We start from the raw sequence: 83,717 nt of genomic DNA, 5'->3' as shown, positions 1-83,717 counted from the left end.
AGATGACGCGGGTTACTCTCGGGAAGAGCCGGGTGCGGGAAATCCGCCCGCCCGGATCTGTGAGGGCGAAGCCGAATGGCATAGCTACTCGACCACGATCCGCTATGCCGTTCTCATCAAGAATCCGAGCCGACACTCGCGCCCGATCATGGACAAGATCATCAGAGCGTTTTCGCCTTTACCGGCATTCGCACGTCAAAGCTTCACATTTGATCGCGGTACCGAGTTTGCCGGGTTCAGGGCTTTGGAAGATGGGATCGGAGCGTGTAGTTGGTTTTGCGACCCAAGTGCACCTTGGCAAAAAGGCACCGTCGAAAACACCAACAAGCGCATTCGGCGCTACCTGCCTGGCACCACAGATCTGGCAGTTGTTTCACAGCGCGACCTTCTACACCTCACGCACCATATCAACAATCAGCCGCGCAAATGTCTTGGATACAGGACGCCAACCGAGGTGTTTACAGCGCATTTGCAGGAAGGCAGCTGATCCAATATCCTCCAAATCAGGCATGATGCACTTGGGTTAGCTTCTCCACCGCAAAGTTAAAGTGTCCTGTTTCTGCAAAGTTGGAATGTCACACTCCCCGAATCTGGAGGACGTCTGGGAGTCAAGTTGTGGCACGACCGCAAGCGCGGATGGCGATCATCAAGCGGTTGGTGGCTCGCGGGTTTCCTGTCTCGACACGCCGGACGTTCACGTCAGCCGTCCGTGATGCCGCAGGACAAGGCCGACCGCGCCCATGCAGTTGTCGTTATCGAGAAAGCGGCCCGTTACGAAGGCGGGATTGGCGCCTTCGCCGTCGCCGGGCTTGACCAGCGTATGCCGGGCGTAGGCCGAGCGGATCGGCGCGAGAAGCATTTCGCCCGCCGCCGCCATTCCGCCGCTGATGACGAAAAGGCCGGGATTGAGAATGGTTCCGACAGTCGCAAGTCCGCGTCCTGCGGCCTCACCGGCATCTTCCAGCAGGCGCTGGAATCCGACGTCGCCGGCCTGTGCCGTCTTCACGAACTCCGCCATGCCGATGCTGCGTGAAAGGCGTCGTTCCGCGATGCCGAGAACCGCCGTTCCGCTGCAGGAAAGCTCCATGCAGCCGCGATTGCCGCAGGTGCAGAGATCGCCACGCGGATCGAGGACCATATGGCCGAATTCCCCCGCCGTGCCGGCAGCTCCCGTCAGCACCTTGCCGTTGGCGACGATCGCGCCGCCGATGCCAAGGTCGAGCTTGAACAGCACGAAATTCTCGAAACCCGCGGCAGCACCCCACATCATTTCGGCCAAGGCCGCGCAGTTGCTCTCATTGTCCGCAAAGATCGGTTTCTGCAGGACGGGCTCGAACGTCGCGCGCAGATCGACCCCCTGCCAGCCCGGAAGCTGCGAGCCCCGCATGATCCGCCCGCTGGCAGCGATCGGAGCGGAGACGGCAAAACCTACGCCGAGGAGCCCGGAATATGGGAGACTGTGCTCCTTGTAGATGTTGTCGATCGCCTGCTTGGCCATACGCGTCGCTCGTTCCGGTTTGTAATCCCGCTCGAGCGGAATGGCGACATCCGCAACGATATTGTGGGCGACGTCGGCCAGTACCACCCGCAATTCGTTGCGCCCCAGCAGGACGCCAAGACAGGTTCCGGCCTCCGGATTGAGCGAATGCGCAAGCGCCGGCCGTCCGATGCCGGGGCTGCGCGTTTCCACTTCTACGACAAGGCTCGATCGCTTGAGGTCCGCGAGGATCGTCGAGACGGTCGATCGGGCAAGGCCCGTCGTGCGGGCGATCTGCGCGGCGCTGACGGCGCCGTGCCCGCTCAGGGCGCGGACGACCCGCGCCACCGGCGTATCGACCTGACGCTCGTCGAGAAGGCCCCGCAGGCCGCCGCTGATCATATTGGCCATATCGCGTCTTTCCCCCTGCCCGTGCGGGCTTGCCTCGATGATCGATATGCCGTTGGCTGGCCCCGCCGTCCATCTGAAAGCACTCATATTCCGTCGAGGGAGAGGTGCCCGGACGGAAAATCCCCCAGGCCCCTACGCTCGACCACACATCTTCTATGACATAAGTGCGGTGATCACAATTCCGTTTTCGTATGACTTTTGTCATAGCTGACAGAATTCAGGTTGACAAACCGAGGCTCTGACAGTCTAAAAGACGGCGAGGATGAGGAAACACCAAGGGAGGACACCATGAGAATGATCACGAACGCGTTGCGGACGGGCACCATGCTCGCGACGTTGGCGATGTGCAGCGGCGTGGCTCTGGCCGAAGACGTTACGCTCTGGACGCTGAATTTCAGCTCGGAGGCGTCGAACGCCGCCATGCAGAAGATCGCCTCCGATTTCGAGGCTGCCAATCCCGGCGTGAACGTCGAGATCGTCACGCGCGGCGTCGATGACCACAAGACGGCCCTTCGGGTGGCTGCAGGGTCGGACCGTGGGCCCGACATCTTCTTCAGCTGGGCGGGCCTCGGACTCGGCGGCGAATATATCAAGGCCGGCCTCAGCCTGCCGCTCGACACATACTACGCGCAGTACAAGTGGGACGACGAGCTCGTTCCGGCAGCCGCTTCCTTCTCCAAGATCTACGAGGGTGGTCGCCACGGCGTGCCCTTCACGTTCAAGGGCGAGGCGCTCTACTACAACAAGGCGCTCTTCACGCAGGCCGGCATTACCGAAGCACCGAAAAACTATGACGAGCTGGTCGCGGACGCCGAGAAGCTGAAGGCCGCTGGCATTCCGGCCATCACCTTCGGCGGCACGGTGAACTGGCACCTGATGCGCCTGATGGACGTCATCCTGGAGTCCAAGTGCGGCATCGAAAAGCATGATGCCCTGATGAACATGAAAACGAGCTGGAAGACCGAGCCCTGCGCGGCGGCCTCCTTCGCCGAGCTCGACACGTGGAGCAAGAACTACATTCTCAGCCCGTTCATGGGCATCGACAATGCCCAGTCGTTCAATCTCTTCGTCGGCGGCCGCGCGGCGATGATGCTGGAGGGTGACTGGCTCGTGCAGCAGCTTGCGGAAGCTGGAAACCTCGACGACTACGATGTTTTCCCCTTCCCCACCGGCACCAACCGGCTCTACGGCTTTGCCGAGTATCACTACATCAGCAGCAAGAGCAAAAACCCGGATACGGCTGCCAAGTTCCTCGACTATTTCATGTCGACACCGGTGCAGCAGGCGAGCCTCGGGCAGTTCAGCACGACCTCGATCAACAAGAACGTCGCCTACAAGGATCTGCGTCCTCTCGACAAGAAGTGGGTCGATATCTTCAACACCTATACGCAGGTCTACATGAACGGCGACCAGGCGTTCCCGCTCGACGTGACGACGGAGTATTTCCGCGTCATCAACGAGGTGGCGAGCGGCAACATGGCGGCGGCAGACGCCGGCGGCCAGCTTCAGACCTTCATCGACAACCGGCGCTAGGCGTCATCCCGAGCCGGTTCCTTGAGGGGGCCGGCTCTCCCTCCCTTCTGTCACATCGCCTGCGTTCCGCACTGATTGCCTGCGCACCGCATGGCCCGCCTTCGTAGTGCTTGGCCCGCCTTCGTAAGTGCTTGGAGTGTCTCATGACGTCCAGATCGATCTTCTCAGACCAGCGCACGCAGGCCGCGATGCTGATTGCCCCGGCGATCGTCATCTACGCGGTGTTTGCCATTTACCCCATGATCGACGTCGTGACCTTAAGCTTCCAACGATGGAATGGGCTCGATGCGACCAAGGAATTCGTGGGCTTCAGCAACTACGTCGACATCTTCACGAAGGATCCGGTGTTCTGGGGTGCGTTCCGCAACACGGTCATCTGGACGATCCTGTCGACCATCTTCCCTCCGCTCGTCGGGCTTCTGCTGGCGCTCGGTGTCAACCAGCCGATCTTTGGGCGCAATGGGCTGCGGGCGATCTTCTATCTCCCCGTCATCATCGCCCCCATCGCGGTCGCCACCATGTGGCGCTGGATGTACGATCCCTTTTTCGGATTGTTCGGCCAGGTCCTGACGTCCATGGGCCTCCAGAGCTGGATCCAGGATTGGCTGGGAAATCGCAACATTGCGCTTTATTCCGCCTTCGTCGCCTATCTCTGGCAGACCGTCGGCTTTTCCATGGTGCTGTTTCTCGCCGGCTTGCAGGGCGTCAGCAAGACGCTGATCGAGGCCGCGCGCATCGATGGCGCTGGCCGCTGGAAAGTGTTTCGTCACGTCACCTTCCCGGCGCTGAAGCCCACCATCACCATCGTTCTGGTGCTCGCCATCATTTCCTCGCTCAAGGCGTTCGACATCATCTACGGTCTGACAGGCGGCGGGCCGGCGCAATCGACGCAGATGCTGGCGCTCTGGGCCTTTACCCAGTCCATGCAGATCTTCGACTTCGGTCGCGGCAGCGCCATCTCGGTCGTCCTCCTGCTCATCACCCTCTCCGTGGTCATCCCCTACCTGCGCTGGACACGGAAATCCGAGGAGAACGAGGAATGACGATGATGTCCGCCTCCATCCACGACAACACCCTGGAAAAGCCACAGCGGGACTGGGTTCTCGTTGCGCTCTGGGCCACGCTCGCCTTGGTCGCGCTGATCTGGGTCGCGCCCTTCGTCTTCATCGTCTTCACCTCGCTGAAGTCCAATGCGGCCGTCATGAGTTCCAGCGCGTTCGCGCCTCCGGTCGATCCGAAGTTCGCCAATTATTCCGGTGCCTGGGATCGCGGCCGCTTCAACACGACCTTCTTCAACAGCGTCATCATTACCGCCATCAAGGTGCCGCTCGGTCTCTTCATCTCGGCCATGGCCGCTTATGCTCTGGCGAAGATCGAGTTCGCAGGACGCAAGATGTTGCTGCTCGCCATTCTGTTCGGAACGATGATCCCGTTTCAGGTCATGCTGGCGCCGCTCTTCACGCTGGTGAACGGCCTGCACCTGATCGACACCTATCCCGGCGTCATCCTGCCTTACCTCGCCTTCGGCATTCCCTATCAGGTCTTCATCCTCCAGAGCTTCTTCCGCGGCATTCCGAAGGAACTCAGCGAAGCCGCCCGCATCGATGGCGCCTCGCATTTCGTGATCTTCCGGCGGATCTTCCTGCCGGTGTCGCTGCCTGTGCTCGCCGCTCTCCTGATCCTCGACTTCGTGTCCACCTGGAACGAGTTCGCCATGGCGCTCGTCCTCCTGCAGGATCGGGACATGTGGACCCTCCCCCTTGGCCTGTCCGCCTTCCAAGGGCAATTCTCACGAGATTACGGCCAGCTCAATGCCGCCATCGTCATGACGGTGCTGCCCGCCGCCATCGTCTACCTCATCTTCCAGCGCTATTTCGTGTCGGGACTTACCTCCGGCGCGGTCAAGGGCTGAAACAGACATCAAGGACGCAGATATGACCGATACCACCATCGCCAAATGGGACCTGTTCGAAGCCAGCCTGAACGGCCCCTCCTCCGGCAACCCCTTCGTCGAGGTCACTCTCGAGGCCCACTTCAGCCAGAAGAGCCGCACCGTTCGCGTGCCGGGCTTCTATGATGGCGACGGCGTCTACAAGATCCGTTTTATGCCGGACAATGAAGGGGAATGGTCCTATGTGACGCGCTCCTCCGCGCCCGCACTCGACGGAACGTCCGGCACCTTTACCGTCGGCCCGGCAAGACCCGATGTTCATGGGCCGGTCCAGGTGGCCAATACGTTCCACTTCGCGCATGCCGATGGCACGCCGTATCTTTCCTTCGGCACCACCTGCTACGCCTGGACGCACCAGCCGCTGGACCTTCAGGCCAAGACGCTGGAAACGCTGAAGCAGGCGCGTTTCAACAAGATACGCATGGGGGTCTTCCCGAAGGACTATCCGTTCAACATCAACGAACCGCTGCATGACGTCTACGAGCGGGATGCGGAAGGGGAACTCGATTTCGACCGGCCGAACCCCGAAAGCTTCCGTCATTTCGAAAACCAGGTGAAGGCGCTCGGCGATCTCGGCATCGAGGCCGATATCATCATCTTCCATCCCTATGATCGCTGGGGTTATTGCGACATGAGCGCCGAGCAGGACTATCGCTACGTTGCCTATCTCACGGCCCGTCTTGCAGCCTATCGCAATATCTGGTGGTCGCTGGCCAACGAGTACGACTTCCTCCTCGATACCAAGCCGATGGGCCAGTGGGATCGCTACTTCCAGATCATCGAGGAGAACGACCCCTACCGCCACCTGAAATCCATTCACAACGGCGACGTGAACGCCAATTACGACCACCGCCGCCCGTGGGTCAGCCATGTCTGTATTCAGAACTGGGATGTGAAGCGCACGCAGGAATGGCGCGAGGCCTATGGAAAGCCCGTCGTCAACGACGAGCCGGAATACGAGGGCAATATCATGCTCTCCTGGGGCAATATCTCGGCCCGCGAGCTGGTGCACCGGTACTGGATTACCATGCTGCGCGGCGGCTATGCCGGGCACGGTGAAACCTTCATGCACCCGGAGGACATTCTCTGGTGGGCAAAGGGCGGCGTGCTGCATGGGGACGCCTGGCAGCGCATCGGCTTCTTGCGTGACCTTTTGGAAGAGGATGTGAAGGGCGGGCTGACCCCCATCGCGCGCGAGGCGAACTGGCCATGGAGCCGCGTGTCCGGCGCGACCGATGGCGATGTTACCTATATCTATCTCGGCGAGCACCAGCCCGTCATCTGGGCACCGGGCCTGCCGCAGGAGATGGGCGATTACGAGGTCGATGTCATCGATACGTGGGCGATGACGGTGACGCCTGCGACCATCGTCGATGCGCCCGCCAATCATCCGACCCGGCACGGTGCTTCGCTCCGCCCGCGCCGGCCGGATGCGGCCTTTGCCGTGGAACTGCCGGGCAAGCCGAACCTCGCCATCCGCATCCGGCCGAAGCGATAGGAAGGGAACCGCCATGTCGACCGTCCAGATCCGCGACGTCCGCAAATCCTACGGCGCCCATCCCGTGCTCCACGGTGTCGATATCGACATCGCAGACGGGGAGTTCGTCATCCTCGTTGGTCCGTCCGGCTGCGGAAAATCGACGCTGCTGCGCATGCTTGCGGGCCTTGAGTTCATTACCGGCGGCACGATCAGCATCGACGGGCGCGTGGTGAACGGGCTGGAGCCGAAGGACCGGGATATCGCGATGGTTTTCCAGAACTATGCGCTCTATCCGCAGATGACCGTGGCGCAGAACATGGGTTTTGCGCTTGAGCTGGCCGGCGCCCGCAAGGAGGAGATCAAGCGCAAGGTGGACCATGCCGCCGGCATTCTCGGGCTGGAGCCGCTTTTGCAGCGCAAACCGGCCCAGCTTTCGGGCGGTCAGCGCCAGCGCGTCGCCATGGGCCGCGCCATCGTGCGCGATCCCAAGGTCTTCCTGTTCGACGAGCCGCTGTCCAATCTCGATGCCAAGCTGCGCGTCAAGATGCGCGCCGAGATCAAGGCCCTGCATCAGCGCTTGAAGACGACGATCGTCTACGTCACCCATGACCAGATCGAAGCCATGACCATGGCCGACAAGATCGTCGTCATGCAGGGCGGCCATATCGAGCAGATCGGCACGCCGCTGGAACTCTACGACCACCCGAAAAACGTCTTCGTCGCCGGCTTCCTCGGATCGCCCGCCATGAACTTCCTCGACGGCGTCATCATCGGTGAGGACGGACGCTTTCTGGAACTGGGTGGTGCCGGCCGCGTACCGCTTGCCAACGGCTATCGAAATGCGGACGGAAAATCTGTCATCGTCGGCGTCCGTCCGGAGGACATCGGCATCGCAGAGGCCAACGGCATTCCGGCAGAGGTGATCGTCGTAGAGCCGACCGGGTCCGAAACGCATCTGGCGGTGCGGCTGGGCGGACAGGAGATTATCGTCGTCCTGCGATCACGCGTGTCGCTGGCTCCGGGCGAGCAGGTACACCTTTCGTTTGAGGGCGCGAGATTCCATGTCTTCGACAAGGAGACGCAAGAGCGCCTGCAGCGATAGCGACAGACGTCCGATACCCTGACCGACGATCCGCAGACCGTTCCGTAAGCATCCCACTTCGCATCTGTCTTCGCGACCATCGACATCCCACCTTTGAGATGAGGTCTTGAAAGCGCCCTTCTAGCCTCCTGAAAAGGTTGCTTCCGCCTTACATGGATTGTACCCCTGCAAGCGCAGAAAAAACCTGTGACGGACCGACAACAGGGGGCGACATGGTATCGACAGACCGCGCGAATACCGGCTGGGGCCGGGCGCTCGAGAGGCTTTCGGCATCGTCCACCGGCCAGGAAGAGGGTGAAGACCTGAAGCAGGCGGTGGTGCGGATCATCGTCTCCGGTATCGCCTTCGTCACCGTCGTGCCGGGCACGCTTGTGGGCTACTGGCGGGATCTGCCGCCGGGTATCCTGTTGCTCTTCGTGATCTATCTGCCGTTCTCCTGTGCGGTCTGGTGGTGGATGAAGACGCATCCGGGCGACCAGCCCTGGCGGCGGACGATCGCCATCGTCTGCGACATACCGGCGCTGACCTATACGTTGGCCAATGGCGGCGCGGGCATGTTGCCGCTCTTTGCACTTCTCCTTTGGGTCACCGTCGGCAACGGGTTGCGGTTCGGACCGCGCATCCTGATCGCCTCGACGGTGATGGCGCTGGCCTCGATTGCCGTTGCCGCCGTGTTCAATGATTACATGCGGCAGAACCCCTATATCGTGGTGACCCTGATCGCGACGGCCGTTCTGGTGCCGGCTTATATTTTCGTGCTCATGAAGCGCGTCCACCGGGCCTACATTGCGGCGCGGGAAGCCAACCTTTCGAAATCCCGCTTTCTGGCGCAGGCCAGCCACGATCTCCGCCAGCCCGTCCACGCCATCAGCCTCTTTACCGCCTGCCTCCGCGATGCCGATCTGCGGCAGAGCGAGCTGGGCATGGTCGACAACATCGACCGCTCGCTGCAGAGTATCTCACGCCTCTTCAAGTCGCTCCTCGACGTCTCGACGCTCGACAGCGGCAAGGTCGTGCCACGCTACGAGGCCGTCGCGATCGCCGACATCCTCGACGACGTGCTGCAGCAGAACACGGACATGGCACAGGCGAACGACTGCAAGCTCGGCGTCAGCAACTGCAAGAGCGTCGTCATCACGGATCGTGCGCTTCTGACGACCATGCTGCAGAACATCGTCAGCAACGCGATCAAATATGCACCGGGCCGCGCCATCATGATCGGCTGCCGGCGTGAAAACGCTATGCTTTCGGTGCAGGTCTACGACCAGGGACCCGGCATTTCGCCGGAGCATCAGCAACGGGTTTTCGAGGAGTTCTATCAGGTGCGCGCGCGGGGCGACCGCGATATCGAGGGCGTCGGTCTCGGCCTGTCGATCGTCAAGCGGCTGGCCCAGCTGATGGACATGAAAGTCAGGCTGCGCTCGACGCCGGGGCGCGGAACCAGCGTGACGCTGGCCGGGCTGGTGATCTCTTCCCGCGATGCCCCGGTCCCGCGCCGTGCGGTCCGCACCGCGCAAGCGACACCGGGCATAGACGGCCTGCGCATTCTGCTGGTGGAAGATGACGGTGCCGTGCTATGCGCGACCGCAAGCCTTCTGCGGAAATGGGGCTGCGAGGTGCAGGCGGAAACCGGCGTTCCCACCGAGGTTGCACCCTGCGATCTCGTCATCGCCGATTTCGACCTCGGCGAAGGCACGACCGGAAGCGACTGCATCAAGGCCGTGCGCCGGATGCTCGGGCGGCTGGTCCCGGCCGTGGTCATGAGCGGCCACGACCCCGGCCGCGTTCGCGACGAACTCGGCGACGATGACATCCCCATCCTGTCGAAGCCGGTGCGCCCCGCCGAACTACGCTCCGTCATCACGGCCGCAGCCATGGAAGCCGAAGGAAGGACGACCGGGGAAGCCGCGCTCTCGTAGCGGGAAGTGCTCTCGTCTGTTGTTTTTGCCGCATTGTCCGACGCCGAAGCAATTCTGCTTCGGCTAGAAATGCTCTATGGCTAGCGCGTCACCAGCAACCCTTCGGCAGCACCTTTGGCAACGGCCGCGGCCCGCGAGGCGACACCGAGCGAGCGGAACAGGGCCGACACGTGGATCCGCACGGTGAACGGGGATATGCCGAGCTCGATGCCGATTTCCTTGTTGCTCTTGCCCTCGGCAATCAGCATGAGAACGGCCGATTGGCGATCGGTCAGTGTCACCGGCTTCACCTCCGCCTTGCCGCCGGCGCTATCCGGCAGCAGCAGCACCACATCGCCATTCCGCACGGCCTCGATCGCCTCGATCATGGCCTCCGGCGACACCGCCTTGTTGATGAAACCGTTGATGCCGCAGGCCATGGCCGCATCCACCGTTGCCAACTCGTCGGTCATGGAGATGATGACGATGGACGATTGCCGGAACTCCTGACGAAGGGCCGGAAGCGTCTCCATGATGCTGTGCCGAGAGAAGAATAGGTCGAGCAGGAACATGGAGGGCGGCTTGGTGCCGCGCCTTGCAGTGGCAAGCGCATCCTCCAGCGTATCGCTCGCGACCACCGTCGCCAGCGGCAGCCTCCGCCCGATAAGGGCGCTCAATCCGTCACGAAACACAGGATGGTCATCGACCACGATGATGGTTTCTGTCGTCAAAACGGGGTCTCCCGGGTCTTGCGACCGAACACTTACCAGCCCGCGCCTTCGAAAGACATCTCCGTCTTCGCGGCCAACGTGTGCGGGAGGCTCTGTCCGGATCGTGTTGAAACAACGAGATAGGTTCTTCCGCACCTCCTGTGACGATTGCGTCACTCAGGCTTGGACAGCGCGATGGTGCGCTGGAGAGCGGCGTCGAACCCTTTGAGCGAAATGGAGAAGGGAACCTCGGCCTCGGGATCGCTGGCCTGCGCCTTGACGATCAGCTTCGTGCCGGAGCGCAGGGACTGCGTGATGCCATCGGTAAACAGGAGAGACACGACACAGCCGACCGGCAGGCAGGTGCGAAACGGCGCCGGTTTTCCGGGCGGCAGATCATCGACGGCAAAGGTCGCGCCCTTCTGCAAGGCGAGGCCGAAGGGTAGGATGAGATTGCCCCTGAGACGGCCATCCTCGGCGGGGCGAAGCTCCACCAGCAGAACGCGCTGGCCGTTTCCATTGGCTTGGGTCTGCGAGAGCGAGCATTCCCGGCCGCTGCCCCGGTCCCCCGTTTGGCGAGCGCCCTTGGCCGGGTCGCCGGCGCTATCCCCAGAGCCAGCTTGCGTCGCGCAACGCACGGTCCAGTCGTCATAGCTTTCCGACAATGCGGACGGCTTCGTTGCCGTCTGGGCGGAAACGTCCATCACGGCGGCGCATGCGAGCGCCGCCGTGATGGACAGGAGAAACAGCCGGCGCATCAGAAGCGCACGCGCAGCTTCGCGTCGACGCCGTTGGCGATGCCGTCGTCGCCGAACTCGCCGTTGTAGGAGACCCCGAGCGTGGTCGTCGGTGACAGGGTCATGTCCAGTCCGACCTGCACGATAAAGGCATCCTGCGAGACCGGCGCACCCTTCACGGCGTAGCTGTCGCTGCCAGCAAAGGCGAGGCGCGAGGCGGGATCGATATCCCCGAAGGCATGCCGCCAGCCGAGCGTACCGCTCGCAACCGTGGGAAGGCCGCCGAGCGTGACGTCCGACGAGGCGCGCAGCCCCAGCGTCGTGAACGTCGTGTTGGTCGTGTCACCCTCACCCCGCAGCGCGGCGGAGCCGCCCTTTTCGCGGAAGCCGTCGGTATCCAGATTAACGTGCGCCACATTCACGAAGGGCTCGAAGGCAGCGAATTGCGTCTGGATCTCATAGCCGAGTTCGCCGTAGACCTGGAACGAACCGGCATCATAATCGGCCTTCAGATCCTGCGAAGCGCCGGGAAAATTTACCGACCGCTTCGTGGAGATCTGGTGGTTGGTGTAGGAGACGCCGGAGCGCAGCGACAGCGCGCCCAACTGCGTGCCGCCGTAGAGACCGATGGTGTAGTTGTCGCTGTCGGCCGAGGACGACCGGCTGTCGACGTCGATGCCGGTGCGGCTGTAGCCGAGGAAGGCGCCAAGCCGCGAGACCGGACCGACCAGCGTGTCGATACCCGTCACCAGGCCGCCGGTCGAGACATCCGCTTCCGCCACCCCGTTGCCGGCGTCGATATTGCTCCAGGAGCCGAACGCTTGGCCCCAGACGGACCACGCGGGATCGACAACCTTAGGCGTGACGGCTGACATGGGATCGTCGGTCCAGCGACCATTGTCCCAGTAGTTGTTGACGGGCACGGGCTTGGCCGCAACGTCGCCCGAGGCGGCGCGCAGACGGTCGTTGGTCGCATCGCGCGTCTGGCGGTCGCCGGTGATCAGGCCGGATTTGACCGATGCGTGCGCCTCGCCCGACAACCTGTCGAAGGCGCCCCGGGCCTCGTCCGCACTCAGCAGCAACAGGCTGTTGTAGAGCGCGAGCGACCCCCCGCTCTGCTCGAGCGTGTTGAGCGACCGCGCCACGGCGACCTGGTTGCGCGTATCGGCAACGCTGTCGAACAGGCCGGTTTCCGGAGGTTCAGGATTCGTGGGCGGCTCCGGGTTTGTCGGAGGCTCGGGATTGGTCGGCGGCTCCGGTGTTGGCGGCTCGGGATTCGTGGGTGGCTCCGGATTCGTCGGAGGCTGGGGATTCGTCGGCGGTTCCGGCGTTGGCGGATTCGGGTTTGTCGGCGGCTCCGGGTTCGTAGGCGGTGTCGTTGGCGGCTCCGGGTTGGTCGGAGGCGTCGTCGGAGGTTCCGGATTGGTGGGGGGTGTCGTCGGCGGTTCCGGGTTCGTAGGCGGCGTGGTGGGCGGCTCGGGGTTGGGTTGCCCGTTGCCCGGGTCCTTGACGGAAATCCTCAGGTCCACATCCTTTGCGGTCTGGTCGAGAGCGACGTCGAGGAAGGCGGATTTCGATACGGCCTGGGCGAAGGTGCCGGTGATGCCGCCCTGCGCCGTCAGGATCTTGTAGGTCTGGCCCGTCTGATAGCTGGTCGCCGCATCCAGCGCGGTCACCTGAACCGAGCTGTCCTTGCCGATCGTCGCGCGCCCGAGGGCATCGACCGTGATCTTGTTGCCAGCGGCGTCGGTGCCGGCATATTGCTTGACGGTTTCCACCGAGATGCGGTCGCTCGCGCCGTTGCCGGCGACATCGACATCGTAGATCGCGCCATCGGCGAGATCGAGATCCCCGCGCACGGTGAACGTTCCCAGCGGATTGCCCGTGTCGCCGGGCGAGATCGTCGCCCCGCGATCAACGAAGGTGGTGCCGATGGTGCCGAAGCCGGCCAGCTTTCCATAGGCGCCGGTCACGTTGCGCTGCCCGTTCAGCGTATCGCCCCAGACGTCGATGGTGCTCGTATAGATCTCGCTTCCGAGGAAATTGGTGATGACCTGACCCGTCTGGCCTCCGATGACCAGCGTGCCGTTCTTCACGTCGAAATTGGTACGATCCGGGGTAACGGTATCGTCGTCGGCAATGGCCGTGCCGAGGTCGCCCTTCAGCACCAGCCGACTGTTTCCGTCCACGATGACGCCGCCGGCATAGCTGTCGAGCGAGGCGAAGCCCGTGAGGTCGCCGGAGAGGATCGTTTCGCCGGAAAGACTGACGATCGACCCGTCGCCGACGATCTTGTTGGCGAAGTCATAGCCGGTATTGGTGTGGTTGAAGACCAGGCGGCCGGAGCCCGAGGTACCGAAGTTCACGACGGTTCCCGTGCTGACCGTGCCGGCGGCTTGCGTATCGAGCGCACGCGGAAGGCCTTGCAGAGCATTCGTATCGATCTGCCCGCCGACGACGAGATAGCCGTCCGTGCCGATATTGATCCCATTCGCGACATTCAGGGTACCGCCATTGGCGACCACAATATGGCTGTCGGCGACGACGCTCATCGTGTTCGTCGCGGTAAAGGACGATCCCGCGCCGGCAACGGTCAGGTTGCCGCTGTCGTCGAGAACAGCGCGCGACGTGCTCATCTGGCCGCCGTCGGCAATCGTCAGATTGCCGGTGAGATCCAGCCGGCCTGTATTGATCCAGCTCGAGCCCTTCCCCGTGACGATTGCGCCGCTCTCCGCCGTGCTCGTCATAAACTGGCCGATCGAGGCGCTGTTGGACAGAATCGCACCGCCCTGCTCGACCTTGATGAGGCTCGGCGTTCCGAGCAGACCCTGCATGCCGAGGTAGTCGGCCGAGACGACCGATCCAGCGCCGGTTACCAGCAGCTTGCCATGCGCGCCCTGGCCGTCGCCGATATAGATGTTCTTCGCATCCGCCTTGCCGCCGCCTTCGACGATCAGCGTGCCGTCGCCGCCGGTGAGGCACAGGACGGAGTAACCGTTGCAGCCGCCGCCGACGGTCAGGCTGTTGCCGAGCACATAGGGCGTTCGCACCACGTTCAGGGCGGAGCCGGGCCCGGAGACGGTGACGGTCGCCTGCGATCCGCCGAGTCCGGCGATGATACCGCGATTGGCGATCAGCACATCCGCACCATTGTTGATGGTCAGCGTGGTGCCCTTGTTTTCAAGCCCGATGATCATGTCATCGGCAAAACTCTGATCCGTGCTCCAGACGACATTGCCACTGTCCTGGATATAATCCTTGTCATCCAGCGCGAGCACCGGGCCGGCCAGAAGCGAGGCAGAGATCGGCAGCAGCAGGAGGGAGCGGCGGGTGACGGTCAATGCCGTCGAACTGCGTAAGCCACGATTCCGGTTTCGCAATTGCTCTTGTCGTCCCATGCTTTCCATCTCCACTGCTCAAGCTGACCTCCCAAAAATCGGGTAAAATTCGGTAAGGTCGAGATAGCGGATAAAACACAGTCCAACGGGCACGGCCATTAGCACGCATGTGCTAGTCGTATCAGGCGAAGTCCGGCTTTTTTACTCGTTTATCGTTTAATGAGCACCGCGGACATCCCCGCCGCGAACCTCCTGCCGCCGAGGGGGTCAGTCCAGCGAGGGCATATAGGCGGGCAGCTGCTCCTCGAAATATTTGCAGAACGAGGCGATCCGCGGGGGTAGCGTCTGGTAGGGCGGATAGAACAGGGTCAGCCAGAGATCCGGCGGGGCCCAGCCCTTGAAGACGTGGACGAGACGTCCGGTGCGGATGTGTTCGGCGATGTTGAAGCCGGGAAGCATGGCCACCCCTGCGCCGTCGGCGGCCATGTCGGCAAGGACCTCGCCACTATTGGCGCTGAAGTCGCGACCCGCCGATATCGTCATGCTGGAACCGCCATCCGAGAGAACCCAGCTCTCCCGCCGGCTCTCGCCGCTATAGGCAAGGCAATCGTCCGGTGTCAGCTCGTTCGGATGCGCCATTTCGACGAAACGGCTGCCGGGTGCGGCAACCAGAATGCGCGGCACGACCCGGATCTTCCGCCAGATGGTGAACTTGTCCGAGGGCTGTGCGGAAATGCGGATCGCGAGATCATAGTCGTCGTTGACGATGTTCACCAATCCATCCGACAGCGAGATCTCGAAACTCATCTTCGGAAACTTTTTCTTGAAGCCGGAGAGAATCGGCGGCAGCACGGCCTTGCCGAACCAGGTCGGCGCGCTGATCCGCAGGCGCCCCTGATCAGCCTTGTGCGCGTTCATGACGTCGCGCCGCGCGTCCTCCAGCGTCTTCATTGCCGGCTGGATCTGCGCGGCGAACACCGCGCCATCCGTCGTCAGCGAGACCTGACGCGTGGTACGCACGAAGAGCTGCACACCCAGTTCCGCCTCCAGCGCCGCAATGGCTCGCGTGACGGCGGCGGGCGTCATGTCGAGTTCGCGCGCCACCTGCGCGAAGTTCCGTTTTTCGGCAGCCAGCAGAAATGTGCGCAGAGCCTTATAGTCATTCATGACATTGTTTCACCTGTGGCAATTTGTTGACGAGGAATATTGCGTATCGACCGTAGGATCAATGGTGGGTCTCGCACGCCGGCTCCAAAAGCATTCCCGCAATGAACCTCCCGGGAATTGTTGCGGTTCTGATAATTCATTCTCAATATTTATTGCAATTTTGCAGACCGGAGCTTTGCCGTAGGTTTGATGTCAGCAGCAGAGACGAAAGCTGCTTGTCACCGATAAGCCCGCAGAAGCGGCCAGAAACTAAGAGGAAAAGACCATGTCCAAGTTCGATGTCCTGACCCCCGCCAACAGCCAGCTCATCTTCATCGACCAGCAGCCCCAGATGGCTTTCGGCGTTCAGTCGATCGATCGCCAGACCCTGAAGAACAATGTGGTCGGCCTCGCCAAGGCCGGCAAGATCTTCGACATTCCCACGACCATCACGACGGTGGAGACCGAGAGCTTCTCCGGCAACACCTTCCCGGAACTTCTGGCCGTGCATCCGGAGAACGATATCCTCGAGCGCACCTCGATGAATTCCTGGGACGACCAGAACGTTCGGGATGCGCTGGCGAAGAACGCCGCGAACGGCCGCAGGAAGATCGTCGTCTCCGGCCTCTGGACCGAAGTCTGCAACACGACTTTCGCCCTGTCCGCGCTGCGTGACGTGCCGGACTACGAAATCTACATGGTTGCCGATGCCTCCGGCGGCACGTCGCTCGAAGCGCACAATCGCGCCATGGACCGCATGATCCAGGCCGGCGTCATTCCCGTCACCTGGCAGCAGGTCTTGCTGGAATGGCAGCGGGACTGGGCCCGCAAGGAAACCTATGATGCCGTCACCACACTGGTGAAGGAGCATTCCGGCGCCTACGGCATGGGCATCGATTACGCCTACACCATGGTCCATGGCGCTGAAGAGCGCGTCAAACATGGCAAGCGCATCGGCCCCAACCCCGCCAAGTAAGGCCCGCTGGGAGCGCTCCGGTCATCCTGTCGGAGCGGTCGTTCCGCAATCGTGGAGGATATCCCCATGAAAGTCTATCTCCTGTCGCTCGGTGCCGGGCTGCTTGTCGGCATCGTCTATAGCCTGCTCAACGTCCGCTCGCCGGCACCGCCCGTCATCGCGCTTGTCGGCCTTCTCGGCATTCTCGTCGGCGAGCAGGTCGTTCCCCTCGCCAAGTCGCTCTGGACGCGTGAGCCGGCGGCCGTTTCCTGGCTTCATCAGATCAAGCCGCACGTGTTCGGCCACCTTCCGAAGGGCGGCGGACGTGTCGAGGTCGCCCAACATCCAAAACCGTCTGTCGAGGAGCGCAGCTGATGGCCACGCGTCGAAACGTCCTTGCGGGAGCCTCAAGCTTGGCGTTCTCCAACCTTTTCCCACCGGCGAAAGCCGCCGACCCCAACCAGACCGGAGCGAACACCATGCATCCAGACCGCATTCTCCATAACGGCCGCGTCACCACGCTCGACCGCGCCAACCCCAATGCGACGGCCATTGCCATCAAGGACGGACTGTTTCTGGAGGTCGGTTCCGACAGCGAGATCATGGCGCTGGCCGGGCCCGAGACCAAGATCGTCGACCTCAAGGGCAAGCGCGTGCTTCCCGGGCTGATCGACAACCATACCCATGTCATCCGCGGCGGCCTGAACTACAATATGGAGCTGCGATGGGACGGCGTGCGCTCGCTTGCCGATGCCATGGACATGCTCAAGCGTCAGGTGGCGATCACGCCGGCGCCGCAATGGGTGCGCGTGGTCGGTGGCTTCAGCGAGCACCAATTCGCCGAAAAGCGTCTGCCGACGATCGAGGAGATCAACGCGATCGCCCCGGATACGCCGGTCTTCCTGCTCCACCTCTATGATCGCGCACTGCTGAACGGCGCCGCTCTGCGCGCGGTCGGCTATAGCAGGGAAACGCCGAACCCACCCGGCGGCGAGATCACCCGGGATGCCAACGGCAACCCGACGGGCATGCTGCTGGCGAAGCCCAATGCGGGCATCCTCTATTCGACGCTCGCCAAGGGGCCGAAGCTGCCGCTCGACTATCAGGTCAATTCGACCCGGCACTTCATGCGCGAGCTCAACCGGCTGGGTGTGACGGGCGTCATCGATGCAGGCGGTGGCTTCCAGAACTACCCGGACGATTACGCCGTCATCCAGAAGCTTTCGGATGAAGGTCAAATGACGGTGCGTCTGGCCTATAACCTCTTCACCCAGAAGCCGAAGGAAGAGAAACAGGACTTTCTCGACTGGACGGCGAGCGTCAAATACAAGCAGGGCAACGATTATTTCCGTCACAACGGGGCCGGCGAAATGCTCGTGTTCTCCGCCGCCGATTTCGAGGACTTTCGCCAGCCGCGCCCGGAGATGGCACCGGAGATGGAAGGCGAGCTGGAGGAGGTCGTCCGGGTTCTGGCCGAGAACCGTTGGCCCTGGCGCATGCATGCCACCTATGACGAAACCATCTCCCGTTCGCTCGATGTGTTCGAGAAGGTCAACAAGGATATTCCGCTTGAAGGCCTCAACTGGTTCTTCGACCATGCAGAAACGATCTCGGATCGCTCCATCGACCGGATCGCCGCGCTCGGCGGTGGTATCGCCACCCAGCACCGCATGGCCTATCAGGGCGAATATTTCGTCGAGCGCTATGGCCATGGCGTTGCCGAAGCCACGCCGCCCATTAGAAAAATGCTCGACAAGGGCGTGAACGTGTCCGCCGGTACGGATGCTACCCGTGTCGCCTCCTATAACCCCTGGGTCTCCCTGTCCTGGATGGTGACGGGCAAGACGGTCGGCGGCATGCAGCTCTATCCGCGCGCCAACTGCCTCGACCGCGAGACGGCACTGCGCATGTGGACCGAAAAGGTCACCTGGTTCTCCAACGAGGCAGGCAAGAAGGGCCGCATCGAGAAAGGCCAGTTCGCCGATCTCGTCGTGCCGGACAAGGACTTCTTCACGTGTGCGGAAGACGAAATCTCGTTTTTGACCTCTGAACTGACCATGGTCGGCGGCAGGATCGTCTATGGAGCGGGCGACTTCAAGGCGCTGGACGAGAACGACGTGCCCCCGGCTATGCCGGACTGGTCGCCGGTGCGCACGTTCGGTGGTTATGCGGCTTGGGGCGAACCGGAGGGTGCCGGTGCCCGCTCGTTGCGCCGAACCGCCATCAGCACCTGCGGCTGCGCCAGCGATTGCGGCGTCCATGGGCACGACCATGCCGGTGCGTGGACGTCGAAACTGCCGATCTCCGACCTCAAGGGCTTCTTCGGCGCCCTCGGCTGCTCCTGCTGGGCCGTGTAACCGTCAAGAAGGACGGGCGGCACATGTCGCCCGTCGCACGGACGGAGTGGTTTCGGGATTGTCGTTTCTACGCCGCCTTCGCCAAGGGCTTGGCACGATCCACCCGCGCCCGCTCGTCGGGCGAATTCATGACGTTCCACAGGTCGCTGCGCCGCTGCGTGTTCAGCCAGAAATCCGGGCTGTTGCCGAACACGCGCGCCAGAATGAGCGCGGTCGCCGCTGTTACGTTGCGCCGGTCGTTGCAGAGTTCGTTCACATGCTTGCGCTGCATGCCCATCGCCTCGGCCAGCACCGCCTGCGTCAGGCCGAGTGGCTGCATGAACTCTTCCGTCAGGATTTCGCCGACCGTTGCCGGCTTGCGTGTGGTCATCAACATGGCATCACCTCACCGATAGCTGTGGTCGTCGAGATAACCATCCGACGCTTCGCCGCGACCGCCGTCCAATCGGAAGGCCAGCCGCCATTGAATGTACAACGAATTTTTGCCGTGCCAAGCGCTTCCACCGAATTATTTCATTAATCGATATAATATCGTGACTATTCGTTCAATTGTTTGTCGATGTGTAAACTAGCATCATCGCTCCATCGAATTCAGCCGATCATCGGCCAACCTCAAGGAGCAGACATGACCCTCTCATCGACAGCCACGATACGCGGCAGTGCCTCGCATCTGATCGGATCCCCGGTCGCGCGGACCCTTTCGCTTCTCGCGCTTTGCGCGGCTTACATTCAGGGGCCGCTGACCAAGATCCTCGACTTCGACGGCGCGCTTGCCGAGATGAACCATTTCGGTCTGCAGCCCGCGACTTTCTTCGCCATTGCCGTTATCGTCTTTGAACTGACGGCCTCCGCGCTGGTCATCTCAGGCTTCCTGCGCTGGGCCGGCGCACTCTCGCTTGCCGCCTTCACACTTCTCGCCACGTTCATCGCCTTACGTTTCTGGGACATGGCGCCGGGCATGGATCGCATGATGGCGACCAATGCCTTCTTCGAACATCTCGGCCTCGCAGGGGCTTTCGTCCTCGTCGCAGCACTGGACCTCAACAAGGGAGCCCGCACATGACAGCCGCAAAATCGACCGGGGGCAGCTTCGCGCCTCTCGCACAACCCGTTTTCGCCGTCCTCTGGATCGCCACGGTTCTTGGCAATACCGGCAGCTTCATGCGCGACGTCGCCAGTTCCTGGCTGATGACGGACATCTCCGCCTCGCCGGCCGCCGTCGCCATGGTGCAGGCGGCGGGCACTCTGCCCATCTTCCTGCTCGCCATTCCCGCCGGCGTGCTTACCGATATTCTCGACCGGCGCAAGTTCCTGATCGCGGTCCAGCTCCTGCTCGCATCCGTCAGTATCTCGCTGATGATCCTCTCCCAGATGGGCATGCTCTCCGTCAGCGCGCTGATCGGCCTGACCTTCCTCGGCGGCATCGGTGCTGCTCTGATGGGGCCGACATGGCAGGCGATCGTGCCCGAGCTGGTCAAGCGCGAAGATGTGAAGAGTGCCGTGGCGCTCAACTCGCTGGGCATCAACATTGCCCGCTCCATCGGCCCGGCGGCCGGCGGCCTTCTCCTTGCGGCCTTCGGCGCCGGCATCACCTACGGCGCCGACGTCGCCAGCTATATCTTCGTCATCGCCGCGCTGGTCTGGTGGCCCCGCGCCAGGAAGGCGGACGATGCGCTGCAGGAGAACTTCTTCGGCGCTTTCCGGGCCGGGCTTCGCTACACCCGGTCGAGCCGGCCGCTCCATGTCGTGCTGATCCGCGCCGCCGTCTTCTTCGCCTTCGCCAGTGCCGTTTGGGCCTTGCTGCCGCTGGTTGCACGCCAGCTTCTCGGCGGGGATGCGAGCTTCTACGGCATCCTGCTCGGCGCCGTCGGCGCCGGTGCCATCGGTGGCGCACTGGTCATGCCAAAGCTGCGCGAGCGTCTCAGCGCCGACGGCCTCCTCCTGACATCGGCCCTCACCACGGCGGCTGTCATGGGTATCCTGTCGCTCGCCCCGCCGAAGGCGATTGCGATCGTCGCCCTGCTCTTCCTCGGCGCCGCCTGGATCACGGCCCTGACCACGCTGAACGGTGCCGCACAGGCGGTGCTTCCCAACTGGGTCCGCGGCCGCGGCCTTGCCGTCTACCTCACCGTGTTCAACGGCGCGATGACGGCCGGCAGCCTCGGCTGGGGTGCCGTCGGCGAAGCCGTTGGCATCCGCTCGACATTGGTGATCGGCGCTGCTGGCCTTCTCGTCGCCGGTTTTCTGATGCACCGGGTGAAGCTTCCGGCCGGCGATGCCGACATGGTGCCGTCCAACCATTGGCCGGAACCCCTCGTTGCCGAACCCGTCGCCCATGATCGCGGTCCCGTCCTGATCCTCATCGAGTACACGGTCGAGAAGCAGAACCACCGCGCCTTCCTCCACGCCATCGACGGACTGTCCCACGAGCGTCGCCGGGATGGTGCCTACGGCTGGGGCGTGACCGAGGACTCGTCCGATCCGGAGAAGATCGTGGAATGGTTCATGGTCGAATCCTGGGCGGAACACCTGCGGCAGCACAAGCGGGTTTCCAACGCCGACGCCGACCTGCAGGGCAAGGTTCTCGCCTATCATCGTGGTCCGGAAAAGCCGGTCGTCCGTCACTTCCTGACGATCAACCGTCCGGGCGCTGCGTAAGGAGACAAGGAGGCGGAGCGATCCGCCTCCCGATCATTGCGGAAAGCGCAACGAACTCGACAGTATTGCAGCAATTGTTTGAACCTACGCTTTCCGACAAAATCGCTTCATCAAACAGGCAGCAGCACCAACCGAGGAAACGATATGACGGACAACGACCTTCCCCTGACACGTCGAACCGCCCTGCTCTCCGGAGCCGTCGCCGTCGCGTCCCTCGCACTGCCGGCCTCGCTTTCGCTTGCAGCCGATGCCGCACACGCCCCACCAACCCAACCCGAAGCACAGGAAACCAAGAGCATGAACACCATCACCACCAAGGACGGCGTCGAGATCTTCTTCAAGGACTGGGGACGCAAGGACGCGCAGCCGATCGTTTTCCACCATGGCTGGCCGCTGTCCTCCGACGACTGGGATGCCCAGATGCTGTTCTTCCTCTCCAAAGGCTACCGGGTCGTCGCCCATGACCGGCGCGGTCACGGCCGCTCGGCGCAGGTCGCCGATGGTCACGACATGGATCATTACGCCGCCGATGCCTTCGCGGTCTTCGAACATATCGACCTCAAGAATGCTGTTCATATCGGTCACTCGACCGGCGGCGGCGAAGTTGCACGCTACGTCGCCAAACATGGCCAACCGGCCGGCCGCGTCGCCAAGGCCGTGCTCGTTTCCGCCGTGCCGCCGCTGATGCTGAAGACCGAAGGCAACCCGGATGGCCTGCCGATGGAGGTGTTCGACGGCTTCCGTTCGGCGCTTGCCGCCAACCGCGCCCAGTTCTTCCGCGATGTCCCGGCCGGCCCGTTCTACGGCTTCAACCGCGATGGCGCGACGGTGCAGGAAGGCGTGATCCAGAATTGGTGGCGTCAGGGCATGATGGGTGGCGCAAAGGCCCATTACGACGGCATCAAGGCCTTCTCCGAAACCGACCAGACCGAAGACCTGAAAGCCATCACGGTCCCGACGCTGGTGCTGCATGGCGAGGACGACCAGATCGTGCCGATCGGCGCCTCGGCCCACAAGTCCGTGAAGCTTCTGAAAAACGGCACGCTCAAGACCTATCCCGGCTTCGCGCACGGCATGCTGACCGTCAATGCCGACGTGCTCAACGCCGACCTGCTGGCCTTCGTGCAAGCCTGACCATGCCAAGGCGACGGGCGCAAGCCTTGCATCCGTCGCTGCCTTCCTCTTCATGCCGCGGGACGATCATCCCCCGGGGCGCCCGAACGAAACGGTAACGATATGACCCGCAACGCCACAGCTCTTCAGCTCACCCCCGAGCTGGTCGCAAAAACGTTGCGGGTCGTCGAGGATCAGGGGCCTGAACCGAACCGCACGCCGATCTCGCCGGCTGAGCTGGACGACCTCGTCCACCGCATCGAGGCGGAAGCAGACGGTGACATCTGGTTGTTTGCCTACGGCTCCCTGATGTGGAACCCGGGCTTTGCGGCCTCGGCGAGCGAGCCCGCCATCGCCTATGGATGGCACCGCGCGTTTTCGCTGCGGATCGAACGCCTGCGGGCGACCTCGGCAGCACCGGGGCTGATGCTCGCGCTGAGGCCGGGCGGAAGCTGTGCCGGCCGCATCCTGAAGCTGCCGGCCGAAACGCAGCGGCAAGAGCTGCGCACGCTTCTCGCCCGCGAGATCCGCTATGCCGAAGTGACCGGCATGGTACGCTGGATACCGGTCAGGACGCCGGCGGGCACCCGCAAGGTTCTCACATTCTGGGCCAGCACCAGGCATTGTCCCCTGACCGAAGGCATTCCCCTCGAAGAGGCCGCCGTGCTGATCGCCCAGGCCTGCGGCCCCGCCGGATCCTGCGCCGAGTACCTTCACCGGACGGTCTCGGATCTTTGCGAACGCAACATTCTCGACCGAAACCTCTGGCGCCTGCAGGAGATGGTTGCCGCAAGGCTGAACGCTCTTCCTGCGTGACGCGGAGGCCTGCGAAGGACGTGCCCTTCACGTCTGCGCGAGAACAGGCGAAATTCTCTGTCGAAACGGTGCAGATCTCGACCATCTTCTTGCGCGAACGCCCGAATATTTTTACAAATCCGTCGCTTACGATGCGAGCCAAACATGGCCGCATCGAGGGTCGAGGGCCCTGCCCTCTCTTCCCTGCGCCACCCATCGCGGCGCCGGACGAAGGAATGGCCCGACGCAGCATCACCAGCGGGTTGGGAGGCCCGCGTCCCCCCCGCGTCCCAAGGAGACGGACATGACATTGAAGACCATTACGGCGGCGCTGGCGGCAACGCTCGCCTTTTCGCCGCTCGCCGCGACGCTTGCCCATGCTGACATCACCATCGGTCTCGTCGCACCGCTGACCGGCCCGGTCGCGGCCATCGGCGCGCAGATCAAGAACGGCGCCGAAACGGCCGTCGAGGAGCTGAACAAGAAGGGCGGCGTCAACGGCGAGAAGCTCGTTCTGAAGATCGCCGACGATGCCGGCGAGCCGAAACAGGGCGTCTCCGCTGCCAACCAGCTGATCGCCGAAGACATTCGCTTCGTCGTCGGCCCGGTCACGTCGGGCGTATCGATCCCGGCCTCCGTCGCCTTCGCCGAGAACGGCACGCTGATGGTCACCCCCACCGCGACATCGCCGGAACTCACCGCGCGCGGCCTGACCACCGTCTTTCGCACCTGCGGCCGCGATGACCAGCAGGCGGACGTTGCCGCGAAGTATGTCGTCGAGAAGTTCAAGGACAAGAAGATCGCGATCCTCAACGACAAGGGTCAGTACGGCAAGGGCCTTGCCGATGCCTTCAAGACCTCGCTGAACGCCGCCGGCGTCACGGAAATCTTCAACGACGCGCTGACGGCCGGCGACAAGGATTTCAGCGCCCTCGTGACGCGCATGAAGTCGGAAGGCGTCGAGGTTCTCTACTTCGGCGGTTACCACCCGGAAGCAGGCCTCCTGGTGCGCCAGATGAAGGATGCCGGCATGACCGTACAGCTGATCGCCGGCGATGGCCTTTCGAACAGCGAGTTCATCGCCACCGGTGGCGATGACGCCAACGGCACCATCTATACCAATGCCGCCGACGCGCTGAAGAGCGCCGACAGCAAGGCCGCAGCCGACGCGCTGACCGCCAAGAACATCCCGGTCGAAGCTTTCACGCTGAACGCCTATGCCGCCGTCGAAGTCATCGCCGCTGGCATCACCAAAGCGGGCAGCAAGGACGATGCCGAAGTTGTCGCCCAGGCTCTGAAGGACGGCGCGCCCATCAAGACCGCCATCGGCGATCTGACCTACGGCGAAACCGGCGACCTGACCTCGCAGAGCTTCTCCGTCTACAAGTGGGAAGGTGGCAAGACCGTCGCGGCCGAATAATCCGGCCAATCCTGAAACGGCAGCGGGCGCCTTCATGGCGCCCGTTTGCGTGATGTCATGCTCGAATCGATTTCGGTAAAAGGCATTATGCCGTAAGGAACGGGCAAGTCGCTATTTGGAGGCCATGAAGTGAGCAATGACTGGAACAAGGGTGTCTCGCTCGCGCTGGAAGGACCCGGCACGTTCACCACCATTACCAACAATCAGCAGGCATCCTGGGCGCTGATCGAAGACTGGCCGCTCGAGGACGGCGAGGCGCTGGACGCGGCGCTCTTGACCTTGGAAGCGGCGATGAAAGGCAAGAAATCGGCGGAAGCCGCCCGGCTGTCTTTTATTGCCGCCGCCCATGAGGCCGGCATCGAGATCAAGGAATAGATCGACACTTGGTATTACCGCGTGATCTTGGCGAAGCCCTTCGCGAGGATCAGGCCCGTCGGTCGGCCGGTCGGGGAGCCACCCGCCTGTTCCAGGGTCAGCTCGTAGAGCTGGCTGTCGTGCGGCTTGGGCAAGGCAGGCCCATCCAGTCGCACCGAGCGGGCGTCGTCGATCAGACCGAGCGATACCGGGCCGCGTTCGGGCGACGGCAGGGTCCAGACCTCGATCGTCTTGCCCTCGGGAACCGTAAAGTCCGCCAGCAGCCGGACGGCTGCCTTTTCGTTGCCGAAATCCTCCACGATTGCCTGGATGTCGCCGGCCTCGTTGACGAGCACCGCCACGACGAGCGGCTCGACGGTGCGCATGAGATTGAATGAGAGCGCAACGGCGAGGATGACGGCAGCGGCCATGGCCGCAAGCGCTGTCGCCCGCCAGCCGCCCGGCCGGTTGTCGTTTGCCGTCAGTCTTGATACGTCGGCAGGCGCAGCACCCTGCATCGGCAGCGCGGCATCGATGCGGCTCCATAGATCGTCATCGATAACAGTTGGCTCTGCCGTGTCGTCCAGGGGCAGAAAACGCTCCCGGCTGGCGGCGATCGCGGCTTTGAGGTCGGGATCGCGCTCCATATCGGCCTCGACCTGCCGCGCCTCCATCGCATCCAGCAAGCCCAGCACATATTCGTCGGCGATGCAGCCGATATCGGTCCGGTCTTCGCTCATGTCATGCACTCCCGCAATGCGGAGAGACCGCGCCGGATCCAGGACTTCGTCGTGCCGAGTGGGATACTCAGCCGGCCGGCGATCTCGCCATGGGAATATCCACCGATATAGGCCATGAGAATGCCGCGCCTTTTGGTGTCGTCGAGAGCGCCCAGGCAATCGTGAAGCCGGGAGGTTCGATCGAGCCGATGCCAGGCCGCCATGACGTGATCCACCTGATCACGCTCGCGCAGGACCTCGACATCTTCGACCGTATATTCCCGCTTGCCGTCACGCAGCAGATTGAGGGCGCGATTTCGCACGATGGCGTAGATCCAGCCACGGGCCGAGCCGCGATCCGGCTGATACTGATGGGCCTGCGTCCAGATGCGGATGAAGCTTTCCTGAACCACCTCTTCCGCGAGATCACGCCGCCGCACGATACGCTCGGCAATCGTCACCAGACGGCCGGCCTCCCGATCGAAGATGCCGCGCAATGCTGTGCGATCACCCTTCGCGCAGGCGGCAAGTGCCGTCGTCAGATCGTCCGGCGCTGCGCCCATCGACATTCGAGACCTTTCATATCGCACCGCGCCGTCGGCGCGACCTTACATACTCTACCCGCCGGTCGGCAGAAATGGATGCGGGCTAAAAATATTTTTCAACCCGCTGCATCCAAACGGGTCAGCTCCCGTGTCTTCAAGACAGGAAGCATCGCCGTCCACGCGCAGATGCCTTCCGAAAATGGATCAACACACGGGAGATTTCCATGAAGACCGTTCGTTTCGCCTTGATCACCTCCACCGTTCTCATTGCCAGCGCCGGCAGCCTTCTCGCCGCACCGGTCCTCGGCCTCACCGGCGACAAGACCCTCGTCATGTTCGACACGGAGAAACCCGCCGTCACGAAGAGCATGGATGTCACCGGCGTCGACAAGCTCGTCGGCATCGACTTTCGCCCCGGAAACAAGACCGTCATCGGCGTCACGCCGGAAAACGAGATTGTCTCGATCAACCTCGAGACGGGTGCCGCGACGTCTGTCGCCAAGATGGACAAGATGCTGACGGTGACGGCCGCCCCTGTCGTGGTCGATTTCAACCCGATGGCCGATCGGCTGCGCTTCATGACCGGCACGACCAACCACCGCGTCCACCCCGATACCGGCGCCGTCACGGTCGATGGCACGCTCGCATACGAGGACGGTGACATGCACAAGGGCGAGACACCGAACATCGTCGCTGCAGCCTATACCAATTCAATCGGCAAGCCGGAGAAGACGGCGATGTACAATATCGATGCAACGATCGGCGGCCTGATCCAGCAGACGAAGCCGAATGACGGCACCTTGAAAGCCATCGGCAAGCTCGGTCTGAAGGACAAGCCGGCAACCTATGCCTTCGATATCCAGGGCATGGAGAACGGTGGCAACGCCGCCTATCTCGCCGCCGGCAAGACGCTCTACACGGTGAACCTGGAGACCGGTGCTGCCACCGAAGTCGGTGCGATCACAGGCCTCGACAACGACCTGCGCGATATCGCGATCCTGCCGGCGATGTAACCGTCGCCAAACCGGTGCGGCCGTGCTGATGCGCGGCCGCACATCTGTGCCCTCGTCCGCGTCTTCGTCGTTTACAGGCTCCAGATGCGGGGACCGGCGGCTTGGTTGCCCCGGACCGCGATGGACGCGCGTTCCACCAGCTGCGTCGGAAGGACGAGGTGTCGCGGCGCACACGGCTCACCGCTCAGTCTTTCGATCAGCATTTTCGCGGCCGCCTCTCCCATTTCGTAGACGGGCTGACGGACGACGGTGACCGGTGGCGTCGTCACCGCCGTCCATGCGGCGTCGTGGAAGGTGACGAGCGACAGCGCCTCCGGCATTTCGATGCCATGCTCGCGCGCCACCTTAAAGATCTCCAGTGCGATGAGGCTGTCCGACGCGATGATGGCGCTGGGGGGCGTGGCCTCGCGCAGCAGGTCGATCGTCAACCGGCGCGTTGCGTCCGGCGTGTTGGCACCCAGCCGCACCCATCGCGGCATGTCAGCGATGCCGGCCTGCGCGCCGACCTCAAGGAACCCCTCGATGCGTTCGCGAACCGATGCCGTCAGGATGTCGCTCGTGTCGCGATAGAGATGCGTCGGCGTATCGCAGGCCGTGACATAGGCGATCTCGCGGTGACCGCGCTCGACCAGCAGACGTGTGACGGCTTCCGATGCCTGCCGATCGTCCGCCGTGACGCTGTCGACCGCCAGTGCCGCAATGGCGCGGTCCAGCAGGACCAGCGGCCGGCCCGCATGGCCGATGTCTTCGAGATGGCCGATCGTGCTTTCCTGTGCCGGCGACACGATCAGGCCATCGACCCGCTTTGCCACCAAGGTCTCGATCGCGGCGCGCTCGGCCGCGACATCCTCACCCGAATTGGCAAGGACGACGTTAAAGCCGCTCGCGCGGGCCGCATCCGAAATGCCCCGCACGGCCGACCCGAAGAACGGGTTCTCGATATCTCCGACGACGACGCCGATCGTTCCCGACCGGCCGGTGGTCATGCTGCGGGCTAGTTCGTTAGGCCGATAATCGAGCTCCTGCGCAGCCAGCATCACCGCGTCCCGCGCCTTGTCGCTCACGGTTCCATAGCCGCCGAGCACACGCGCGGCCGTGGCTTTCGACACGCCCGACAGACGCGCTACGTCGGCCACTGTTGCAGCGGTGTTTTTCGGCTGAGGTTCTTTCATTCATCCAGCTTTACAAGAGATATTGACGGCGGGTCAACGCGTATATATCAATCGTAAAGGCACCAAGAGACCGGTCTCATTGTGAAAGAAACCGGTCTCATGCTTCATCATAACGAGATCGGCTCATGACATCACGGTCACGCCGGAGGGAGATCCTCTGTCTGGCGAAGCCTCTTCATGTCCTGCAAAGCCGATCCGCCCCACCCACCAGAGACGGAGAACCATCATGACGATTTCAGCTTTGTCTAAACTCTCGCTCAGCCCCGTTCTGCGAACGGCAGCCCTTGCCGTCACACTCGCTCTCTCGGGCGGCCTGTCTACAGCCGCGCTCGCAGCCGAGAACCCCTATGGCCTGATCGACCCGCAAACCATCAGCGTCGGCACGATGGGGGATGCAAAGCCCTACACCTTCACCACGGTCGAGGGTGGCTTCACGGGCTTCGACATCGAGCTGTTCCTCGACGTCGCCAAGCGCATGGGGTTCACGAAGGAACAGGTCATCTTCACGGGCCAGGAATTCTCAGCCCTGATGCCGTCCGTTGCGAACGGTCGCTTCGACGTTGCGGTTGCCGCCATCGGCACGACCGACAAGCGCAAGCAGACGGTCGATTTCTCCGACGGCTATCTCGCCGGCTACCTCTCCGTCGTCACGCCAGAGGCTGCGATCACGGATGCAGCCTCGCTCAAAGGCAAGCGCCTCGGCGTCGTGCAGGGAACCTTGCAGGAGATCTACGCGGAAAAGACGTTCACCAGCACCGATCTCGTCAAGTTTCCGGACAACAATTCCGCGATATCGGGCCTGAACAACGGCACCGTCGACGCGCACTTCCTCGATTACGAGGCCGCCAAGGACTACACGACGCGCTATCCCGCGCTGAAGGTCGCCATCAATATTCCCAGCTTCGACGCGCCGGCCGGCTTCGTCATCCGCAAGGGCAACGACGCTCTGCGGACGGCATTCAACACGGCGCTCCACGCGGCGATGCAGGACGGCACCTGGAAGACGCTCTACGAAAAGTGGTTCCCGGGCTCGCCGATGCCAGATGCCTATCTCCCCAAGAAGTGACGCCTGGACCCGGTCGCATGTCGCGGCCGGGTATTCATCTGCCGCCGCCCGGCATTGTGTGTGCCGGCGGCGGTTGGAGACACTTTGAAGGAAGACTGAATGAACTGGTTCGACAATATCAGCCGGAGCTTTTTCGACTGGAACGCGATGGCCGAAGTTCTGCCGACGATGATCACGGTCGGGCTTAAGAACACCCTTATCCTCGCGGCCGCATCCACGGTCTTCGGCGTCATCATCGGCATGATCCTTGCCATCATGGGCATATCGCGGTCTGCCTGGCTGCGCATTCCCGCCCGGCTCTACACCGATATCTTCCGCGGCCTTCCCGCCATCGTCACCATCCTGCTGATCGGCCAGGGCTTCGCGCGGATCGGGCGGGACCTGTTCGGCCCCTCCCCCTATCCGCTGGGGATCCTGGCGCTCAGCCTCATTGCCGGGGCCTATATCGGCGAGATCTTCCGCTCGGGCATCCAGAGCGTCGATCGCGGGCAGATGGAAGCGTCGCGGGCGCTCAGCATGAGCTATGGCCAGGGCATGCGCATCATCGTCGTACCGCAGGGCGTGCGCCGGGTGCTGCCGGCCTTGGTCAACCAGTTCATCGGCAATGTGAAGGATTCGAGCCTCGTCTACTTCCTCGGCCTTCTCGCTTCCGAGCGCGAAATCTTCCGCGTGGGGCAGGATCAGGCCGTCGTCACCGGCAACCTTTCGCCGCTGCTTTTGGCTGGCGTCTTCTACCTCGTCATTACCGTGCCGCTGACGCATGTGGTCAACACCATCGACACCCGCCTGCGGATCGGCAAGCAGAAGACGACCACTGTCACGAGCGGACTGGAGGAAGTCTCAGAACTCGACCGTGCGCAACAGACCAAGGACACCAGCACCGCCTTCAAGGGTGGCAGCATCGAGGTGCGCGACCTGACCATGGCCTATGGCGAACTCGACGTGCTGAAGGGCGTCGATCTCACCGTCACGCCGGGCAGCGTGACCTGCATCATCGGCCCGTCGGGCTCCGGCAAATCGACGCTGCTGCGCTGCCTGAACCGCCTCGTCGAGCCGAAAGGTGGAACCTTGCTTCTGGATGGCGACAGCATTCTCGCGATGAAGCCCGAGAAGCTGCGCCGGCGCGTCGGCATGGTGTTCCAGCATTTCAATCTCTTTCCCGATCACACCGCCCTCGACAACGTCATGCTGTCTCTCACCAAGATCAAGCATATGCCGCGCGGTGAAGCCGAACGCATCGCCAAGGCCCGGCTTGCCGACGTCGGCCTTGCCAGCCGCCAGCATCACCGGCCCGGCGGGCTGTCCGGCGGCCAGCAGCAGCGAGTCGCCATCGCGCGAGCGCTTGCCATGGAACCCGAAGTCATCCTGTTCGACGAAGTTACGAGCGCGCTGGATCCGGAATTGGTCAAGGGCGTCCTGAACCTGATGGCGGACCTCGGGGGACGCGGCATGACCATGGTCGTCGTCACCCACGAAATGGGCTTTGCCCGGCGGGTGGCCGATCAGGTCGTGTTCATGGACGAAGGCCGCGTGGTGGAAGCCGGCACCCCGGCACAGATCTTCGACGACCCGCAAAGCCCGCGCTTACGGCGCTTCCTCGCCGAAGTGCTGTGACGCGAACACCGTGATACAGACGCCTTCTTCGGCTCCGCCGTCTCCGTCAACCGGGAACCCGTTTCCATTCCATAAGCAAGCAGTGAAAGACACTCCCATGTCCGACAAAACCATCTCTTCCGCCGTCATCATCGGCGCCGGCATCTTCGGCGTCTCGACCGCCGTGCAGCTTCTGCGGCGCGGCGTTTCCGTGACCCTCGTGAATGACGGCCCGGTGGCCAACGGCGCGTCCGGCCGCTCGCTGTCCTGGCTGAATTCCGCCCGGATGCGCTCCAATCCCTACCATCTGCTGCGCATGGCCGGCATCGACCGGTATAGAACATTGGCGAGCCGGATCGGTCCGGTGGACTGGCTCCGCTTCGATGGCGGCCTCACCTGGGATGCGGACGACGCCACCAACGAGATCGCGGCGGCCTATGCCCATGAAGTATCGCTGGCCTATGACGCTCAGCATCTGACGCCCGGCGATGTGGACAAGTGGACGCCCGGCGTCGATGCCACAGCCATCACGGGGAATTCGGCAATCTTCAATCCCGGCGAAGGCTGGGTGGATCTGCCCTCGTTGATCGACCTTCTCCTTGCCGACGTCACCGCCCTCGGCGGCACGCTCGTCACCACCGAAGGCAGCGCCAGCGTCATCGTCGAAAACGACCGCGCCGCCGGCGTGCAGACGACGGCAGGCGTGCAGCACATGGCGGATGCCGTGCTGATCTCCACCGGCCCTGCCGTGCCGGCCATGGCTGCCGAACTTGGTGTCACGATCCTCGATGGCACGCCGGTCGCTCTCCTTCTGACGACCAAGCCGATCGACCATCCGCTGAAAGCCGTGCTCAACACGCCGCGCGTCGCCGTGCGCCCCACCCCGGACGGTGCCTTCGTCATCGATGCCGACTGGGCCGCAGACGAGGTCGTTACCCATGCCGACGGCGCCTACGAAGTGAAGGACACGACCGTATCGGGCCTGTTGGCCGAGGCGTCCAAAGTGCTCTCCGGTCATCCCCAGTTGGAACTCGCGTCCTACGCCGCCGGGCGCAAGCCCATTCCGGCCGATGGCGATCCGGTGCTGGGCGCACTGCCGACCGTGCCAGGCTGCCATGTCGCCTTCAGCCATAGCGGCGCGACGCTCGGCCTCATCGTCGGCGAACTCACCGCCTATGAAATGGCGACCGGCCAACGCCACCCGCTGCTCGAAACATTCCGCCCGGAGCGCTTCAGCGCCTGATGCCACGGATCGAAGGGGCGGCCCCGGAGGCGCCGCCCCTTCGATATGGCACAACGTCCTCTCCCGCCCCCCGTGGAATTGCAGACGCACTATCGACAAGAGCCGGCCCGTCTATTCGGATCGCACCTAGAAGACCTTGCCCTCCTTCAGATGCGTCGTCGTTCCGTTCAGAAGATAATCACCGACCACACGCGACTTGTGCAGCAGGGGATTGTGGTTGAGGACGGTTCGGATGTTGCGCCAGTGGCGGTCGAAATTGTTGTCGCGCGACGTGACGGAGCCGCCACCGAGCTCGAACATCCGCTCGGCGCTGCGCGGCCCGAGCTGGCCGAGGAGGAGTTGGGTCTGCGCCGTTGCGAGTGCGCTGGAGATGAGCGCCTGCTCGATCTCCGCCTCGTTACGCCGGGCAAAGGCGGCGACGGTCCGGTCGAGTGCTGCCGCGGCCGCCGCGACAGCCTGATCGATCGCGAAAGCGTTCGCGGCGATCTCTCCGATCACCTGCTGCACGAAAGGATCCTGCCTTGCGGTTTCGGCTGCGCTGTGGGCCGTGGAGCGCGCCTGCCGCCGGACATAGGCAATCCCGTCCGAAAGCACGTTGCGCACGGCACCCGCCGCGCTGGCGGCAAGATGCAGCTGCCGTTGCGTGGAACAGTGCCGCCCGACGAGATCGTCGAGGCTTCGCCGCGTGAACTCGTGCGGAAACACCTCGACATTGTCGAGAATAACGCCGCCACTGGCCGTCAGGCGCTGGCCCATGCCGTCCCAGTCATCCAGGATCGTGATGCCTTCGCGCTCGACGGGCAGCAGCACCCCGACAGGCTGGCCCTGTTCGTCCAGAGCGCTGAAAGAGGCGAAATCGGCAAAGGCCGTGCCGGTCGCGTACCACTTCCGGCCGTTCAAGCGGAACGTGTCGCCTTGTCGCACGATGGTCGTCGTGACCTGCCCCGGCCGTGCCGTCCCCTGTTCCGTATGCGCGCCGCCGAAGAGCTTTCCCGCAAGAATCAGCTCCACCGCGCCGGCATCGCGCCGGTCGGGCGCGCTCAGGATCGTGTTCTCGACATAATTGAAATGCGAACGCAAGGCATGCGCGACGTTGGAATCCGCCGCGCCGATCGAAGCGATCATCTCGATAAAGTCTACTGCGGAGCCTCCGGGACCGCCCAGCGCCACGGGAATGCGCAACGTGCCGAGGCCCAGTTCGCGGAACAGGCGAAAAGCTTCGAAAGGCAGTTCGCGGTCGCGGTCCCGCCGTGCGGCATCCTTTGCGATCTCGGCCGTGAAGGCGGGAATGCGTGCGAGGAGATCCTCGCGTGTCGGGCGTCTGGTCGTCTGCAATGTGGCGATGCTCAAGCAAAGGCCTCCCGGAATGAGCGTCTGCGCGAGCGACCGGATCTTCTCCGGTCGCTCGGTTTCTTTGATTTCGTTCGTCTTCTCGGGATAACCGGTTTCCCCCTATCCCTCACAAACTCTCGTGGCTCGGTCAGCTCTCGAAGGAGATCTCGGCGCCGTTGCTCCAGAGGTCCTCGACGCCGATCTTCAGGTTCTTGATCCGCTTGTCATAGACCGTGATCACGGAAGGCGTGACGATGTCGAGCGTCGGCAGGTCCTGCACCACCAACGTCTGGAATTCCTTGAAAAGCTGCAGCCGCTTCTTCTCGTCGATTTCGACCGCCGCAGCCTCAAGCAGACGATCGACGTCCGGGTTGGAATATCTCGAACCATTGGTGAAGGGCACGCCCGGTTTGAAGTTCTTCGACCAGTAGAGCCGCTGGATGCCAACCGTGGGATCATAGAGATTGCTCATACCCTCGATGGCGATGTCGAAATCGCGATCAGTGAAGATCCGCTTCACGAACGTGGCGAAGTCTTGGCTGCGAAGCTCGACCTTGATGCCGACCTTGGAGAGCGCTTGGGCGAAATACTCCGCCGTCTGCTTGGGAGGACCGGATGGCTGCGTCGGATCGATGAAGAGCTTGAAGCGGAAGCCGTCCGCGCCCCTCTTGTAGCCGGCTTCGTCCAGAAGCTTTTCCGCCTTCTCAGGGCTGAAGTCGTATTTCGGCAGGTCCGGCGTATAGAATTTGACGAGATCGGGGCTGACCGGGCCGTCGAGCCGCGTTGCATAGCCGAGATAGACGGTGTTGACGATGAAGTCCTTGTCGATCGCATGGGCGATCGCGTGACGCACCTTGATGTCGGCGAGGTACTTGTTTTCGAGATTGAACTCGGCCCGCGCAATGCTCGGCGAATAGGGCGCGGGCGCGGTATCGACCACGAGGTTCGGATTGGCCTTGAGGCGTTCGATATCCGTCAGTGGCAGGTTGGCGGTGGAGATCTGCACTTCCCCGGTTTCGATCGCGGCCACCGCCGCAGCAGGGTCGATGATGAAGCGGAAGATGATCTGGTCGAGATAGGGCTTGGGTGCGCCCCAGTAATTCTCGTTGCGCTCGAAGAGTGCATGGCTCCCGCGCACCCACTCCACGAACTTGTAAGGCCCGGTGCCGACGGGCGCGACATTGTGCGGGTTCTCGGCGATCTTCGTGCCTTCATAAAGATGCTTCGGCACGATCGGCGCTTCGAAGCTGGCAAAGGCGCTGAGAAGATAGGGCGCAGGCTTGGACAGGAGCAACTCGACCTCATGGCTGCCCAGCACGTTGGCCTTCTGCACGGAGGCGAAGGTCGCCCGACCGCGCGGGTGGTTTTCCTTCAGCGCCAGGATGGAGAAGGCGACGTCCTCGGCCGTGAAGTCCTGGCCATCGTGCCATTTGACGCCCTGCCTAAGCTTGAACCAGTAGCGAAGGCCATCCTCGCTGACCGTCCATTCGGTTGCCAGGAGCGGCTGCGGGGCAAAATTACGGTCGTAGGTCAGCAGGCTCTCGGTGGCCTTGCCACTGACGTAGTAGGCGGCGCCTGCGGAGTGGGCGATGAGCACGAGAACGGGCGGTTCCGTTCCGATATTGATCGAAACGGTGCCGCCGCGCGTCGGCTCGGTCTCAGCCCACACGCCTTGCGGAATGGCGGTAGTAGCCGCCAGCGCGACGGTGGAAAGCAGGAGGGCGCGGCGGGTCGGCGTCGGACCCCAGGTCGTCTTGATCGTCATGAAATTCCCCAAAGCAGCCATCCGGCAGGGCGGACGGCCCGAATTCGTCAGACACCCACCTCCGGGCGATGCATCACAGACTATATTGTCTATAAATTTTATAGAGATAATAGATTTCTATCCGCGTGAGATTGATTGGAAAAACTCAAGCGTTTTCCGCCTCTCCGCAGAAATGCCGGTTCCCTCGCGCGGACGCGAACAAACGTGAGGCGAGACAGCAGGAGAGACGAAAAAGCCCCGGAGTCGATGTCCGGGGCTTCGGTGCGGGACGCGGGCGCTCCACGTTCGACAAGAAACGAATTCAGGCGACGCGCTGGGAACGAGCGAGCGGAACGACTGCGCCGGAGGGAGCAGATGTGCGGGGAACGCGCCCTTCGACCGGATGCCCCGGATCCGTAAAGCCGGGTGTGGAGGGGTGCCCGGTTGCGACCAGCCGATCGACGAGCGCCTCGTCCTCCGCATCCAGCGTCACATCGAGCGCGCGGAGATAGGCATCCCAATGCGCTTCGGTGCGCGGACCGGCGATGGCGGACGTGACGAGCTTGTTGTTCAGCACCCAGGCCAGGGCAAAATCGGCAGGCGAAATGCCCTTTGCCTGCGCATGGGCGGCGATCTGCTTGGCGATCGCGATCGATTCCTCGCGGAACTCGACGTCGTGCATGCGCTTGTCGCCGCGACCGGCACGGGTATCTGCGGCCGGGGCTTCTCCGACAGCGTATTTGCCGGTGAGCACGCCGCGTGCCAGCGGGCTGTAAGAGACGACACCGAGACCGTATGCGGCTGCGGCCGGAAGCTGCTCGGCTTCGGCCGTGCGATTGACGATGTTGTAGAGCGGCTGGCTGGCGACCGGCCGGTCGATACCCAGCTGGTCGGCGAGATGCGCGACCTCCGCGATGCGCCAGCCGCGGAAATTGGACACGCCGAAATAGCGCAGCTTGCCGGCCTTGATGAGGTCGGCGATCGCCCGGACCGGCTCTTCCAGCGGGGCGTCGAACACGGCGCGGTGGAAGTAGAGAATGTCGATATAGTCGGTGCCGAGGTTGCGCAGCGAGTTCTCGACCGTCTGATAGATCCATTTGCGCGAGTAGCCCCCGCGGTTCGGGCCAACGTTGCGGGCGTTCACGAACTTGGTGGCAACGACCCAGCTGTCGCGGTTCTTGGCGATGCCGCGGCCGACGACCTTTTCCGACTGGCCGTCATGGTAGACATCGGCGGTATCGATAAAGTTGATGCCCTGTTCATGCGCCTTGTCGATGATGCGGAAGGCGACGTCATCCGGCGTCTGGTTGCCGAACATCATGGCCCCCAGCGTCAGTGGAGAGACCTTTAGGGCACTGCGCCCGAGATAGCGGTGGTCGACCATCGTGAAAAACTCCCTTGGTTTCAGTGGATGTGGCTCGCAAGGTGGCAGGCGACTTGATGGCCGGGTGCAACGGTGCGGAATTCGGGTTCGTGCGTGCGACAGAGGTCGGTGGCAAGCGGACAGCGGGTGTGGAACCGGCAGCCCGTGGGAATGTCGCTGGGGCTCGGCAGGTCGCCGCCCAGCGGTGCCGCCTGACGCGGACGTGCGGGATCGGGAACCGCATCCATCAGCGCCCGCGTATAGGGGTGCCGCGGATCCGACCAGAGCGTTGCGTTGTCGGCGCTCTCCACGATCCGGCCGAGATACATCACGAGCACCCGGTCCGCGAAATAGCGCACAACAGAGAGATCGTGGCTGATGAAGAGATAGGACAGGCCGAACTCCTTCTTCATCTCCACGAGCAGGTTGAGTATCTGGGCCTGGATGGAGAGATCGAGCGCCGAGACGGGCTCATCGCAGACGATCAGCTCCGGGCTGAGGAGTAGCGCCCGGGCGATGCCGATGCGCTGCCGCTGCCCGCCGGAAAATTCGTGCGGATAGCGGTTGATCGAATCCGCCGGCAGCCCGACCTTGGCGACGATCCCCGAAATGACCTGCTGCCGTCTGGCGCGGTCGCCCGCCTTGTGCACGATCAGCGGCGCCTCGAGGATCTCGCCGATCGTCTGGCGCGGATTGAGGGAGGCATAGGGGTCCTGAAAGATCATCTGGATCGACTTGCGCACGCTGCGCAGGCTTTTCTGATCGCGCGTGGTGATATCCTCGCCCTTGAACGCGATCCGGCCCGCCGTCGGCTCGACCAGCCGCAGCACCGTCTTGCCGAGCGTGGACTTGCCGCAGCCGCTTTCGCCGACGAGACCCACGGTTTCGCCACGCTCCACCACGAGATCGACACCATCCACGGCCCGCAGCAGGCCGTCGCGGCTCTTGTAGTGGGTTTTGAGGTCAGAGACGGAGAGAAGCGGCATGGGGCACGGCCTTGCTGGATGTCGTGAAGGGGCAGGCGACCAGCCGATCTTCCGCCGGAACGATCAACGGGGGCACGTGATGGCCGCAGCTGGCCCGCGCCTGGTTGCATCGCGGCCGGAAGGGACAGCCCGCCTCGCCGACGGCCGAGACGATGGAGCCGGGGATTTCGGTCAGCGGGCCGTCGCGATAGTGGAAATCGCGCTTGAGCCGGGGCGAGGCCGAGAGCAGGCCGCGTGTGTAGGGATGCAGCGGATCGTCGAAGAGGTCGCCCGGCAACGCCTGCTCGACCTTTCGCCCGGCATACATGACGACGACATTGTCGGCCCATTGCGCCACCACGCCGAGATCATGCGTGATGAGGATCACGGCCATTCGGAGCTCGCGCCGAAGCGTGTCCAGCAGGTCGAGCACCTGCGCCTGAATGGTGACGTCGAGCGCCGTGGTCGGCTCGTCGGCGATCAGCAGCTTCGGTTTGCAGGCAACCGCGATGGCGATCATCACGCGCTGGCGCATGCCGCCGGACAGCTGGTGCGGATAATCGTCGATCCGCTTGTCCGGCGCGGGGATGCGAACCAGCTCCAGAAGTTCGATCGCACGCCTGCGCGCCGCCCTGCCCGACAGCTTTTCATGGACCATCAGCACCTCGGCGATCTGCCGGCCGATGGTCATGACCGGATTGAGGCTCGTCATCGGCTCCTGAAAGATCATCGCGATCTCGCGCCCGCGCAGATGCCGCATCTCGCGCGCGGCAAGCCCGGTCAGCTCGCGCCCGCCGAAGGAAATGCGGCTCTCTGCCGCGATCTCGGCCGCGCGCGGCAGAAGCTGCATCAGCGCCAGAGCCGTCAGCGATTTCCCGGAGCCGGATTCTCCGACGATCGCCAGGGTCTCGCTGTGTCCGATCTCGAAGGACAGGTTGCGCACGGGTTCGGCGCGGGGAAAGCGGATGGTGAGGTTATCAACCTGAAGCAAAGAGGTCATCGCTCAGCGATCCTGGGAAAAGCGGGGATTGAGGGCATCGTTCAACCCGTCGCCGATGAGATTGAGAGCGAGCACGGTGAAGACGATGGCGAGCCCCGGCAAAGCGGTCAGATACCAGGCGGTCCGCACAAGCTCGCGGCCGGTGCCGATCATCGAACCCCAGCTGACGACGTTGGGATCGCCGAGGCCCATGAAGGACAGGGCGGACTCCATCAGAATGGCTGTCGCCACCATGACCGACGACGTGACGATGATCGGCGGCAGTGCGTTCGGCAGGATCTCGTGGAAGATGATGCGGCCATGGCCGTAGCCGAGGCTGCGGGCCGCCACGACAAAATCCTTTTCGCGGATCGCCCGGAACTCAGCCCGCGTCAGCCGCGCCACCGTCGGCCAGGAAATGATGGCGATCGCCAGCGTCACGGTCGTTGCAGAGGGCTGGGCGATCGCGACCAAGACGACGAGCAGCACGAAACTCGGCAATGTCTGGAAGATCTCGATCAGCCGCACGAGGACATCATCGACCCAGCCGCCGAAGTAGCCTGCCGTTGCTCCGACCAGCACGCCGAATGTCAGGCCGAGCACCGTCGCGAAAAGACCGACGAACAGCGAGATGCGCGCGCCGTGCAGGATGCCGGCCAGCACGTCCCGGCCGAGCCCGTCCGTCCCGAGGGGATAGGCCGGGTCCTGTCCCGGCCAGAGGAACGGACGGGCGACCATGGACAGGGGGTCTTCGGGATAGAGGATCGGTGCGGCGAGAGCGACGAGGATGACGAAGGCGAGGAAACCGGCCCCGAACAGAGCGTTCGGGTTCGTCAGGAACACCGTCAGCGCCCGCCGGCCATTCGTGATTGCGACCGTCGCACTCTGCTGGGAGCGCGCGTCCGGCGCCTTCATGTTGGACCATGCCGGGCCGTCGGCCGCAGCGCCGGTTGCTGCCGCCTCCTGCGCGGCTGCGGCCTGCCGCTCGGCGGCACGATCGCGTATGTTTACGGCATCGGCGATGGACATCAGCGTGCTCCGATACGAGGGTCGACCCAGGCGTGGAGGAGATCCACGGCGGCGTTGGCCGCGATCACCAGAAGCGATGAGAGAAGCAGGATGCCGAGCAGGACGGTGAAGTCGCGCGCCATGACGGCTTCGAAGGCGAGCCGGCCGAGGCCCGGCCAGCTGTAGACGGTTTCCACCACCACCGCGCCGCCTAGCATGCCGCCGACATGCATGCCGGCCATGGTCGTGATGGGAATCAGCGCGTTGCGCAGGATGTGACGGGACGTCACGCGAAACGGCGTCAGGCCTTTCGCATAGGCGGTGCGAACAAAATCCTGGTTCTTCACCTCAAGCATCGAGGCCCGCGTCAGCCGCGCGTAGATCGCCACGTAGAACAGGGCGAGCGAGGTTGCCGGCAATACCATGTAGCGCGCCGTATCGAGCAGTGCCGGAAGACCGGTCAATCGAGACCCGATCGTGCCGGCGCCGCCGCTCGGCAGCCAGCCGAGCTTGACCGAGAAGAGGACGATCAGCATCAGGCCGATCCAGAAGCTCGGGATGGAATAGAACAGCAGCGAGACGATCGACAGCAGGCGGTCCGGGATACGGCCCGCGAACGCCGCCATCAGCGCGCCGAGGACGATGCCGAGCAGGATGGCGATCGCCAGCGCCGAGACCATCAGCGTCAGCGTGCCGGGAAGCCGCTGGCCGATCAGCTCGGCGACCGGCATGCCGTAGCGCGGCGAAAATCCTAAGCTGAAATGCGCCAGGTTGTTAAGATAGTCCCCGAGCTGCATGAGAACCGGATTGTCGAGGCCGAAGCGTGAGCGGAGCGCCGCGACGCTTTCCGCCGTCGCCGACCCCGCCTCGCCGGCCATCACATCGGCCGCATCGCCGGGTGCAAGCTGGAGCAGGAAGAAGTTCAGGACGATGATGCCGAGCAGCGTCGGGATCGCGTGCAGCAGCGTGCGTCGCAATGTTCGCACGGTTCTCAGCAGCGCTGCCATCGTCCTCCACCTTTCAGGTTCGAGCCTTCCGCTTGTGCGGACCAATCCATCCGGAAGCGAGGGAAGGCGCCATCCGTCCAATTAGTAGTTGACAAAATCTGTAGTCTTTGTCAAATGTAGTGACGGAAAATTGCACCCGATATCGGCAATTTTTCAAAATGACGTTTTCAGTATCGGCCGGATATAGGTCTTAAATAGAATATTCTTCTATTTATTGCACTATACGAGAGATGAATATCTGCGGTTCGGTCGGACGAGAGAAAAGCCATTGCCTGTTTTGAGCAGGCGGAAAACGGGACGCCACAGGAGGGCAGCATGACCATTCAGAACGCCATTTCTCAGATCTGGTATACACGCTGCCCTGTCCCGACCCCGGTCGGGCTCGCCTCGCAACTCGGTCTGCTGGAGGAAACCTTCGCCAGGGAGGGGATCGCGCTTCGCTCCATCATCGACAGCAAGGATCGGGACGTCCGATCCAGCCATTTCACCCATCACCTCGACTATTCCTTCCGCCACGGCGGGAACGTACCTCCGATCCGGGCGCGCTCGGAAGGCAATCCAACCCGGCTCGTCGGCATCACCTGGACGGACGAGTTTCAGGCGATCATCACCCTGCCCGACTCCGGCATCGCGACGATCCGGGACCTCGTCGGCCGTCGGTTCGGCGTCCCCCGCCGGCCGCCGGGCATCGTCGATTTCATGGCGGCGACGGCGCTGAAGGGCCTCGTCTCGGCGCTCTCGCTGGAGGGGCTCGGTCCCCACGAGGTCGATATCGTCGATATCGCCATTCAAGGCTCGGTGCTCGACGATCGCGGAGGCCCGCAGCTCTACGGCCTTCGCAACCGGCAGGCCTACGGGCCGGAAATCGCCGCTTTGCTGCGCGGCGAGGTCGATGCCATCTATGTCAAGGGCACGCCGGGCATCAGCGTCGCCAATCTCTTTGCGACCCGCACGGTGACCGAGTTCGGCTTTCACCCCGATCCCAAAATCCGCATCAATTCCGGCTCACCGCGCATCCTGACCGTCGATGAACGGCTGGCCGAGGACCGGCCGGATCTCGTCGCCCGCCTCCTCGAGACCCTGCAGCGCGCCGGCGCCTGGGCGGAAAGCCATCCGGACGAAGTGCGCCGCTTCGTCGCCCGCGAGGTCGGGGCTTCCGAAGAGGTCGTCGCGTCTGCCAACGGGCCGGACCTGCACCGGCATCTCGGCATCGGGCTCGAGCCGGAGCTGGTCGACGCCATCGGCCATTACAAGGATTTCCTGTACGCATGGGGGTTCCTCGCCGCCGACTTCGCTATCGGCGACTGGGTCGATCACCGTCCCTGGGCCCTGCTCGACACCCGTGCCGTCGCCTGATCGGAGAGCGTCATGACCACGTCCGGAGATTTTGCGGCGGTGATCGCCACGGCCGAAGCGCTCGGACAGCGCTTTGCACTGACCGCGCGGCATTATGACGAAACCGGCGAGTTTCCCTTCGCCAATTTCGACGCGCTGCACGAGGCCGGGCTTCTGGGTCTCGTGACTGCGGTCGAGCACGGTGGCCTCGGCGGTGGATTGACGGAAGCGCTGGCGGTCATATCCGCCATCGCCCGCGGCGAGCCGTCCACCGCACTGGTCCTCTCGATGCACTACAACCAGCACTATTCGCTCCGCGTTTCCGGCCAATGGCCGAAGCATCTGGTCGAGCGGGTGACGAAGGCCAACCGGGACGGTGTCGCTCTCATCAACGCCGCGCAGGTGGAGCCGCGCGTCGGGTCTCCCTCGCATGGCGCGCTTCCCGAAACCGTTGCACGGCGCGTGGGTGACGCGTGGCGGATCACGGGACACAAGACCTATGCGACCGGCATTCCGCTTCTGCGATGGGTCTCGGTTCTCGCCGTGACCGACGAGCCGGAACCGCGCCTCGGCTCCTTCCTGGTGCCGACGGATGCCGATGGCATCCGCGTGGAGAAGACCTGGAACGCCACCGGCATGCGCGCGACCAACAGCGACGATCTGATCCTCGATGATGTGGCGATTCCTCTGGAAGATGCGCTGGATCTTGCGCCGGCCGGAGAAGGCCTGAAGCGCGACGAACGCGTGGGCGGCTGGTATTTCACGCTCGTACCGGCCATCTATGACGGTGCTGCGCGCGGTGCACGCGACTGGTTGATCGAATTTGCAACGAGCAGGGCTCCCGCGAGCCTTGGCGCTCCGCTTTCGACGGTTCCGCGCATTCAGGATGGCATCGGCCAGATCGAGGCCTTGCTGACGGTCAATCGCCGCCTCCTCCGCTCGATCGCGGAGGATTTCGACGCCGGGCGGCCGTTCGGGCAGGATGCGGCGGCGGTGAAACACACGGTCATCGAAAACGCCGTTGCCGCAACCACGCTGGCACTGGAACTCGGCGGCAATCCCGGCATCAACCGTGACAACCCGCTGGAGCGGCATCACCGCGACGCGCTTTCCGGCAGGGCGCACGCCCCGCAGAACAACCTGATTCGCACCATGCTCGCCAAGGCCGCACTCGGCCGGCATGCCGCTGCCCCGGCCGTTCCCATCGAGCCGGTGCCGGTCCGCCCCCGGCTCCAGCCCCGTCTCGCCATCGTCAGCCGCTAGCCCCAACCACGAGCCCGCGCCGCTCGCCAAAAGGAGCCTGCCCATGTCCTCCCTCGCCTCCGTCTGGTACACGCGCTGCCCGGCGCCGACGCCCCTCTCGATCGCCCACCAGCTTGGCTGGATCGACCGGTCTTTCCAGGCCGCCGGCGTTGCCGTGCGCTCGATCCGCGACAGCAAGGACCCGGCTGTTCGGCAGAGCCATTTCACCCATGCGCTCGATTACGCGTTCCGCCAGGGCGGCAATATCCCGCCGATCTCCGCGCGTTCCGGTGGGCGCGAGACCCGTGTCGTCGGCATCACCACGACCGACGAATTCCAGGCGATCATCGCCTTGCCGGGGTCCGGTATCCGGACAGGCGCCGACCTCGAGGCCCGCCGTATCGGCGTGCCGCGCAAGCTGGATCAGACGATCATCGATTTCCAGCGCGCGACCGCGTTGAAGGGCATCGTCTCCGCCCTGTCGTTGGAAGGCCTCGGTCACGGGGATGTCGAACTCGTCCACCTCGACAGTGCGGAGCCCAACCTGATCGAGCGGGGCAACGACGCCTTTCTCGGCCTGAAACGCCGCTATCCCTATGGCGACGAGCTTTTGGCGCTCGCGCGCGGCAAGATCGACGCCGTCTTCGTCAAAGGGGCGGAAGGCCTCGTGCTTGCCAACCAGATCGGCGCCATCGTCGTCTCCGAATTCGGCTTCCATCCGGACGCCAAAATCCGCATCAACAACGGCACGCCGCGTCCGCTGACGGTCGACAAGCGTTTCCTCGACGACCATTTCGACCTGGTCACGGATCTCGTCCAGACGGTCCATGGTGTGGCTGCCTGGGCGCAAAGCAACCCGGATCAGGCCGTTCGTTTCATCGCCAACGAGATCGGCGTCGGTGAAGATGCGATCCGGGCGGCCAACGGCCCCGACGTGCACAAGCACCTGGCACTCTCGCTCGATGACGAGCAGGTCGCCGCATTCGGCCATTTCAAGGATTTTCTGCTCGAATGGGGCTTCATCCCGGCAGATTTCAATGTCACCGACTGGATCGATAGCCGGCCTCTCGAAGCGGCACACCGCCGCCTTGCCGCATGAGCCCGATTCTCGTCACCGGTGCGACCGGCAGGCTGGGTCAGTTGATCGTCGAGCGGCTTCTCGCGCAGCGGCGACCCGTCCGAGTCCTGACGCGCCGGCCGGACACGGCGCGCAAGCTCTTCGGGCCCGCGGTCGAGGTGGCGAGCGGCGCGTTTGCCGACCGGAGATCGATCGAGACCGCCCTTCTCGGCATTGCCACCGTGCTTCTTCTTTCACCGATCGGCGAACGGCTGGTCTCAGACCAGACTGCGGTTGTGGATGCCGCGCAGGCAGCCGGCGTCCGGCGCATCGTCAAAATTTCCGGATCGGACTGGACGATCGAACCTCCCGGACGATCGATCTCCGGTGATGCTCACGCTGCCGTCGAACGGCATCTCGGCCGCCTGCCGCTGGAGCATGTGTCTCTCAGACCAAACGCGTGGATGCAGGTGTCGCTTGCCAACACTCTTCGGCAAGTGCTTGCGGGCGGTCCGGTGACGGCGGTGAATCTCGACGCCGGCGTCGGCTACATTGATGCGCACGATATCGCCGATGTCGCGGTCCACCTCCTTCTGGCCGATCGGATAGCCGTGGGTCCGTTGAACCTGACGGGACCGGCCGCCAAGACACCTCGGCAGATCGCGGGTCTCCTCGCCACCGCGCTCGGGCGCCGTGTGGAAGCGGTGGAACACCAGCCTACACCCCTGCCCCCGGATGCCGGTTTCGAACAACACGCCGTGGCGCAATTCGCAACGCTGATTGGCGCGGGTCATGCGGCGGTGACGACGGAAGTGGTCCGGTCGCTTCTTGCCCGACCGCCGCGCAGCGTCGAAGCCTTCCTCTCGGACCAGCTAAGCGCAGAAGCGGTCCTCGCCCCGACCGCCGATATCGCGCCATGAGCCTCAAATACAGCAACCCTTAAGGAACCAAGGCTATGTCCCTCGTCATCTTCGGTGCCTCCGGCAACATCGGCAGCCATCTTCGCAAGGAGGCCTTGGCGCGCGGGCACCACGTCACGGCCGTCACGCACGTATCCGACATCGAACCGGCGGAGCGGCTGACGGTCGTCAAGGCCGATATCGCGGACGCCGCTGCGGTGGCGAAGATTGTGGCCGGTCATGACGCCGTGATCAGCGCCTACAGCCCCGGCCTGCGCCGCATCTCCGCGGAAGAGGCCGCCGAACGGATCGGTGAGGCGCATGAGGCGCTTTTTGAGGGCGTCAAACGAGCCGGCGTGCGCCGCCTCATCCTCGTCGGTGGCGTCGGCAGCCTGGAGGCGAGCCCCGGCATCGACGTCGTGGACAGCGACTTCTATCCGGCAAACCACAAGGCGCACACGTTGCGCAACCGTGACATCCTGAAAAGCCTGAAGCGCGGCGATCACGATCTCGACTGGACCTATGTGTCGCCGCCGCTCGCCATTCAGGCGGGCGAACGCACCGGCTCGTTCCGGCTGGGGGAAGACCGGCTGCTACGCGACGACAGCGGCGACAGCCGCATCTCGGAAGCGGATTTCGCAATCGCCATTCTCGACGAGCTCGAAAACGGCCAGTTCATCCGCCGGCGCTTCACGGCTGCCTATTAGAGTTTGTCAGGGATTTACGACGCATGACCCGCACGCAGCGCAAGCTCAACCTCAATGTCGGCATCAATACGACCGGCTATCTCGGCCATGCCTGGCCGTACCGCACCGGTACCCGGCACGATATCAACGATCCCGCTTATTACCGGCGCCTGACCGAGCTTGCCCACAAGGGCCTGTTCGATGCGGTGTTCTTCTCCGACCATCCCGCCCTGATGACGGATCCCGAGGGGCGACCCTTCCATACGATCGATCCGTTGATCCTCTGTACGGCGCTTGCCGCCCAGGTGCCGGATATCGGTTTCGTGGCCACCATGTCCTCGACCTATAATTCGCCCTACAATCTTGCCCGGCGCACCCAATCGACCGACATCGTTTCGGGCGGCCGGCTGATCATCAACATCGTCTCCTCATTCAACCCCAACGTTGCCGCCAATTTCAGCTCCGAGCCTCTGCCGCCGCGCCACGAACGCTATGCCAAGGCCTCCGAGTTTCTCGACGTCGCCAAAAAGCTCTGGGCGAGCTGGGATCCCGCCCGGGAAGGCGACGTGCCGGAAGGCCGGTTCTGGGATGCGACGAGCGCCCACACGATCGATCATGACGGCACCTATTTCACCGTCAAAGGGCCGCTCAACGTGCCGGTCGGGCCGCAAGGCCACCCCGTCATCGCTCAGGCTGGCGCTTCGGAAGGGGGTATCGACCTTGCGGCACGGCATGGCGAGATCATCTACTGCAACATCCTGTCTCGCCCGGCCGGCCGCGCCTTCGGCAAGAAGGTCAGGGACAGGGCGAGGGCGTTCGGACGCGATCCCGCCAGCATCCGCATCGTTCCCGGTCTCGTGGCGATCGTCGGCGAGACACGTACCGAAGCGCTCCGCAAGCACGAGCTTTTCAGCGGTGCCGGCTCGGAGGACGGGCTGATCGCCCGCTTTATCCGAGAGAACGGCATCGATCCCGCCGGCTTCGATCCGGATGCCATTCTCGATGCGGAGCGGTTCATTCCGGATCCCAACCGCCTGCTGGCGGTCGGCATGGGGCTGGGCCTGCTCGATCTCCTGACCCACGAAAAGCTGACGGCGCGACAGGTCGTCCGACGCTCGGAAGGCCATCACCGACTGGTGCTCGGCACGCCGGACGAGGTAGCCGATCAGATCATCGATCTCTGGGCTGACGGTACCGTCGACGGTTACACGCTGCAGCCGCCCCGGGCACCGGATGATATCGAGGAGTTCGTCGCGAAGGTCGTGCCGATCCTGCAGGATCGAGGCGTCTATCGAACGCGGTATGAGGAACCGACGATCCGCGAGCGCTACGGCCTGCCGTTTCCCGAGGGCACAGCCCGTCCCGGTGACCGTCCGGCACTATCCCGGTTGGGTTAAGGCTCTGAGCTTCCGGGTCTGAGGCACAAGCTGTCGGCCTATCCGGTGTTGAGTGCCTGGAGCCAGATCATCACGGCAACTGCGCCGGCGTCAGGGCGTTCCAGTGCGCGATCTTCAAGGATGCTTTACGTCCAGCCGAGGGGTGCGTCCAATGTGTCGCTTTCGCGCCTCAATGGCCCGCATCGCCACTGAACGAGCCGCTTGACAAAGAGAGTGGCTGATTTGAGTAGATTGTTGTAAGCTTTCGCCATGAACAGAGCGGACGCCATTGCGAAGCTTCAGCGACATGCAGATGCCGTGAAAGGCATGGGGGCAACCGCTTTGTATCTTTTCGGCTCTACGCTACGCAACGAGGCGCATATATCGAGCGATCTCGACGTGTTTATCGATTACGATTCGACTAAACGTTTCTCCCTGCTTGATCTGGTCGGCATCAAACAGTTCCTAGAGGAAGAGCTTGCGATGGAGGTGGATGTCACCACGCGCAACAGTCTTCACCCCATGCTGCGGACAGATATCGAACGTTCGGCCGTCAAGGTTTTCTGATGGGCAGACGCAGGATCGGGCCAGTTCTGGCGGAAATGCTCGAGGCTATTGAAGGCATCGAACGTCACACCGCTGGCAAATCTCTTATCGAGTTTGAACGCGACTGGCTGCTGCGTCTTGGCGTTCAGCGGGCGTTGGAAATCATATCGGAAGCCTCACGTCACATTCCCGATGACGTATTGACTGCCGAGCCGGAGGTGCCATGGAAAAACATCCGCGGCATCGGCAACATCCTACGTCACGAGTATCACAAAATCGCCGACGATGTGATTTGGGTGGTTGTGACTGAGAATATCCTTCCATTGAAGGCGGCTGTCAAAGCTATTCAACAGCGAATTGGCGAAGAAGGTTAGTTACTTCGGGCGATATGTCGCCTCGAATTTTTCACCATTCTTTAGCCAGATCCCCTTTCAATATCGCCATTCGTGATTGCCCGCGCATGTCTCGAAAAAATGCATACCACAATGACTCCGGGCATCGCCCATGCCGCTGCCCCAATCACCGGCACGTCCCGGACCTTATCGGACAACACAAGGGCCGCTTAGTGGCTTGAAACATCCTGGGCACCCGCATCCCGGAATGCGGCCTGCGCTTTGTCGACATCCTCAAGCGCCAGATCGACGGACACCTGAAGTTGACCTTCGAGCGCTGCATCCGTTCGAACGCCGTCCCCTTCGCGGTTCTCGACGTCGCCACCTGATGGCTGCGTCCCGGCGGTATTGTCCGACCCCGTTGCTTCTACGAAGACGTCGCTCCGGTCGATGCCATATTGCTGAACGAGATGTTCAATGGCGCGATCGGCGGCCTCGCGCGTGTCGAAGATCGCGGTGAGGGTTTTCACATTGTCGTTTGACATGCATCGTCTCCTGTTGCGTCACGGGCAACGAAGGGCAGCCCCTATGGTTCCGTGTCGGACCGGCGAGGCCTCCCTGCGCCTGCCGTCCGTCCTGGAAGCGATCCTGCAAGAGCGACGCCGTCTCCCTGTGCTCCTCCGTCGAAATCATGCAGCCGAGGCCGGGAGAGATGTTGCAGGTCTGTACCATCACTAGGGCAGTCTTCTGCGCGCCTTCTGCTCTTTCTGCGTGTCAGTCTGAAACAGTACAACAGCCGTGGCTATCCAACGCAGAACATTCCGCGATCTGCATCGGCGCAATCCGAGGGGTAAATTCATGAAGCCTTAAGTAAACGTCACAGTACACAATCGCACGAACAAGGCGGAACATTTGGTATAGGAACGTGTTTCCGATCCGAGACCTGAAACATGGTCTGGAATAGAGGACCCACACATGAAGAAGCTTTTTCTCGCGACGGCTATTCTTGCCGTTTCTGCGTTCGGCGTAAATGCCCAGACCACACCGGCACCGTCGGCAAATGGCGACACACCGGCCGTCGCAACACCGGACTCGGGCAATTCGACGGCGCCTGTCGAAGGCGCGAACTCGTTCACCGAGGCTCAGGCCAAGGAGCGCATCGAGGCTGCAGGCTATACGGAACTCGATGGCCTGATGCTCGACGACAAGGGTATCTGGCAGGCGAAGGCCATGAAGGACGGGAAATCGGCAGCGGTTTCCATGGACTATCAGGGCAACATCGTCTCGAAATAACAAGCGCTCTTGCGCTGGAAGGCAATGATCATGAAGACTGTAACAGGACTGTTCGACGACTATAGCGATGCAAGCGCCGCCGTGAGCGCGCTTGAAGCCCGTGGCATCCATTCCGACAACATCAGCATCGTATCCAACAATGCAGATGGCCGCTACAAGGATGGCGACCACGACAGCAACGCTGCCGAAGGTGCCGGAACCGGCGCCGGCATCGGTGCCGTGGTCGGTGGTGCAGGCGGGCTCCTGACGGGCCTCGGCATCATGGCCATACCAGGCGTTGGACCGGTCGTCGCGGCCGGCTGGCTCGCCGCAACGGCGCTTGGCGCGGTTGCCGGTGCCGCAGCCGGTGGTGCGACGGGCGGCCTGATCGGTGCTCTCACATCGTCAGGTGTCGACAAAGATCATGCGCATGTCTACGCCGAAGGCGTTCGTCGCGGCGGCACGCTCGTCACGGCCAAGGTCGAGGACGACCTTCACGCCGATGCCGAAGCGATCCTCAAGAAGTCGAACTGGGTCGATCCCGTCGAGCGGCGTAACGCCTATTCGCAGCAGGGCTGGACGAAGTTCGACGATACGGCTGCTCCCTATGGCGCGACCGAAGTCGAAGAAGAGCGCGCACGCTATCCGCGTCGCACGCTGTAACGAACCGCCGCAGATCATATGCAAAGGGCCGGAGCAATCCGGCCCTTTCGCTGTGCGAACCAAAGATAATCCGTCCGTGGAAGAGCGACAGGCCTGTGCGGCGTCGGGTATTGTCGTCAGGACGCCTTGCGTTCGACGAGATCGCTCTCTATTTCATCCCTATACCAAAAAGCTCAGGGCTTATGCTCGCTTTGCGAGGCAATGGCCCTGTGCGCATCGTTCCCAAAGGATATTTCATGACCAATATCGAAAAGCCGTACGAGCCCGTTTCGTTTGCCAAGAAGCACCGGATTTCCGTGGAAGACGCCACCGCCATCCTGAAGCAGGCTGAAGGCAACAAGAAGCTCGCCGACAAAGAGGGCCGCCGGGTCGCCGTTTGAGCGGATCCTGGCGCGCTGTTCTGCCGATCCTATAATTCCGGCGATGGGTCGCATTTCCGTTGACGGCCTACGGCGCGTTCAGTGACGCGATTTCTACTGCGATACCGACATGTAGCGGCTGAGAATTTCCGAAATGTCGGTATCTTCCTCGCGGTCATCGACCTTTGCCCGGTCTTCAACGGCGTGAAGATGATGGTCCATGATCCTGCAGGCAGCGGCCTGGTTTTGATTCTTCAGCGCATATCGATTGCCGCGAGCCTGAATTCCTCGTCTGCGACGAGCCGACGTCGGCGCTCGACGTCTCGGTGCAGGCACAGATCCTCAATCTTATGCGCGGGCTGCAGGACAGGCTCGTCCTCACCTACCTCTTCATCAGCCACAACCTCGCCGTCGTGCGCCATATGGCGGATAGGATCGCCGTGATGTATCTTGGCCGGATCATCGAGGAGGCGGATACGGAAGCGCTGTTTGCCAACCCGCAGCATCCCTATACGCGGCTGCTGTTGCAGACGATCCCGGATGTCCGCGCGCCAAACCGCGACCGGGCCCTGATGGGCGGCGAGCCGCCGAGCCCGCTTGAGCCGCCGAAGGGCTGCACCTTCCATCCGCGGTGTCCGATCGCAACCGAGCTTTGCAGCCGGGAAGCGCCGGAGCCTGTCAAACGTGCCGATGGCGGTCGCGTCGCATGCCACTTTCCGCAGCTGAGCCCCGAACAGCACGCCCTCTGACCGTATCCGGAACCGGGAGACCCCATGACACGCTCCGAAACACTCTTTACCCATGCCAGGCTGATGGATGGCACGCTGTGCGACATCGCCGTCGCCGACGGGCGCGTCACCGCGATTTCCGCTGTCGGCACGCTTTCGCGCGTTGCCGATACCATCGATATCGCCGGTGCGCTGCTGGTGCCGGCCTTCGTCGAGGGGCACATCCACCTCGATACCAGCTTCTACGGCGACCGGTGGATTCCGCATCGTCCGTGCACGGATGGATTCGATGTGCATGAGCGAGTCGCATTCCAGGCCGAGAACATGGCCTCGGCCGCGCCGATGGACAAACGTGCCCGCGATCAGCTCGACCTCTGCATCGCGAGCGGCTCTTTGCAGATGCGCAGTCATGTGATGGTCGATGGTTCGGTCGGGCTGAAATCGCTCGAGACGATCCTCGCCGTGCGCGAGGATTACAAGGATCTCATCGACATCCAGCTCGTCGCCTTCCCACAGTCCGGGATTCTCAAAAGTCCCGGCACGCCGGAGCTGCTGGACGCAGCCCTCGGCCTCGGCGCGGACCTCGTCGGCGGGCTCGACCCTGCGAGCTTCGACCGGGATGTGAATGGCCATCTCGACGTCGTCTTCGGTCTTGCCGAAAAGCACGGCGTCGATATCGACATTCACCTGCATGATGCAGGCTCGATGGGTGCCTTCACCATCGAGGAGATCTGCGCGCGCACGGCAGCGCTCGGCATGCAGGGGCACGTCACCGTCAGCCACGCCTACGGTCTCGGCGATCTCGCGCCGGACCCGGCCCGAAGGCTGGCAGCAAAGATCGCGAAGTCCGGAGTAGCCATCATGACCAACGCACCCGGCAACCATGTCTTCCCGCCCGTGGCGCTCCTGCGCGGCGAAGGCGTCACGGTCTTCAGCGGCAGCGACAATATTCGCGATTCCTGGTGGCCCTATGGCGATGGCGACATGCTGCGCCGTGCCGAGATCATCGGCTACCGCTCCGGCTTCTACACGGACGCGGAGCTTGCCGCCGCCTTCGACGTGGTCACCACGGGTGGTGCAAAGGCGCTGCGTCTGGAGGGCTACGGCGTCGAGATCGGCGCCAAGGCCGATTTCGTCACGCTGGACGCCGCCCACATTCCCCTTGCCGTCGTTTCGGTGCCGAAGGGGCGTCGCGTGTTCAAGGCCGGACGGCTCGTCGCGCAGGATGGCACGGTGCTGCGGTAGGCTCCGTGGTTTCGTTGTCGCTATTTGCCCCGACGACCGTCATCTTCCGCAAGAATCGAGGGTGACAGCCGGAGATATCATGAGTAAAGGAGTTAGGTATGAGAAAGCCTGGAATGCGATGACGACATCGGCTTGATGCCCGATGAAACGGTGCGTTCGCAGAACCGAGGTCGCAAGAGCGAATGACGAACATGGAAGTCCGCCATCAGGTCTATGTCGCCCAACGTCCGGCACTCGTTGCGTACGCATCGCGCATTCTCGGCTCCCGGGATACGGCCGAAGACATCGTTCAGGATGCCTTCCTCAGGTTCATGCCGGCGAATGCGCAGGAAACCTCGTCGGGACAGCTGGTCTCCTATCTCTACCGGATCGTCCGCAATCTCGCCTTCGATGTCATGAAACGGCAGAAGCTCGAAGCAAGGGAAAGCGTCGATCCACCCTACTGGACGGTGCCGTCCCGTCATCCGACGCCGGAGGATATCGTTGCCGCATCGGACGAATTGCGGCTGATCGAAAGGTTGCTCGAGGACTTGCCTCTGGAAACCCGGATCGCGCTCGAAATGCACCGGTTCGGCGGCTATACGCTGAGCGACATCGCGGCACATCTGGGCATATCCGTCGCGACGGTGCATCGGCACGTACGAACCGGGATGGTTCGTCTCGCCTCCGGCCTCGCCTCGTAAGCGTGTGATTCAACCGTAAGCCATGAAAAATTATTGCCTCCTGCTCGTCTTTGCTAGACGACGTGCATCCTGCACGAGGCAACAGCCAGCGACGGGACGCTTCGATGGGCGCTCCTCTTTCGATCGGGATGCTGCGGTCATAGGAACTTCGCAACGGTGAAAACGAACCCACCTTTTCCGGAAGCAACGCTCGGCGAAGCCACGGACTGGTTCCTGGAGATGCGGAACCGTCCTGATTGTCTCGAGACGCAGGCCGCCTTCCAGCAGTGGCTGTCGGCGTCCGAAGATAACACGGCTGCGTGGCACCACGTGGAGAAGACCTGGGCGCTGCTCGGCGAGACCCGCCCAGTTCACGCCGCGGACTGGGAGAGGGCTGCAACGGGCACAGTGGCGGTTGTACCTTTCACTGCGAAACGGTCAGAACCGCGTCGAAGCCGGCTGGCCGGCGCCGCCCTGCTGGCAGCGGCGGCCTGCGCCGTGGCATTTCTGGCGGGTCCCGCTCTTCTCCTGCATTTGCGCGCGGACGAAGTGACGGCGTCGGGAGAAAGCCGGCGCGTCGTGCTTGCCGATGGAACGACCGTGGATATGAGCGGTGGAACCGCCTTTGCCGTAACGATCGACAAGCAAGAGCGCCATGTCGAACTGCTGAAGGGCGAGGCCTTCTTCGACGTCACGCATGATGCAGGCTGGCCTTTTACCGTCGATGCCGGCGGCGTTACCGTGAGGGTTCTCGGCACCGCCTTCGACCTGCAGACCGGGGAGCAGGATACGACCGTGGAGCTTGCGCGCGGATCGGTCGCCATCTCCTATGACGGGGAGAGCCAGCGCAGCACGTTCGAACTCTCCCCCGGCGAGACTGCAGCGATCGACCGGGAGACCGGAACGGCGATCCGGGGAAAGGCCGATATCGAGGAGATGGGCGCCTGGCGAAGCGGCAAGCTCTCCGTCGACAACGTCACCATCGCCAGCGCCATCGAGCGCATTCAGCGCTATCACCCGGCCTGGATCACGATCGCGGACGGCACGCTCGGCTCTCTCCGCGTGACCGGCCTCTACGATCTGCGCGATCCCGATCGTGCGCTGAATGCGCTGGTCCGGCCCTTCGGCGGCAAGGTGCGGGCCGTCACGCCCTATGCCCGCATCGTCTCGCGCTACTGAGTGATTTTTCGCAGAAAGATCCGTTCTCGGCACGATTGTCAGAAAAACGTCGATCGGGGTGAGAAAAAACGGAACGTCGATCGTCTTAGAAAGGATGCGCGTGCCGTGGCCATGCTCTGACAGAGAGACGAGAGTAAGAATGCGTTCGCCGATATGCCGACAGAAAGTCGCAGATCTGAAGATCAGCAGCTGCAGGCTTTTCAGCCTGCTTGTCACGACCGCAATGGTGGGGCTGGTTACCCTTGCAGCGGCAGAGGGATCGCCGGTCGCGGCGCAGACGGTCGAGGCGAAGCATGCGTTTTCCATTGCCGCGCAGCCGCTTTCTCAAGCTTTGAAGACCTTCGGCCGGCAATCTGGCCTGCAGATCACGCTGGCGGCGGAAACGACGCGCGGCGTGCAGGCCCGCCCCGTCAGCGGCCAACTGACCGCGCGGCAGGCACTGGCTGAGCTGCTTGCCGGCACCGGGATTTCCTACGGCATCGCTGAGGGTACCGCGACCGTGGGTAGGCTTGGCGGTGCAAACACCGATGGCGGCATCGTGGCGGGCAACGGTGCGACGGTCCTTGCGCCGATCACCGTCTTTGGCGTCGGCATGACCAGCCCCGGCCAGATCACCATTTCGAGCCAGGAGCTGGAACAGAAGAACCCGGCCAGCATTGCCGATGTCTTCAAGGGGGAGCCGGGCGTCTCGGTCGGCAGCTCGCTTCCAATGTCGCAGAAGGTTTATGTCCATGGCATCGAGGAGACCAATCTGGCCGTGACCATCGACGGCAGCCGGCAGAACAACAAAGTCTTTCACCACTCGGCCACCAACCTCATCGATCCCGGCCTCCTCAAGACCGTCAACGTCGATGCGGGCGTTGCGCCGGCCGATGCCGGGCCGGGGGCGCTTGCCGGCGCCATCGCCTATGTGACGAAGGATGCGCGCGACCTTCTCGACGGCGACGGCTATGGCGGCTTCGTTAGCTCCAGCTACAATCTCAACAGCGATACGGTGGTCACGGGGCTCTCGGGCTATGCCATGAAGGATGGGCTGGAGGCGCTCGGTACGTTCACCTTCGGCAAAGGCAACGAATTCCATGTAGGCAACGGCGACGAGGTGCTCGGCACCGGCACGGACTTGATCAGCGGCATCGGCAAGCTCGCCTACACGTTCGACAGCGGCGACCGGATTTCGATCAGCCATGATCGCCTGCGCGACGATGCCGAACGACCCTTCCGCGCCAATGCAGGTTTCATCGAAGGCCGCCCGCCGTGGGAGCCGCGGGTTCGCGACTATGCCCTGGAGCGGCAGAACACGGTCTTCACCTATACCGATAGCACGCCGGAAGGCTGGTGGGACCCGAAGGTCATTCTGGCCTACAGCCGCACGAGCGTGGAAACGAAGATTTATCTCCGGCCCACGCTCAATATTCCGCCCTATGACGGGGTCGGCGAAACCGGCAGCCTCAACGGCAAGGTCCAGAACACCTTCGCGCTCGCCAACGGCACTATCGTCGCCGGCATCGACGTCTACAACGACAGGGCGGAGCTCGACGATCTCTTCGATTCCGCGACGGAGAAAGCGCGCGACATCGGCATCTATGCCCAAGCGCGCATCGAGCCGTGGGAGAAAACCCGCCTTTCGCTAGGCGCACGCGGCGACCAGCAGTGGTTTACCGGCACGACGGGCGAGACATGGGATCATTCCGGTCTCAGCGGCAATATTTCCGGCGAATACGACCTGATCGAAGACACGCTGACGGCCAAAGCAGGGTATTCCCGCGTCTGGGCTGGTATTCCCCTTGCTGAGAACTTCATCATGAACCCCAACTGGGATTATGGCGACGGTCCCGATCCGGTTCGCTCGAACAATGCCAATCTCGGCCTTACGGGGACATTCAACGATTTCACGATCGAGGGCAGCATCTTCCGCACGAATATCGATAGTGCCAGAGCCCCTCGCTACGCCGTGCCGCTCGGCGTGCAACAGCGTGACGTGACATCAAAGGGCTTCGAGATCGGCGCCGGGTACAGCTGGGATGCAAGCTCGGTGAAGGTCAAATATGCCGATATCGACGTCGAGATCGACGGCCAGCCGGCGGATTCCGAGCTTGGCAGCTACCTTGCGGCACCCGCCGGGCAGATCATCACCCTCACGGCCATCCACACCTTCGTGGACCTGGGCGTGACCCTCGGTGCCGATGCGGAATTGGCGGTCGACTACGACGATGTCGCGCCCGGCAGTAGGCCCTATGAGGGATATCAGGTGTTCAACGCCTTCCTCGAATACAAGCCACCGACCAAGCCGAACCTGACCTTGCGTGCCGACATCAAGAACGTCTTCGACGAGACCTACGCCGACCGCGCCACCTACGGGCAGGAATTCGGCACCGTAACCCCCCTCTACGAACAGGGTCGGACCTTCATTCTCACCGCAAAGACCACGTTCTAGGCCCGCACGACGACACTGGCGGCGGGCATGCTCCGCCGCTGCATCCGCCAAAATAGGAGTCCGCCAATGCTCGAAGCGACAAGCCGGTTTGAAACGAACGAGGGGCAGAAGTACCTCGTGCAGCTGTGCAAGCATTTCGCCCACAAGATCGAGGTTGACCAAGTGGGCGACCGGGGCGAGCTGCGGTTCTCCTGCGGCACGGGTTTTCTCGCAGCGAGCGCCGAAGGGCTCGACATCCGCGTTCGCTCTCCCGACGATCGGAGCCTGGGCGAGACGAAGGCCGTGATCGAAAGCCACCTCCTGCGTTTCGCCTTTCGCGAGCCGTTCGGGGCCCTCCTATGGACACCGGCAGCGTGAGAACCGGACAAAGAGGATGAACGGCATGAACGTTTCCCGACATCGCAGAGCCTGGTGGCTCATCGCCATCGCCCTGACCCTGCTGCCAGCCGGGCTCGTCCGGGCGACCGATATCCAGACGGCAGCGGGCATCGTGCCGGTTGCCGAGCGTCCCGGCAAAATCGCCGTGTTCGACATTGCGGCCGTCGATACGCTCGACAGCATCGGCGTCGAGATCGCTGGACTTCCGAGCAATCTCTATCTGCCGGAACTGCAGGCGCTCGCACGAAAGGCCGTTTCCGTCGGCACGATCTTCGAGCCCGATCTCGAGGCCCTGAGCGCGCTGCAACCGGATCTTATCATTCTCGGCGGTCGCTCGTCACCGAAGCGGGCAGCAACCGAGCAGGTCGCGCCGAGCATCGACATGACGATGGATGGCGACGATCTTCTCGACCAGGCAAAGGGTCGGCTGGCCGCCTATGGCGCTCTCTTCGGCAAGCAGGCGGAGGCCGGCAAGGTCGAGGCGGAGCTGGATGCGGCCGTCGCGCGGGCGAAAGCGGCCGTTGCGGGCAAGGGCCGGGCCCTGATCATCATGACCAACGGCCCCAAAGTCACCGCCTACGGCGTGGGCTCGCGGTTCGGCTGGCTCCACAGGTCGCTCGACCTCACCCCGGCGGTGGCTGACGTTGATGCGGCCATTCACGGGGAAGCCGTCTCCTTCGAATTCATCCGCGCCGCCAATCCGGACTGGCTCCTCGTGATCGACCGGGCAGCGGCCATCGGCTCGCAGGACCAGAACGCGCGGGCGACGCTCGACAATGCGCTTGTCGCCAAGACGACGGCATGGACAAAGGGGCAGGTCATCTACCTGCCTGCCGGGGATTTCTACATTGCAGCCGGCGGGACGCGATCGATGATCCGGGTCTTCGACGCGGTCACACAGGGCTTTACGAAGAGCCCATGAAAGCGGAATGGCGCAAACGCATCACCTTGCCCAGGGTGGCCGCGGCCGCGGCCCTCGTCATGCTGGTCTGTCTCAGCCTCCTCATCGGTGCCGATACCCTGTCGCCGACGCAGCTTGTGAGTAATCCCGAAGTGCTGGAACTGCTGCTCACAAGCCGCCTGCCGCGCACGCTTGCAGCCCTTCTCACAGGCTCGGCGCTCGCCATTGCCGGGCTGATCATGCAGGCGCTGGTGCGCAACCGTTTCGTCGAGCCCTCCACGGCCGGGACGGCGCAGAGCGCCGCGCTCGGTATCCTCCTGATGACGCTCGTCTTTCCCGCGGCCTCCCTCGGCGTCAAGATGATCGGCGCAACCGCGCTCGCTCTTCTCGGCACCTCCGTCTTCATGGCGACGGCCGACCGGCTGCCGGTCACGCAGCCGCATCTCGTGCCACTGTTCGGCCTCGTCTACGGCGGCGTCATCGGCGCCGTCGTCACCTTCGTCGGCTGGCAGACGGATCTCCTGCAGTTCATCGACATCTGGACGAATGGCGAGTTCTCCGGCGTCGTTCGCGGCCGCTACGAGTTTCTCTGGGGCGCCGGTATCATGGTCGTCCTCTCCTGGTGGATCGCCGACAGGCTCACCGTTCTGTCGCTCGGCCGGGAGGCCAGCATCGGCCTCGGGCTCGATTACGTCTGGACCCTGCGTCTCGGCCTTCTTGTCGTCTCCGTCATCGCCGCGCTCACGGTGTCCGTCGTCGGCATCATCCCCTTCGTCGGGCTCGTGGTGCCCAATATCGTCTCCCGCGTCATCGGCGACAATCTGCGCGCGTCCATTCCCTGGACGGCACTGTCCGGAGCGCTGCTGGTGCTGGGTTGCGATATCGTCGGCCGGCTGATCCGCTACCCCTACGAGATCCCGGTCGCGACCGTCATGGGCGTCGTCGGCGCGCTCCTGTTCCTGAAGCTGATGCGCCTGCGTCCGTCCCATGCATAAGCGCCGCCTTGTCCTTCTGGCGGCCCTTGCGGTTGTCTCGGTCGCGGCCTTCCTGACCCTCGGCCTACGGGGAAACCTCGCCTTCGTGCTGCAGATCCGTGCGGTGAAGCTGCTCGCGCTCGTGCAGGTGGCCGTGTCCGTGGCGCTGTCCACCGTCCTGTTCCAGACCGTTACCGCCAACCGAATTCTCACGCCCTCCATCATGGGGCTCGATGCGCTCTATCTTTTCGGACAGACTCTTCTCGTCTTTCTCCTCGGTGGCCTCGGCTATGCGGCAATCGGCGGAGGCTGGAAGTTTGCGGCCGAAGTCCTCATCATGATTGCTCTCGCCGCCGTCCTGCTCCGTCCCCTGCTCACCGCGCGTCTCGACATGAGCCTCCTGCTTCTGACAGGCGTCACCATCGGCCTTCTCTTCCGCAGCCTGTCGCAACTCCTGTTCCGCCTGCTCGATCCCAACGCCTTCGCCGTGGTGCAGGCGGCCAGCTTCGCCAATTTCAATGCCCTGCGCGCCGACCTCACCATCATCGGCAGCGTCGTGACCTTTGCCGCCGCGGCTCTTTGCTGGCACCAGCGGCACAGGCTCGATGTCATGGCGCTCGGCCGCGAAGCCGCCATCGGGCTCGGTATCGACTGGTCGCGGACAGCGGCGCTCCTGCTCCTCATCGTCGCGCTTCTGGTCGCGGTGTCCACGGCCCTTGTCGGGCCGGTCGCCTTCTTCGGCCTGCTGGTGGCGGCCCTTGCCGAGCGTATCCTCGGCACACGGCGACATGCCGTCCTCTTGCCCGCCGCCGCTCTCGTCGCGATCATCCTTCTGGTCGGCGGCCAGGCGATCTTCCAGCATCTGCTGGGCAGCGCCTCGACGCTCGGCGTCGTCATCGAATTTGCCGGCGGCATTGCCTTCCTTCTTCTGCTCTATCTGGGAAGCCGGACGTGATCCTCATCAAAGACCTATCCCTTGCCCATGGCGGCACGCCGATCCTCAGGGACATCAACCTGACGATCGATCGCGGCGGCATCATCGCCCTCGTCGGGCCGAACGGCGCGGGAAAGTCGAGCCTCCTGTCGCTGATCGCGCGCCTGCGCCCTCTACAGACCGGCCGCGTCGTCATCGACGGTCTGCCTGTGACAACGACTCCCGGCCGGGAGCTTGCGCGACGGATGGCGATCCTGCGCCAGGACGGGGTATTCGCCGGCCGCCTGACCGTGCGCGAACTCGTGGGCCTCGGCCGCTTTCCCCACAATCAGGGCCGCTCGACGCCGCAGGACAGGGCGCGCGTCGAGGAGGCGCTGGCGCAGTTCGGCGTGGCGGATCTCGCCGAACGTTTTCTGGAGACGCTGTCGGGCGGCCAACGCCAGCGCGCCCTTGTCGCCATGACCTTCTGCCAGGGCACCGACTACCTGCTGCTCGACGAGCCGCTCAACAACCTCGACATGTTCCATGCGCGCCACCTGATGCAGAGCCTGCGGCGCATGGCGGACGAGGAAGATCGCACGGCCATCATCGTCCTCCACGACATCAATCAGGCCGCCGCCTATGCCGACCGGATCATCGCGATGCGGGACGGCCGTGTCGTCGTGGACGGCACGCCGCAGGACGTGCTGACGCCCGATACGCTTGCCGAGATCTTCGGCTACCGCATGCAGGTAACGCAGATCGGGGGAAAACCCCTCGTGCTGCACCACCTGTGACGCGAGGACCGGGAGAACCCACGCGTCACAGGTGGTGCCACAAAAGCGGCCATTCCCCACGCTACGGATCGTCCCGCAACGAGGAACCCATGATGCGCTTGTCTCTTCTGACCCTTGCCATCCTGATGACGGCGACCGTCGTTCATGCGTCGTCCGACGACGCCTGGGCGAAGCTCAACCTGACGGTCGCGGAGACCTGTGCGGCGGCGAGCGGGCTGAAGCACGCGCATGTCTCGGAGATCATCCAGTTCGACGATACGCTCGGCAAAGTGGCGACGCTGGTCAGCGGCGTCTTTCCGCAAAAGGCGCTGAAGGGCGCGCATGGCAAGATGCTCTGCATCTTCGACAAAACATCGGGCAAGGCCTGGATCGACGAGGCCAAGGGCTGGAGCGCGCCCGACCTGCGCTGATGCCTCGCCGATCCCCGATCTCACCCCAAACGATGCGGACGCAAGCTTCTCCGAAAGCCCGTGCCGTAAGACCTGAACAACAGAAGGACTATCCCCCATGAAAGCTGTCACCCGCTCGCCGCTCTCGGATTCATCGGTCTGCCCGCAGCGTCGCAGGCTGCCGACCAGGATTTTACGCTGACCTACCATGTCGAGCGCATTCCAGCGGCAAAGCTCAGCATCGACACCTGCGGTAGCGTCGTCTCCGAGGTTGCGGAAAAGGCGGGCCTCGGCGCCGCTCTCCAGAGCTTCCCGGGCCAACTCGTCACCGTTCAGGGTGGCACATCCGGCAGCGGCGCCTTCGTCGTGCAGTGCATCGCGGTCGATGCGACGACGGTGGCGGTGGTGCAGGGGTTCGACTACCAGAGCACGAAGGGTCCTCTGGGCGATGCCGCCGACCAGATGATCGCGGCGCTAAAGGCGGAAGCGCAGTAGGCTTAAGGCCGCCTCTCCCGGGTGAAGAGCTCGTAAAGCACGAGCAGCAGCACTGTGGCTGCGAACACCACGATGCCGATGACCTCAAGGCCGAGGGAGCGGGTCATCAGGCCCGTGAGGGCCGTAACCACGGCGCCGCCGAGGCCTGCGGCGGCAATCTGGAAGCCGATCGCGCTGTTGGCGTGCTCGCGCCCCACGCGCCCGGGCGTCAGGCTGATCAGCGAGGCGAAGATGGGCGCGAAGAAGAAGCCGATCATCATGAGGCCGAGCACGCCGAGCGCCGGCACCGGGGCGAGCCAGAACAGGAGCGCGCCGAGCGCTGCGGCGAGAATGCAGATTCGCAGCGTCTTGAGGAGGGGCACCCGGTTGGCGATGAAGCCGAAACCGATGCGCCCTATGGTGAGGCTGCCCCAGAAGAGGCCGACCACGAGGCCGGCATTGGTTTCCGAAAAGCCGCGCCCGAGCGTCAGCAGCGTGTAGCTCCACTGTGCCGCCGTCACCTCGATGCCGCAATAGACAAAGAAGACGAGCATGCCGAACCAGACGACCGGCTTGCGCAGGGTCTCCGATACCGGCGCTGCGGGCAGCTCCTCCGCGACGTCGTGTCCGATCTCCGCCACCTCCTCCCAGCGCGACCGGGTGAGGAAGAACGTGGCGGCCAGGACCAGCTGCGCGCTGCCGACAATCGCGTAGCTTACCTGCCAGACGAGCCCTGACCCGAGCACGCCGGAGACGAGCAGCGGTCCGATGGTGGTGCCGAGGCCGAAGAAGGCATGCAGCCAGTTGAGGATCTGTGGGCTGAAATGGCGCGCGCCATAAGCGTTTAGCCCCGCATCGACCGCGCCACCACCGAGCCCGGCGAGGAAACCGAGCGCAATCATCAGCGGCCACGCCGGCGTGAGCGCGAAGCCGAGCAGGCCGATGGCGGCGGCGAGCGTCGACAGCGCCAGCACCATGCCGATTGGTACGCGCCGCAGCACCGCGCCGCTCATGAAACTCGCCGCTAGATAGCCGGCCGTGGTGACCGCAACCAAAAGCCCGAGCCGGTCGAGCGGCAACGTGAAATCCGCGCGGATCGACGGCCAGGACACGCCGAGAAGACCATCGGGAAGCCCGAGGCTGATGAAGGCGAGAAAGGCCAGCGTCGTGAGAAAACTGCGTTTCGACATTTCGGAGATCATGCCTTCATCTGGGGAAGCGGTCGGGTGTTGTCGGTTGAAGGCGAACGACCCGCCTCACGGTGCCCCGTCGGGTGTGTCGGCCAGCACACAGGCCAGCAGGCCGGGAAAGCGTGCATCGAGATCCTGCCGCCGCAGCGTTAGGCGCCTTCCCCGGCCGGATGCCTCGTTGCGGATGATGCCAGCCTCGCGCAGCACCTTCATGAGATGCGACTTGGTCGATTTCGGCGTCGAGGCATCGGAAAGATGGCATTGCGCCATATCGAGCGGGCCAGAGGCAAGCTGCCGCACGATCGCGAGCCGCTCCGGATCGCTGAACGCGAAGAGCACCTGCGTCAGCTTCAGGTCGCCCGGTTCGGGATGGGGGAGATCCAAATGCGGGATGGGAGCGATATCGGGTGTCATGGTTCGAATTTAGTTGAACGGACACGCCTTTGCCAGTAAAGAAAAGTTCGAAAAATCTCGAACTGTCGGGGGACACATGACCGACGTGCTGCTCAAGATACCGGTAAACATGAACGCCGGTTTCCGCCTGACCCTCGCCGCCATGGCGGTGATGATGGCCGGCGCCAGCGCGCCCTCGCCCTTCTACCCTACGCTCCAGCAGGAGCTCGGCTTCACGTCGATGACGCTCACTGCGGTCTTCGCCGTGTACACCGTCACCCTGCTCGCCTCGCTGCTCGTCATGGGGTCGCTGTCCGACCATGTCGGCCGACGCCCGGTCATCTCGGCGGGCTTCGCGCTGATGGCGTTCAGCCTCACGCTCTTCTGGCAGGCGCAGGACGTGGGCAGCCTCGTCATCTCGCGCATCCTGCAGGGCGTCGCCGCCGGCCTGCTCCTGTCGACGCTGTCGGCCGCCGTCGTCGATTTCGAGCCAAAGGACAGGCCCGGCAGCGCCTCCATCCGGAATTCCGTCGTTCCGCTCAGCGGGCTTGCCGTGGGGGCCCTGGTCGCAGGCCTGCTGATGGACGCGACATTGACGGCGAAGGCGAGCGTCTTCGGCGCGCTGGTTGCAGGATCCGCCCTCTTTGCCGGCCTCATCTGGTGCGTGCCGGAAACCGCACCGCGCCATGAAGGCGTCTGGGCGTCGCTCCGGCCGCGCATCGGCGTGCCCGCAGCCGCGGTGACCGCCTTCTGGCGCAGCGCGCCGGCCGTCATCGCCGGCTGGGCCACCGGCGGCCTCTATCTTGCGCTCGGCGCGCCGTTGGTGCGCAGCGTGTTCGGCGTGGAAGACCATACGAGGCAGGCGATCGTCATCGTCATTCTCTGCGGCGCGGGTGCGGCCGCCTGCTATGTGGCGCGCGGCCGCTCGTCACGCAGCGTCACCCTCTTCGGCACCGCGGCGCTCGCGCTCGGCACGACGCTCACGCTCGCCGCAATGGTCTGGACGTCCCTCCCCGCCTATCTTCTGGCGCTCACCATCGCCGGGACAGGGTTCGGCACCTGCTTCTATGGCGTCCTGCGCTCCATCGTGCCGGTCGTGCGCCCGCACGAGCGTGGCGAGCTCTTCGCCGCCCTCTTCACCTTGAGCTACCTCGCCTTCGGCCTGCCGACGCTTCTGGCAGGCCTCGCCATCGGCACGTTCGGCCTTGCCCCTACCGTCCTCGTCTATGGCGCGCTCATCGTGCTCTTCTCGACCATGGCGGGGCTGCTGCGCCTGTTCGGCACGCGGGACTGAACCTGTCATGGTTCCTGTCGCGCTTACCGGCGCGGATGTCGTGCCCGCACTGGCTTTCGCCGTCCCCGGCGCGTAGACAGGGTGATCCCAAGCCGATCCGTCACATCGCGTCGCAGGCGCGACAGTCGGAACATCATGACAGCCAAGACACGCGGTTACCTCTATGTCCTCCTCGCCATCACCATCTTTGCGGGACAGGATGCGTTCTCCAAGCTGCTCGGGGAAAAGTACCCGCCCATCATGGTCGTCATGGTGCGCTTCTGGGCCTTTGCCGTGTTCGTCATGGTCATGGCGGCGTTTGCACCGGGCGGGCTGAGACGGGCCTTCGTGACGCGGCGGCCGGTTCTACAGGTGTTTCGCGGCGTGCTGCTGGTCGGCGAGGTCGTCATCGTCGTCTTCGCCTTCATCACCGCCGGTCTCGCCATGAGCCAGTCCATCCTGCAAGCGACGCCGCTGATCGTGACCGTGCTGTCCGTGCCGCTCCTGGGCGAGAAAGTCGGCTGGCGGCGCGGCCTTGCGGTGGTCGCAGGCCTCTTGGGCGTGCTCGTCATTCTTAATCCGCTGTCGGTTGTGTTCGATCTTCGCCTGCTCGTGCCGCTCGTCGCCGCCTTCATATACGGCTTCTACAGCATCGCGACCCGGGCAGTGAGCCGGGACGATTCCGCTGTGACGAGCGTTCTCTATGCCGGCGTGTTCGGCGCACTGGCGGCAACGCTCGTCGGCCCGTTCTACTGGACGCCGATCGCGCCGGCCGACTGGCCCGCCATGATCGCGCTCTGCATCTGCGGCGCCACCAGCCACTATTTCCTGATCAAAGCCTACGGCCTGCTGACGGCCGTCGAGGTGCAGCCCCTGACCTACCTGCAGCTCGTGCTGAGCGGCGGCATCGCGGTCCTGTTCTTCGGCGAGACCGTGACGATCAACATGATCATCGGCGCCCTCATCGTCGTCGGCGCCGGGCTCTTCACCGTCTGGCGCGAACACCGCGTCGGTCTGCGGTAGGCACCCGGTGCGCGTTATCGCGGCTCAGCCAGAAGCCCGGTTGCCAGCGCCTGAAACGCCTCGATCGCCTTTGGCAACACACGCGCCGCATCGCCGCTGGCGGCAACCCAAAGGGCAGCGTTCAGGGCGGCGCCGCTGAGAAGCCGGGCGGCGGCCTCCGGATCGACGGGCTTGACGATGCCGTCCCCGATCAGCCGCTCGATCGCGCGCTGCGTTACCTGCAGGCAGCTGTCCTGGCTCGGCCATTTCGAGGGGTCGCCCAGCACGGCAGGCCCGTCGAGAAGCACGATGCGCTGCACGTCCGGGTCGAGCGACATCTCGATATAGGCCGTCCCTTCCGCCAGAAGGCCGGCCCACGCATCGTCCATGCCAGCGCCGATCGCTTGCGCGCGTGCGGCCATCTCGCCGTCGATCTGATCGACGACGGCAGCCAGCAGCCCCTTCTTGTCGCCGAAATTGTGGTAAAGCGCGCCCCGCGTCAGCCCCACTTCCGCCGTCAACTCATCCATGGAGGCGGCCGCATAGCCCTTGTCGGCAAAGGCGCGGCGCCCGGCCGCGATCAGCCTCGCCCGGTTTTCCTCCATCGTTTCCGCCCGTGTTCTCGCCATCTCAATCCTTCATTTCACATACGAGACGTATCTTTATTTGACATACGCCTCGTATGCGACTACCTCTCTGCATACGCACCGTATCTGAAACCTAGCGCGACCGGAAGCCGGACACCGCTAACCTTGAGGATCACACCATGACCGACCGCCAAGCCATCTTCCCCGCAGACCGCCACGCACTTTACGAAAAGCACCACTATTCCGCCGCCATCCGCTCGGGCGACCTCCTGTTCGTCTCCGGTCAGGTCGGCAGCCGCATAGATGGCTCGCCCGAGCCAGATTTCGCCGCCCAGGTGGAACGCGCCTTTGAAAACCTGAAGGAAACGCTGGCCGCAGCCGGCTGTACGTTCGAGGACGTGCTGGACGTGACGACATTCCACACCGATCCGGAGCGCCAGTTCGAAACCATTCTACCGATCAAGGACCGCTATTTCGGCACAAAGCCCTACCCGGCATGGACCGCCCTCGGCGTTACCTGGCTTTCTGGCTTCGATTTTGAAATCAAGGTTATCGCCCGCATTCCCTGAACGGGGACAGGGGACCCTTACCCACCCTCCCGCCGCGCCTTGATGAAGTCGATGAAGGCGCGCAGGGGTGAGGGGACGAGGCGGCGGCCAGAGTAGTAGAGGAAGGGACCGGGGAAGCTCGGCCACCAGTCCTGCAGCACCGGCTCCAGCGCGCCTGAGTCGAAGTGCGGCTGCAGCCAGGTTTCAAACAGCGAGACGATGCCGAGGCCTTCGATGGCGACGGCGACACCGAGATCCGACCCGCCGCCGGCCTGCACGATGAGTTGCGGTGTGGGATCGACCCGCAAAGTCTCGTCCCCCCGCTCGAACTCCCAGGGCGTGACGGACCGCCCGGCAAAACGGCTGCGGATGCAGGTATGGGACAAGAGGTCGCTGGGATGCGTCGGCCGGCCCCGGGCCGTGAGATAGGCTGGCGATGCGGCGCTGGCAAAACGCTGGAGGCGCGGGCCGATGGGCACGGCGATCATGTCCTGCTCCAGCCGCTCGTCGTAGCGGATGCCGGCATCGCAGCCGGCAGCGTTGATGTCGACGAAGGTCTCGTCCGTCATGATTTCGAGCCGGATATCCGGATAGGCCTTGAGGAAGGCCGGGACGATCTGCGGCAGGATAAGCCGCGCCGCGCTGATCGGCACGTTCAATTTCAGGCTTCCCGCGGGCCGGTCGCCGAGGCCGACGACATGGCGGAGCGCCGCGTCGATTTCCCGCATCGCCGGGTTCACGCGCGCCATCAGCGCCCGCCCGGCCTCCGTCGGCACCACGCTGCGCGTCGTCCGGTTGAAAAGCCGGATGCCGAGCTGCGCTTCGAGCCGGCGAACGGCATCGCTCAGCGCCGAGGCGCTGCTGCCCGACGCCCGTGCCGCCTCGCGAAATCCGCCAGCGGAGGCCACAGCGAGAAACGCCTTCACGTCGCCCATCTCAAAAGCGCTGTCCTGCACGACCCCTCCCTCATTGTCCGCCAGTCCGCACAACCTGTTCGCATTACCACGGATTATCAAGCGACGGATACAGTTCTATCTTGGGCTTCATCAACAAGGAGGGTCCCATGACCGATATCCGGAACGCCGGCACATTTCAGCTTGGAAGCTTTACCGTCAAACGCCTCGGTTACGGCGCCATGCAGCTCGCGGGAAAGGGCGTCTTCGGCCCGCCGCGCGATCGCGCGGAGGCGATCGCCGTGCTGCGTGAGGTCGTGGAAAGCGGCGTCGATCACATCGACACCAGCGATTTCTACGGCCCGCATGTCACCAACCAGATCATCCGCGAGGCGCTGCATCCCTATCCGGATCATCTCGTCATCGTCACCAAGGTTGGCGCCGTGCGCGGCGCGGATGCCTCCTGGAAACCGGCATTCTCCAAAGACGATCTGACCAAAGCGGTGCATGAGAATCTTGAGAACCTTGGGCTGGAGACGCTCCCCGTCGTCAACCTGCGTGCCATGTTCGATGTACACGGCCCGGCCGAGGGGTCGATCGAAGCGCCGCTGACAGTGCTGGCAGAACTGCAGGCTAAGGGCCTCATCCGCCATATCGGCCTGTCGAACGTCACCCCGGCGCAGATCGCGCAAGGCCGCGGGATCACCGAGATCGTCTGCGTGCAGAACCAGTACAATCTCGCTCATCGCGGCGACGACGCCCTGATCGACAATCTCGCCGCCGTCGGCACGGCCTATGTGCCCTTCTTCCCCCTCGGCGGCTTCTCGCCCTTGCAGTCGGCAGCGCTCACCACTGCCGCGGCGGACCTTGGCGCCACGCCCATGCAGGTGGCACTCGCCTGGCTCCTGGCGCGGTCGCCCAACATCCTCCTCATCCCCGGTACATCCTCGCGCCCGCACCTGCGCGAAAACCTCGCTGCCGCCGGTCTAAAGCTTCCGGCCGACGTCCTCACCCGCCTCGATGCCATTGGGAGGGCCGGGTGATCAGGCTTATCCCAAGGATCTGCAACAGCCTGACGTCGTTGATTTCATGAGGCCGTCGGCACAAGGCCGACGATGACGTTTCGCAAACGGGATACAGGCGTCAGGCGACGTTCGCCCGGCTTCCCCCCGCTTGCTGGCCGATGTCGTGCGCATTGACCATGGCGCCTGCAAGCTGGCGGAAGCTGACGGTGCCCACGGGCTTGGCCGTTGCGTCTACCACAATGGCCTCGTCATCCGGCGTGCCGACGAGCATGCGGAGTGCCTCCTCGATCGTCACGTCGGCGGCGATCGTGCGGCCGGCGGGTACATGGCTAGGGGCAAGTGTCCGCAGCGGCGTCATCACCGCCTCCACATGCACAACGCGGCCGCGGTTCACCTCGCGCACGAAGCTCGCCACATAGTCGTCGGCGGGCCGCAGCACGATGTCCTGGCTCGTGCCCTGCTGGATCACCTCGCCATCGCGCAGGATGGCGATCCGGTCGCCAAGGCGCAGGGCCTCGTCGAGGTCGTGCGTGATGAAGACAATGGTCTTGCGGATCTCGGCTTGGATGTCGAGAAGCACCGACTGCATGTCCATGCGGATCAGCGGGTCGAGCGCGGAATAAGCCTCGTCCATCAGAAGCACGGGCGCGTCGTTGGACAGCGCGCGCGCCAGCCCCACGCGCTGCTGCATGCCGCCCGAGAGCTGGTTGGGATACTTGCTCTCGAAGCCCTTCAGCCCCACCCGCTCCAGCCAGCGCATGGCGATGTCGCGCGATTTCGTGCGCTCGATGCCCTGGATCTCCAGGCCGAACATGGTGTTGTCGAGCACACTGCGGTGCGGCAGCAGCGCGAACTTCTGGAACACCATGGCCGTCTGGTGGCGGCGGAAATTGCGCAGTTCCGCGGGGTCCATCTTCACCACGTCGACACCATCGACCAGCACCTCGCCGGCCGTCGGGTCGATCAGCCGGTTGATGTGGCGGATCAGCGTGGACTTGCCGGAGCCCGAAAGGCCCATGATCACCTGGATCGAGCCCGAGGCGATCTCGATATTGATGTCGCGCAGGCCGAGTACGTGGCCGTGCACGGCGTTGAGCTCCGTCTTGGTCATGCCGTTGCGCACGGCATCGACATGGGCGCCAGCATTGGGGCCGAAGATCTTGTAGAGATTGCGGACGGCGATGCCGCCGAAAGCCATGCGGGGGGCCGGATCAACCATGGACGATCTCCCGATGCTTCTGCAGGCGTTTGCCATAGGCCTGGCTGACGCGGTCGAAGATGATGGCGATGCCGACGATGGCGAGCCCGTTGAACATGCCGAGCGTGAAGTACTGGTTGGCGATGGCTTTCAGCACCGGCTGCCCCAGCCCCTGCACGCCGATCATCGAGGCGACCACGACCATGGCGAGCGCCATCATGATCGTCTGGTTGATGCCGGCCATGATGGTGGGCAGAGCGAGCGGCAGCTGCACCTTGAACAGCTTCTGCCGCTCCGACGTGCCGAACGCATCGGCTGCCTCCAGCACGTCCTTGTCCACCAGCCGGATACCGAGATCGGTGAGCCGGATCATCGGGGGAATGGCGTAGATGACGACGGCGATGAGGCCGGGCACGCGGCCGATGCCGAGCAGCATGACGACCGGGATGAGATAGACGAAGCTCGGCATGGTCTGCATCACGTCGAGGATCGGGTTGACGATCCGCCGGAACGTGTCGGAGCGCGCCATGAGAATGCCGATCGGCAAGCCCACCGCGATGGACAACACCGTGCACACGAAGATCATCGCGACCGTGCGCATCGTATCGGTCCACATGTCGAAATAGCCGATGAGCAGCAGCGTCACGAGACAGCCGAGCACGATCTTCACGCTGCGGCTGGCAAACCAGGCGATCGTGAGGATGATCGCGGTAATGATCGGCCAGGGCGTTTGCGTCATGAAGCGATCGGTGGCGAGCAGGAAGCTTTGCAGCGGCGAGAACAGGCTCTCGATCGCGTCGCCATAGGTGCGGGTGAAGCCCCGGAATCCCTCGTCGATGGCTTTCTTCAGGTTGCGAAGCGCGTCGTCATCCATGTGTGGAAATGTGTAAAACCATTCCATGCGGGTCCCTTTCTCTGGAAGGAGCCGTGCGACGTCTTTTTCTTCTTCTGACGGCAAGCGGAAGGCGGCACGCGCCGGCACGATACCCGGAAGAGGTAAAGTGCCGGCGGGCGCCGCTTCAAAGGACGGGGCTCAGAGCGCCGCTTCGATCTTCGCGGCCGCGTCGGCCGAAACCCACTTGGTCCAGATCTCCTTATTTTCCTTCAGGAAGTGCTTGGCACCGTCTTCGCCGCTCGCCTGGTTGTCGGTCATCCAGGCCATCAGCTTGCCGATCGTCTCGTTGCTCCAAGAGCGCTTTTCGAGATAGGCCATGACCTCGGGACCGGCCTTCTCCGAGAAGGGCTTGGCGACCAGCGTGACGATAGTGTCCACCGGCCACGCGTTTGGCTTGGGGTCCGGGCAGTCGGCAACAGTGTTGCAACGCTTCCATTCGGCCGCATCCGCACCCACACCGGCTTCCAGCTTTACCATCGGATACTTACCGAGGAGGGCCGTCGGCGCCCAGTAGTAGGCGGCGAAGCCCTTTTCACGCTCGTAGGCCTTGGCGATTGCACCATCGAGGCCGGCGGCCGAGCCGGTATCGACCAGCGTGAAGTTCGCCTTCTCGCCATCATAAGCCTTGAAGAGCTGCGTCGTCACAACCGTGCCGCCCCAGCCCTGCGGACCGTTGAGCACCGCGCCCTTGCTCGTGTCTTCCTCGTTGGGGAAAAGCTCGGGATGCTTCAGGAGGTCGGGAATGGTCTTGATGTCAGGATGCTTGTCGGCAAGGTATTTCGGGATCCACCAGCCCTGGTTTCCGCCATCCGGCAGAGGCGAGCCGACCTTGACGATGCGGCCCTCTTCCACGCCCTTGGCAACGACGTCCGGTAGCAGGTCCACCCAGGCCTCCGGCGCGATGTCCGGCTGGCCCTTCTCGGCCATGGAGGTGATGGTCGGAACCGTATCGCCGACAGTGATCTCGGCCTGACAGCCATAGCCCTCGTTCAGGATCAGCTTGTCGAGATTGGAGATGACCTCCGCGCTCTGCCAGTTCATGCTGGCGATGGTGACTGTGCCGCACTCGGCAGCACCGGCGGCCGATATGCCTGCGAAAAGGCCCATCGTCAGGCAGCTCGAAGCGAGTAGTTTCTTCATTGTCGTTCCCCTTTGTTTTTTAGCGGCAAGGCATGAAAAGCGGGGCGCCGCGGATACCCGCTTCATGGGCTCTGAAGGACAGTCTCCTCATCCTCGATGATGGCTGCAGGCCGCGTTTGCGGTGCGAAAATCTTGCCCTCCGCATAGGCTGAGCCTTACGGAGGTTGTGTGATTGTGGCGGATGGGTTGGACGATCGACATCCCTGTCGCGCCATTCCAAGGCGCGATTAGACGGGCCGAGGTGCGATCGGACAGGCTGTCGGTTTTGTTCGGGAGAGGTGTGGCGATAGGAAAGGGCTGCGGTGTGGTCGCCATCCGGCCTATATTCGATGTCGCCACGGCCGCCATTTCCGCTATTCCTGCCTGTAGCCGTGGCGGGCATAGAAGCGGTCGAGCTCCCGCTGCTGCGCGTCTTGTCCCGTAAAGATCGAGATGTAATGCGGTATCCGCTTCATCCGCAGCGCCACATCCTCGCGGGCCTGCATGGAGATATAGCCGATCTGCACGAGATAGGTCGTGCGCGCCCTGACATCCGCGGTGACCGCGTCATGGCCGAAGCGCATGAACATGCGGGCGAGCGCGTCCATCCGCGCCGCATCCGCGCGCTGCACCTCTGCCTCGATCTCCGGTGATTGCAGCGCCCAGCTGCGCACGGCGAACTCGAACCGGGCATCGAAAAGGACAGTGTCGATCCAGCAATCGAACACGTTCAGCATGGCTTCCACCAGCGTCTCCGCGTAAGCCTCGGACTGCCGGACGATGTTGCCGGTGTTCGTGTCGCGCCAGCGCGCGATCAGCGCATCCAGCAGCGCCTCGCGGTCCTTGAAGAACCAGTAGAAGCTGGTGCGCGACAGGCCGAGCCGCTTGGCAAGCGGCAGGATCTTCACCGAGTCCACGCCCGATTCCAGCAGCGAGGCGTAAGCGGCATCGAACCACCCCTCGTAAGACCCCCGCCAGCCGCTGTCGTTCACCGCCTGCTCCATACCGTTAGTCCTACCAAACACCACCGCAGCAGACAAGCAGAATGTACACCCCTGTTTTTAATGTTGACACTTCTGTACATTCCTCGTTAGCCTCGCGCACATCCCCACCTATCGGAGCTTAAGGCATGTCCAGCGATCCCCTCCTGCAGCCCTATAGGCTGAAGCACCTGACCCTTCGCAACCGCATCATCGTGACGTCCCACGAGCCGGCCTATCCCGAAGACGGCATGCCGAAAGCGCGGTATCGCGCCTACACGGTCGAGCGGGCGAAGGGCGGCGTCGCGCTGACCATGACGGCGGGCTCTGCGGCCGTATCGAAGGACAGCCCGCCGGTGTTCAACAACCTGCTCGCCTACAAGGACGAGATCGTGCCCTACATCCGCGAAATGACGGATGCCGTGCACGAGGAAGGTGCGGCGATCATGATTCAGCTCACCCATCTTGGCCGTCGGACCCGCTGGGACAAGGGCGACTGGCTGCCCGTCATCGCCCCTTCGCACCAGCGGGAGGCCGCCCACCGCGCCTTTCCAAAGAAGCTCGAGGACTGGGACATCGCCCGGGTGATCGCCGACTTCGCCGATGCGGCCGAGCGCATGAAGGCGGGCGGCATGGACGGTGTCGAGCTGGAAGCCTATGGCCACCTCATCGACCAGTTCACCTCGCCCGTGACCAACGAACTCGACGGGCCCTATGGCGGCGCCTCGCTCGACAATCGGCTGCGCTTCTGTCTCGACGTGTTCAGGGCCATGCGCGCCCGGGTGGGCGACGATTTCATTCTTGGCGTACGTTATACGGCCGACGAGTGTCTTCCCGGCGGCACGGGACAGGCCGAGGGGCTGGAGATCTCGCGCCGCCTGCGCGACAGCGGTCTTATCGATTACCTCAATGTCATTCGCGGCCATATCGACACCGATCCGGGCCTCACCGACGTCATCCCCATCCAGGGCATGGCCAATTCCCCGCACCTCGATTTCGCCGGGCAGATCCGCGCAGCGACCAACTTTCCGACCTTCCACGCCGCCAAAATCCCCGATGTCGCCACCGCCCGCCACGCGATTGCCAGCGGCAAGGTGGACATGGTCGGCATGACGCGGGCGCACATGACCGACCCGCATATCGTGCGCAAGATCATCGAGAAGCGTGAGGAGGACATCCGCCCCTGCGTCGGCGCCAATTACTGTCTCGACAGGATCTACCAGGGCGGCATGGCCTTCTGCATCCACAATGCCGCGACGGGACGCGAGGAAACCATGCCGCATGCGATCCCGAAGGCCGAAACCAAGCGCCGGATCGTCATCGTCGGCGCCGGCCCTGCGGGACTGGAGGCCGCCCGTGTCTCGGCCGAGCGCGGCCATTCGGTCGTCGTCTTCGAGGCGGCGAACCATGCCGGCGGGCAGATCCGCCTGACCGCGCAGAGCGAGCGCCGCCGCGAGATGATGAGCATCATCGACTGGCGCATGGGCCAGTGCGAAAAGCGCGGCGTCACCTTTCATTTCAACAGCTGGGCGGATGCCGACACGATCGCGGCGGAAAACCCCGACGTCGTCATCATCGCCACCGGCGGACTGCCGCACACGGATGTGCTCTCCGCCGGCAACGATCTCGTGGTCTCCTCCTGGGACATCATCTCCGGCGATGTGAAGCCGGGCACCAACGTTCTCCTCTTCGACGACGCCGGCGACCATGCCGGCCTCCAGGCCGCCGAGATCATCGCGAAATCGGGCGCCAAGGTCGAGATCATGACGCCGGATCGCGCCTTTGCGCCGGAGGTCATGGCGATGAACCTCGTGCCCTACATGCGCTCTCTTCAGGCGCTCGATGCCACCTTCACGGTCACCTACAGGCTCCAATCCGCCGAGCGGCGCGGCAACGAAATCGTCGCTCATGTCGGCAGCGATTACGGCGGCGATCTAAGCTGCGGGGCCAAAGAGCGCACCGTCGACCAGATCGTCGTCAACCACGGCACCATCCCCCTCGACGACCTCTATTTCAACCTCCGCCCCGCCTCCACCAACCTCGGCGAAGTCGCCTACGACGCCCTCATCGCCGGCATTCCGCAAACCGTCACCCGAAACCCCTCAGGCACCTACCAGCTCTTCCGCATCGGCGACGCCGTGGCGGCGCGCAATACGCATGCGGCGATTTATGATGCGCTGCGGCTGGCGAAGGATTTGTGAAGGGGTATCTGGCAGGGGTGAAAGCGAGCGGCTTTGAGATAGACGACGGCATCTTTCTGTTTGCCCTCGATGCGAGCTTTGCGCGAAAATACGGTCATTGCAGCGGCATGAACGAAAAGCTATGCGTGGCGACGTACATGAGCCAAGGACAAACAAGATGATCAAGATCATGGTCTTGCTACACAGCGCCGAAGGTCTGGATTGGCAGGCTCCCCCAAAAGGGACAAGCCTGAAGACGTTGAGCGAAGCCGAGGAGCAAGGCTTTATCCAAATTCGCGGGGAGTATCAGAAACGACAGTTCCGCCTGTCCGAGCTGGGATACAAACACGTCGAACACGACAAAAAGCGCCTTCAAGCCCGCAAACTCTGAGCCGAACGGACCACACTGAAGCGTGGACGAAGTGGCAGGAGAAGGCTGCCTTATCACTTGATATGATCATGCGCCCAGAGAGATCGGCGATGGCATGAAAAGCCTTATCCAGCAGCTCGCCAGCCAGCGCCGACGTTCGGCGCACTGGATCATGCTTGAGGCCATCCAGCAATAGGTATCGCGACACTCTGCCCTAACAGCGCGTCTTTCGACGTGAAGCGAAGATGAGAGCCGCTCGTCAGGCTGGTGTCGCTGATAACGCGGACGGGTTCCGCAACAGCGATGCGGTCGGCTCGGAATTTTCACACGACAATCTCCACAATGCTGCATTCGAAGCCATCCCTTCGACCGTTTTCGCACCTCGCACGACCGTCTTGAAATTTTCCTCATTGCATTACGATCATAATTTATATAAGCATTCGTAATGCAACTGTATGCCACTGGGAAAACTCAGCGGTTTGGAGACAGCGATGACATCACATTCCCAAAAGACCGCTCTCGTCACGGGAGCATCATCCGGTATCGGTCTGGCGAGTGCCGAGGCCCTGGCAAGAGCTGGCTTTACGGTTTTCGGAACCAGCCGCAAGCCGAGCAAAGGCAGCTCGAGCGGGGTCTCCATGCTGGCTTGCGACGTGACCGACGAGACTTCTGTGGCGTCGCTGGTTTCGACGGTCCTCGAAAGCACCGGACGGATCGACGTTCTGGTCAACAATGCCGGCCTCGGCATGTTTGGTGGCGCCGAGGAATCCTCGGTCGCTCAGGTTCAGAGCCTGTTCGATGTCAACCTCTTCGGTGTCATGCGGATGACCAACGCCGTGCTGCCGTCGATGCGGCGTCGCGGAGAAGGCCGCATCGTCAACATGAGTTCGGCGCTGGGTTTCGTGCCGGCACCCTACTCGGCCTATTACGCAGCGAGCAAATATGCCCTCGAAGGCTATTCGGAATCGCTCGACCACGAAATCCGCGGCTTCAACGTCCGCGTTTCGTTGATCGAGCCGGGCACCGTCCAGGGCAGTTTCGACCACAGCTCGCTGGAACCGGATACCAAGATGGCGGAGTACGACGCGGGGCGTGCCTGGGTGCATGACTTCTACGAGAAGGCGAAGCTCACGGCGGATACGCCCGAGGACGTGGCGAGAGCAGTCGTTCTGGCGGCCACGGCCAAGCGCCATCGGCAACGTTACACGGTCGGCAAGGTCGCAGGACAGGTCAGCCTGCTGCGACGCCTCCTGCCCGCATCGATCTTCGACAAGGCCTTGCGCCAGCAGTTCGGCATGCCGACGTGACGATCCCGTCGCTTGCCGACGCAACAGAACGGGAAGCGTATCAGGCAGCCCGGCAGGCCATGCCTCGCAACCACCGCTGGCAGCATGCCGCCGGACGCTATCGCATCGCCAGATAATCTGCATCGCCACCCCTTTGATTCAACAGGAAGAAGACAATGACGTTCAAAGCTTTGCTCACCTCCAAGGATGGCGATACGCTCTCCACGAAGCTCGTAGATCTGACCGAGTCCGATCTGATGGACGGCGACGTGACGGTCGCCGTGGATTACTCGACCGTGAACTACAAGGACGGGATGGCCGTGACCGGGCGGCTGCCGGTGATCCAGACCTTTCCGCTCGTTCCCGGCATCGACCTCGCCGGAACGGTGGAAGTGTCTTCCCATCCCGATTTCAAGGTTGGCGACCGGGTGGTGGCCAACGGCTGGGGGCTCAGCCAGACCCATCACGGCGGATATGCGCAGAAGGCAAGGTTGAGCGGAGACTGGCTCGTCAAGCTCTCCGAATCGCTCTCCACAAAGGATGCGATGGCCATCGGCACTGCCGGCTACACGGCCATGCTGTCGGTGCTGGCTCTCGAACATGGCGGGATCACGCCCGATAAAGGCGATATCCTCGTGACAGGCGCCAATGGCGGCGTCGGATCAGTTGCCATCGCACTGCTCTCGGGTCTCGGATACCGCGTCATCGCCTCCACGGGCAGACTTGAGGAAACAGCCTATCTGCGGGAACTCGGCGCGGCAGAGGTCATCGATCGGAACACATTGTCGGAACCGGGCGCGCCCGTTGCGGCCGAACGCTGGGCCGGTGCGATCGACAGCGTCGGCAGTCATACGCTGGCAAACGTCCTGGCACAGACCAAATATCGCGGCGTCGTCACCAGCTGCGGCCTTGCCCAGGGCCGTGACCTTCCCGCTACTGTGCTCCCGTTCATCCTGCGCAACATCACCCTTGCCGGCATCGACTCGGTCAATGCGCCGCAGACGGTGCGTCTGGAAGCCTGGTCCCGTCTTGCCCGCGATCTGGATCTCGCAAAGCTTGCGCGCACGACGACCGTCATCGGTCTGGCGCAGGTCCCCGGCGTCGCCGAGAGCATTCTGGGCGGGCATGTTCAGGGCCGCACGGTCGTCGATGTCAATCTTTAGGGCTGTCAGGGGAAAGCGAAGTTTCGCTTCCTGAATGACACCCTACCACTCGACAAGCAGATGCCTGCCCAGGCCAGCGCGAACCGGGCAGGCACCAAGCGGTTTCATACCAGCTGCATTATGTTCACCTTTAATATTGCGATCGTAAGAAAAGCGATCTGAAAGGCGTCTCATGCGATATGAAAAGGGCCGAAAAGACACGTCACGCCGCAGAATCATGGATGTCGCTATTGAGCGGTTTCGCGCAGACGGAATTGCCGGCTCGGGTCTCGCGACAATCATGAAGGATGCCGGCCTGACGAACGGTGCGTTCTATCCCCACTTCCCTTCGAAGGCCGATCTGGTGCGGGAGACCGTGTCGGATGCGCTGGGCAAACAGGCCGTCTGGCTGCGCGGGATGCTGGACGAAGGGGGGCTCGACAGCGTGATCGACTTCTACCTTTCGCCGGAACACAGGGACAATCAAGGACGGGGATGCGCATCCTCAGCCCTGCTGCCGGAGCTTGCACGACAGCCGGAGGAGACACGCGGCATGTATGGCGAACAGTCCCGCACGCTCGTGCTTCTGCTTGCCGACGCGCTTCCGGCGGACGTGGAAGCGAAATATGACATGGCAAGCGCGATTTTTGCCACCTTGATCGGGACGCTCCAATTGGCGCGCGCGGTCAATGGTGAGACGTCGGACCGCATCTTGCAGGCCGGAAAGAACGCGATACACGCCTTGGCCGGTCTTACGCACGCACCGGCGTCCTCATCTTGAAACACACCCGGGCGGTTGCCGTGCCTTCGAATGACGGCATGATCGCCCTAGACCCATTGTGAACCTTTGCAGCTGGCATGACGACATCGAAACCTTGCCAGCAGTGAACCAACAACCGGAGATATCCAGTGAAAGCCTTTGTCGTCGAGAAGTACAAGAAGAATGGCCCGTTGCGCCTTGCAGAACGGCCGGAACCCCAGGTTGAAAACGGCGACGTCCTCGTGCGCATCCATGCCACATCCGTCAACCCGCTCGATTCCAAGCTCAGGGACGGCGCCTTCAAGATCTTCCTGCCGTATCGTCCGCCCTTCGTGCTTGGGCATGACGTCGCCGGGACGGTCGTCAAGGTCGGCTCTGACGTCAGCCGCTTCAAGGTCGGTGACGAGATCTATGCCCGGCCGCGCGATCACCGCATCGGCACGTTCGCCGAATTCATCGCCATTCATCAGGACGATGTCGCGCTCAAACCCAGCACACTGACGATGGAAGACGCCTCGTCCATCCCGCTGGTCGCGCTAACGGCGTGGCAGGCTCTGGTTGATGTCGCCAAGGTGAAGCCCGGCCAGAAGGTCTTCATTCAGGCGGGTTCGGGCGGCGTCGGCACGATCGCGATCCAGCTTGCCAAGCATCTTGGCGCGACGGTCGCCACGACCACAAGCGCTGCAAACGCCGCTCTCGTCAAAAGCCTCGGCGCCGACGTGGTCATCGACTACAAGAGCCAGGACTTCGAAAAGGTCCTCTCCGGCTACGACGTCGTGCTGAACAGCCAGGATGCAAAGACGCTCGCGAAATCCCTGAACGTCCTGAAGCCGGGCGGCCACCTCATCTCCATTTCCGGCCCGCCGGACCCCGCCTTTGCAGACGCTCTTGGAGTGAACCCGCTTCTCAAGCTCGTCATTCGCCTGCTTAGCCGCAGCGCGCGCAAAAAGGCAAAGAGCCTCGGCCTGCGTTACTCCTTCCTGTTCATGCGGGCCGATGGCCGGCAACTGGAACAGATCGCCGGATTGATCGACAGCGGCGCTATTCGCCCCGTCGTCGATAGGGTATTCCCCTTCAACCAGACGCCCGAGGCGCTCGCCTATGTCGAGACGGGGCGTTCTAAGGGTAAGGTCGTTATCAAGGTGGAATAAGAGCAGAGGGTGGCATTCTGCAGGACGCCGCGGAGGAATACGGCTTCCGGTCGATCAGGCCGAGAGCCGTATAACGATGACGCGGCTTCCAACGCCACGAGCCTCGATTGGCCAAACGGCCTTACCGAAGGTCAATCTCAAGCAGAGACTTCCGCAAGGGAAGAGGCCGCGATCTGGCCTCAGGCTCTGCGAATTCAAGCCGTCACGTCAATGACGATATTGCCGACGACCTCTCCCGATTCCTGTGTGTCGTGCGCGACAGCGAGTTCGGACAAAGCGAAGCGGCCGCCGATGAAAGGTCGCAACGCGCCGGCTTCGATAGCAGCGTTGATGTCATGGATGGCTGCCGCGCGGGCCTCGTCGGACAGGACGTAGACAAAGACGAAATTCACGGTGATGTTGAGAAATGCGAGCTGGTAAAACGGGATTTTCGGCGCGGCATCCGCACCGCCCGTCGCGTAGGTAGAGATCACACCACCCACCTTGAGCACTATAAGGTTGGCCTCGAGATTCGCCTCGAAGGCGACCTCGACGATGCGGTCGACCCCGCGCCCGGATGTCGCTTCCTGGATGCGGCCCACCACATCCTCCTCCTTGCGGTCGATCACAAGGTGCGCACCAGCATCTCTTGCGGCTTGCGGCTTGCGCCTGAGCGGGTCGGCTGACGGTCGCGATCACATATGCGTGTCAACGGCGGAGTAAAAACCGGCCACGCGGCGGCGCAAAAGTCGGCCACCTTGGCCCGGGCATGAGACCCGCGGGAGGGCGTAGCCCGAGCGGGGGGTCTCATGCGCGAGCGGCGATTTTTGAGAGGGCTTCAGCCGGCCTTTTTAGCGCGGCTTTGGGCGAGACGATAGCTGTCGCCATTCATCTCAAGGATACTAACGTGGTGAGTGATGCGATCAAGCAGTGCTCCGGTGAGACGCTCCAATCCCAAGGTTTTCGTCCATTCGTCAAATGGAAGATTGCTGGTGATGAGGGTAGCGCCCCGTTCGTAACGTTGCGATATCAGCTCGAAGAGTAATTCTGCGCCGGTCTTGGAGAGCGGCACGAAGCCCAGCTCGTCGATGATCAGCAGGTTATAGGCGGCCATCTGCTTCTGGAAACGGAGAAGACGCCGCTCGTCGCGCGCCTCCATCATCTCGCTGACCAGGGCGGCGGCAGTGGTGAACCAGACGGACAGGCCCTTCTGGCATGCTGCAAGGCCGAGGCCGAGAGCAACATGGGTCTTTCCTGTACCACTCGGGCCGAGAGCGATGACGTTCTCCCGGCGCTCGATCCATTCGCATCGCGCCAGTTCCAGCACCTGCATCTTGTTGAGTTTGGGAATGGCTGCGAAGTCGAAGCTGTCGAGGCTTTTGACGACGGGGAATTTGGCCGCCTTGATACGGCGTTCGACCTTGCGGCGATCCCGCTCGATCATCTCCCGCTCGGCAAGCCGGGTGAGGTATCCGACATGATCAACGCCTTCGGTGGCGCATAGCCTTGCCAGTTTCTGATACTCACGCTGGAACGTCGGCAGCTTCAGGGTCTTGAGATAATGCGAGAGCAGGATCTCTGGGACTTCGGTGCTCATGCCGCTTCTCCCGCATCCGACGACAGGAGGCGCATGTAGGCCTTCGCCGACGTCGTCTCGACCGTCGCCCTCGGCAGGTAGGGGTAGATGGACAGGTCCAGGCGAGGCGGCCGGCGTTCCACCCGGCACAGGATCAGATGCTTGACGGCGTCAAAGCCGATGGCTCCGAGCTGGAGGGCCTGCTTCACCGCCGCGTTAAGGTCGGCAAGCTCAAAGCTCTCCAGCAGGCGCAGGACTTGCACCTACTCACGCCGGCCGTGCTTGGCCATGCGGCCCTCCATCAGACGGCGCAGCGTGGCGAACTCTTCGGGCAAGTCCCAGCCCTGGAGAGGCGCTGCCTGATCCAGCGAATTGATCTTCTGCTCGATCAGCGGCAGGTAGTGCACAGGATCGAAGACGACGTCTTCCCGGTCCCAGTTCCGCGGATGGCGGGCGATAATCTCGCCACGGCAGCCAATCACCACTTCGTCGACATAGCCCCGGACCCAAACATCCTGATGGCCGTAGGCGACCGGGACGGAATAGTCGTTGGTCTTGTAGCGAACGAGCGACTAGGCCGTGACTTTCGCACTCGCCTGGTCGCAGGCATCGAATGGAGATGCCGGCAACGCACGCATAGCAGCCAGATCACGCTGCAGTCGCTCTCCGATCGTCTCGCTCTCGCCGCGCAGCCTGTCGTGCTGACGCTTGCGGCATTGCTCCTCGAGCCAGATATTGAATGCACCCCATGTCGGAAACTGCGGGATCGGAACCATGAAGTTGCGCCTGCTATAGCCAACAATCCCCTCGACGTTTCCCTTTTCGTTGCCCTTGCCTGGCCGCCCGTAACGATCCCGGATCAGGTAGTGGGACAGGAAGCCGCTGAACAGTGTTGCCCGCTTGCGTGTGCCATCGGGCAGGATCTTCGCTACATGGCAGCGGTCGTTGTCGTAGACGATCGAGTGCGGCACGGCCCCGAAGAAAGCAACCGCATGGATGTGGCCATCGACCCAAGCTTCCCACACTGCCGCCGGATGGGCCCGCACATAGCAACGGTCGCTATGCGGCAGATCCAGTACGAAGAAGTGCGCCTTCCGCTCTACGCCACCGATCACCACCATCGCCTCGCCGAAATCGGCCTGCCCATGGCCTGGCGGATGAGCCAGCGGCACGAACACCTCTTGGCGACGCTGATCTCGCTCGCGCATGTAATCCTTGATGATCGTGTAGCCGCCGGTGAACCCGCGCTCGTCTCGAAGACGGTCGAACACCCGCTTGGCCGTATGGCGCTGCTTGCGCGGAACCTTCAGGTCTTCTTCCAGCCAATCCTCGATCGTTGAAACGAAAGCATCCAGCTTAGGTCGCCGGATCGGCAACTGACGCTGATAGCCGGGCGGTGTCGAATACGACACCATCTTGGCAACGCTGTCGCGAGATATGTTGAAATGCTTCGCAGCCTGACGCCGGCTCATCCCTTCAGAACAAGCAAGTCGAACCTTCAGATATAATTCCACGGTGTAGATCCCCAAGCCCTCCTGCATTCGTCGCAGAAGGGAAATAGGTGGCCGGATTTTACTCCGCCCGAAGCGGGACAATCCCGCCGCTACCGTGGACTAATTTTGCACCGCCGCTCTCAGAAGGAGCGATGCTGAAGACCGACACCCGTCAGGCAAACTGGCGCCGGGCCAATCCGGCAAAGTACGATGCGCACCTGGCTGTGCAGTCAAAGCGGGCGATCTTTCCAAGCAACCCTGCGAGGTCTGCGGCATCGACACGGTCGACGCGCATCACGACCAGTACGACGACCCTCTCGACGTGCGCTGGCTGTGCCGCCGTCATCACACCCGCCTGCATCACTATGGCGAGGACATGTTCCCTATCCGAACCGCATGACCGCTCACCATCCTATCGGCTCAACCCAAGCCCCTTCGTTCGGCTGAGCTGCTGCTTCAACGTGTGATCCCGCGTGAGCTCCGCCATGCGGGCGCGCTCCACGATACGGGCAACGCTTTTGATCGTCTCGGCCTGTTTTGCGAGCTCAGGCCGCTTCTCAAGCTCGGGGGCAAAGTTCCGCGGATCGGAATGCCCGAACCGAAGCGTGAGCGCATCGGCCACCCGCTTCGCTTCTTCCAGCGCGATCCTGCC

78 protein-coding genes and 5 pseudogenes are annotated in these 83,717 nt (G+C 63.2%); 54 read left to right on the top strand and 29 right to left on the bottom strand.

The annotated features are described in order from the left end of the window. Window positions 1-487: IS30 family transposase (locus C8J33_RS23120; protein ID WP_245507254.1), on the top strand; the 487-nt coding region annotated here is incomplete at its 5' end. A 207-nt stretch (window positions 488-694) separates the two neighbouring features. Here the strand turns inward: C8J33_RS23120 and C8J33_RS23115 are convergent. Further along, entirely contained in the window at window positions 695-1,888 is a 1,194-nt protein-coding gene (locus C8J33_RS23115; protein WP_110808196.1) for an ROK family transcriptional regulator, read from the bottom strand. Between the two features lie 324 nt (window positions 1,889-2,212). Between C8J33_RS23115 and C8J33_RS23110 the strand changes: the two genes are divergently transcribed. From C8J33_RS23110 to C8J33_RS23085, 6 genes are all read left to right on the top strand, one after another. Further along, the gene (locus tag C8J33_RS23110; protein WP_422038946.1) at window positions 2,213-3,421 is read left to right on the top strand and encodes an ABC transporter substrate-binding protein; all 1,209 of its coding nucleotides are present in this window, start codon (window positions 2,213-2,215) and stop codon (window positions 3,419-3,421) included. Window positions 3,422-3,564: 143 nt separating this feature from the next. Beyond that, window positions 3,565-4,464, top strand: a complete 900-nt coding sequence (locus C8J33_RS23105) for a carbohydrate ABC transporter permease (protein ID WP_132448298.1) — start codon at window positions 3,565-3,567, stop codon at window positions 4,462-4,464. Next, on the top strand, window positions 4,461-5,333 hold the full coding sequence (locus C8J33_RS23100) for a carbohydrate ABC transporter permease (RefSeq protein ID WP_132448297.1): 873 nt from the start codon (window positions 4,461-4,463) through the stop codon (window positions 5,331-5,333). Before C8J33_RS23105 ends, C8J33_RS23100 begins: the two co-directional genes overlap by 4 nt. A gap of 22 nt (window positions 5,334-5,355) precedes the next feature. Next, window positions 5,356-6,870 (top strand): DUF5060 domain-containing protein, encoded by a 1,515-nt coding sequence (locus tag C8J33_RS23095; protein WP_132665489.1) that lies wholly within the window; start codon window positions 5,356-5,358, stop codon window positions 6,868-6,870. Window positions 6,871-6,883: 13 nt separating this feature from the next. After that, window positions 6,884-7,954 carry an ABC transporter ATP-binding protein gene (locus C8J33_RS23090; RefSeq protein ID WP_132665488.1) on the top strand — a complete coding sequence of 357 codons (1,071 nt, stop codon included), beginning with the start codon at window positions 6,884-6,886 and terminating at the stop codon, window positions 7,952-7,954. Window positions 7,955-8,166: 212 nt separating this feature from the next. Then, complete coding sequence (locus C8J33_RS23085; RefSeq protein WP_132665487.1) at window positions 8,167-9,873, top strand: hybrid sensor histidine kinase/response regulator; 1,707 nt, start codon at window positions 8,167-8,169, stop codon at window positions 9,871-9,873. An 80-nt stretch (window positions 9,874-9,953) separates the two neighbouring features. Here C8J33_RS23085 and C8J33_RS23080 read toward each other — a convergent pair whose 3' ends face one another. The 4 genes from C8J33_RS23080 to C8J33_RS23065 form a co-directional block, all read right to left on the bottom strand. After that, complete coding sequence (locus C8J33_RS23080) at window positions 9,954-10,583, bottom strand: LuxR C-terminal-related transcriptional regulator (protein WP_132665486.1); 630 nt, start codon at window positions 10,581-10,583, stop codon at window positions 9,954-9,956. A 152-nt stretch (window positions 10,584-10,735) separates the two neighbouring features. Then, a complete protein-coding gene (locus tag C8J33_RS23075) occupies window positions 10,736-11,320 on the bottom strand; it encodes an invasion associated locus B family protein (RefSeq protein WP_132665485.1) in 585 nt (194 codons plus the stop codon). Then, window positions 11,320-14,697 (bottom strand): autotransporter outer membrane beta-barrel domain-containing protein, encoded by a 3,378-nt coding sequence (locus C8J33_RS23070; RefSeq protein WP_165929865.1) that lies wholly within the window; start codon window positions 14,695-14,697, stop codon window positions 11,320-11,322. Before C8J33_RS23070 ends, C8J33_RS23075 begins: the two co-directional genes overlap by 1 nt. A gap of 207 nt (window positions 14,698-14,904) precedes the next feature. Next, a complete protein-coding gene (locus tag C8J33_RS23065) occupies window positions 14,905-15,804 on the bottom strand; it encodes a LysR family transcriptional regulator (protein ID WP_132665483.1) in 900 nt (299 codons plus the stop codon). Between the two features lie 265 nt (window positions 15,805-16,069). Here C8J33_RS23065 and C8J33_RS23060 point away from each other — a divergent pair, with 265 nt between their 5' ends. The 3 genes from C8J33_RS23060 (at window position 16,070) to C8J33_RS23050 (ending at window position 19,095) form a co-directional block, all read left to right on the top strand. Beyond that, a complete protein-coding gene (locus C8J33_RS23060; protein ID WP_132448289.1) occupies window positions 16,070-16,759 on the top strand; it encodes a hydrolase in 690 nt (229 codons plus the stop codon). A gap of 66 nt (window positions 16,760-16,825) precedes the next feature. Next, window positions 16,826-17,113 (top strand): XapX domain-containing protein, encoded by a 288-nt coding sequence (locus C8J33_RS23055; protein ID WP_132665482.1) that lies wholly within the window; start codon window positions 16,826-16,828, stop codon window positions 17,111-17,113. Beyond that, entirely contained in the window at window positions 17,113-19,095 is a 1,983-nt protein-coding gene (locus C8J33_RS23050) for an amidohydrolase (RefSeq protein ID WP_132665481.1), read from the top strand. Before C8J33_RS23055 ends, C8J33_RS23050 begins: the two co-directional genes overlap by 1 nt. Window positions 19,096-19,162: 67 nt before the next feature. On the opposite strand, the gene C8J33_RS23045 is transcribed toward C8J33_RS23050, so the two are convergent. Further along, on the bottom strand, window positions 19,163-19,471 hold the full coding sequence (locus C8J33_RS23045; RefSeq protein WP_132665480.1) for a HigA family addiction module antitoxin: 309 nt from the start codon (window positions 19,469-19,471) through the stop codon (window positions 19,163-19,165). A 249-nt stretch (window positions 19,472-19,720) separates the two neighbouring features. On the opposite strand from C8J33_RS23045, the gene C8J33_RS23035 reads away from it, so the two are divergent. The 6 genes from C8J33_RS23035 to C8J33_RS23010 all read left to right on the top strand — a co-directional run bounded on the left by C8J33_RS23035 (window position 19,721) and on the right by C8J33_RS23010 (window position 25,456). Next, complete coding sequence (locus C8J33_RS23035; protein WP_132665479.1) at window positions 19,721-20,158, top strand: DoxX family protein; 438 nt, start codon at window positions 19,721-19,723, stop codon at window positions 20,156-20,158. Beyond that, window positions 20,155-21,753: an MFS transporter gene (locus C8J33_RS23030; RefSeq protein WP_110802382.1), complete on the top strand. Its 1,599-nt coding sequence runs from the start codon at window positions 20,155-20,157 to the stop codon at window positions 21,751-21,753. Before C8J33_RS23035 ends, C8J33_RS23030 begins: the two co-directional genes overlap by 4 nt. A gap of 297 nt (window positions 21,754-22,050) precedes the next feature. After that, the gene (locus tag C8J33_RS23025) at window positions 22,051-22,887 is read left to right on the top strand and encodes an alpha/beta fold hydrolase (RefSeq protein ID WP_132665492.1); all 837 of its coding nucleotides are present in this window, start codon (window positions 22,051-22,053) and stop codon (window positions 22,885-22,887) included. A gap of 102 nt (window positions 22,888-22,989) precedes the next feature. After that, a complete protein-coding gene (locus C8J33_RS23020) occupies window positions 22,990-23,682 on the top strand; it encodes a gamma-glutamylcyclotransferase (protein ID WP_132665478.1) in 693 nt (230 codons plus the stop codon). A gap of 283 nt (window positions 23,683-23,965) precedes the next feature. Further along, window positions 23,966-25,081: a branched-chain amino acid ABC transporter substrate-binding protein gene (locus tag C8J33_RS23015; protein ID WP_132665477.1), complete on the top strand. Its 1,116-nt coding sequence runs from the start codon at window positions 23,966-23,968 to the stop codon at window positions 25,079-25,081. A 129-nt stretch (window positions 25,082-25,210) separates the two neighbouring features. Further along, on the top strand, window positions 25,211-25,456 hold the full coding sequence (locus tag C8J33_RS23010; protein WP_110729023.1) for a DUF982 domain-containing protein: 246 nt from the start codon (window positions 25,211-25,213) through the stop codon (window positions 25,454-25,456). Window positions 25,457-25,470: 14 nt separating this feature from the next. Here the strand turns inward: C8J33_RS23010 and C8J33_RS23005 are convergent, their stop codons facing one another. Both C8J33_RS23005 and C8J33_RS23000 read right to left on the bottom strand, forming a co-directional pair. Continuing rightward, complete coding sequence (locus tag C8J33_RS23005; RefSeq protein ID WP_132665476.1) at window positions 25,471-26,175, bottom strand: anti-sigma factor; 705 nt, start codon at window positions 26,173-26,175, stop codon at window positions 25,471-25,473. Further along, on the bottom strand, window positions 26,172-26,723 hold the full coding sequence (locus tag C8J33_RS23000; RefSeq protein ID WP_422038932.1) for a sigma-70 family RNA polymerase sigma factor: 552 nt from the start codon (window positions 26,721-26,723) through the stop codon (window positions 26,172-26,174). Before C8J33_RS23000 ends, C8J33_RS23005 begins: the two co-directional genes overlap by 4 nt. 200 nt (window positions 26,724-26,923) lie before the next feature. Here C8J33_RS23000 and C8J33_RS22995 point away from each other — a divergent pair, with 200 nt between their 5' ends. After that, window positions 26,924-27,712, top strand: coding sequence for a DUF4394 domain-containing protein (locus tag C8J33_RS22995; RefSeq protein ID WP_132665475.1), 789 nt, complete (start codon window positions 26,924-26,926; stop codon window positions 27,710-27,712). Window positions 27,713-27,783: 71 nt separating this feature from the next. On the opposite strand, the gene C8J33_RS22990 is transcribed toward C8J33_RS22995, so the two are convergent. Further along, window positions 27,784-28,884, bottom strand: coding sequence for a LacI family DNA-binding transcriptional regulator (locus C8J33_RS22990; protein ID WP_132665474.1), 1,101 nt, complete (start codon window positions 28,882-28,884; stop codon window positions 27,784-27,786). A gap of 226 nt (window positions 28,885-29,110) precedes the next feature. On the opposite strand from C8J33_RS22990, the gene C8J33_RS22985 reads away from it, so the two are divergent. The 3 genes from C8J33_RS22985 to C8J33_RS22975 all read left to right on the top strand — a co-directional run bounded on the left by C8J33_RS22985 (window position 29,111) and on the right by C8J33_RS22975 (window position 32,786). After that, entirely contained in the window at window positions 29,111-29,950 is an 840-nt protein-coding gene (locus C8J33_RS22985) for an ABC transporter substrate-binding protein (RefSeq protein WP_110802372.1), read from the top strand. A gap of 99 nt (window positions 29,951-30,049) precedes the next feature. Next, complete coding sequence (locus C8J33_RS27835) at window positions 30,050-31,564, top strand: amino acid ABC transporter permease/ATP-binding protein (protein WP_132665473.1); 1,515 nt, start codon at window positions 30,050-30,052, stop codon at window positions 31,562-31,564. Window positions 31,565-31,661: 97 nt separating this feature from the next. Beyond that, on the top strand, window positions 31,662-32,786 hold the full coding sequence (locus C8J33_RS22975; protein WP_132665472.1) for an NAD(P)/FAD-dependent oxidoreductase: 1,125 nt from the start codon (window positions 31,662-31,664) through the stop codon (window positions 32,784-32,786). A 126-nt stretch (window positions 32,787-32,912) separates the two neighbouring features. Here the strand turns inward: C8J33_RS22975 and C8J33_RS22970 are convergent, their stop codons facing one another. From C8J33_RS22970 to C8J33_RS22940, 7 genes are all read right to left on the bottom strand, one after another. Beyond that, window positions 32,913-34,136, bottom strand: coding sequence for an acyl-CoA dehydrogenase family protein (locus C8J33_RS22970; protein WP_132665471.1), 1,224 nt, complete (start codon window positions 34,134-34,136; stop codon window positions 32,913-32,915). 130 nt (window positions 34,137-34,266) lie between these two features. Next, window positions 34,267-35,883 carry an ABC transporter substrate-binding protein gene (locus C8J33_RS22965; RefSeq protein WP_132665470.1) on the bottom strand — a complete coding sequence of 539 codons (1,617 nt, stop codon included), beginning with the start codon at window positions 35,881-35,883 and terminating at the stop codon, window positions 34,267-34,269. A gap of 301 nt (window positions 35,884-36,184) precedes the next feature. After that, window positions 36,185-37,246, bottom strand: a complete 1,062-nt coding sequence (locus tag C8J33_RS22960) for an aldo/keto reductase (RefSeq protein WP_132665469.1) — start codon at window positions 37,244-37,246, stop codon at window positions 36,185-36,187. Between the two features lie 20 nt (window positions 37,247-37,266). After that, window positions 37,267-38,211 carry an ABC transporter ATP-binding protein gene (locus tag C8J33_RS22955; RefSeq protein ID WP_132665468.1) on the bottom strand — a complete coding sequence of 315 codons (945 nt, stop codon included), beginning with the start codon at window positions 38,209-38,211 and terminating at the stop codon, window positions 37,267-37,269. Further along, window positions 38,189-39,190: an ABC transporter ATP-binding protein gene (locus tag C8J33_RS22950; protein WP_132665467.1), complete on the bottom strand. Its 1,002-nt coding sequence runs from the start codon at window positions 39,188-39,190 to the stop codon at window positions 38,189-38,191. The genes C8J33_RS22955 and C8J33_RS22950 overlap by 23 nt, the downstream gene beginning before the upstream one ends. A gap of 3 nt (window positions 39,191-39,193) precedes the next feature. Beyond that, on the bottom strand, window positions 39,194-40,198 hold the full coding sequence (locus tag C8J33_RS22945; RefSeq protein WP_110802361.1) for an ABC transporter permease: 1,005 nt from the start codon (window positions 40,196-40,198) through the stop codon (window positions 39,194-39,196). Then, on the bottom strand, window positions 40,198-41,184 hold the full coding sequence (locus C8J33_RS22940; RefSeq protein ID WP_132665466.1) for an ABC transporter permease: 987 nt from the start codon (window positions 41,182-41,184) through the stop codon (window positions 40,198-40,200). Before C8J33_RS22940 ends, C8J33_RS22945 begins: the two co-directional genes overlap by 1 nt. 315 nt (window positions 41,185-41,499) lie before the next feature. Between C8J33_RS22940 and C8J33_RS22935 the strand changes: the two genes are divergently transcribed. The 8 genes from C8J33_RS22935 (at window position 41,500) to C8J33_RS22900 (ending at window position 48,699) form a co-directional block, all read left to right on the top strand. Beyond that, window positions 41,500-42,540 (top strand): ABC transporter substrate-binding protein, encoded by a 1,041-nt coding sequence (locus tag C8J33_RS22935; RefSeq protein WP_132665465.1) that lies wholly within the window; start codon window positions 41,500-41,502, stop codon window positions 42,538-42,540. A 12-nt stretch (window positions 42,541-42,552) separates the two neighbouring features. Beyond that, entirely contained in the window at window positions 42,553-43,782 is a 1,230-nt protein-coding gene (locus C8J33_RS22930) for an acyl-CoA dehydrogenase family protein (RefSeq protein WP_132665464.1), read from the top strand. 43 nt (window positions 43,783-43,825) lie between these two features. Further along, the gene (locus C8J33_RS22925) at window positions 43,826-44,860 is read left to right on the top strand and encodes an ABC transporter substrate-binding protein (RefSeq protein WP_132665463.1); all 1,035 of its coding nucleotides are present in this window, start codon (window positions 43,826-43,828) and stop codon (window positions 44,858-44,860) included. Next, window positions 44,857-45,738, top strand: a complete 882-nt coding sequence (locus C8J33_RS22920; protein WP_132665462.1) for an NAD(P)H-binding protein — start codon at window positions 44,857-44,859, stop codon at window positions 45,736-45,738. Before C8J33_RS22925 ends, C8J33_RS22920 begins: the two co-directional genes overlap by 4 nt. 35 nt (window positions 45,739-45,773) lie before the next feature. Then, on the top strand, window positions 45,774-46,424 hold the full coding sequence (locus C8J33_RS22915; RefSeq protein WP_132665461.1) for an NAD(P)-dependent oxidoreductase: 651 nt from the start codon (window positions 45,774-45,776) through the stop codon (window positions 46,422-46,424). A 23-nt stretch (window positions 46,425-46,447) separates the two neighbouring features. After that, window positions 46,448-47,800: an NtaA/DmoA family FMN-dependent monooxygenase gene (locus C8J33_RS22910; RefSeq protein ID WP_132665460.1), complete on the top strand. Its 1,353-nt coding sequence runs from the start codon at window positions 46,448-46,450 to the stop codon at window positions 47,798-47,800. Between the two features lie 249 nt (window positions 47,801-48,049). Next, window positions 48,050-48,346 (top strand): nucleotidyltransferase family protein, encoded by a 297-nt coding sequence (locus C8J33_RS22905; protein ID WP_110802345.1) that lies wholly within the window; start codon window positions 48,050-48,052, stop codon window positions 48,344-48,346. After that, window positions 48,346-48,699: a DUF86 domain-containing protein gene (locus C8J33_RS22900; protein ID WP_132665459.1), complete on the top strand. Its 354-nt coding sequence runs from the start codon at window positions 48,346-48,348 to the stop codon at window positions 48,697-48,699. Before C8J33_RS22905 ends, C8J33_RS22900 begins: the two co-directional genes overlap by 1 nt. Window positions 48,700-48,887: 188 nt before the next feature. Here C8J33_RS22900 and C8J33_RS22895 read toward each other — a convergent pair whose 3' ends face one another. Then, entirely contained in the window at window positions 48,888-49,202 is a 315-nt protein-coding gene (locus C8J33_RS22895) for a hypothetical protein (RefSeq protein ID WP_132665458.1), read from the bottom strand. A 430-nt stretch (window positions 49,203-49,632) separates the two neighbouring features. Here C8J33_RS22895 and C8J33_RS22890 point away from each other — a divergent pair, with 430 nt between their 5' ends. The 15 genes and pseudogenes from C8J33_RS22890 to C8J33_RS27625 all read left to right on the top strand — a co-directional run bounded on the left by C8J33_RS22890 (window position 49,633) and on the right by C8J33_RS27625 (window position 62,046). Next, the gene (locus C8J33_RS22890) at window positions 49,633-49,950 is read left to right on the top strand and encodes a PepSY domain-containing protein (RefSeq protein WP_110802338.1); all 318 of its coding nucleotides are present in this window, start codon (window positions 49,633-49,635) and stop codon (window positions 49,948-49,950) included. A 30-nt stretch (window positions 49,951-49,980) separates the two neighbouring features. After that, window positions 49,981-50,592, top strand: coding sequence for a general stress protein (locus tag C8J33_RS22885; protein ID WP_132665457.1), 612 nt, complete (start codon window positions 49,981-49,983; stop codon window positions 50,590-50,592). Window positions 50,593-50,828: 236 nt separating this feature from the next. Beyond that, window positions 50,829-50,972: a hypothetical protein gene (locus tag C8J33_RS27130; protein WP_165910627.1), complete on the top strand. Its 144-nt coding sequence runs from the start codon at window positions 50,829-50,831 to the stop codon at window positions 50,970-50,972. A 254-nt stretch (window positions 50,973-51,226) separates the two neighbouring features. After that, window positions 51,227-51,700 (top strand): annotated as a pseudogene (locus C8J33_RS22875) (oligopeptide/dipeptide ABC transporter ATP-binding protein); the annotation flags it as partial. A gap of 24 nt (window positions 51,701-51,724) precedes the next feature. Continuing rightward, the gene (locus tag C8J33_RS22870; protein WP_132665456.1) at window positions 51,725-52,924 is read left to right on the top strand and encodes an amidohydrolase family protein; all 1,200 of its coding nucleotides are present in this window, start codon (window positions 51,725-51,727) and stop codon (window positions 52,922-52,924) included. Between the two features lie 182 nt (window positions 52,925-53,106). Then, the gene (locus C8J33_RS22865) at window positions 53,107-53,607 is read left to right on the top strand and encodes an RNA polymerase sigma factor (protein WP_132448261.1); all 501 of its coding nucleotides are present in this window, start codon (window positions 53,107-53,109) and stop codon (window positions 53,605-53,607) included. Window positions 53,608-53,763: 156 nt separating this feature from the next. Beyond that, the gene (locus C8J33_RS22860) at window positions 53,764-54,765 is read left to right on the top strand and encodes a FecR family protein (protein WP_132665455.1); all 1,002 of its coding nucleotides are present in this window, start codon (window positions 53,764-53,766) and stop codon (window positions 54,763-54,765) included. Between the two features lie 139 nt (window positions 54,766-54,904). Continuing rightward, a complete protein-coding gene (locus C8J33_RS22855; protein ID WP_132665454.1) occupies window positions 54,905-57,199 on the top strand; it encodes a TonB-dependent receptor in 2,295 nt (764 codons plus the stop codon). 66 nt (window positions 57,200-57,265) lie between these two features. After that, a complete protein-coding gene (locus C8J33_RS22850) occupies window positions 57,266-57,556 on the top strand; it encodes a DUF2218 domain-containing protein (protein ID WP_132665453.1) in 291 nt (96 codons plus the stop codon). Window positions 57,557-57,581: 25 nt separating this feature from the next. After that, window positions 57,582-58,499, top strand: coding sequence for a siderophore ABC transporter substrate-binding protein (locus C8J33_RS22845; protein ID WP_132665452.1), 918 nt, complete (start codon window positions 57,582-57,584; stop codon window positions 58,497-58,499). Further along, window positions 58,496-59,473 carry an ABC transporter permease gene (locus tag C8J33_RS22840; protein WP_132665451.1) on the top strand — a complete coding sequence of 326 codons (978 nt, stop codon included), beginning with the start codon at window positions 58,496-58,498 and terminating at the stop codon, window positions 59,471-59,473. The genes C8J33_RS22845 and C8J33_RS22840 overlap by 4 nt, the downstream gene beginning before the upstream one ends. Continuing rightward, window positions 59,466-60,407 (top strand): iron chelate uptake ABC transporter family permease subunit, encoded by a 942-nt coding sequence (locus C8J33_RS22835; RefSeq protein WP_132665450.1) that lies wholly within the window; start codon window positions 59,466-59,468, stop codon window positions 60,405-60,407. The genes C8J33_RS22840 and C8J33_RS22835 overlap by 8 nt, the downstream gene beginning before the upstream one ends. After that, window positions 60,404-61,162, top strand: a complete 759-nt coding sequence (locus C8J33_RS22830) for an ABC transporter ATP-binding protein (protein ID WP_132665449.1) — start codon at window positions 60,404-60,406, stop codon at window positions 61,160-61,162. Before C8J33_RS22835 ends, C8J33_RS22830 begins: the two co-directional genes overlap by 4 nt. Window positions 61,163-61,251: 89 nt before the next feature. Then, on the top strand, window positions 61,252-61,572 hold the full coding sequence (locus tag C8J33_RS22825) for a hypothetical protein (protein ID WP_132665448.1): 321 nt from the start codon (window positions 61,252-61,254) through the stop codon (window positions 61,570-61,572). 72 nt (window positions 61,573-61,644) lie between these two features. Next, window positions 61,645-62,046 (top strand): DUF6180 family protein, encoded by a 402-nt coding sequence (locus C8J33_RS27625; protein WP_422038943.1) that lies wholly within the window; start codon window positions 61,645-61,647, stop codon window positions 62,044-62,046. 2 nt (window positions 62,047-62,048) lie between these two features. On the opposite strand, the gene C8J33_RS22820 is transcribed toward C8J33_RS27625, so the two are convergent. After that, window positions 62,049-63,215 carry an MFS transporter gene (locus C8J33_RS22820; protein ID WP_110802545.1) on the bottom strand — a complete coding sequence of 389 codons (1,167 nt, stop codon included), beginning with the start codon at window positions 63,213-63,215 and terminating at the stop codon, window positions 62,049-62,051. A 66-nt stretch (window positions 63,216-63,281) separates the two neighbouring features. After that, the gene (locus C8J33_RS22815) at window positions 63,282-63,629 is read right to left on the bottom strand and encodes a helix-turn-helix transcriptional regulator (RefSeq protein WP_110802318.1); all 348 of its coding nucleotides are present in this window, start codon (window positions 63,627-63,629) and stop codon (window positions 63,282-63,284) included. Between the two features lie 76 nt (window positions 63,630-63,705). Between C8J33_RS22815 and C8J33_RS22810 the strand changes: the two genes are divergently transcribed. Both C8J33_RS22810 and C8J33_RS22805 read left to right on the top strand, forming a co-directional pair. Beyond that, window positions 63,706-64,902, top strand: a complete 1,197-nt coding sequence (locus C8J33_RS22810) for an MFS transporter (protein ID WP_132665447.1) — start codon at window positions 63,706-63,708, stop codon at window positions 64,900-64,902. Window positions 64,903-65,037: 135 nt separating this feature from the next. Next, complete coding sequence (locus tag C8J33_RS22805; RefSeq protein ID WP_110802314.1) at window positions 65,038-65,904, top strand: DMT family transporter; 867 nt, start codon at window positions 65,038-65,040, stop codon at window positions 65,902-65,904. 14 nt (window positions 65,905-65,918) lie between these two features. Here C8J33_RS22805 and C8J33_RS22800 read toward each other — a convergent pair whose 3' ends face one another. Further along, the gene (locus C8J33_RS22800; RefSeq protein WP_110802312.1) at window positions 65,919-66,512 is read right to left on the bottom strand and encodes a TetR/AcrR family transcriptional regulator; all 594 of its coding nucleotides are present in this window, start codon (window positions 66,510-66,512) and stop codon (window positions 65,919-65,921) included. Window positions 66,513-66,649: 137 nt separating this feature from the next. Here C8J33_RS22800 and C8J33_RS22795 point away from each other — a divergent pair, with 137 nt between their 5' ends. Next, window positions 66,650-67,039, top strand: a complete 390-nt coding sequence (locus C8J33_RS22795) for a RidA family protein (RefSeq protein WP_110802310.1) — start codon at window positions 66,650-66,652, stop codon at window positions 67,037-67,039. A gap of 17 nt (window positions 67,040-67,056) precedes the next feature. Here the strand turns inward: C8J33_RS22795 and C8J33_RS22790 are convergent, their stop codons facing one another. After that, window positions 67,057-67,953 (bottom strand): LysR family transcriptional regulator, encoded by an 897-nt coding sequence (locus tag C8J33_RS22790; RefSeq protein ID WP_110802308.1) that lies wholly within the window; start codon window positions 67,951-67,953, stop codon window positions 67,057-67,059. Window positions 67,954-68,081: 128 nt separating this feature from the next. Here C8J33_RS22790 and C8J33_RS22785 point away from each other — a divergent pair, with 128 nt between their 5' ends. Further along, window positions 68,082-68,954, top strand: a complete 873-nt coding sequence (locus C8J33_RS22785) for an aldo/keto reductase family oxidoreductase (RefSeq protein ID WP_110802543.1) — start codon at window positions 68,082-68,084, stop codon at window positions 68,952-68,954. A 100-nt stretch (window positions 68,955-69,054) separates the two neighbouring features. Here the strand turns inward: C8J33_RS22785 and C8J33_RS22780 are convergent, their stop codons facing one another. The 4 genes from C8J33_RS22780 to C8J33_RS22765 all read right to left on the bottom strand — a co-directional run bounded on the left by C8J33_RS22780 (window position 69,055) and on the right by C8J33_RS22765 (window position 73,152). After that, a complete protein-coding gene (locus tag C8J33_RS22780; protein WP_422038917.1) occupies window positions 69,055-70,155 on the bottom strand; it encodes a quaternary amine ABC transporter ATP-binding protein in 1,101 nt (366 codons plus the stop codon). After that, window positions 70,148-71,035: an ABC transporter permease gene (locus tag C8J33_RS22775; RefSeq protein WP_110802306.1), complete on the bottom strand. Its 888-nt coding sequence runs from the start codon at window positions 71,033-71,035 to the stop codon at window positions 70,148-70,150. The genes C8J33_RS22780 and C8J33_RS22775 overlap by 8 nt, the downstream gene beginning before the upstream one ends. Window positions 71,036-71,167: 132 nt before the next feature. Beyond that, window positions 71,168-72,169 (bottom strand): ABC transporter substrate-binding protein, encoded by a 1,002-nt coding sequence (locus tag C8J33_RS22770; RefSeq protein ID WP_110802304.1) that lies wholly within the window; start codon window positions 72,167-72,169, stop codon window positions 71,168-71,170. A gap of 353 nt (window positions 72,170-72,522) precedes the next feature. After that, on the bottom strand, window positions 72,523-73,152 hold the full coding sequence (locus tag C8J33_RS22765; RefSeq protein ID WP_110802302.1) for a TetR/AcrR family transcriptional regulator: 630 nt from the start codon (window positions 73,150-73,152) through the stop codon (window positions 72,523-72,525). A gap of 125 nt (window positions 73,153-73,277) precedes the next feature. Between C8J33_RS22765 and C8J33_RS22760 the strand changes: the two genes are divergently transcribed. From C8J33_RS22760 to C8J33_RS22735, 6 genes are all read left to right on the top strand, one after another. Further along, entirely contained in the window at window positions 73,278-75,329 is a 2,052-nt protein-coding gene (locus C8J33_RS22760) for an NADH:flavin oxidoreductase (protein ID WP_132665446.1), read from the top strand. 169 nt (window positions 75,330-75,498) lie between these two features. Further along, the gene (locus tag C8J33_RS22755) at window positions 75,499-75,699 is read left to right on the top strand and encodes a hypothetical protein (protein WP_110802539.1); all 201 of its coding nucleotides are present in this window, start codon (window positions 75,499-75,501) and stop codon (window positions 75,697-75,699) included. Window positions 75,700-76,169: 470 nt separating this feature from the next. Continuing rightward, window positions 76,170-76,985: an oxidoreductase gene (locus C8J33_RS22750; RefSeq protein ID WP_110802298.1), complete on the top strand. Its 816-nt coding sequence runs from the start codon at window positions 76,170-76,172 to the stop codon at window positions 76,983-76,985. A gap of 155 nt (window positions 76,986-77,140) precedes the next feature. Then, on the top strand, window positions 77,141-78,127 hold the full coding sequence (locus C8J33_RS22745) for an MDR family oxidoreductase (RefSeq protein WP_110802296.1): 987 nt from the start codon (window positions 77,141-77,143) through the stop codon (window positions 78,125-78,127). Between the two features lie 172 nt (window positions 78,128-78,299). Then, window positions 78,300-78,887 carry a TetR/AcrR family transcriptional regulator gene (locus tag C8J33_RS22740; RefSeq protein WP_110802294.1) on the top strand — a complete coding sequence of 196 codons (588 nt, stop codon included), beginning with the start codon at window positions 78,300-78,302 and terminating at the stop codon, window positions 78,885-78,887. A 128-nt stretch (window positions 78,888-79,015) separates the two neighbouring features. Then, complete coding sequence (locus C8J33_RS22735) at window positions 79,016-80,017, top strand: NADP-dependent oxidoreductase (RefSeq protein ID WP_110802292.1); 1,002 nt, start codon at window positions 79,016-79,018, stop codon at window positions 80,015-80,017. 194 nt (window positions 80,018-80,211) lie between these two features. Here the strand turns inward: C8J33_RS22735 and C8J33_RS22730 are convergent. The 3 genes and pseudogenes from C8J33_RS22730 to istA form a co-directional block, all read right to left on the bottom strand. Continuing rightward, window positions 80,212-80,661 (bottom strand): annotated as a pseudogene (locus tag C8J33_RS22730) (zinc-binding dehydrogenase); the annotation flags it as partial. Between the two features lie 173 nt (window positions 80,662-80,834). Then, complete coding sequence (istB, locus tag C8J33_RS22725; RefSeq protein ID WP_110802288.1) at window positions 80,835-81,593, bottom strand: IS21-like element helper ATPase IstB; 759 nt, start codon at window positions 81,591-81,593, stop codon at window positions 80,835-80,837. Further along, window positions 81,590-83,086 (bottom strand): annotated as a pseudogene (istA, locus tag C8J33_RS22720) (IS21 family transposase). The gene istB and the pseudogene istA overlap by 4 nt, the downstream one beginning before the upstream one ends. A 131-nt stretch (window positions 83,087-83,217) precedes the next feature. On the opposite strand from istA, the pseudogene C8J33_RS22715 reads away from it, so the two are divergent. Continuing rightward, window positions 83,218-83,465: pseudogene (locus tag C8J33_RS22715) on the top strand (hypothetical protein). 12 nt (window positions 83,466-83,477) lie between these two features. Here the strand turns inward: C8J33_RS22715 and C8J33_RS22710 are convergent. Continuing rightward, window positions 83,478-83,717: pseudogene (locus C8J33_RS22710) on the bottom strand (conjugal transfer protein traA); the annotation flags it as partial.

Source organism: Rhizobium sp. PP-CC-3G-465 (genome assembly GCF_004343445.1).
Lineage (GTDB): Bacteria > Pseudomonadota > Alphaproteobacteria > Rhizobiales > Rhizobiaceae > Ferranicluibacter > Ferranicluibacter rubi.
This window is presented reverse-complemented; position numbering and strand designations above follow the sequence as displayed.

What these genes read in the sequence shown, in the direction of transcription:
- C8J33_RS23115 (WP_110808196.1), bottom strand. Translation starts at nt 1,888, where the DNA reads ATGGCCAATATGATCAGCGGCGGCCTGCGGGGCCTTCTCGACGAGCGT.
- C8J33_RS23110 (WP_422038946.1), top strand. Translation starts at nt 2,213, where the DNA reads ATGCTCGCGACGTTGGCGATGTGCAGCGGCGTGGCTCTGGCCGAAGAC.
- C8J33_RS23105 (WP_132448298.1), top strand. Translation starts at nt 3,565, where the DNA reads ATGACGTCCAGATCGATCTTCTCAGACCAGCGCACGCAGGCCGCGATG.
- C8J33_RS23100 (WP_132448297.1), top strand. Translation starts at nt 4,461, where the DNA reads ATGACGATGATGTCCGCCTCCATCCACGACAACACCCTGGAAAAGCCA.
- C8J33_RS23095 (WP_132665489.1), top strand. Translation starts at nt 5,356, where the DNA reads ATGACCGATACCACCATCGCCAAATGGGACCTGTTCGAAGCCAGCCTG.
- C8J33_RS23090 (WP_132665488.1), top strand. Translation starts at nt 6,884, where the DNA reads ATGTCGACCGTCCAGATCCGCGACGTCCGCAAATCCTACGGCGCCCAT.
- C8J33_RS23085 (WP_132665487.1), top strand. Translation starts at nt 8,167, where the DNA reads ATGGTATCGACAGACCGCGCGAATACCGGCTGGGGCCGGGCGCTCGAG.
- C8J33_RS23075 (WP_132665485.1), bottom strand. Translation starts at nt 11,320, where the DNA reads ATGCGCCGGCTGTTTCTCCTGTCCATCACGGCGGCGCTCGCATGCGCC.
- C8J33_RS23070 (WP_165929865.1), bottom strand. Translation starts at nt 14,697, where the DNA reads ATGGGACGACAAGAGCAATTGCGAAACCGGAATCGTGGCTTACGCAGT.
- C8J33_RS23065 (WP_132665483.1), bottom strand. Translation starts at nt 15,804, where the DNA reads ATGAATGACTATAAGGCTCTGCGCACATTTCTGCTGGCTGCCGAAAAA.
- C8J33_RS23060 (WP_132448289.1), top strand. Translation starts at nt 16,070, where the DNA reads ATGTCCAAGTTCGATGTCCTGACCCCCGCCAACAGCCAGCTCATCTTC.
- C8J33_RS23055 (WP_132665482.1), top strand. Translation starts at nt 16,826, where the DNA reads ATGAAAGTCTATCTCCTGTCGCTCGGTGCCGGGCTGCTTGTCGGCATC.
- C8J33_RS23050 (WP_132665481.1), top strand. Translation starts at nt 17,113, where the DNA reads ATGGCCACGCGTCGAAACGTCCTTGCGGGAGCCTCAAGCTTGGCGTTC.
- C8J33_RS23045 (WP_132665480.1), bottom strand. Translation starts at nt 19,471, where the DNA reads ATGTTGATGACCACACGCAAGCCGGCAACGGTCGGCGAAATCCTGACG.
- C8J33_RS23035 (WP_132665479.1), top strand. Translation starts at nt 19,721, where the DNA reads ATGACCCTCTCATCGACAGCCACGATACGCGGCAGTGCCTCGCATCTG.
- C8J33_RS23030 (WP_110802382.1), top strand. Translation starts at nt 20,155, where the DNA reads ATGACAGCCGCAAAATCGACCGGGGGCAGCTTCGCGCCTCTCGCACAA.
- C8J33_RS23025 (WP_132665492.1), top strand. Translation starts at nt 22,051, where the DNA reads ATGAACACCATCACCACCAAGGACGGCGTCGAGATCTTCTTCAAGGAC.
- C8J33_RS23020 (WP_132665478.1), top strand. Translation starts at nt 22,990, where the DNA reads ATGACCCGCAACGCCACAGCTCTTCAGCTCACCCCCGAGCTGGTCGCA.
- C8J33_RS23015 (WP_132665477.1), top strand. Translation starts at nt 23,966, where the DNA reads ATGACATTGAAGACCATTACGGCGGCGCTGGCGGCAACGCTCGCCTTT.
- C8J33_RS23005 (WP_132665476.1), bottom strand. Translation starts at nt 26,175, where the DNA reads ATGAGCGAAGACCGGACCGATATCGGCTGCATCGCCGACGAATATGTG.
- C8J33_RS23000 (WP_422038932.1), bottom strand. Translation starts at nt 26,723, where the DNA reads ATGTCGATGGGCGCAGCGCCGGACGATCTGACGACGGCACTTGCCGCC.
- C8J33_RS22995 (WP_132665475.1), top strand. Translation starts at nt 26,924, where the DNA reads ATGAAGACCGTTCGTTTCGCCTTGATCACCTCCACCGTTCTCATTGCC.
- C8J33_RS22990 (WP_132665474.1), bottom strand. Translation starts at nt 28,884, where the DNA reads ATGAAAGAACCTCAGCCGAAAAACACCGCTGCAACAGTGGCCGACGTA.
- C8J33_RS22985 (WP_110802372.1), top strand. Translation starts at nt 29,111, where the DNA reads ATGACGATTTCAGCTTTGTCTAAACTCTCGCTCAGCCCCGTTCTGCGA.
- C8J33_RS27835 (WP_132665473.1), top strand. Translation starts at nt 30,050, where the DNA reads ATGAACTGGTTCGACAATATCAGCCGGAGCTTTTTCGACTGGAACGCG.
- C8J33_RS22975 (WP_132665472.1), top strand. Translation starts at nt 31,662, where the DNA reads ATGTCCGACAAAACCATCTCTTCCGCCGTCATCATCGGCGCCGGCATC.
- C8J33_RS22965 (WP_132665470.1), bottom strand. Translation starts at nt 35,883, where the DNA reads ATGACGATCAAGACGACCTGGGGTCCGACGCCGACCCGCCGCGCCCTC.
- C8J33_RS22960 (WP_132665469.1), bottom strand. Translation starts at nt 37,246, where the DNA reads ATGGTCGACCACCGCTATCTCGGGCGCAGTGCCCTAAAGGTCTCTCCA.
- C8J33_RS22955 (WP_132665468.1), bottom strand. Translation starts at nt 38,211, where the DNA reads ATGCCGCTTCTCTCCGTCTCTGACCTCAAAACCCACTACAAGAGCCGC.
- C8J33_RS22950 (WP_132665467.1), bottom strand. Translation starts at nt 39,190, where the DNA reads ATGACCTCTTTGCTTCAGGTTGATAACCTCACCATCCGCTTTCCCCGC.
- C8J33_RS22945 (WP_110802361.1), bottom strand. Translation starts at nt 40,198, where the DNA reads ATGTCCATCGCCGATGCCGTAAACATACGCGATCGTGCCGCCGAGCGG.
- C8J33_RS22940 (WP_132665466.1), bottom strand. Translation starts at nt 41,184, where the DNA reads ATGGCAGCGCTGCTGAGAACCGTGCGAACATTGCGACGCACGCTGCTG.
- C8J33_RS22935 (WP_132665465.1), top strand. Translation starts at nt 41,500, where the DNA reads ATGACCATTCAGAACGCCATTTCTCAGATCTGGTATACACGCTGCCCT.
- C8J33_RS22930 (WP_132665464.1), top strand. Translation starts at nt 42,553, where the DNA reads ATGACCACGTCCGGAGATTTTGCGGCGGTGATCGCCACGGCCGAAGCG.
- C8J33_RS22925 (WP_132665463.1), top strand. Translation starts at nt 43,826, where the DNA reads ATGTCCTCCCTCGCCTCCGTCTGGTACACGCGCTGCCCGGCGCCGACG.
- C8J33_RS22920 (WP_132665462.1), top strand. Translation starts at nt 44,857, where the DNA reads ATGAGCCCGATTCTCGTCACCGGTGCGACCGGCAGGCTGGGTCAGTTG.
- C8J33_RS22915 (WP_132665461.1), top strand. Translation starts at nt 45,774, where the DNA reads ATGTCCCTCGTCATCTTCGGTGCCTCCGGCAACATCGGCAGCCATCTT.
- C8J33_RS22910 (WP_132665460.1), top strand. Translation starts at nt 46,448, where the DNA reads ATGACCCGCACGCAGCGCAAGCTCAACCTCAATGTCGGCATCAATACG.
- C8J33_RS22905 (WP_110802345.1), top strand. Translation starts at nt 48,050, where the DNA reads ATGAACAGAGCGGACGCCATTGCGAAGCTTCAGCGACATGCAGATGCC.
- C8J33_RS22900 (WP_132665459.1), top strand. Translation starts at nt 48,346, where the DNA reads ATGGGCAGACGCAGGATCGGGCCAGTTCTGGCGGAAATGCTCGAGGCT.
- C8J33_RS22895 (WP_132665458.1), bottom strand. Translation starts at nt 49,202, where the DNA reads ATGTCAAACGACAATGTGAAAACCCTCACCGCGATCTTCGACACGCGC.
- C8J33_RS22890 (WP_110802338.1), top strand. Translation starts at nt 49,633, where the DNA reads ATGAAGAAGCTTTTTCTCGCGACGGCTATTCTTGCCGTTTCTGCGTTC.
- C8J33_RS22885 (WP_132665457.1), top strand. Translation starts at nt 49,981, where the DNA reads ATGAAGACTGTAACAGGACTGTTCGACGACTATAGCGATGCAAGCGCC.
- C8J33_RS27130 (WP_165910627.1), top strand. Translation starts at nt 50,829, where the DNA reads ATGACCAATATCGAAAAGCCGTACGAGCCCGTTTCGTTTGCCAAGAAG.
- C8J33_RS22870 (WP_132665456.1), top strand. Translation starts at nt 51,725, where the DNA reads ATGACACGCTCCGAAACACTCTTTACCCATGCCAGGCTGATGGATGGC.
- C8J33_RS22865 (WP_132448261.1), top strand. Translation starts at nt 53,107, where the DNA reads ATGACGAACATGGAAGTCCGCCATCAGGTCTATGTCGCCCAACGTCCG.
- C8J33_RS22855 (WP_132665454.1), top strand. Translation starts at nt 54,905, where the DNA reads ATGCGTTCGCCGATATGCCGACAGAAAGTCGCAGATCTGAAGATCAGC.
- C8J33_RS22850 (WP_132665453.1), top strand. Translation starts at nt 57,266, where the DNA reads ATGCTCGAAGCGACAAGCCGGTTTGAAACGAACGAGGGGCAGAAGTAC.
- C8J33_RS22845 (WP_132665452.1), top strand. Translation starts at nt 57,582, where the DNA reads ATGAACGTTTCCCGACATCGCAGAGCCTGGTGGCTCATCGCCATCGCC.
- C8J33_RS22840 (WP_132665451.1), top strand. Translation starts at nt 58,496, where the DNA reads ATGAAAGCGGAATGGCGCAAACGCATCACCTTGCCCAGGGTGGCCGCG.
- C8J33_RS22835 (WP_132665450.1), top strand. Translation starts at nt 59,466, where the DNA reads ATGCATAAGCGCCGCCTTGTCCTTCTGGCGGCCCTTGCGGTTGTCTCG.
- C8J33_RS22825 (WP_132665448.1), top strand. Translation starts at nt 61,252, where the DNA reads ATGATGCGCTTGTCTCTTCTGACCCTTGCCATCCTGATGACGGCGACC.
- C8J33_RS22820 (WP_110802545.1), bottom strand. Translation starts at nt 63,215, where the DNA reads ATGTCGAAACGCAGTTTTCTCACGACGCTGGCCTTTCTCGCCTTCATC.
- C8J33_RS22815 (WP_110802318.1), bottom strand. Translation starts at nt 63,629, where the DNA reads ATGACACCCGATATCGCTCCCATCCCGCATTTGGATCTCCCCCATCCC.
- C8J33_RS22810 (WP_132665447.1), top strand. Translation starts at nt 63,706, where the DNA reads ATGACCGACGTGCTGCTCAAGATACCGGTAAACATGAACGCCGGTTTC.
- C8J33_RS22805 (WP_110802314.1), top strand. Translation starts at nt 65,038, where the DNA reads ATGACAGCCAAGACACGCGGTTACCTCTATGTCCTCCTCGCCATCACC.
- C8J33_RS22800 (WP_110802312.1), bottom strand. Translation starts at nt 66,512, where the DNA reads ATGGCGAGAACACGGGCGGAAACGATGGAGGAAAACCGGGCGAGGCTG.
- C8J33_RS22795 (WP_110802310.1), top strand. Translation starts at nt 66,650, where the DNA reads ATGACCGACCGCCAAGCCATCTTCCCCGCAGACCGCCACGCACTTTAC.
- C8J33_RS22790 (WP_110802308.1), bottom strand. Translation starts at nt 67,953, where the DNA reads ATGGGCGACGTGAAGGCGTTTCTCGCTGTGGCCTCCGCTGGCGGATTT.
- C8J33_RS22785 (WP_110802543.1), top strand. Translation starts at nt 68,082, where the DNA reads ATGACCGATATCCGGAACGCCGGCACATTTCAGCTTGGAAGCTTTACC.
- C8J33_RS22780 (WP_422038917.1), bottom strand. Translation starts at nt 70,155, where the DNA reads ATGGTTGATCCGGCCCCCCGCATGGCTTTCGGCGGCATCGCCGTCCGC.
- C8J33_RS22775 (WP_110802306.1), bottom strand. Translation starts at nt 71,035, where the DNA reads ATGGAATGGTTTTACACATTTCCACACATGGATGACGACGCGCTTCGC.
- C8J33_RS22770 (WP_110802304.1), bottom strand. Translation starts at nt 72,169, where the DNA reads ATGAAGAAACTACTCGCTTCGAGCTGCCTGACGATGGGCCTTTTCGCA.
- C8J33_RS22765 (WP_110802302.1), bottom strand. Translation starts at nt 73,152, where the DNA reads ATGGAGCAGGCGGTGAACGACAGCGGCTGGCGGGGGTCTTACGAGGGG.
- C8J33_RS22760 (WP_132665446.1), top strand. Translation starts at nt 73,278, where the DNA reads ATGTCCAGCGATCCCCTCCTGCAGCCCTATAGGCTGAAGCACCTGACC.
- C8J33_RS22755 (WP_110802539.1), top strand. Translation starts at nt 75,499, where the DNA reads ATGGTCTTGCTACACAGCGCCGAAGGTCTGGATTGGCAGGCTCCCCCA.
- C8J33_RS22750 (WP_110802298.1), top strand. Translation starts at nt 76,170, where the DNA reads ATGACATCACATTCCCAAAAGACCGCTCTCGTCACGGGAGCATCATCC.
- C8J33_RS22745 (WP_110802296.1), top strand. Translation starts at nt 77,141, where the DNA reads ATGACGTTCAAAGCTTTGCTCACCTCCAAGGATGGCGATACGCTCTCC.
- C8J33_RS22740 (WP_110802294.1), top strand. Translation starts at nt 78,300, where the DNA reads ATGCGATATGAAAAGGGCCGAAAAGACACGTCACGCCGCAGAATCATG.
- istB (WP_110802288.1), bottom strand. Translation starts at nt 81,593, where the DNA reads ATGAGCACCGAAGTCCCAGAGATCCTGCTCTCGCATTATCTCAAGACC.